The organism is Streptomyces gilvus (assembly GCF_022513565.1).
Classification (GTDB): domain Bacteria; phylum Actinomycetota; class Actinomycetes; order Streptomycetales; family Streptomycetaceae; genus Streptomyces; species Streptomyces gilvus.
In genome coordinates, this window is sequence record NZ_JAKWBE010000013.1 from 57,672 (window position 1) to 170,923 (window position 113,252).

At 70.9% G+C, this 113,252-nt stretch carries 98 protein-coding genes, 5 tRNA genes, 5 pseudogenes and 2 riboswitches (2 of these 110 cut by a window edge); of the genes and pseudogenes, 74 read left to right on the forward strand and 34 right to left on the reverse strand.

The features are described 5' to 3' along the window. From MKW14_RS20945 to gcvT, 5 genes are all read right to left on the reverse strand, one after another. On the reverse strand, positions 1–298 hold the start of the coding sequence (locus tag MKW14_RS20945) for a type IV toxin-antitoxin system AbiEi family antitoxin domain-containing protein (protein ID WP_240864471.1). 317 nt of this gene lie to the left of the window's left edge; the window shows 298 of its 615 coding nt (coding positions 1–298); the start codon lies at positions 296–298; its stop codon lies beyond the left edge, outside the window. Positions 299–424: 126 nt separating this feature from the next. After that, positions 425–1,792, reverse strand: a complete 1,368-nt coding sequence (locus tag MKW14_RS20950; RefSeq protein WP_240864473.1) for an L-serine ammonia-lyase — start codon at positions 1,790–1,792, stop codon at positions 425–427. 56 nt (positions 1,793–1,848) lie between these two features. Next, positions 1,849–3,132, reverse strand: a complete 1,284-nt coding sequence (gene glyA / locus MKW14_RS20955; RefSeq protein ID WP_240864475.1) for a serine hydroxymethyltransferase — start codon at positions 3,130–3,132, stop codon at positions 1,849–1,851. Positions 3,133–3,146: 14 nt separating this feature from the next. Then, positions 3,147–3,524 (reverse strand): glycine cleavage system protein GcvH, encoded by a 378-nt coding sequence (gene gcvH, locus MKW14_RS20960; RefSeq protein ID WP_240864476.1) that lies wholly within the window; start codon positions 3,522–3,524, stop codon positions 3,147–3,149. Positions 3,525–3,635: 111 nt separating this feature from the next. After that, positions 3,636–4,754, reverse strand: a complete 1,119-nt coding sequence (gene gcvT / locus MKW14_RS20965) for a glycine cleavage system aminomethyltransferase GcvT (protein ID WP_240864478.1) — start codon at positions 4,752–4,754, stop codon at positions 3,636–3,638. Positions 4,755–4,798: 44 nt separating this feature from the next. After that, positions 4,799–4,906: riboswitch (glycine riboswitch) on the reverse strand. Beyond that, positions 4,907–5,016: riboswitch (glycine riboswitch) on the reverse strand. A gap of 176 nt (positions 5,017–5,192) precedes the next feature. On the opposite strand from gcvT, the gene MKW14_RS20970 reads away from it, so the two are divergent. The 10 genes from MKW14_RS20970 to MKW14_RS21015 all read left to right on the forward strand — a co-directional run bounded on the left by MKW14_RS20970 (position 5,193) and on the right by MKW14_RS21015 (position 16,561). Further along, complete coding sequence (locus tag MKW14_RS20970) at positions 5,193–5,861, forward strand: AAA family ATPase (protein ID WP_240864481.1); 669 nt, start codon at positions 5,193–5,195, stop codon at positions 5,859–5,861. 69 nt (positions 5,862–5,930) lie between these two features. Next, positions 5,931–6,725: an enhanced serine sensitivity protein SseB gene (locus MKW14_RS20975; RefSeq protein ID WP_240864483.1), complete on the forward strand. Its 795-nt coding sequence runs from the start codon at positions 5,931–5,933 to the stop codon at positions 6,723–6,725. Positions 6,726–6,878: 153 nt separating this feature from the next. Then, on the forward strand, positions 6,879–7,637 hold the full coding sequence (locus MKW14_RS20980) for an enhanced serine sensitivity protein SseB C-terminal domain-containing protein (protein ID WP_240864733.1): 759 nt from the start codon (positions 6,879–6,881) through the stop codon (positions 7,635–7,637). Between the two features lie 313 nt (positions 7,638–7,950). Beyond that, on the forward strand, positions 7,951–8,958 hold the full coding sequence (locus MKW14_RS20985; RefSeq protein ID WP_240864484.1) for an ABC transporter permease: 1,008 nt from the start codon (positions 7,951–7,953) through the stop codon (positions 8,956–8,958). 71 nt (positions 8,959–9,029) lie between these two features. Then, a complete protein-coding gene (locus MKW14_RS20990; protein WP_240864487.1) occupies positions 9,030–10,820 on the forward strand; it encodes an ABC transporter substrate-binding protein in 1,791 nt (596 codons plus the stop codon). A 111-nt stretch (positions 10,821–10,931) separates the two neighbouring features. Continuing rightward, positions 10,932–11,930 carry an ABC transporter permease gene (locus MKW14_RS20995; protein WP_240864489.1) on the forward strand — a complete coding sequence of 333 codons (999 nt, stop codon included), beginning with the start codon at positions 10,932–10,934 and terminating at the stop codon, positions 11,928–11,930. Next, positions 11,927–13,024, forward strand: a complete 1,098-nt coding sequence (locus tag MKW14_RS21000; protein ID WP_240864491.1) for an ABC transporter ATP-binding protein — start codon at positions 11,927–11,929, stop codon at positions 13,022–13,024. Before MKW14_RS20995 ends, MKW14_RS21000 begins: the two co-directional genes overlap by 4 nt. Before the next feature lie 14 nt (positions 13,025–13,038). Then, the gene (locus tag MKW14_RS21005; RefSeq protein WP_240864493.1) at positions 13,039–14,280 is read left to right on the forward strand and encodes an ABC transporter ATP-binding protein; all 1,242 of its coding nucleotides are present in this window, start codon (positions 13,039–13,041) and stop codon (positions 14,278–14,280) included. 190 nt (positions 14,281–14,470) lie between these two features. Next, positions 14,471–15,862 (forward strand): M1 family metallopeptidase, encoded by a 1,392-nt coding sequence (locus tag MKW14_RS21010; protein ID WP_240864494.1) that lies wholly within the window; start codon positions 14,471–14,473, stop codon positions 15,860–15,862. A 42-nt stretch (positions 15,863–15,904) separates the two neighbouring features. Beyond that, positions 15,905–16,561, forward strand: coding sequence for a trimeric intracellular cation channel family protein (locus MKW14_RS21015; RefSeq protein WP_133046674.1), 657 nt, complete (start codon positions 15,905–15,907; stop codon positions 16,559–16,561). Here MKW14_RS21015 and MKW14_RS21020 read toward each other — a convergent pair. Then, positions 16,470–17,693, reverse strand: a complete 1,224-nt coding sequence (locus tag MKW14_RS21020; RefSeq protein WP_240864496.1) for an alpha/beta hydrolase — start codon at positions 17,691–17,693, stop codon at positions 16,470–16,472. The genes MKW14_RS21015 and MKW14_RS21020 overlap by 92 nt on opposite strands. Positions 17,694–17,848: 155 nt before the next feature. Here MKW14_RS21020 and MKW14_RS21025 point away from each other — a divergent pair, with 155 nt between their 5' ends. Continuing rightward, the gene (locus MKW14_RS21025; RefSeq protein ID WP_240864498.1) at positions 17,849–18,709 is read left to right on the forward strand and encodes a thioesterase family protein; all 861 of its coding nucleotides are present in this window, start codon (positions 17,849–17,851) and stop codon (positions 18,707–18,709) included. Positions 18,710–18,716: 7 nt separating this feature from the next. Here the strand turns inward: MKW14_RS21025 and MKW14_RS21030 are convergent, their stop codons facing one another. Further along, positions 18,717–19,304, reverse strand: coding sequence for a TIGR03086 family metal-binding protein (locus tag MKW14_RS21030; protein ID WP_240864501.1), 588 nt, complete (start codon positions 19,302–19,304; stop codon positions 18,717–18,719). A gap of 117 nt (positions 19,305–19,421) precedes the next feature. On the opposite strand from MKW14_RS21030, the gene MKW14_RS21035 reads away from it, so the two are divergent. Beyond that, positions 19,422–20,399, forward strand: coding sequence for a helix-turn-helix transcriptional regulator (locus tag MKW14_RS21035; protein ID WP_240864503.1), 978 nt, complete (start codon positions 19,422–19,424; stop codon positions 20,397–20,399). 140 nt (positions 20,400–20,539) lie between these two features. Further along, the gene (locus tag MKW14_RS21040; protein WP_240864505.1) at positions 20,540–20,950 is read left to right on the forward strand and encodes a hypothetical protein; all 411 of its coding nucleotides are present in this window, start codon (positions 20,540–20,542) and stop codon (positions 20,948–20,950) included. Between the two features lie 79 nt (positions 20,951–21,029). On the opposite strand, the gene MKW14_RS21045 is transcribed toward MKW14_RS21040, so the two are convergent. Beyond that, positions 21,030–21,656, reverse strand: coding sequence for a TetR family transcriptional regulator (locus tag MKW14_RS21045; protein ID WP_240864507.1), 627 nt, complete (start codon positions 21,654–21,656; stop codon positions 21,030–21,032). A gap of 144 nt (positions 21,657–21,800) precedes the next feature. Between MKW14_RS21045 and MKW14_RS21050 the strand changes: the two genes are divergently transcribed. From MKW14_RS21050 to MKW14_RS21060, 3 genes are all read left to right on the forward strand, one after another. After that, complete coding sequence (locus MKW14_RS21050) at positions 21,801–21,971, forward strand: hypothetical protein (protein WP_165954994.1); 171 nt, start codon at positions 21,801–21,803, stop codon at positions 21,969–21,971. Positions 21,972–22,007: 36 nt separating this feature from the next. Further along, a complete protein-coding gene (locus MKW14_RS21055) occupies positions 22,008–22,286 on the forward strand; it encodes a DUF4190 domain-containing protein (RefSeq protein WP_240864509.1) in 279 nt (92 codons plus the stop codon). A gap of 107 nt (positions 22,287–22,393) precedes the next feature. Then, the gene (locus MKW14_RS21060) at positions 22,394–23,557 is read left to right on the forward strand and encodes a cysteine desulfurase family protein (RefSeq protein ID WP_240864510.1); all 1,164 of its coding nucleotides are present in this window, start codon (positions 22,394–22,396) and stop codon (positions 23,555–23,557) included. A gap of 19 nt (positions 23,558–23,576) precedes the next feature. Here the strand turns inward: MKW14_RS21060 and MKW14_RS21065 are convergent, their stop codons facing one another. Together MKW14_RS21065 and MKW14_RS21070 are read right to left on the reverse strand one after the other, a co-directional pair. Further along, positions 23,577–25,130, reverse strand: coding sequence for a multicopper oxidase family protein (locus MKW14_RS21065; protein ID WP_240864512.1), 1,554 nt, complete (start codon positions 25,128–25,130; stop codon positions 23,577–23,579). 204 nt (positions 25,131–25,334) lie between these two features. Further along, entirely contained in the window at positions 25,335–26,003 is a 669-nt protein-coding gene (locus MKW14_RS21070) for an N-acetylmuramoyl-L-alanine amidase (RefSeq protein WP_240864514.1), read from the reverse strand. Positions 26,004–26,086: 83 nt separating this feature from the next. Here MKW14_RS21070 and mnmA point away from each other — a divergent pair, with 83 nt between their 5' ends. Further along, complete coding sequence (mnmA, locus tag MKW14_RS21075; RefSeq protein ID WP_240864516.1) at positions 26,087–27,211, forward strand: tRNA 2-thiouridine(34) synthase MnmA; 1,125 nt, start codon at positions 26,087–26,089, stop codon at positions 27,209–27,211. On the opposite strand, the gene MKW14_RS21080 is transcribed toward mnmA, so the two are convergent. Both MKW14_RS21080 and MKW14_RS21085 read right to left on the reverse strand, forming a co-directional pair. Continuing rightward, on the reverse strand, positions 27,208–27,993 hold the full coding sequence (locus MKW14_RS21080) for an alpha/beta fold hydrolase (RefSeq protein WP_240864518.1): 786 nt from the start codon (positions 27,991–27,993) through the stop codon (positions 27,208–27,210). The genes mnmA and MKW14_RS21080 overlap by 4 nt on opposite strands. Before the next feature lie 37 nt (positions 27,994–28,030). Further along, positions 28,031–28,354, reverse strand: coding sequence for a DUF427 domain-containing protein (locus MKW14_RS21085; RefSeq protein ID WP_240864521.1), 324 nt, complete (start codon positions 28,352–28,354; stop codon positions 28,031–28,033). 51 nt (positions 28,355–28,405) lie between these two features. On the opposite strand from MKW14_RS21085, the gene MKW14_RS21090 reads away from it, so the two are divergent. The 5 genes from MKW14_RS21090 to MKW14_RS21110 all read left to right on the forward strand — a co-directional run bounded on the left by MKW14_RS21090 (position 28,406) and on the right by MKW14_RS21110 (position 35,402). Further along, positions 28,406–28,969, forward strand: coding sequence for an LOG family protein (locus MKW14_RS21090; RefSeq protein WP_240864523.1), 564 nt, complete (start codon positions 28,406–28,408; stop codon positions 28,967–28,969). 18 nt (positions 28,970–28,987) lie between these two features. Beyond that, a complete protein-coding gene (locus MKW14_RS21095) occupies positions 28,988–29,686 on the forward strand; it encodes an SDR family oxidoreductase (protein WP_240864525.1) in 699 nt (232 codons plus the stop codon). Next, positions 29,683–30,681, forward strand: a complete 999-nt coding sequence (locus tag MKW14_RS21100; RefSeq protein ID WP_308314616.1) for a methionine synthase — start codon at positions 29,683–29,685, stop codon at positions 30,679–30,681. The genes MKW14_RS21095 and MKW14_RS21100 overlap by 4 nt, the downstream gene beginning before the upstream one ends. 15 nt (positions 30,682–30,696) lie before the next feature. Further along, on the forward strand, positions 30,697–32,889 hold the full coding sequence (ligA, locus tag MKW14_RS21105; RefSeq protein WP_240864527.1) for an NAD-dependent DNA ligase LigA: 2,193 nt from the start codon (positions 30,697–30,699) through the stop codon (positions 32,887–32,889). 272 nt (positions 32,890–33,161) lie between these two features. Further along, positions 33,162–35,402 (forward strand): putative bifunctional diguanylate cyclase/phosphodiesterase, encoded by a 2,241-nt coding sequence (locus MKW14_RS21110; protein ID WP_240864529.1) that lies wholly within the window; start codon positions 33,162–33,164, stop codon positions 35,400–35,402. A 52-nt stretch (positions 35,403–35,454) separates the two neighbouring features. Here the strand turns inward: MKW14_RS21110 and MKW14_RS21115 are convergent, their stop codons facing one another. After that, the gene (locus tag MKW14_RS21115) at positions 35,455–36,036 is read right to left on the reverse strand and encodes a TetR/AcrR family transcriptional regulator (RefSeq protein ID WP_133046692.1); all 582 of its coding nucleotides are present in this window, start codon (positions 36,034–36,036) and stop codon (positions 35,455–35,457) included. 96 nt (positions 36,037–36,132) lie between these two features. On the opposite strand from MKW14_RS21115, the gene MKW14_RS21120 reads away from it, so the two are divergent. The 6 genes from MKW14_RS21120 to gatB all read left to right on the forward strand — a co-directional run bounded on the left by MKW14_RS21120 (position 36,133) and on the right by gatB (position 40,789). After that, the gene (locus MKW14_RS21120; protein WP_240864531.1) at positions 36,133–36,504 is read left to right on the forward strand and encodes a DUF4267 domain-containing protein; all 372 of its coding nucleotides are present in this window, start codon (positions 36,133–36,135) and stop codon (positions 36,502–36,504) included. A gap of 66 nt (positions 36,505–36,570) precedes the next feature. Then, positions 36,571–37,062 carry a cupin domain-containing protein gene (locus tag MKW14_RS21125; protein WP_240864533.1) on the forward strand — a complete coding sequence of 164 codons (492 nt, stop codon included), beginning with the start codon at positions 36,571–36,573 and terminating at the stop codon, positions 37,060–37,062. Between the two features lie 162 nt (positions 37,063–37,224). Beyond that, positions 37,225–37,521: an Asp-tRNA(Asn)/Glu-tRNA(Gln) amidotransferase subunit GatC gene (gene gatC, locus MKW14_RS21130; protein ID WP_007384860.1), complete on the forward strand. Its 297-nt coding sequence runs from the start codon at positions 37,225–37,227 to the stop codon at positions 37,519–37,521. A 5-nt stretch (positions 37,522–37,526) separates the two neighbouring features. Next, positions 37,527–39,023, forward strand: a complete 1,497-nt coding sequence (gatA, locus tag MKW14_RS21135) for an Asp-tRNA(Asn)/Glu-tRNA(Gln) amidotransferase subunit GatA (RefSeq protein WP_374116583.1) — start codon at positions 37,527–37,529, stop codon at positions 39,021–39,023. Further along, positions 39,020–39,259 (forward strand): hypothetical protein, encoded by a 240-nt coding sequence (locus MKW14_RS21140; RefSeq protein WP_240864534.1) that lies wholly within the window; start codon positions 39,020–39,022, stop codon positions 39,257–39,259. The genes gatA and MKW14_RS21140 overlap by 4 nt, the downstream gene beginning before the upstream one ends. A gap of 15 nt (positions 39,260–39,274) precedes the next feature. Beyond that, a complete protein-coding gene (gene gatB, locus MKW14_RS21145; RefSeq protein WP_240864535.1) occupies positions 39,275–40,789 on the forward strand; it encodes an Asp-tRNA(Asn)/Glu-tRNA(Gln) amidotransferase subunit GatB in 1,515 nt (504 codons plus the stop codon). Between the two features lie 48 nt (positions 40,790–40,837). On the opposite strand, the gene MKW14_RS21150 is transcribed toward gatB, so the two are convergent. Continuing rightward, positions 40,838–41,635: an SAM-dependent methyltransferase gene (locus tag MKW14_RS21150; RefSeq protein ID WP_240864537.1), complete on the reverse strand. Its 798-nt coding sequence runs from the start codon at positions 41,633–41,635 to the stop codon at positions 40,838–40,840. Between the two features lie 102 nt (positions 41,636–41,737). On the opposite strand from MKW14_RS21150, the gene MKW14_RS21155 reads away from it, so the two are divergent. The 7 genes from MKW14_RS21155 to MKW14_RS21185 all read left to right on the forward strand — a co-directional run bounded on the left by MKW14_RS21155 (position 41,738) and on the right by MKW14_RS21185 (position 49,452). Beyond that, positions 41,738–42,043: a hypothetical protein gene (locus MKW14_RS21155; RefSeq protein ID WP_240864539.1), complete on the forward strand. Its 306-nt coding sequence runs from the start codon at positions 41,738–41,740 to the stop codon at positions 42,041–42,043. 192 nt (positions 42,044–42,235) lie between these two features. Then, positions 42,236–44,479 (forward strand): MMPL family transporter, encoded by a 2,244-nt coding sequence (locus tag MKW14_RS21160; RefSeq protein WP_240864541.1) that lies wholly within the window; start codon positions 42,236–42,238, stop codon positions 44,477–44,479. Continuing rightward, positions 44,457–45,029 carry a GNAT family N-acetyltransferase gene (locus MKW14_RS21165; RefSeq protein ID WP_240864543.1) on the forward strand — a complete coding sequence of 191 codons (573 nt, stop codon included), beginning with the start codon at positions 44,457–44,459 and terminating at the stop codon, positions 45,027–45,029. The genes MKW14_RS21160 and MKW14_RS21165 overlap by 23 nt, the downstream gene beginning before the upstream one ends. A gap of 35 nt (positions 45,030–45,064) precedes the next feature. After that, positions 45,065–45,619 carry a hypothetical protein gene (locus MKW14_RS21170; RefSeq protein WP_240864546.1) on the forward strand — a complete coding sequence of 185 codons (555 nt, stop codon included), beginning with the start codon at positions 45,065–45,067 and terminating at the stop codon, positions 45,617–45,619. 195 nt (positions 45,620–45,814) lie between these two features. Then, positions 45,815–45,997 (forward strand): hypothetical protein, encoded by a 183-nt coding sequence (locus MKW14_RS21175; protein WP_240864547.1) that lies wholly within the window; start codon positions 45,815–45,817, stop codon positions 45,995–45,997. Between the two features lie 167 nt (positions 45,998–46,164). Beyond that, complete coding sequence (locus MKW14_RS21180) at positions 46,165–49,203, forward strand: helix-turn-helix transcriptional regulator (RefSeq protein WP_240864549.1); 3,039 nt, start codon at positions 46,165–46,167, stop codon at positions 49,201–49,203. A gap of 36 nt (positions 49,204–49,239) precedes the next feature. Continuing rightward, positions 49,240–49,452 (forward strand): DUF6191 domain-containing protein, encoded by a 213-nt coding sequence (locus tag MKW14_RS21185; RefSeq protein ID WP_240864551.1) that lies wholly within the window; start codon positions 49,240–49,242, stop codon positions 49,450–49,452. An 8-nt stretch (positions 49,453–49,460) separates the two neighbouring features. Here the strand turns inward: MKW14_RS21185 and MKW14_RS21190 are convergent, their stop codons facing one another. Both MKW14_RS21190 and MKW14_RS21195 read right to left on the reverse strand, forming a co-directional pair. Continuing rightward, positions 49,461–50,633: a PQQ-dependent sugar dehydrogenase gene (locus MKW14_RS21190; RefSeq protein WP_240864553.1), complete on the reverse strand. Its 1,173-nt coding sequence runs from the start codon at positions 50,631–50,633 to the stop codon at positions 49,461–49,463. Between the two features lie 745 nt (positions 50,634–51,378). Continuing rightward, complete coding sequence (locus tag MKW14_RS21195; RefSeq protein ID WP_240864556.1) at positions 51,379–52,377, reverse strand: aldo/keto reductase; 999 nt, start codon at positions 52,375–52,377, stop codon at positions 51,379–51,381. A gap of 76 nt (positions 52,378–52,453) precedes the next feature. On the opposite strand from MKW14_RS21195, the gene MKW14_RS21200 reads away from it, so the two are divergent. The 6 genes from MKW14_RS21200 (at position 52,454) to serA (ending at position 62,392) form a co-directional block, all read left to right on the forward strand. Next, a complete protein-coding gene (locus MKW14_RS21200; protein WP_240864557.1) occupies positions 52,454–53,404 on the forward strand; it encodes a 2-hydroxyacid dehydrogenase in 951 nt (316 codons plus the stop codon). A gap of 441 nt (positions 53,405–53,845) precedes the next feature. Further along, complete coding sequence (locus MKW14_RS21205) at positions 53,846–56,842, forward strand: putative bifunctional diguanylate cyclase/phosphodiesterase (protein ID WP_240864558.1); 2,997 nt, start codon at positions 53,846–53,848, stop codon at positions 56,840–56,842. Between the two features lie 231 nt (positions 56,843–57,073). Beyond that, positions 57,074–58,918 carry an acetolactate synthase large subunit gene (locus tag MKW14_RS21210; RefSeq protein WP_240864561.1) on the forward strand — a complete coding sequence of 615 codons (1,845 nt, stop codon included), beginning with the start codon at positions 57,074–57,076 and terminating at the stop codon, positions 58,916–58,918. A 21-nt stretch (positions 58,919–58,939) separates the two neighbouring features. Next, the gene (gene ilvN / locus MKW14_RS21215) at positions 58,940–59,464 is read left to right on the forward strand and encodes an acetolactate synthase small subunit (RefSeq protein WP_133046710.1); all 525 of its coding nucleotides are present in this window, start codon (positions 58,940–58,942) and stop codon (positions 59,462–59,464) included. A 108-nt stretch (positions 59,465–59,572) separates the two neighbouring features. Beyond that, positions 59,573–60,571 (forward strand): ketol-acid reductoisomerase, encoded by a 999-nt coding sequence (gene ilvC, locus MKW14_RS21220; protein ID WP_240864563.1) that lies wholly within the window; start codon positions 59,573–59,575, stop codon positions 60,569–60,571. Positions 60,572–60,802: 231 nt separating this feature from the next. Next, a complete protein-coding gene (gene serA, locus MKW14_RS21225) occupies positions 60,803–62,392 on the forward strand; it encodes a phosphoglycerate dehydrogenase (RefSeq protein ID WP_240864565.1) in 1,590 nt (529 codons plus the stop codon). 60 nt (positions 62,393–62,452) lie between these two features. Here the strand turns inward: serA and MKW14_RS21230 are convergent, their stop codons facing one another. Further along, complete coding sequence (locus tag MKW14_RS21230) at positions 62,453–63,958, reverse strand: MFS transporter (RefSeq protein ID WP_240864567.1); 1,506 nt, start codon at positions 63,956–63,958, stop codon at positions 62,453–62,455. Positions 63,959–64,068: 110 nt separating this feature from the next. Here MKW14_RS21230 and MKW14_RS21235 point away from each other — a divergent pair, with 110 nt between their 5' ends. Then, the gene (locus tag MKW14_RS21235) at positions 64,069–64,641 is read left to right on the forward strand and encodes a TetR/AcrR family transcriptional regulator (protein ID WP_240864569.1); all 573 of its coding nucleotides are present in this window, start codon (positions 64,069–64,071) and stop codon (positions 64,639–64,641) included. Between the two features lie 340 nt (positions 64,642–64,981). Here MKW14_RS21235 and MKW14_RS21240 read toward each other — a convergent pair. Both MKW14_RS21240 and MKW14_RS21245 read right to left on the reverse strand, forming a co-directional pair. Further along, a pseudogene (locus MKW14_RS21240) lies at positions 64,982–65,401 on the reverse strand (PucR family transcriptional regulator); the annotation flags it as partial. A 732-nt stretch (positions 65,402–66,133) separates the two neighbouring features. Then, positions 66,134–67,003, reverse strand: a pseudogene (locus MKW14_RS21245) (PucR family transcriptional regulator); the annotation flags it as partial. A gap of 107 nt (positions 67,004–67,110) precedes the next feature. Between MKW14_RS21245 and MKW14_RS21250 the strand changes: the two are divergent. The 6 genes and pseudogenes from MKW14_RS21250 to MKW14_RS40940 all read left to right on the forward strand — a co-directional run bounded on the left by MKW14_RS21250 (position 67,111) and on the right by MKW14_RS40940 (position 71,851). Further along, positions 67,111–68,037 (forward strand): proline dehydrogenase family protein, encoded by a 927-nt coding sequence (locus MKW14_RS21250; protein WP_240864571.1) that lies wholly within the window; start codon positions 67,111–67,113, stop codon positions 68,035–68,037. A gap of 50 nt (positions 68,038–68,087) precedes the next feature. Next, a complete protein-coding gene (gene pruA, locus MKW14_RS21255) occupies positions 68,088–69,719 on the forward strand; it encodes an L-glutamate gamma-semialdehyde dehydrogenase (RefSeq protein WP_240864573.1) in 1,632 nt (543 codons plus the stop codon). Between the two features lie 166 nt (positions 69,720–69,885). After that, positions 69,886–70,164: pseudogene (locus MKW14_RS41295) on the forward strand (alpha/beta fold hydrolase); the annotation flags it as partial. Positions 70,165–70,204: 40 nt separating this feature from the next. Then, the gene (locus tag MKW14_RS41300) at positions 70,205–70,609 is read left to right on the forward strand and encodes an alpha/beta fold hydrolase (protein ID WP_308314617.1); all 405 of its coding nucleotides are present in this window, start codon (positions 70,205–70,207) and stop codon (positions 70,607–70,609) included. 101 nt (positions 70,610–70,710) lie between these two features. Beyond that, positions 70,711–71,538 (forward strand): annotated as a pseudogene (locus tag MKW14_RS21265) (class I SAM-dependent methyltransferase); the annotation flags it as partial. 181 nt (positions 71,539–71,719) lie between these two features. Continuing rightward, entirely contained in the window at positions 71,720–71,851 is a 132-nt protein-coding gene (locus MKW14_RS40940) for a hypothetical protein (RefSeq protein WP_020121043.1), read from the forward strand. Positions 71,852–71,902: 51 nt separating this feature from the next. On the opposite strand, the gene MKW14_RS21270 is transcribed toward MKW14_RS40940, so the two are convergent. Further along, positions 71,903–73,468 (reverse strand): purple acid phosphatase family protein, encoded by a 1,566-nt coding sequence (locus MKW14_RS21270; RefSeq protein WP_240864577.1) that lies wholly within the window; start codon positions 73,466–73,468, stop codon positions 71,903–71,905. A 143-nt stretch (positions 73,469–73,611) separates the two neighbouring features. Between MKW14_RS21270 and MKW14_RS21275 the strand changes: the two genes are divergently transcribed. The 8 genes and pseudogenes from MKW14_RS21275 to cimA all read left to right on the forward strand — a co-directional run bounded on the left by MKW14_RS21275 (position 73,612) and on the right by cimA (position 83,104). After that, entirely contained in the window at positions 73,612–74,655 is a 1,044-nt protein-coding gene (locus MKW14_RS21275) for a 3-isopropylmalate dehydrogenase (protein WP_240864579.1), read from the forward strand. 255 nt (positions 74,656–74,910) lie between these two features. After that, a complete protein-coding gene (locus tag MKW14_RS21280) occupies positions 74,911–75,999 on the forward strand; it encodes a branched-chain amino acid aminotransferase (RefSeq protein ID WP_240864581.1) in 1,089 nt (362 codons plus the stop codon). 168 nt (positions 76,000–76,167) lie between these two features. After that, positions 76,168–76,842: pseudogene (gene ureA, locus MKW14_RS21285) on the forward strand (urease subunit gamma); the annotation flags it as partial. Between the two features lie 443 nt (positions 76,843–77,285). Then, complete coding sequence (locus tag MKW14_RS21290) at positions 77,286–78,995, forward strand: urease subunit alpha (RefSeq protein ID WP_240864583.1); 1,710 nt, start codon at positions 77,286–77,288, stop codon at positions 78,993–78,995. 9 nt (positions 78,996–79,004) lie between these two features. Beyond that, positions 79,005–80,051, forward strand: a complete 1,047-nt coding sequence (locus MKW14_RS21295; protein ID WP_240864585.1) for an agmatine deiminase family protein — start codon at positions 79,005–79,007, stop codon at positions 80,049–80,051. A gap of 9 nt (positions 80,052–80,060) precedes the next feature. After that, on the forward strand, positions 80,061–80,558 hold the full coding sequence (locus MKW14_RS21300; RefSeq protein ID WP_240864587.1) for a hypothetical protein: 498 nt from the start codon (positions 80,061–80,063) through the stop codon (positions 80,556–80,558). Then, complete coding sequence (locus MKW14_RS21305) at positions 80,555–81,157, forward strand: TetR/AcrR family transcriptional regulator (RefSeq protein ID WP_240864589.1); 603 nt, start codon at positions 80,555–80,557, stop codon at positions 81,155–81,157. The genes MKW14_RS21300 and MKW14_RS21305 overlap by 4 nt, the downstream gene beginning before the upstream one ends. 342 nt (positions 81,158–81,499) lie before the next feature. Then, positions 81,500–83,104, forward strand: a complete 1,605-nt coding sequence (cimA, locus tag MKW14_RS21310; protein ID WP_240864592.1) for a citramalate synthase — start codon at positions 81,500–81,502, stop codon at positions 83,102–83,104. Positions 83,105–83,115: 11 nt separating this feature from the next. On the opposite strand, the gene MKW14_RS21315 is transcribed toward cimA, so the two are convergent. Continuing rightward, positions 83,116–83,598, reverse strand: coding sequence for a hypothetical protein (locus MKW14_RS21315; RefSeq protein ID WP_240864594.1), 483 nt, complete (start codon positions 83,596–83,598; stop codon positions 83,116–83,118). A gap of 169 nt (positions 83,599–83,767) precedes the next feature. Between MKW14_RS21315 and MKW14_RS21320 the strand changes: the two genes are divergently transcribed. Further along, the gene (locus MKW14_RS21320; RefSeq protein WP_240864596.1) at positions 83,768–86,779 is read left to right on the forward strand and encodes a glycoside hydrolase family 3 protein; all 3,012 of its coding nucleotides are present in this window, start codon (positions 83,768–83,770) and stop codon (positions 86,777–86,779) included. A 69-nt stretch (positions 86,780–86,848) separates the two neighbouring features. Continuing rightward, entirely contained in the window at positions 86,849–88,234 is a 1,386-nt protein-coding gene (locus tag MKW14_RS21325) for a hypothetical protein (protein WP_240864598.1), read from the forward strand. A 31-nt stretch (positions 88,235–88,265) separates the two neighbouring features. On the opposite strand, the gene MKW14_RS21330 is transcribed toward MKW14_RS21325, so the two are convergent. After that, on the reverse strand, positions 88,266–88,727 hold the full coding sequence (locus MKW14_RS21330; RefSeq protein WP_240864599.1) for a MarR family winged helix-turn-helix transcriptional regulator: 462 nt from the start codon (positions 88,725–88,727) through the stop codon (positions 88,266–88,268). A 108-nt stretch (positions 88,728–88,835) separates the two neighbouring features. On the opposite strand from MKW14_RS21330, the gene MKW14_RS21335 reads away from it, so the two are divergent. The 3 genes from MKW14_RS21335 to MKW14_RS21345 all read left to right on the forward strand — a co-directional run bounded on the left by MKW14_RS21335 (position 88,836) and on the right by MKW14_RS21345 (position 91,119). Continuing rightward, positions 88,836–89,855 (forward strand): FUSC family protein, encoded by a 1,020-nt coding sequence (locus MKW14_RS21335; protein WP_240864601.1) that lies wholly within the window; start codon positions 88,836–88,838, stop codon positions 89,853–89,855. 55 nt (positions 89,856–89,910) lie between these two features. Then, positions 89,911–90,468 (forward strand): hypothetical protein, encoded by a 558-nt coding sequence (locus tag MKW14_RS21340; RefSeq protein ID WP_240864603.1) that lies wholly within the window; start codon positions 89,911–89,913, stop codon positions 90,466–90,468. A gap of 66 nt (positions 90,469–90,534) precedes the next feature. Then, entirely contained in the window at positions 90,535–91,119 is a 585-nt protein-coding gene (locus MKW14_RS21345; protein ID WP_240864605.1) for a YdeI/OmpD-associated family protein, read from the forward strand. A 4-nt stretch (positions 91,120–91,123) separates the two neighbouring features. Here the strand turns inward: MKW14_RS21345 and MKW14_RS21350 are convergent, their stop codons facing one another. Further along, positions 91,124–91,675 carry a YceI family protein gene (locus tag MKW14_RS21350; protein ID WP_240864607.1) on the reverse strand — a complete coding sequence of 184 codons (552 nt, stop codon included), beginning with the start codon at positions 91,673–91,675 and terminating at the stop codon, positions 91,124–91,126. A 442-nt stretch (positions 91,676–92,117) separates the two neighbouring features. Here MKW14_RS21350 and MKW14_RS21355 point away from each other — a divergent pair, with 442 nt between their 5' ends. Both MKW14_RS21355 and MKW14_RS21360 read left to right on the forward strand, forming a co-directional pair. Beyond that, positions 92,118–93,713, forward strand: a complete 1,596-nt coding sequence (locus MKW14_RS21355) for an acyl-CoA carboxylase subunit beta (protein WP_240864609.1) — start codon at positions 92,118–92,120, stop codon at positions 93,711–93,713. Positions 93,714–93,770: 57 nt separating this feature from the next. Further along, positions 93,771–93,962, forward strand: coding sequence for an acyl-CoA carboxylase subunit epsilon (locus tag MKW14_RS21360; RefSeq protein WP_133046738.1), 192 nt, complete (start codon positions 93,771–93,773; stop codon positions 93,960–93,962). Between the two features lie 124 nt (positions 93,963–94,086). On the opposite strand, the gene MKW14_RS21365 is transcribed toward MKW14_RS21360, so the two are convergent. The 8 genes from MKW14_RS21365 to MKW14_RS21400 form a co-directional block, all read right to left on the reverse strand. After that, complete coding sequence (locus MKW14_RS21365) at positions 94,087–94,668, reverse strand: GTP-binding protein (protein WP_009314218.1); 582 nt, start codon at positions 94,666–94,668, stop codon at positions 94,087–94,089. Beyond that, positions 94,649–95,233 (reverse strand): DUF742 domain-containing protein, encoded by a 585-nt coding sequence (locus tag MKW14_RS21370; RefSeq protein ID WP_133046739.1) that lies wholly within the window; start codon positions 95,231–95,233, stop codon positions 94,649–94,651. The genes MKW14_RS21365 and MKW14_RS21370 overlap by 20 nt, the downstream gene beginning before the upstream one ends. A gap of 94 nt (positions 95,234–95,327) precedes the next feature. Beyond that, positions 95,328–95,741: a roadblock/LC7 domain-containing protein gene (locus tag MKW14_RS21375; RefSeq protein WP_004983065.1), complete on the reverse strand. Its 414-nt coding sequence runs from the start codon at positions 95,739–95,741 to the stop codon at positions 95,328–95,330. A gap of 10 nt (positions 95,742–95,751) precedes the next feature. Continuing rightward, a complete protein-coding gene (locus tag MKW14_RS21380; protein ID WP_240864610.1) occupies positions 95,752–99,048 on the reverse strand; it encodes a sensor histidine kinase in 3,297 nt (1,098 codons plus the stop codon). Positions 99,049–99,435: 387 nt separating this feature from the next. After that, the gene (locus MKW14_RS21385; RefSeq protein ID WP_133046741.1) at positions 99,436–100,011 is read right to left on the reverse strand and encodes a GTP-binding protein; all 576 of its coding nucleotides are present in this window, start codon (positions 100,009–100,011) and stop codon (positions 99,436–99,438) included. Then, positions 99,992–100,387 carry a DUF742 domain-containing protein gene (locus MKW14_RS21390; RefSeq protein WP_016432454.1) on the reverse strand — a complete coding sequence of 132 codons (396 nt, stop codon included), beginning with the start codon at positions 100,385–100,387 and terminating at the stop codon, positions 99,992–99,994. The genes MKW14_RS21385 and MKW14_RS21390 overlap by 20 nt, the downstream gene beginning before the upstream one ends. A 111-nt stretch (positions 100,388–100,498) precedes the next feature. Next, complete coding sequence (locus tag MKW14_RS21395) at positions 100,499–100,912, reverse strand: roadblock/LC7 domain-containing protein (RefSeq protein ID WP_003973453.1); 414 nt, start codon at positions 100,910–100,912, stop codon at positions 100,499–100,501. Between the two features lie 9 nt (positions 100,913–100,921). Continuing rightward, the gene (locus MKW14_RS21400) at positions 100,922–104,752 is read right to left on the reverse strand and encodes a sensor histidine kinase (protein WP_240864612.1); all 3,831 of its coding nucleotides are present in this window, start codon (positions 104,750–104,752) and stop codon (positions 100,922–100,924) included. Positions 104,753–105,329: 577 nt separating this feature from the next. On the opposite strand from MKW14_RS21400, the gene MKW14_RS21405 reads away from it, so the two are divergent. The 3 genes from MKW14_RS21405 to gltX all read left to right on the forward strand — a co-directional run bounded on the left by MKW14_RS21405 (position 105,330) and on the right by gltX (position 107,945). Then, positions 105,330–105,518, forward strand: a complete 189-nt coding sequence (locus MKW14_RS21405; protein WP_240864614.1) for a hypothetical protein — start codon at positions 105,330–105,332, stop codon at positions 105,516–105,518. Positions 105,519–105,682: 164 nt separating this feature from the next. Beyond that, entirely contained in the window at positions 105,683–106,468 is a 786-nt protein-coding gene (locus MKW14_RS21410; RefSeq protein WP_240864615.1) for a fumarylacetoacetate hydrolase family protein, read from the forward strand. After that, a complete protein-coding gene (gene gltX / locus MKW14_RS21415; protein WP_240864616.1) occupies positions 106,461–107,945 on the forward strand; it encodes a glutamate--tRNA ligase in 1,485 nt (494 codons plus the stop codon). Before MKW14_RS21410 ends, gltX begins: the two co-directional genes overlap by 8 nt. A 59-nt stretch (positions 107,946–108,004) precedes the next feature. Here the strand turns inward: gltX and MKW14_RS21420 are convergent, their stop codons facing one another. Beyond that, positions 108,005–108,289, reverse strand: coding sequence for a hypothetical protein (locus MKW14_RS21420; RefSeq protein ID WP_240864618.1), 285 nt, complete (start codon positions 108,287–108,289; stop codon positions 108,005–108,007). Between the two features lie 25 nt (positions 108,290–108,314). On the opposite strand from MKW14_RS21420, the gene MKW14_RS21425 reads away from it, so the two are divergent. The 6 genes from MKW14_RS21425 (at position 108,315) to MKW14_RS21450 (ending at position 109,643) form a co-directional block, all read left to right on the forward strand. Next, positions 108,315–109,043, forward strand: coding sequence for an HAD family hydrolase (locus MKW14_RS21425; RefSeq protein ID WP_240864620.1), 729 nt, complete (start codon positions 108,315–108,317; stop codon positions 109,041–109,043). Positions 109,044–109,135: 92 nt separating this feature from the next. Further along, a tRNA-Gln gene (locus tag MKW14_RS21430) sits at positions 109,136–109,207 on the forward strand. A 42-nt stretch (positions 109,208–109,249) separates the two neighbouring features. Beyond that, positions 109,250–109,322: transfer RNA gene (locus tag MKW14_RS21435), tRNA-Glu, on the forward strand. Positions 109,323–109,362: 40 nt separating this feature from the next. Continuing rightward, positions 109,363–109,435 (forward strand) — tRNA-Glu (locus MKW14_RS21440). Positions 109,436–109,455: 20 nt separating this feature from the next. After that, positions 109,456–109,527 (forward strand) — tRNA-Gln (locus tag MKW14_RS21445). 43 nt (positions 109,528–109,570) lie between these two features. Next, positions 109,571–109,643, forward strand: a tRNA-Glu gene (locus MKW14_RS21450). 51 nt (positions 109,644–109,694) lie between these two features. Here the strand turns inward: MKW14_RS21450 and MKW14_RS21455 are convergent. Next, positions 109,695–110,339: a MerR family transcriptional regulator gene (locus MKW14_RS21455; protein WP_240864622.1), complete on the reverse strand. Its 645-nt coding sequence runs from the start codon at positions 110,337–110,339 to the stop codon at positions 109,695–109,697. 86 nt (positions 110,340–110,425) lie between these two features. Here MKW14_RS21455 and MKW14_RS21460 point away from each other — a divergent pair, with 86 nt between their 5' ends. Beyond that, the gene (locus tag MKW14_RS21460) at positions 110,426–110,935 is read left to right on the forward strand and encodes a DUF4188 domain-containing protein (RefSeq protein WP_240864623.1); all 510 of its coding nucleotides are present in this window, start codon (positions 110,426–110,428) and stop codon (positions 110,933–110,935) included. A 103-nt stretch (positions 110,936–111,038) separates the two neighbouring features. On the opposite strand, the gene ndgR is transcribed toward MKW14_RS21460, so the two are convergent. Beyond that, a complete protein-coding gene (gene ndgR, locus MKW14_RS21465) occupies positions 111,039–111,755 on the reverse strand; it encodes an IclR family transcriptional regulator NdgR (protein ID WP_015036427.1) in 717 nt (238 codons plus the stop codon). Between the two features lie 188 nt (positions 111,756–111,943). On the opposite strand from ndgR, the gene leuC reads away from it, so the two are divergent. Further along, a protein-coding gene (gene leuC / locus MKW14_RS21470) for a 3-isopropylmalate dehydratase large subunit (protein WP_240864625.1) crosses the window boundary here: on the forward strand, positions 111,944–113,252 show its 5' portion. The gene runs 122 nt beyond the window's last position; only the first 1,309 of its 1,431 coding nucleotides appear in the window; the start codon lies at positions 111,944–111,946; its stop codon lies off the right edge, out of view.

A 113,252-nucleotide genomic window follows, 5' to 3' on the forward strand; every position in this document is an offset into this window, starting at 1 on the left:
CGGCGATGTGTACTGCTGTGGGGATGTCGTCGATCAGCTCGTGCAGGGCGAGGGCGGATTCACCGCATACGACGGCGCGAGGGGCCCGTGCGCATACGGCCAGAAGATCTGCGTGTGCCGTCTCCGGGGCGTCTGCCCGCCGATACACACCCCGGGACAGTTCGTCTATCTCGCCTTCCGTGACCAAGTGCGCCAGATCGCGAGGGGAGAGCAGGGCCTGGCGTGCCTGCGCCGTCGTGGAGGTGGGGGCGAGGGCGGCCAGCCGCTGCTCCAAACGCGAGTTCTCCGCAGCGCTCATGTATCGAATAGCACCCCTCTAGGGACCTTAGGGGGCGATTTGCTACATCCCGGGAGTGGCTGACGGTCAGGGCGGACCGGCACAGTGACCGAGAGAGCCGCGAACTTCCAGGTCGGGTCGGTTGCCTCAGCACTCGATGATGTTCACCGCGAGCCCGCCCCGGGCCGTCTCCTTGTACTTCACGCTCATGTCCGCCCCCGTGTCCTTCATCGTCTTGATGACCTTGTCCAGGGACACCTTGTGGGAGCCGTCGCCGCGCATCGCCATCTTCGCCGCCGTGACCGCCTTCACCGCCGCCATGCCGTTGCGCTCGATGCAGGGGATCTGGACGAGGCCGCCGACCGGGTCGCAGGTGAGGCCGAGGTTGTGCTCCATCCCGATCTCGGCCGCGTTCTCGACCTGTTCGGGAGAGCCGCCGAGCACCTCGGCCAGCGCGCCCGCCGCCATCGAGCAGGCCGAGCCGACCTCGCCCTGGCAGCCGACCTCGGCGCCGGAGATGGAGGCGTTCTCCTTGAAGAGCATGCCGATCGCGCCCGCGGCCAGCAGGAAGCGCACCACCCCGTCCTCGTCGGCGCCCGGCACGAAGTTGATGTAGTAGTGCAGGACGGCCGGGATGATGCCCGCGGCGCCGTTGGTGGGTGCCGTCACGACCCGTCCGCCCGCCGCGTTCTCCTCGTTCACGGCCATGGCGTAGAGCGTGATCCACTCCATGGCGTGCGCCAACGGCTCGCCCTCGGCCCGGAGTTGGCGGGCGGAGACGGCGGCCCGGCGGCGGACCTTCAGACCGCCCGGCAGGATGCCCTCGCGGGACATTCCACGCGTCACGCACTCCCGCATGACCCGCCAGATCTCCAGCAGCCCGGCCCGGATCTCGTCCTCGGTGCGCCAGGCGCGCTCGTTCTCCAGCATCAGCGAGGAGATCGACAGTCCGGTCTCGTTCGTCAGGCGCAACAGCTCGTCACCGGTGCGGAAAGGATACTTCAGCACGGTGTCGTCCAGCTTGATCCGGTCCGCCCCCACCGCGTCCTCGTCGACGACGAACCCGCCGCCCACCGAGTAGTACGTCTTCGACAGCAGCTCGGCGCCCGAGGCGTCGTACGCCCACAGCGTCATGCCGTTGGCGTGGTACGGCAGGGCCTTGCGGCGGTGCAGCTTCAGGTCGTCGTCGAAGGAGAACGGGATCTCGTGCGTGCCGAGCAGCCGGAGACGGCCCGACTCCTTGATCCGCTCCACCCGGTCGTCCGCCGTCTCGACGTCCACCGTCCGCGGGGAGGCGCCCTCCAGGCCGAGCAGCACCGCCTTGGGGGTGCCGTGGCCGTGGCCGGTCGCGCCCAGGGAGCCGTAGAGCTCGGCACGTACGGACGCGACGGAGCCCAGCAGCTCCTCGTTGCGCAGCCGGCGCGCGAACATGCGGGCCGCGCGCATCGGTCCCACCGTGTGGGAGCTCGACGGGCCGATGCCGATCGAGAACAGGTCGAAGACCGAGATGGCCACGGGAACTCCTCCGGAAAGGGTGGGGGCACACGTCGTCGGGTGCCCCCACCGGGGAACTACTTGTTCAGGCCGGGGTACAGCGGGTGCTTGTCGGCAAGCGCCTTCACCCGGGCCTTCAGCGCCTCCGCGTCGTCCTTCCCGAAGGGAGAGGGCGCCTTCAGCGTCTCGGCGATGACGTCCGCGACCTCGGCGAAGTCCTCGGCCGTGAAGCCGCGGGTCGCCAGGGCCGGCGTACCGATCCGCAGGCCCGAGGTCACCATCGGCGGACGCGGGTCGTCGGGGACGGCATTGCGGTTGACCGTGATGCCGACCTCGTGGAGACGGTCCTCGGCCTGCTGTCCGTCCAGCTCGGACGCGCGCAGGTCGACGAGGAGCAGGTGCACGTCCGTGCCGCCGGACAGGACGTTCACCCCGGCCTCCCGGGCGTCGGCAGCCGTCAGCCGCTCGGCGAGGATGCGCGCACCGTCCACCGTACGCCGCTGGCGCTCCTTGAACTCCTCGCTCGCCGCGACCTTGAAGGACACCGCCTTCGCCGCGATCACGTGCTCCAGCGGACCGCCCTGGAAGCCCGGGAAGACCGAGGAGTTCAGCTTCTTCGCGAAGTCCTTGCCGCGGGCCAGGATGATGCCGCCGCGCGGGCCGCCGAGCGTCTTGTGCGTGGTGGAGGTGACGACGTCGGCATACGGCACCGGGTTCGGGTGCAGCCCGGCCGCCACCAGGCCCGCGAAGTGCGCCATGTCGACCCACAGGTACGCCTCGACCTCGTCCGCGATCCGGCGGAACTCGGCGAAGTCCAGCTGACGCGGGTACGCCGACCAGCCGGCGATGATCACCTTCGGCCGGTGCTCCCTGGCCAGCTTCTCCAGCTCGGCCATGTCGACCAGTCCGGTCGCCGGGTCCACGTGGTAGGCCACCACGTTGAACTGCTTGCCGGAGAAGTTCAGCCGCATCCCGTGGGTGAGGTGGCCGCCGTGGGCGAGGTCGAGCCCGAGGATGGTGTCGCCGGGCTGGGCCAGCGCGAACAGGGCGGCCTGGTTGGCGGAGGCGCCGGAGTGGGGCTGGACGTTGGCGTACTCGGCGCCGAACAGCTCCTTGAGGCGGTCGATGGCGATCTGCTCGGCGACGTCGACGTGCTCGCAGCCGCCGTAGTAGCGGCGGCCCGGGTAGCCCTCCGCGTACTTGTTGGTGAGGACCGAGCCCTGCGCCTCCATGACCGCGAGCGGAGCGAAGTTCTCCGAGGCGATCATCTCGAGGGTGGACTGCTGGCGCACCAGCTCGGCGTCGACCGCGGCGGCGATCTCCGGGTCGAGCTCGTGCAGGGACGTGTTCAGGACGGTCATTCGGCCTCTGCTCCTCAGCCGGCGTTCTGGGCGGTGTACTCGTCGGCGGAGAGCAGGTCGGCGGGCTCCTCGGCGACGCGCACCTTGAAGAGCCAGCCGCCCTCGAAGGGGGCCGAGTTGACGAGGGACGGGTCGTTCACCACGTCCTCGTTGATCTCGGTGACCTCACCGGTGACGGGGGAGTACAGGTCGCTGACCGACTTGGTCGACTCCAGTTCGCCGCAAGTCTCGCCCGCGGTCACGGCGGAGCCCACCTCGGGAAGCTGGGCGTAGACGACGTCGCCGAGCGCGTTGGCCGCGAACTCGGTGATGCCGACCGTCGAGACGCCGTCCTCGGCGGCCGACAGCCACTCGTGCTCCTTGCTGTAGCGCAGCTGCTGGGGGTTGCTCATAGCCTGAATTCTCCTGTACGCGGGTGATGAGGAATGCCGGGGGACTGCTGGGGAGGTGGACGGGCGGCGGGCAGGCGGACGGGGCCCCGGAGCGGGGCCCCCGCACAGTCTCTACTTCTGCCGCTTGTAGAAGGGCAGTGCCACGACCTCGTACGGCTCGTGGCTGCCTCGGATGTCCACACCGACCCCGGACGTGCCGGGCGCCGAGTGCGCCGCGTCGACGTAGGCCATCGCGATCGGCCTGCCCAGCGTGGGGGAGGGGGCGCCGGAGGTGACCTCGCCGATCACCTCGCCGCCGGCCACGACCGGGTACCCGGCGCGCGGGACGCGGCGGCCCTCGGCGATCAGGCCGACCAGGACGCGCGGCGGGTTCTCCTGGGCGCGGGCGGCGGCCTCGGCGAGCGCCTCGCGGCCCACGAAGTCGCCATCCTTCTCGAACTTCACCACCCGGCCGAGCCCGGCGTCGAAGGGCGTCAGCTCGGTGCTCAGCTCGTGCCCGTACAGCGGCATGCCCGCCTCCAGGCGCAGGGTGTCCCGGCAGGACAGCCCGCAGGGGACCAGGCCGGCGGCCTCGCCCGCCTTGCTCAGCGCCTGCCACAGCTCGACGGCGTGCTCGGGCTTCACGAACAACTCGAAGCCGTCCTCGCCGGTGTAGCCGGTGCGGGCGATCAGCGCGGGGACGCCGGCGACCGTGCCGGGCAGGCCCGCGTAGTACTTGAGGCCGTCGAGGTCGGCGTCGGTGAGGGAGGCGAGGATGCCGGGCGAATCGGGGCCCTGGACGGCGATGAGGGCGTAGGCGTCGCGGTCGTCGCGCACCTCGGCGTCGAAGCCGGCCGCGCGCTCGGTCAGCGCGTCCAGCACGACCTGGGCGTTGGAGGCGTTGGCGACGACCAGGTACTCGGTCTCGGCGAGCCGGTAGACGATCAGGTCGTCCAGGATGCCGCCGTCGGCCCGGCAGATCATGGTGTAGCGGGCGCGGCCCACGGCGACGGACGCGATGTTCCCGACCAGGGCGTGGTTCAGCAGGGCGGCGGCCTGCGGGCCGGTGACGGTGATCTCGCCCATGTGGGAGAGGTCGAAGAGGCCGGCCCGGGTGCGCACGGCCAGGTGCTCGTCGCGCTCGGAGCCGTAGCGCAGCGGCATGTCCCAGCCGGCGAAGTCGGTCATCGTCGCACCCAGCGAACGATGCAGGGCATCGAGCGCGGTACGGCGGAGTTCGGTGCTGCTCATCGGACGGTCGTCTCCCAGGGCATGACGGGACAGGGCGAGGTCATTCCTCCCCATCTGTCATCGGTACCTGAGAGGTTCGCCCTGATCACGCGAATGAACGGGCTTGCACCGTGGGTGGGGCCACCGCACGGCGGCCCGCTTTTCAGATGTGCCTCGCCCGCGCGGTAACGGGGCCTGAGAGATTCAAGGGAGGGACTTGCTCCTTCGGCGCCCCGGCGACGCAGACGTGTCGGCGTGCTGGGGACTCTCCCGCGCGGATTCAAACGGCCGGTATGCAGTTGCGCGGACATCATTGCATGCCTCGTCCGCTCGCGTCAGACCGCTCTTTGTGACGGGCCTGTGGCCGGAACCGAACGGAACCGCGAGACACCGTGCATTACCTTCTCTTTACATTCAGTGGGGACAAGCTTTCCTGACCCCCCAGGGAGGACGATCACGGTGAACAGGCCCACGGCGTACGCCACGACCTCGGCTCTCACGCTGCCCCGGCAGCCCGCGGCCTCGGCCCGCGAGCGGTGCGACGAGCTCCCGGCTCCCGTCGTCCGCGATCTGCGCGACCGCTCGGGCCGCAGCCCGCACGCCCTGCTCTTCGGACCCCGTGACCTCGTCGTCGTCACCGGCCTGCCCGGCAGCGGCAAGTCCACGCTGATGGCCCGCGCGGTCAAAGCCGCCCGCGTCGACTCGCAGGACGCCCGCGACCGCTGGGAGCGCCGGCTGCCATCCCTGCTGCCGTACGCGCTCTACCGCCCCCTGGTCCGTCTTGCCCACTACGCCGGCCTGCGCCGGGCCGTGCGCGGCGGCGAGGGGGTCGTGGTGCACGACTGCGGTACGCAGTCCTGGGTGCGCGGCTGGCTGGCCCGCGAGGCCCGCCGCCGCGGCGGCACGCTGCACCTGCTGCTCCTGGACGTCACACCGCACGCGGCGCTGGCGGGCCAGCGCGAGCGAGGCCGGGGCGTCTCCCGCTACGCCTTCCTGCGCCACCGCACGGCTGCCGCCCGGCTGATCCGCTCCGTCGAGCGCGGCGAACTGCCCGAGGGCGTCGGCTCGGCGGTGCTCCTCGACCGGGACGCGGCGGACGTCGTCACCAGGATCGGCTTCACGGGCTGACCCCGCGTCGGTTCCACCCGCTAGCCTTTCCGGTCACAGTGGTTCCCAGCAGACGGTCGGACACAACAGATGGACTTCCCAGCGGATCTCCCCGCGGACTTTCCCGCCCAGGCACACCCCCATCCGCACGGCGGCTGGCCGGGCAACGAACTGGAGGAGGTGCTCTCGGCCTCCCTCGGCGTCCCCACCGCGGGCGGCCGGATCATCGAGGTACTCGGCCGCAGCTTCCTGTGGATCCCGCTGCCGGGCGGCGGCGGTCCGCTCAGCGGTCCCCTCGACGTGCCCACGCTGGAGATCGAGGGCCAGGCCTTTGTCCCGGTCTTCAGCTCAGAGGAGCAGTTCCGCCAGGTCGTCGGCGGTCATCTGTCGTACACCGTCGCCCCGGCCGTCGAGTTCGCCCGCGGTCTGCCCCCGCAGGTGGGGATCGCGGTCAACCCCGACGGCGTGGTCGGCATACCCCTTCCGCCGGCCGCGGTCGCCGAACTGTGCCGCGTCGGCCGCACCGCCCTGGACGGCCCCGCCTCCGGCGGCCGCGTCAAGCTCTACGAACCGGACTGGCAGGACGACCCGATCGACTTCCTGGCCGCGGCCTCCGAGGAGTTCGCCGCCGTCGGTGTCGTGGCCACGGCCCGCCGCTGCCTCGCCGCGATCGAAACGGCCGACCCGGTGATGTTCGTGGGCGTCGAACTCTCCCAGCGGGAGGGCGATCTGCGGGCCCTTCCCCTGGAGGCCCTCACCCGGGCGGTGACCAGGATCCCCACCCAGTGGCCGGTCAACCTGGTCCTGCTGGACGTGACCGACGATCCGGTGGCCGTCTGGATGCGCGAGCGGGTACGCCCTTTCTATGCGAGGGACCACTTCTGAGCCGCCGGCGGCGACTCCCACGCCGCACCTGGGCCCGCGCACGCACAACAGGCCCCGAGCAGCCAGGCGCTTAAGCTTTCCCCCAATGCGGGGCAACTCTTCGAAGGGGCGGTACGTCAGGTGAGCGCGAGCCTCAGCGGCGGCGTCGAGCAGATGCTGCGCCAGGTGACGCCCGGGCGCTACGACGCCTACGAGGCACTGCTCAGGGCGCTCGCCACCCCTGGCCAGGGCCAGATCTGGATGCTCCTGTGGCACGGCCAGGCGGGAGCTCCGGACGCCCAGTACGGAAACATGGAAGTGGACGGCTACGGCTACGCCCCGTGCGTCACCTCCGCCCAGGAACTCTCCGCCAGCGGCTGGAACCGCTCCTACGAGGTGGTCGACGGGATCGACGTGGCCCGCGCCCTCTACCCCGACCACTTCGGCCTCTGGCTCAACCCGCACGCCCCCGGCGGCGGCGTCGGCATCCCCTGGCCGGATCTGCGCCGCATCGCCACCGGCCTGGAGCGTCAGCCCGCCGGTCCGCTGCGGCTCGCGGAACCGGCCATCGAGATCCCGCAGTTCTACGCCCTGCTCGCGCAGAACGCCCACCGCACCCCGGCCGTCCGCTCGCTGCGCCGCGCCTGGGTGCAGCCGGCGCTCGGGGCGCCGTACCTCGCCATCGGTCTCGACGTCTACGACACCAGTCCGCCCGCCGTGGACTCGGTGCGGGCGATGATGCAGCAGTCCATCGGCGCGGTCCCCGACGGCCTGCCCGTGTCGACCGTGGCGATGTCCGACGAGTACGACCCGGTGGCGCTGTGGATGCGGGCGAGCGCCCGTCCGTTCTACGACCGCGAGGCCCACGCGCCCGCGCCCGCCCAGGCTCCGGCGGCCGGATACGGCTATCCGCCGGCGCACGGCGCATACTGAGACGAGTCTTCTGGTCCAGACCGGACCTCTGGTGATCTGCGCGCGTAGATGACGCCCTAAGATCCTTCGATGCGTCAAATGTCCGAAAAGAACCTGTCCGACCCCCGTTACCCACTGTCCGGATAACGGAACCCCGCAGCCCGCATCACGTTTACGCATCCTTTCACCGCCAAGTCTGGCAACAGATCGCCAAAGCGTTGAAGACTCCCGCTCCAGGGGACTTCGTCCCCGTGTACGAGGACTGATCACGCCGCCACAGCGGCAAGTGCGGGCCGGCTACCGCCGGTTGAAATCGAAGAGGGGTCCCTGCCAGATGACGGCACCATTGCACGAGCCGACCGCGGAAGCGGCCCCGAGCGCGGCCGAGGAAGCGGCGGTCGCCAGCGCCGACGCGAAGGCCGTACAGGGACGCTCCCTGGGCCGGATCGCCTGGGAGCGCCTGAAGCGGGACAAGCTCGCCCTGGCGGGCGGCATCATCGTGCTCCTGCTCATCGTGGTCGCGGTGTTCGCGCCCCTGATCGCCAGCCTGTACGGGCAGGACCCGGACGCCTACCACGAGAGCCTGATCGACCCGCTCTTCAGCACCCCCAAGGGGTCGCTCGGCGGCGTCAGCGGCACCCACTGGCTGGGCGTCGAGCCGGTCAACGGCCGAGACATCTTCGCCCGCATCCTCTACGGCGCCCGGATCTCGCTGCTGGTCGGCTTCCTGTCCGCGATCGTCGCCGTCGTCCTCGGCACGGTGCTCGGCATCCTGGCCGGCTTCTTCGGCGGCTGGGTCGACTCGATCATCAGCCGCGTCATGGACGGTCTGCTGGCCTTCCCTCAGCTCCTCTTCATCATCGCGCTGGTCTCCGTCATGCCGGACGAGATGCTCGGGCTGAACGGCTCCAGCGTGCGCGTGTTCGTGATGATCCTGGTCATCGGCTTCTTCGGCTGGCCCTACATCGGACGCGTGGTGCGCGGCCAGACCCTCTCGATGCGTGAGCGCGAGTACGTCGAGGCGGCCCGGTCCCTGGGCGCGGGGCGGTTCTACATCCTGTTCAAGGAGCTGCTGCCCAACCTCGTCGCCCCGATCATCGTCTACACGACGATGATGATCCCCACCAACATCCTGACCGAAGCGGCACTGAGCTTCCTGGGCGTGGGCGTCAAGCCGCCCACCTCGTCCTGGGGGCAGATGCTCTCGACGGCGATCGACTACTACGACTCGGACCCCATGTACATGATCGTCCCGGGTGTAGCGATCTTCATCACCGTTCTGGCCTTCAACCTCTTCGGCGACGGCGTGCGGGACGCGCTGGACCCGAAGGGCTCCCGCTGAACCGCCGTACCGCACAAGCGTCCCGTGGCACCAACACGGGGTCTCTCATCAAATCCGGAGGATCCGAGATCGTGACTACCCAACGCACCTCAGGGCGGCGCAAGCAGGCGTTGGCCGCTGCTGCCGCGGTCGCCGGGCTGCTGACCTTGGCAGCGTGCGGCGGCGGCAACGACAACGGGGGTTCGTCGTCCGGCGCCGCCGGCTTCGACGCCGCGAACAACAAGGTCGCCCAGGCCGATCAGGTCAAGAAGGGCGGCACCCTGAAGTTCGTCAGCACCCAGGACGCCGACTTCTGGGACACCACGCGCGGCTACTACGGCTTCATGTGGGACTTCGCGCGCTACTACAGCCGTCAGCTGCTGACGTACAAGACCGCGCCGGGTGCCGAGGGCGCCAAGCTCACCCCGGACCTCGCCACGGGCATGCCCGAGGTCGCCGACGGCGGCAAGACCTACACGTTCCACCTGCGGGACGGCATCACGTGGGAGGACGGCAAGCCGATCACCTCCCAGGACGTCAAGTACGGCATCGAGCGCGTGTGGGCGCAGGACGTGCTGTCCGGCGGTCCGATCTACATCCAGCAGATGCTCGACCCGAACAACACCTACAAGGGTCCCTACAAGGACACCTCGAAGGACAAGCTCGGTCTGAAGGCGATCACCACGCCCGACGCGAAGACGATCGTCTTCCACCTGCCGAAGCCGAACTCGGACTTCGAAGAGGTGCTGGCGATGGTCTCGGCGTCCCCGGTCCGCCAGGACAAGGACACCAAGGCCAAGTACACGCTGCACCCCTTCTCCTCCGGCCCGTACAAGTTCCAGTCGTACAGCCCGGGCAAGGGTCTGGTCCTGGTCCGCAACACCAACTGGAAGGCGTCCTCGGACCCGGTCCGCAAGGCGTACCCGGACAAGATCACGCTGGACATCTCGTCCAACCAGAACGACTCCGACCAGCGTCTGATCAACGGCGACTACGACATCGACGCCAGCCAGACGGGCCTCGGCCCGCAGGCGCGCCAGATCGCTCTGAAGCAGCACAAGGGCAACCTGGACAACCCGGTCTCCGGCTTCATCCGCTACGCGGTCTTCCCGCAGACGGTCAAGCCGTTCGACAACATCCACTGCCGCAAGGCCGTCATCTACGCGGCCGACCACGTGTCGATCCAGACCGCGCGCGGTGGCCCGATCGCCGGTGGCGACATCGGCACCAACATGCTCCCGCCGTCCGTCGCGGGTGGCGAGGGCCAGAAGTACGACCCGTACCAGATCGCCGGCGCCAACAAGAACGGCAACGTCAACCTGGCCAAGCAGGAGCTCAAGGCCTGCGGTAAGCCGAACGGCTTCAGCACCACCATCGCCGTACGCAACAACAAGGCGCAGGAGGTGGCCACGGCCACGTCCCTGCAGGCGTCGCTGAAGAAGGCCGGCATCAACGCCGACATCTACCAGTACGACGGTTCGCAGAGCTCCGGCATCATCGGCGCCCCCGCGAACGTGGCGAAGAAGAAGCTCGGCATCATCATCATGGGCTGGGGTCCGGACTTCCCGACCGTCCAGGGCTACGGCCTGCCGCTGTGGGACAGCCACTACATCCTGCAGAGCGGTAACAACAACTACGCCATGATCAAGGACAAGACGATCGACGGCCTGTTCGACCAGTACACCGCCACGCAGGACGAGGCGCAGAAGACGTCGATCGCCACGCAGATCAACCACAAGGTGAGCGAGGGCGCGTACTACCTGCCCTTCACCTTCGAGCGGCTGCTGAACTTCCGTTCCTCGCGCGTCGGCAACGTCTACACGTCGAACGCGTACAGCGGCTACTACGACTTCGTCAACCTCGGTCTGAAGTCCACGAAGTAAACCCGGCACACCCGCCGAACGGCACGAAAGGCAGGTGAAGGCCGGCGCGGCGGGACCGTGGGCCACCGGAAGACCTCCGGCGGCCCGCGGTCCTGCGGCGGGCCGTTAGCTGTGCTCGCTTACCTCATCAGGCGGCTCTTCGCCGCCGCAGTGATGCTGGTGGTCATCATCCTGGTGGTCTTCTGCATCTTCTTCCTCGTCCCCAAGTGGGCGGGCGTGGACATCGCCTCAAGCTTCGTGGGCAAGCAGGCCGACCCCGCGTCGGTGGCAGCGGTGCGCGAGAAGCTGGGACTGAGCGACCCGATCTTCGTTCAGGTCTGGCACTTCTTCAAGGGCATCTTCGTGGGCCGCACCTACGCGGCCGGCGGCGATGTCACCCACTGCGCCGCGCCCTGCTTCGGCTACTCCTTCCGTACCGAGCAGGACGTCTGGCCCGTGCTCACCGACCGCTTCCCGGTGACCCTGGGTCTGGCGCTCGGTGCCGCGGTGCTGTGGCTGGTCTTCGGTGTCGCGGCCGGTGTGCTCTCCGCCCTCAAGCGGGGCAGCCTGTGGGACCGCGGAGCGATGGTCATCGCGCTCAGCGGCGTCTCCCTCCCGATCTACTTCACGGGTCTGCTGTCGCTCGCGATCTTCAGCTACGGCCTCGGCTGGATCGACGGCAAGTACGTGCCCCTCACCGACAGCTTCTCCGGCTGGCTGGGCGGCATGATCCTGCCGTGGGTCACTCTCGCCTTCCTGTACGCGGCGATGTACGCCCGGATCACCCGCGCCACCATGCTGGAGATCCTCGGCGAGGACTACATCCGCACGGCGCGCGCGAAGGGCCTCAAGGAGCAGGTCGTCATCGGCAAGCACGCCATGCGCTCCACGATGACCCCCATCCTGACCATGCTCGGCATGGACCTCGGCGCCCTCATCGGCGGCGCGATCCTGACCGAGACGACGTTCAGCCTGCCCGGCCTCGGCCAGGCGGTGCTCAACGCCATCAAGACCCAGGACCTGCCCATCATTCTGGGCGTCACCCTGATCACTTCTCTCGCGGTGCTGATCGCCAACCTCGTGGTCGACGTCCTGTACGCCGTGATCGACCCCCGAGTGAGGCTCACATGACCGAGCTGAGCAAGAGCGGAGCGGCCGTGGGCGAGCCCACGAGCACCTCCCCCGCCCCGACGTCCTTCCTGGAAGTGCGCGACCTGAAGGTGCACTTCCCGACCGACGACGGACTGGTGAAGTCCGTCGACGGGCTCTCCTTCACGCTGGAGAAGGGCAAGACCCTCGGCATCGTGGGCGAGTCGGGCTCCGGCAAGTCGGTGACCTCGCTCGGCATCATGGGCCTGCACACCGCCGGCCAGTACGGCAAGCGCAAGGCGCGGATATCCGGTGAGATCTGGCTGGACGGCACCGAGCTGCTGTCCGCCGACCCCGACGAGGTCCGCAAGCTGCGCGGGCGCGAGATGTCGATGATCTTCCAGGATCCGCTGTCCGCGCTGCACCCGTACTACACGATCGGCCAGCAGATCGTGGAGGCGTACCGCATCCACCACGACGTCGACAAGAAGACCGCGAAGAAGCGCGCGGTCGAGATGCTCGACCGGGTGGGCATCCCGCAGCCCGACAAGCGGGTGGACAACTATCCGCACGAGTTCTCCGGCGGTATGCGCCAGCGCGCGATGATCGCGATGTCGTTGGTGAACAACCCCGAGCTGCTGATCGCGGACGAGCCGACGACCGCCCTGGACGTGACCGTCCAGGCGCAGATCCTCGACCTGATCCGGGACCTGCAGAAGGAGTTCGGCTCCGCGGTCATCATCATCACCCACGACCTGGGCGTCGTCGCCGAGCTGGCCGACGACATCCTGGTGATGTACGGCGGCCGCTGTGTGGAGCGGGGACCGGCGGACAAGGTGTTCTACGAGCCCCGCCACCCCTACACCTGGGGTCTGCTCGGCTCGATGCCGCGTCTGGACCGTGAGCAGCAGGAGCGTCTGATCCCGGTCAAGGGATCCCCGCCCTCGTTGATCAACATCCCGTCCGGCTGCGCCTTCAACCCGCGCTGCCCGTACGCCGACGTCCCCAAGGACAATGTCACCCGCACGGTCCGCCCCGAGCTGGCCGAGGTCGGCAGCCGGCACTGGGCCGCCTGCCACATGACGCAGGAGCAGCGGGAGCGTATCTGGACCGAAGAGATTGCGCCGAAGCTGTGAGCGAGGACAAAGCCGTGACCACTCCCGCGAAGAGCGACGGTGCCACCCTCACCAAGGACGCCGCCCCCGGCGAGACCCTGCTGAAGGTGACGGGGCTGCAGAAGCACTTCCCGATCAAGAAGGGTCTGCTGCAGCGCCAGGTCGGCGCCGTCCACGCCGTCGACGGCCTCGACTTCGAGGTACGGGCCGGTGAGACCCTCGGTGTCGTGGGCGAGTCCGGCTGCGGCAAGTCGACCATGGGCCGGCTCATCACCCGGCTGCTGGAACCGACCGGCGGCAAGGTCGAGTTCGAGGGCAAGGACATCACGCACCTCGGCGTCGGCGGCATGCGCCCGCTGCGCCGCGACGTGCAGATGATCTTCCAGGACCCGTACTCCTCGCTGAACCCGCGCCACACCATCGGCACGATCATCGGCGCCCCCTTCAAGCTCCAGGGCGTCACGCCCGAGGGCGGCATCAAGAAGGAGGTGCAGCGGCTGCTGTCGGTGGTCGGTCTCAACCCCGAGCACTACAACCGCTATCCGCACGAGTTCTCCGGCGGTCAGCGCCAGCGCATCGGCATCGCCCGCGCGCTCGCCCTGAACCCGAAGCTGGTCGTGGCGGACGAGCCGGTCTCCGCGCTGGACGTGTCGATCCAGGCCCAGGTCGTCAACCTGCTGGACGACCTCCAGCAGGAGCTGGGCCTGACGTACGTGATCATCGCGCACGACCTCTCGGTGGTCCGGCACGTCTCGGACCGGATCGCGGTGATGTACCTCGGCAAGATCGTCGAGCTGGCCGACCGCGAGTCGCTGTACAGGGCGCCGATGCACCCGTACACCAAGGCGCTGATGTCGGCGGTGCCGATCCCGGACCCGCGGCGCAAGAGCGCCAAGAGCGAGCGGATCCTGCTCAAGGGCGACGTGCCCTCGCCGATCTCCCCGCCGAGCGGCTGCCGCTTCCACACCCGGTGCTGGAAGGCGACGGAGATCTGCAAGACCACCGAGCCGAAGCTCACCGAGCTGAAGCCCGGCCAGCAGGTCGCCTGCCACCACCCGGAGAACTTCGAGGACCAGGCTCCGCAGGACACGGTCCTGCTGACCATGGCCAAGGAGGCGGCCGAACTGGTCGCCGACGAGGTCCTCGCGGAGTCGGCGGAGACGTCGGCGGCGGTGGCGGCGGAGGTCGCGGAGACCCCCGAGGCCCCGGAGGCCCCCGCGATCCAGGAAGCCGCTGAGAGCACCGAGGCCGCCGAGCCGGAGACCGGCGAGAAGTAGGCCGAACTCGTCCACGCGAAGGCCTCGGCAGTCCGAACGGACTGCCGAGGCCTTCGCGTGTCCCGGCTGGAACAGGAGTCAACCGGTGAGTAGCGCATGACGAGTTGGCAAAGTCGTGTACATGACTGGATGGGGGGAGGCAGGGTCGGCGTATCCGGCTGAATCGGACCACGCACCGAAGGGACGACCCATGGCCTTCTCCCGTTCGGCACGTTTAGGGGCCCTCGCGACAGCGGCGGCCTCCTTCCTCGTCATCGCCGCCTCGCCCGCCCCGACCCCGGGCGCTCCCGGCATCGGCGACACCTACTTCCCGAACCTCGGCAACGGCGGCTTCGACGCCCGGCACTACGACCTCGACGTGGCGTACAACCCGGACACCGACCGCCTCGACGGCCGTACGACCCTCACCGCCCGCGCGACCCGGACCCTCTCGTCCTTCGATCTCGACCTGCAGAAACTGGAGGTCACCCGGGTCGAAGTGAACGGCAGACGCGCCGCGTTCACCCGCGACGGCGACGAACTGCGCATCAGGCCCAAGGGAGTTCTCCCCAAGGGACGCACCTTCACGGTCACCGTCACCTACGGCGGCGTACCCGAACCCCTCAGCGGACCCATCGTGTTCGGCTCCGACTACGGCTGGATGAAGACCCCCGACGGCGTCTTCGTCGCCTGCGAGCCCAACGCCGCCTCCACCTGGTTCCCGTCCAGCGACCACCCCTCCGACAAGGCCACCTACGACATCCGCATCAAGGCCCCCAAGGGCCTGACCGGAGTCTCCAACGGCCGGCTGGTCTCGACGTACGACAAGGGCGGCTCGACCTACGCCCACTGGCGCGAGAGCAGGCCGATGGCGACCTACCTCGCGACCGCCACGATCGGGAAGTTCGACGTGAAGACCGGCCGGACCCCGTCCGGCATCCCGATCTACGTCGCCATCGACCCGGTGCTCGCGAACAGCAACAGCGTCGACGTGTACGCCGTCACGGCCGCCGCCACCGACTACTGGTCGCAGGTCTTCGGGCCCTACCCCTTCGAGGAGACCGGCGCGATCGTCGACGACATGCCCGAGGCCGGGTTCTCGCTGGAGGTGCAGAGCAAGCCGGCGTACTCGGCCGTGCGCAACGAGACCACGATCGTGCACGAGCTGGCCCACCAGTGGTTCGGCGACTCGGTGTCGGTGGAGCGCTGGAAGGACATCTGGCTCAACGAGGGCTTCGCCACCTACGCCCAGTGGCTGTGGGCCGAGCACCAGGGCACCCGTAGCGCCCATGACTCGTTCCTGGCCGCCTACAACTCGCGCCCGGCCGACAACGCCTTCTGGCAGACCGTCGTCGCCGACCCGCAGCGCGACACCATGTTCGCCTCCGCGGTCTACCAGCGGGGCGCGATGACCCTCCAGGCGCTGCGCGAGCGCATCGGCGACAAGGCGTTCTTCCGGCTGCTGCCGACCTGGACGAAGCTCCACCGGTACGGCAACGCGAACACCGCCCAGTTCATCGCGCTCGCCGAGAAGGTCTCCGGACAGAAGCTGGACGACCTGTTCCAGAAGTGGCTCTACACCCCGGGCAAACCGGCCCTGTAGGCGCCCCTGAACCGGAAAACGCGCCCCCAGTAAGAATGTGGGGTGCTCCAGCAACTGTTCAGCCCCTCCGTCCAGCACACGCTCGATCTCGTCGGCATCTTCGTGTTCGCCATCTCCGGCGCGCTGCTGGCCGTCCGCAAGAACTTCGACGTGTTCGGCATCGCCGTGCTGGCCGAGGTCACCGCACTGGGCGGAGGGCTGTTCAGGGACCTGGTCATCGGCGCGGTGCCGCCCGCCGCCTTCACCGACCTCGGCTACTTCGTCACCCCGCTGCTCGCCGCCCTGCTGGTGTTCTTCCTGCACCCGCAGGTGGAGCGCATCCAGGTCGGGGTGAACGTCTTCGACGCGGCCGGCCTCGGCCTGTTCTGCGTGGCCGGCACGACCAAGGCGTACGAGTACGGGCTGGGCCTCACCGCGTCCGCCTGCCTGGGCCTGGCCACCGCCGTCGGCGGCGGAGTGCTCAGGGACGTACTCGCCAACGAGGTGCCGTCGCTGCTGCGCTGGGACCGCGACCTGTACGCGGTCCCGGCGATGGTCGGCGCCACCATGGTCGTGCTCTGCATCCGCTACGACGTCCTCGGTCCCCTCACCAGTGGACTGGCCGCGCTCACGGCTTTCGTCCTACGCCTGCTCGCGATGCGGTTCCACTGGCGAGCGCCGCGTGCGTGGAACCGCCGGTCGACGGTTCGCGAGGAGTAGTGCCCTTCAGGCCCGCCTTGTGCTGGCCCATCTCCAGCGACAGCCAGCGGAACGCCGGGACGACCTGCGGCCGCCACAGCGCCATGTTGTGGCCGCCGGCGCTCTTCGGGATGAAGACGACGTGCACGGTCGTCGGTGCCTTCGCGATCTGTTCGAGGCCGACGGCGGCCTCGTAGCCGTCGCGCGGCTGGCCGGACATGTACAGCGCGATCCGGGGCGGGGTGAGCTGCTTCTTCAGCAGCAGGTAGGGGTTGTTCTCGGCCCGGACCGTGGGGTTCTGGGCGGCGAGCGAGTTGCGTTCGCCGATCGGGTCGTTGTAGCCGGAGAAGCTTATCGCCCCCATGTAGCGGTCGGGGTGCGCCACGGCCAGCTTCACCGCGCAGTGACCGCCCGCCGAGTACCCGGCGGTCGCCCAGCCCCGGGGCGCGGGCTCCGCGCGGAAGTTGTCCATGACCATCTTCGGCACGTCGATGCTGAGCCAGCTGTCGGCGTTGACCGTGCCCGGGATGTTCGCGCAGCCGGTGTCGATGCTCGCCAGCAGGTTGGTGCGGGGCGCCACCAGGATGAACGGGGCGACCTGGCCGCTCTTCATCAGCGGCTCCAGCTGACGGATGACGTGCAGCGAGCCGAACCAGGCCTTCGCCGAACCCGGATAGCCGGGCAGCAGCTCCACGACCGGGAACTTGTGGTTCTTGTACTTCGCCTCGCCGTACTGCGGCGGAGTCCATACGTAGACCTCGGCGTTCACGCCGGAGACGCGGCCCTTGAGCTGGGTCTCGCGCACCCCCTTCATGCCGGGGCCGCTGGCGGCGGTGAAGTCCTGCTTCACCTTGGGCAACCGCTTCAGCGCTATGCCGCCGGTGCCGTCGGCGCCGAGGTTGGCGGCCTGCTGCACATGGTTGCCGGTGCCGAGCAGGTCGGCCCAGTTGTCGTACAGGCTGTTGGCGTTGTTGACGAGGACGAAGACCAGCGCGACCGCCGTCCCCTGCGCGAACAGCAGCATCAGCATCCGGGCCGCGGCGCGCAGGGCTTTTGGCCCGCGTAGCCGCGACCACAGGACAAGAGGCAGTATCAGGGCGACCGCGAACAGCACGATCAGTGTGTAGAGGAACGGAGTCCCGGTGAGGCTCATGTCCCAATAGAGGGAGACGAGGGGTTCCGGGTTTCGGACAGGATCGGACACTTACCAAGAAATTGCCGGAGCCTCACCCAGGAGGCGAGGTGCGCGTCATCCAGCCGTAACGCTGCAAGCTACCGCTTAGTAGTTTCTCGTTGTACCGTTCAGCCATGCCAGAAGGAGCTTCCGCACCCGCCGCCCGGGCCACCGTCGGCGACAGCGAGTTCGACCGCGACACCGCGCTCACCCGGCGTGCCGACGGGGTCTACGACATCGACCTCTCGGCCGGCTGGACCATCGTCAACGCCGTCAACGGCGGCTATCTGCTGGCCGTCCTGGGCCGTGCCCTCGCGGACGCCCTGCCGCACTCCGACCCGTTCACGATCTCGGCCCACTACCTGACCGCCTCCCAGCCGGGCCCGGCCGTGGTCCGCACGGAGGTGGTCCGCACCGGCCGCACCCTCTCCACCGGCCAGGCCTCCCTCGTCCAGTACGACGAGGACGGAGGCGAGGTCGAACGCATCCGTGTCCTCGCCTCCTACGGCGACCTCGGCGCCCTCCCCGACGACGTCCGTACGACGGCCCGGCCGCCCGCGATCCCGCCGATCGAGGAGTGCTTCGGCCCCACCGACGGCCCCGCCCCGATCACCGGCAGCTCCGCCATCACGGACCGTCTGATGATCAAGCTGGACCCCGCCACCCTCGGCTGGGCGGTCGGCGCGCCCTCCGGCAAGGGCGAGATGCGCGCCTGGTTCGGCCTGGCGGACGGCCGTGACGCCGACCCGCTCTCCCTCCTGCTGGCGGTGGACGCGCTGCCGCCCACCGCCTTCGAACTCGGCCTGAAGGGCTGGGTCCCCACGGTCGAGCTCACCGCCCACGTGCGCTGCCGCCCCGCGCCCGGCCCGCTCCGTGTCTCCGTCACCACCCGCAACCTCGCCGGCGGCTTCCTGGAGGAGGACGCCGAGGTCTGGGACAGCGCCGACCGCCTGGTCGCCCAGTCCCGCCAGCTCGCGCGCGTCAGGCTGGGATAGGCGGGGCTCAGGCCCGGACGAGCGGTTCGCGCCCGAGCCAGGCCGCCAACCGCCCGTAGGCGTCGGCTCCTTCGGGGGCCGGCACCACCGAGGCGAAGGGCGTGTCCGCGTCGCGCTCCGGGTCCGGCAGGACGCGACGGGCGACGGCGAGGGCGAACTCGGCCGGCTCCGGGTCGAGTTCATACGGCCGGCCGAGGGACTCCCACAGGTCCCAGGTGTGCGTGACCAGCTCCATGACGTAGCCGGAGAGGGCGGCGCGTCCCGGGACCTCGCCCCACGGCACGCGGACCGGCGCCTCCAGACGGGCGTCGTCCTCCCAGGCCTTGAGGACACGGACGCGCACTTCCTCGTAGGCGGCCGGCCACTCGTCGTCGCCGACTCCTTCCGCGAAGGGGTGGACGGCGAGGCCGTCGCCGCCCTCGCCGACGACCGCGATCCGCAGGGTGCCGCCGACCATGTGGCTCAGCAGGGTGCGGACGTCGAACTCGGCGCACGGGGTGGGGGAGTCGAGCTGGTCCGCCCGTACGGCCGCGATGAGCGCGGCCGCCTGCTCGGTGGCGCGGGCGTAGACGGGGCGGGGGTCGATGGCGTTCATGGCCGGCCTCTCTGTGGTGTCCGTCCGGTGCTTTCCGGTGCTCGAAGACTCCGCCCTTAACCTGACAGTTTCCGTCAACATTTGCGACGGGATCGCCCGCGGCGCGATTCTGGTGCCGTGAAGTCCGACCGCCTGCTGTCGATCCTGCTGCTCCTGCAGACCCGCGGCCGTGTCCCCGCGCGCGAACTCGCCGAACGGCTGGAGGTGTCGGTGCGCACCATCTACCGGGACGTGGAGGCGCTGTCGGCCTCCGGGGTGCCGGTCTACGCCGAGCGCGGACGGCACGGCGGGATCGAGCTGCTCGCCGGGTTCCGCACGGACGTGACGGGACTGACCGCCGACGAGTCGCGGGCGCTGTTCATCCTGGCCGCGCAGGGCGCGCACGCCGCGCTGGGGCTGGACGCGGCCCTCGGCTCGGCGCTGCGCAAGGTCATGGCCGCGCTCCCGGCGCCACACCGCCCGGCCGCCGAGGTGACCTCCCGCCGCATCCTGGTCGACGCCACCCGCTGGAAGGGCGGCCCGCAGGGGCCCGTCGACCTCGACGTCCTGCAGGATGCCGTCTTCGCCGACCGGCGGCTGCGGCTGCGCTACCGGCACAGCGGCGAGCGGGAGCCGCGGACGTACACCGTCGACCCCTACGGGCTCGTCTCGAAGGCGGGCGTCTGGTACCTGGTCGCCGACCGCGGTGCGAAGCCGCGGCTCTTCCGCGCCGACCGGGTGCGCTCGGCCGCGGTCCTGGAGGAGCCGGTGAAGCGCCGTCCGGGCGTCGAACTCGCGGACGTCTGGCAGGAGTTGCGCCGCCAGGTGGAGGAGCGGCCGGGCGGCCTCGACGTCACGGTGCGCGTCCGGCGCGGCCGGCTGGACATGTTCCTGCGCCTGAACGCCTCCCATCTCGCCGAACTCCCGGACACCGACGGCGAGGGGGAGTGGGTGACCGTACGGCTGTCGTACGGGGTCGTGCCCGAGGCGCGTCAGCTGCTCCAGTTCGCCGACCACGTCGAGGTGCTCGAGCCGCCGGAGGTGCGCGCGGAGGTGGCGGCAGCAGCTGCTTCTGTCACGGAGCTGTACCAGCGGGCAGTCCGGGTCGACTGGTGAAATAGCAGGTCAGCGCGGTGACTTGAGGTCCACTTTACCTGAGTCACAGGCCGGGGACAGGCAGCCCCCAAGGAAGCCCAATGCCCCGTTGGTTGAGTGCCGCTCTCAAGGCACCCTCATCTTCCTTGGAGTTGTTCCTCATGAAGCGTGTGCGTCTCGTCCCCGCGGTGGCCCTGCTGGCGCTCTCGCCCCTGGTCCTGGCGGCCTGCGGCTCGAGCGGCTCCTCGTCGTCCTCCGGCACCGGCAACTCCGGGAAGCAGCAGGCGTGTTCGACGCCCTCGGGGATGCCCACCGGCAACGCCTCGGGCCGGCCGAGCGGTGCCCCCTCGGGCGCCCCGACGGGCAACGCGACGGCCCGGCCGACCGGCACTCCCAGCGGGATGCCGAGCGGCGCGCCCGGCGGCGGTCAGGGTGCCCAGGGTGGCGGTCAGGGCGGCCCGGGCGGCGGCGGGACGGGCGGTTGCGGGGGCGGCCAGGGCGGTCCCGGCGGCGGTGCCGCGCCGAGCGGCGCCCCGAGCGGCCAGCCGACGGCGGCGGCCACCAAGAGCTGACCCGGCACGCCGTACGACAGGGGCGGCACTCCCGGTGAACGGGGGTGCCGCCCCTGCGCGTTGTCCGATCCGGAACGGCTCAATCCAGCCAGTGGTGGCGTCCGATGCTGATGAGCCGCATCTGCCGGGTGGCGACCTGCTCGACGTGCTCGCGGTCCTCCTCGGTGGCCTCCATCGCCTCCAGGAAGAGGGAGGCGGTGATCAGCATCTGGTCCACGTAGAGATGGGCCAGCATCAGCAGGTCGTCGTCGCTCCAGCCTTCGGACTCCGCGTCCTTGGCGAGTTCGGCCCGCACCTCCTCGGCGAACCGGGCGAGTTGGTCCCGTATCGCCTCGCGCACCGGCTGGACTCCGCCATGTCGCTCGCGGGCGATGAAGCGGACATGCGCGGGGTACTCGCTCACATGACCGGCGATCAACTCGACGGCGCGTTGGATCCGTTGGTCACTGTCGTCGGTGGTGGCCACCGTCGTCCTGATCATCGGGTGCAGGCTGCCCAGCGCCTCCTCGACCAGGGCCACGCCGAGATCCGCGATGGAGCGGAAGTGCCGGTAGAAGGCGGTCGGGGCGACGCCGACCGCGCGGGTGACCTCGCGCAGGCCCAGGCTGCTCAGGCTCTGCTCCTCCAGCAGACCGAGGGCCGCGTCGAGGAGCGCCTGCCGGGTCTTCTGCTTCTGCGCCTGCCGGATGCCGAGGGTGTGACTCATGTCATCCAGTTAACAACTGTTCTCTGGATTTGGAAAGCCGTGAGACGCGCTAGACTCTGGAGTCAGTGAACAACTGTAACCACAACTGTTCACCGAAATGTAACGAGAGGCGTCCCCGAGGCGTCTCGAAGGGGGTTCCATCCCATGCTGTTCCTCGTCGCCGCCCTGCTGCTGTTCGGCGCCGTCCTGGGCACCGTGGCCCACGCGCCGTTCGCCTTCACCCTCGTCGCCGCCGCCGTCATCGCCGCCTGGCTCGGCATCTTCGCGCTCCGTGAGCGGCACGGCCGTCGCCGCCACACCACCACCAGCCACTGACCCACCACCGCCACGACCGCCGGGAGCTGACCCGTCATGCAACTCACCGCCCGCGCCACCGACCGCCCCGACGCCGCCCCGACCCGCCGCGACGCCGACGGCATGGCCGTGGCCTCCTTCATCCTGGGCCTCGTCGGCCTGCTCGTCCTGAACGTCTTCCTCGGCCCGATCGCGATCATCCTGGCCACGGCCGCCCTCTGGCGCGGCACCACCCGCCGGGGCCGCGCCTTCCTCGGTCTGGGCCTGGGCGTCGCCGACCTCGTCGTCCTGGTCGCCTTCATGCAGGCGGACAGCACGATCTCCTGGAGCTTCTGAACCCGGGGCAAGGAACTTCTGAGGCCGGGGCAAGGAGCTTCTGAGGCCGGGGCAAGCCGTACACGGCTGAGGCCCGACGGAGCGGGCCCCGTAGAATCGTGCGCACCATGGCATACCTCGACCACGCCGCGACCACCCCGATGCTCCCGGAGGCAGTCGAGGCACTCAGCGCGCACCTGAGCGTCACCGGCAACGCCTCCTCCCTGCACGCGTCCGGCCGCCGCGCGAGGCGCACCGTCGAGGAAGCCCGCGAGACGCTCGCGGACGCGCTCGGCGCCCGTCCCAGCGAGGTCGTCCTCACCTCCGGCGGCACCGAGGCCGACAACCTCGCGGTGAAGGGCCTGTACTGGTCCCGCCGCGACGCCGACCCCCGCCGCACCCGGGTCCTCGCCAGCCCCGTCGAGCACCACGCCGTCCTCGACGCCGTCCACTGGCTCGGCGAGCACGAGGGCGCGACCGTGGAGTACCTCCCGGTCGACCGCTACGGACGCGTCCACCCCGAGGCCCTGCGCGAGGCGCTCGCGAAGAACCCCGACGACGTCGCCCTGGCCACCGTGATGTGGGCCAACAACGAGATCGGCACCGTCTTCCCGGTCCGCGAACTCGCCGACGTCGCCCAGGAGTTCGGCGTCCCGCTGCACGCCGACGCGGTGCAGGCCTTCGGGCAGGTCCCCGTCGACTTCGCCGCCTCCGGGCTCGCCGCGATGACCGTCTCCGGCCACAAGGTCGGCGGCCCCTACGGCATCGGCGCCCTGGTCCTCGGCCGCGAGTACACCCCCGTACCGGTCCTGCACGGCGGCGGCCAGGAGCGGCACGTCCGCTCCGGCACCCTGGACGTCCCCGCGATCGCCTCCTTCGCGGTCGCCGGCCGTCTCGCCGCCGAGCAGCGCGAGTGGTTCGCCCGCGAGATCGGCGCCCTGCGCGACAGCCTGGTCGAGGCGGTCCGTACGGCCGTCCCGGACGCGATCCTCGGCGGCGATCCCGTCGACCGGCTTCCCGCCAACGCCCACTTCACCTTCCCCGGCTGCGAGGGCGACTCCCTGCTGCTGCTCCTGGACGCCCAGGGCATCGAGTGCTCCACCGGCTCCGCCTGCACCGCCGGCGTCGCCCAGCCCAGCCATGTCCTGCTCGCCACGGGCACCGACCCGGACCTGGCCCGCGGCACCCTGCGCTTCTCCCTCGGCCACACCTCCACGGAGGCGGATGTCGAGGCGGTCGCCAAGGCGATCGGCCCGGCGGTCGAGCGCGCTCGAGCCGCCGGGCTCACCTAGCTCGCCGGAGGGTGCTGCGCTAACTCTCCGTCACCATCAGGGACGCCATCATGCCCTCGTCCTCGTGCTGCAGCAGATGGCAGTGGAGCATGTACATGTAGGTGTCGTCGGTGAAGTCAGTGAACTCCATCGCGATCTCGATGGATCCGCCGCCGACCACCTCGTAGGTGTCGAACCAGCCGAGGTCCACGCCGGTCGGATCCTCGCCGTTGATGGAGATCAACTGGTAGGGCACGTCGTGCAGATGGAACGAGTGCTCCAGCTGGGTGCTGTTCTTGATCGTCCAGATCTCCTTGGCGCCCAGCGTGGTGCTGATCATCGCCATGGACGACATGCTCGTCCCCGCCGACCCGTTGATCGTCATGGTCGTGCCGCTCTGGCCGAGCGTGATGGTCCGGGCGGTGAAGTCGCTGGTGTCGTACCGGGTGATCGTGTTGAGGGAACTCGGCAGGTCGTCCGGGGTGTCCGTGCCCGACGCGGTGATCGCGAGCACGTCGTAGGTACCGCTGCCGCCGCGCACCCAGCCGGTGGTGACGACGGCCTGGAGCGTGACCGCGTCCGACAGGTCCAGCACGAACTCCGCGCGGGCCCCCGCCACCAGCCGGATGCTGGTCACCTCGGTGGCCGCGGTGAGATAACCCTGGTCGGTGGCGATCTGGTTGAGCGTGCCGCCGTCGCTGCGCTGGATGGTGACGATGTCCGACGGCGAGGCGTTCAGACAGCGGAACCGGGTGCGGGTCTTGGTCGCCGTGAAGGTGAGCGTGGTGTCGTCGACGTTGGTGCCGTTCAGCAGCAGCGGGAAGCTCAGCCCGCTGCTCAGGTAGCCGGTGAGGTTGTACTTGATGTCGCCGCTGCTGTCGGCGGCCAGGCTCTGGAAGATCAGCGGGATGTCGTCGGTGCCGTAGGTGCTGGGGAGGTCGGAGGAGGCGGTGGAGTCGTCCTCCACGATGATCATGCCGGCCAGGCCGTGCACCGCCTGCTTCGCCGTGGTGCCCAGGGCGTGCGGGTGGTACCAGAGCGTCTTGCCCTCGTCCTTGACGGTGAAGGTGGGGGACCAGGTGGTGCCGTCCGCGAAGGCGACCTGCGGGCCGCCGTCCATCTTGGCCGGGACGTGGGCGCCGTGGAAGTGGACGGTGGTGTCCTCGCCCAGGCTGTTGGTGATGTTGAGCAGGACCGTGTCCCCGCTGGTCCACTTCATGGTCGGACCGAGGAACGACTGGTTGTAGCCCATCGTGTCGCTGGTGACCCCGGACACCACCTCGGCGGTGCCGGTCCTCGCCTCCAGCGTGAAAGTGGTCGTGCTGCCGGAGGTGGTGCCCTCCAGGAGGTCCGGAACGGTCAGGGTGGCGGTGTTGGTGGCGGCGCTCGCCCTGTTCCTGCCCGCCTCGGTCAGCAGGGAGAAGGCGCCACCGGCGCCCGCGACCGCCCCGAGGGCGACCCCGGCCATGCCGCCGAGGAACCTGCGCCGGTGCACACCCTTGCCCCCGGAGGTGCGGGTGGTCTTGGTGTGCCTGGACTTGCTGCTGCTGCCCGTGTCGCTGGTGCGCTCATCGGGCTCGGTGATGTCAGCCATGGACCGGGATGGTCGACGTGAGTTCTGTGTGAGGACTGGGTCGAACCTAGGAGCGGGCCGGGTGGGCTGTGCGGCCGCCGTGAAGGGATCGTTCGCTCAACTCCGTTGAAGAAGAGTCGAGTTGGCGTGCCGCAGGTCACCTCCGCCGTGGGGGACGCATCGGACACACGAAGCACGGAGGGTACGCACAGGGTCACGATTGCGTCACCGAGGCGGGGTCTGTCCGGCCCGTCGGACGAGCCCCATGTACCGCTCCCAGTCCCAGTACGGCCCCGGGTCGGTGTGGTCCGTCCCCGGCACCTCCACATGCCCGATGACATGGTCCCGGTCGACGGGTATGCCGTACCGCCGGCATATCCCCGCGGTCAGCCGTGCCGAGGAGGCGTACATCGCGTCCGTGAACGACGACCTCCGCTCCACGAAGCCCACGTGCTCGATGCCGACGCTGCGTTCGTTGTACTCCCGGTTGCCCGCGTGGAAGGCCACGTCCAGCTCGCGGATCATCTGGGTGACCTGCCCGTCCGCGCGGACGATGTAGTGGGCCGCGGCCTGGTGGCCCGGGTCCGCGAAGGCCTTGACCGCGCTCGTGTAACCGCCCTGGGTGACATGGACGACCACCCGGTCGATCGCGTAGTCGTCCGGCCGGTCCGCCCGCCGGTAGTTCGCCGGTGAGGCCGCGATCCACCGCGCGCCCCGGAAGTCCACCGCGCCCGCCACCCGCGGCCGCTCCACCCCCGGCAGCCGCCACCACAGATGGGACAGCTCCTCGCGGGCCAGCGCGGCCGTGCCCACGGCGGCCACCGCCCCGCCGACGATCAGCGCACGGCGCCCCAGCCGCCGGTCGGCGTCCGCGCCCTTCGCCCGGTCCCCCATGTGATCGCCCTTCCCGTCCCCCTGTGATCGTCAACGGATACTCGTGGGCTCCGGTTCCCGACGGCCCGTACCCTTGAAGGGTTATGACTGACACCCCGCAGCGCCCCCTCCGTGTCCTCGCCGCCATGTCCGGCGGGGTGGACTCCGCCGTCGCCGCCGCCCGCGCCGCCGAGGCCGGCCACGACGTGACCGGAGTCCATCTCGCGCTCTCCGCGAACCCGCAGTCCTTCCGCACGGGCGCGCGCGGATGTTGCACCATCGAGGACTCGCGCGACGCCCGCCGCGCCGCCGACGTCATCGGCATCCCGTTCTACGTCTGGGACCTCGCCGACCGCTTCCGCGAGGACGTCGTCGAGGACTTCGTCGCCGAGTACGAGGCCGGCCGCACCCCGAACCCGTGCCTGCGCTGCAACGAGAAGATCAAGTTCGCCGCCCTGCTCGACAAGGCGCTCGCCCTCGGCTTCGACGCCGTCTGCACCGGCCACTACGCCAAGGTGATCGAAAACCCCGACGGCTCCCGCGAGCTGCACCGGGCCTCCGACATGGCCAAGGACCAGTCCTACGTCCTCGGTGTGCTGGACGAGAGGCAGCTCGCGCACGCCCTGTTCCCGCTCGGCGACACCGTCACGACCAAGGACGAGATCCGCGCCGAGGCCGAGCGCCGCGGCCTCGCGGTCGCCAAGAAGCCCGACTCGCACGACATCTGCTTCATCGCCGACGGCGACACCCAGGGCTTCCTCGCCTCCCGTCTGGGCCGGGCGGAGGGCGACATCGTCGACGAGTCCGGCACCAAGGTGGGCACGCACGAGGGCGCGTACGGCTTCACCATCGGCCAGCGCAAGGGCCTGCGCATCGGCACCCCGGCCCCCGACGGCAAGCCCCGCTACGTCCTCGACATCTCCCCGGTGAACAACACCGTGACCGTCGGCCCCGCCGCCTCCCTCGACGTCAGCGGGCTCACCGCGATCAAGCCCCGCTGGTGCGGCACGGCACCCTCCGGCCCCGGCACCTACACCGCCCAGCTGCGCGCCCACGGCGGCGAGACGGAGGTCCGCGCCGAACTCGTCGACGGCACCCTGGAGGTGACCTTCACCGAGCCGGTCCGCGGCGTCGCCCCCGGCCAGGCCATCGTCCTGTACGACGGCACGCGCGTGGTGGGCTCGGCGACCATCGCGACGACCACGCGCGCGTCCACGGCCGTCGCCTAACGGGCGGACGAGAAGAACTCCGCCAGTGCCGGCGCGAGCGCCCGCGGATCCACCATGTGCGTCTGGCCCTCCAGCGTCCGGTACGTCCCCCGGGGCGCCGCCTCGGCCACCGCCCGGGCCGCCTCGCGCATCCAGGCGGGACTCGCGCCGCCCCCGAGGGACAACACGGGCACCGTGATCGAGGCCAGCCGCCCCTCGGGCACCAGCCCGTCGCCCATCACGGCGTCGTCGTACGCCAGGCTCGGAGCGAGGGCCTCCATGCCGGGCCACATGGGGGACTGGCGGGCGCCCTGGATCATCTCCTCGGCCAGTCCCGTCAGCCGCAGGAACAGCTCGACCGCGTCCCCACGCCGGCCCTGCTCCAGCGCCTCGGTGAGGTGGTCGGTGTACTCGGCCCGCTCCTTCGCACCGCCCTCGTAGACGGCGTACGGCACCTCGTACACCCCGACCTGACGCAGCGGCAGCCCGCTCGCCGCCGCCTCCAGGACCAGCGCGCCGCCCGACGAGTGGCCGTACAGCGACGCCTCGCCGCCCACCGCCTCGATCAGCGCGGCCAGATCCTCGACCTCGCGGGCGACCGCGTACGGCTTGGTGTCACCGCTCGCGCCCCGGCCCCTGCGGTCGTAGGAGACGACGGTGAAGCGGTCCGCGAGGGGCACGGCGAACGGCGCCACCGTCGCCCCCGTCGACATCGCCCCGCTCACCAGGATCACCGAAGGGCCGTCACCGGTGCGTTGGTACGCGATGGGGGTCCCGTCGCGCGAAATGGTCTTCTTGTCCATGCCTCAGCAGACTGCCCCACGGCGCGGAACTAATCGCTCACGACACCTCGACTTCGTAGAAGCAGAGGTGATCCTTGATCTGCGCCACGTCCGGCTTGGGGTCCGGGTACGCCCAGACGAGGTCCGCCGCCTCCGGCAGCGACCAGTAGGACGCCGTGCCCTTGAACGGGCAGTACGTGTGCGTGTCGGAGGGCTGCAGCAGGTCGAGCCGTACGTCCTCGGCGGGGATGTAGTACCGCACCGGACAGCCCGTCTCGCGCAGCACGAGGGCCCGGTCGCTCTCCGCCAGTACCTGGTCGCCGTGCACCACGCGCACGTGCTTCTCGCCCTGCTCGATGGTGATCTCGTGTCCTTCGGCCATGGAAGGAAAAGCGCTCGCGGACCGCCGGTTCTTCCCGCGTACGGTGGCCCCATGCGAATCTGCGTCTTCCTCTCCGCCGCCGACCTCGACGACCGCTACACCCGTCCCGCGCGCGAGTTCGCGAAACTGCTGGGCGAGGGCGGGCACACCCTCGTGTGGGGCGGTTCCGACGTCGGCCTGATGAAGGTGGTCGCCGACGGGGTGCAGGAGGCGGGCGGACGGCTGTGCGGGGTCTCGGTGGACTTCCTGGCCTCCAAGGTGCGCCCGGGTGTCGAGGAGATGGTGATCGCCAAGGACCTCGCTGAGCGGAAGAAGCTCCTGTTGGAGAAGGCCGACGCCGTGGTGATCATGGTGGGCGGCACCGGCACGCTCGACGAGGCGACGGAGATCCTGGAGCTGAAGAAGCACGGCCGCACCGACAAGCCGGTCGTGCTGCTCAACACCGCGGGCTTCTACGACGGCCTCAAGGAACAGTTCCGGCGCATGGAGGACGAGGGCTTCCTGCCGCGTCCACTGGCCGAGCTGGTGTTCTTCGCCGAGGAACCGGTCGGTGCGCTGGCTTATCTCGAAGCTGTGACATCAGCGGCTGCCGCCGCAGGGCAGGGCGTCGAGTAGGAGCCGGCGGGTGCGAGCATGGCGGGCATGGCTACACATGTGATCACCGGAGCGGGTTCCGGCATCGGCGCGGCCGTCGCCCGCCGCCTCCACGCGCGCGGGGACGACCTCGTCCTGCACGCGCGCGACGCGGGCCGCGCGAAGGAGCTGGCGGCGGAGTTCCCCGGGGCGCGGACCATGGTGGGCGACCTGGCCGATCCGGACAAGCTGTCCTGGGCCTTCTCCCACCAGACGCTCCCGGACCGCGTGGACTCCCTGCTGCACATCGCCGGTGTGGTCGACCTCGGCCCGGTTGGCGAACTCACCCCCAAGTCCTGGCGCCACCAGCTCAACGTCAACCTGATCGCCCCGGCCGAGCTGACCCGCCACTTCCTGCCGCAGCTGCGGGCCGCCCGCGGTCACGTCGTCTTCGTCAACTCGGGCGCCGGACTGAACGCGAGCCCCGACTGGTCCGCGTACGCCGCCTCCAAGCACGGCCTCAAGGCCCTCGCCGACTCCCTGCGGGGCGAGGAACACGCCAATGGCGTCCGCGTCACCTCCGTCTACCCCGGCCGCACGGCCAGTCCCATGCAGGCCAAGGTCCACCAGCAGGAGGGCAAGGAGTACGACGCCTCGAAGTGGATCGACCCGGAGTCGGTCGCGACGACGATCCTGATGGCCCTCGACCTGCCCCGGGACGCGGAGGTCAACGACCTGACGGTGAGGCCGGGACGGTGACCGGGTTCCAGTTCGGCGCCGCCACCGGCGTCGGTTCGATGCCCGGCGGCGACGCCCGGGAGGCCGCCAAGACCGTCACCGGCACCTTCGAGGACTTCCCGTTCCTGGCCGAACTGCCCGCGCGCGGACCCGGAGCGGACATGATCGGCCGCACGGCCGGGATGCTGGTCGAGCTGTACGCGCGCGTGGAGCCCAGCGGCTGGCGGATCGGGGACCGGCCGGGACGGGACACCAAGCGCGCCCGGTCCTGGCTCGGCGAGGACCTCGACGCGCTGGAGGAGTTCACCCAGGGCTACGAGGGCCCGCTGAAGGTGCAGGCCGTCGGGCCCTGGACGCTCGCCGCCGCCCTGGAGCTGCGCAACGGGGAGTCCGCCCTCTCCGACGCCGGCGCCTGCCGCGACCTCGCCGGCTCGCTGGCCGAGGGACTGCGGCTGCACCTGGCGGAGGTGCGGCGCCGGGTGCCCGGCGCGCAGGTCGTCCTGCAGCTCGACGAACCGTCCCTCACCGCCGTCCTGCGCGGCCAGGTGCGGAGCGCCAGCGGCTACCGCACCCACCGGGCCGTGGACCGGCAGATCGCCGAGTCCGCACTCCGCGACGTCCTCGGGGTTCACAGCGACGGGCCCACCGTGGTCCACTCCTGCGCACCGGACGTCCCGTTCGCCCTGCTGCGCCGGGCGGGCGTGGCGGCGGTCTCGTTCGACTTCGCCCTCCTCACCGAACGTGACGACGACACGATCGGCGAGGCGGTGGAAGGGGGCACCCGGCTCTTCGCCGGTGTCGTGCCGGGCACGGAGACGGCATTGTCAGACCCGGCAGGTAGCGTCATGGGTGTCAGGACGCTGTGGCGCAGGCTGGGGCTGCAACCGGGGCTTCTCGCGGAGGCGGTCACCATCACTCCGTCGTGCGGACTCGCGGGGGCCTCCCCGGACTACGCGCGCCGGGCTCTCGCCCACTGCGTCCGGGCGGCGAGATCCCTCGCGGACAACCCAGAGTAACGGGAGGACAACACGGTGGCCGGCGACAAGCAAGCGGAGACGACGGTGCCCGCCGAGGCACGGGAGAAGCACGCGAAGCTCGCTGAGCAGATCGAGGAGCACCGCTTCCGGTACTACGTGAAGGACGCTCCGGTCATCAGCGACGCGGAGTTCGACAAGCTCCTGAAGACTCTGGAGGCGCTGGAGGAGCAGCACCCGGAGCTGCGGACACCGGACTCGCCGACGCAGAAGGTCGCCGGTTCCTACGAGACGGAGTTCACGGCGGTCGAGCACCGCTCGCGGATGCTGTCCCTGGACAACACATTCAACGACGACGAGCTCGCCGCCTGGGCCGACCGCATCCACCGGGAGCTGGGCGAGCAGGACTACCACTTCCTGTGCGAGCTCAAGGTCGACGGCCTCGCGGTCAACCTCACCTACGAGCGCGGCCGCCTGGTGCGCGCCGCCACCCGCGGCGACGGCCGCACCGGCGAGGACATCACGCCCAACGTCCGCACCATCGCGGAGATCCCGGACCGGCTGAAGGGAGACAAGGTCCCCGACGTCGTGGAGATCCGCGGCGAGGTCTACTTCCCGATGGAGAAGTTCGAGGAGCTCAACGCCCGCCTGGTCGAGGCCGGTGACAAGCCCTTCGCCAACCCGCGCAACGCGGCGGCCGGTTCGCTGCGCCAGAAGGACCCGCGCGTCACCGCCACCCGCCCCCTCCACATGGTCGTCCACGGCATCGGCGTCCTGGAGGGGTTCCAGGGCCTCACCCGCCTCTCCCAGGCCTACGACCTCCTCAAGACCTGGGGCCTGCCCACCTCCCCGCACAACCGGGTGGTCGACGACCTCGACGGCGTACGGGAGTTCATCTCCTACTACGGCGAGAACCGCCACTCCGTGGAGCACGAGATCGACGGCGTCGTCGTCAAGCTCGACGAGATCCCGCTGCAGGGCCGGCTCGGTTCGACCTCCCGCGCGCCGCGCTGGGCGATCGCGTACAAGTACGCGCCGGAGGAGGTCAACACCAAGCTCATCAACATCCGCGTCGGCGTGGGCCGTACCGGCCGGGTCACGCCGTACGCGCAGGTCGAGCCGGTGACGGTGGCCGGTTCCGAGGTCGAGTTCGCGACCCTGCACAACCAGGACGTCGTCAAGGCCAAGGGCGTCCTCATCGGTGACACCGTGGTGCTGCGCAAGGCCGGTGACGTCATCCCGGAGATCCTCGGCCCGGTCGTCGACCTGCGCGACGGCAGCGAGCGGGAGTTCGTGATGCCGTCCGAGTGCCCCGAGTGCGGCACGGCCCTGAGGCCCATGAAGGAGGGCGACGTCGACCTGCGCTGCCCCAACGCCCGCACCTGCCCCGCCCAGTTGCGCGAGCGCCTGTTCTACCTCGCGGGCCGCAAGGCGCTGGACATCGAGCACTTCGGTTACGTCGCCGCCGCGGCCCTCACCAAGCCGCTGGAGCCCGAGCAGCCGCCGCTGAGGGACGAGGGCGACCTGTTCGACCTCACCGTCGAGCAGTTGCTGCCCATCAAGGCGTACGTCCTGGACCAGGACAGCGGTCTGCCCAAGCGGGACCCGAAGACGGGCGAGGAGAAGGTCGTCACGGTCTTCGCCAACCAGCAGGGCGAGCCGAAGAAGAACGCGGTCTCCATGCTGGAGAACATCGCCGCCGCCAAGGAACGCCCGCTGGCCCGGGTGCTGACCGGCCTGTCGATCCGTCACGTCGGCCCGGTCGCCGCCGAGGCGCTGGCCCGCGAGTTCCGCTCGATCGAGCGCATCGAGCAGGCCACCGAGGAGGAGCTGGCGAACACCGACGGCGTCGGCGGGATCATCGCCGCCTCCCTCAAGGAGTGGTTCGCCGAGGAGTGGCACCAGGAGATCCTGCGCAAGTGGCGGGCCGCAGGCGTCCGTATGGAGGAGGAGAGCAGCGGCGAGGACGAGGGTCCGCGCCCGCTCGAGGGCATGACCGTGGTGGTCACCGGCACCCTGGAGCGCTTCACGCGCGACGGGGCGAAGGAGGCGCTGCAGAGCCGGGGAGCCAAGGTGACCGGTTCCGTCTCCAAGAAGACGTCCTTCGTCGTCGTGGGCGACAATCCTGGTTCCAAGTACGACAAGGCGATGCAGCTCAAGGTCCCCGTCCTGAACGAGGAGGGATTCGGCGTCCTTCTGGACCAGGGACCGGACGCCGCCGCCGAAGTTGCGCTTCCCACAGAGGAGTAGCGGTTGAAGGCCACCCGATCGGCGCATACCAGATGCATACGGGTGGCCGGGGCGCATTCGGGCAACCGTCCACGACCGCTGCCCGCGGAAGCCTTCTGCGGCCTACTGTTGAGATGTGCGCCTGCCGTGCCCAGCTGCGGTCGGGGCATCCCCGTTGTTCCCGAAGGGCTCTTCGGGAACGGAGGGGAAGCGTTTTCCAACGCGGCGCCGTGGATGGATGTCGGACATCGGGCCGCCTGGCGTGGGCACCGCCGGCTGTGAGAGGGACGGGAATGGAACCGACCGAGAGCGCCGCCCCGGACTCACGGCTGCGCGGGCGCCGGGGCGCAGGCGCCTGGCGGCCGAGTCGATGGGCCGGGCGGCCCCCCGGGCATCCGGGCGCGGAGGGGCGCGTCACCGGACAGTACACCGCCACACAGGTGCGTGGTGTGCCCCAGCTCACCACCGGGCCCCAGCCCGCGCTCCCGGACGCCGACCAGGAACGGCACCAGTCGTGGCCCACGCTGCCCGCGGGCGTCGTCGCGGCGGCCGCCTTCGTGCTCGGCGCCGGGTTCTACCGGGCGTTCACCGGCACCCACGCCCTCTTCCCGTCCGGCACCGTCGGCTGGTCCCTGGCCGTGCTGACCGGCATCATCGTCGGCCACCTGGTGATGCTCGGCCGCTCCCGCTGGTGGGGCGGCACCGGCTCCGGCGCCGCCCTCACCCTCGCCGTCCTGCTGCTCTACGGCTGGGTGCCGGCCGGCATGGTCAGCCTCACCGTCGTCGTGCTGGTCGGCATAGCCCGGCGCAACCGCTGGCGGCAGGGCGTGCTGCACGGCGCGGTGGACATCCTCGGCATCGGCGCCGGAGCCCTGGTGCTCGGCGCCTTCGGGCGTGTCCCGTCCGTCGAGAAGCCGTGGAGCCCCGCGAGCTGGACGGTCTACACCGCCCCCGAGGTGGTGCTGGTCGCCACCGCGTATCTCCTGGTCACCCGGACCCTGTTCTGGTACCTGCACGCCCCGAGGCGCGGCGGACTGCCCACCGTCGCCCGTACGGCCCTGGTCAGACAGGGCCTGGTCGCGGTCGCGCTGCTCGGCATCGCCCCACTGGTGTGCGTGGTGGCCGTCGCCCGGCCGGTGCTGCTGCCGCTGTTCGCCATCCCGCTGATCGCCCTCGACTCCACCCTGTGGATAGCCCGGGCCCGGGCCGAGGAACAGCTGCGCGACCCGCTGACCGGACTGCCCAACCGGCAGTGGCTCCTGGAGCGCATCTGGACCGCGCTGGACGACGCCGAGCGGATCGGCGCCCGGTCCGCCCTCATGCTGATCGACCTGGACCGCTTCCGGTCCGTCAACGACACACTCGGGCATCTCGCCGGGGACCGGCTGCTGCTGCAGATAGCCGACCGGCTGCGGCTCGCCCTGCCGCGCGGGGCGGAGGCCGCGCGGCTGGGCGGCGACGAGTTCGCCGTTTTACTGCCGGTCGCCGACTCGACCACGTCCGCGACCCGGGTGGCGCGCGGACTGGTGTCCGCGCTCAGCTCCCCGCTCGACCTCGACGGACTCACCCTCGTCCTGGAGGCCAGCGCGGGCGTCGCCGTCTTCCCCGACCACGCGCTGGACGCCGAGGGCCTGCTGCGCCGGGCGGACGTGGCGATGTACCAGGCGAAGCGGGACCGGACCGGCGTCGAGGTCTACGAGTCGAAACGGGACTGCAACACCCCGGACCGGCTCGGGCTGCTCGGTGATCTGCGCCGGGCGCTGGACGCGCACGAGGTGCAGCTGCACTACCAGCCCAAGGTCCGCTTCGACGGGCAGGTGGCCGGCCTGGAGGCGCTGGTGCGCTGGGTGCATCCCGAGCGCGGGAAGGTGCCGCCGGACGAGTTCATAGCGATCGCCGAGTCGTCGGGGCTGATGCCCCACCTCACCGAGTACGTGCTGGAGACGGCGCTCGGGCAGGTGGCGGCCTGGCGGGCGCAGGGGCTGTTCGTGCCGGTCGCGGTCAACGTCTCCCCGCGGGACGTCCACACGCCCGGGTTCGCCGGCTCGGTGGCGGCCCGTCTCGCCCGGCACGGTGTCCCGGCGGGAGCGCTCCAACTGGAGATAACGGAGCACGTCCTGCTTGAGGACCCGCAGCGCGCCGCCGACACCCTGGCCGGTCTCACCGGGCACGGCGTGAAGATGTCGCTGGACGACTTCGGCACGGGCTATTCGTCGCTGGTGCATCTGCGGCGGCTGCCGGTCAGCGAGCTGAAGATCGACCGCTCCTTCGTGGCCCGGCTGGCCGTCGACCCCGAGGACGCCGAGATCGTCCGCTGCACGGTCGACCTCGCCCATTCGCTCGGTCTGCTGGTCGTCGCCGAGGGCGTCGAGGACGACGAGACCTGGGAACGGCTGCGCGACCTCGGCTGTGACGCCGTACAGGGCTGGCTGGTCGCGGCCGCGATGCCGCCGGAGGAGACGACGTCGTGGCTGCGGGCCCGGGGCTCCCGGGGCTGGCAGCGGCCGCGGGCCGCTCTCCCGGCCGCCGAGTAGTCCTCCCGGCCAGTACGGCCGTACGGCCGTACTACGAGAAGGTTTCGGCGCTTCAGAGCGCTGCCGTGAAGTGTCCGATCAGCAGCGCCAGCCGCTGCTCATGGGCCGGTTCCGGCAGCCGTCCGCTGCGCATCAGCGTGACCAGCCCGTGCAGTCCGGCCCAGTACGTCTCCGCCAGCAGGCCCGTGTCCTCGCCCTCGGCCGCGATCGGCTCGACCACCGCGGCCAGCTCCCGGAAGGCCTCCCACAGCGGCTCCGGAGCCTCGGGCGTGGCGAACGGCAGGTCCACGGCGAGGGTGAACATCGCGTCGTAGAGAGCCGGGCGCCGCCGCCCGAACGACGTGTACGCCTCGGCCACCGCCGCCAGCGCCTCGCGCGGGTCCTTAGCCGCGGTGCGCGCCGCGCGCAGTTCCACCGCCAGGTCCGCGCAGCCCTGCACCGCGACCGCCGCCATGATCGCGTCCTTGCCCTTGAAGTGGCTGTAGAGGACCGGCTGGCTGTACTCGATCTCGGCGGCCAGCCGGCGCGTCGTCACCGCGTCCCAGCCCTCCGTCTCGGCCAGCTCCCGGGCGGCCGTGACGATCAGCCGCTCCCGTTCCGCTCGTTCGCGCTCCCGGCGCGTCTGAATCGACATGCCAGAAATTCTAGCAGCGCTAGCCAATCTGTCGACGCTCTGCTAGCTTCGCTCTTGCCGCTAGCGTTGCTAGCAAGACGACGAAGGGGAAGAGACATGACCGTCACCGCCTACACCCTGGCCATCCTGCTCAACGTGTTCTGCCTGTTCCTCGGCTACCGGTTCCTGTTCCAGCCGGGCCCGGCCGCCGCCGGTTACGGCGTCCCGGCCGACCCCGCGGGCGACGCCGGCGCCTACCTCTCGATCAAGGGGCTGCGGGACGGCACGCTGGGTGTGGTGGGCCTCGCCGTGCTGGCCGGCGCCGGCGCGCACGCCGAGGCCTGGCTCATGCTGAGCGTGGCGATCATCCCGTTCGGCGACTGCGTGACAGTCCTGCGCAACGGCGGCACCAAGGCCGTGGCGTACGGGGTCCACTTCGCCACGGCGATCATTGTCCTGATCAGTGCCGGACTGCTCTTCGCGGTCTGACTGCATCCGCAGACGATCCGCAGACGATCCGCAGACGATCCGCAGACAAGACAGGGGGAACGAGAGATGTCGCTGTTCGTACCGAAGTTCGACGAAACCGTCCTGGTCCGTGACGCCGAGGCCGAGGTGGTCGGGGGCGACCCCGTCGCCGTACGGCTGCTGGCCGACAGCAGTGCCAGCGGCGGCGCGCTGTCCACCGTGCGCGTCACCCTCGCCGAGGGCGCCGACGGCGCCCGTCCGCACACGCACCACAACTCCGCCGAGATGTTCTACCTGCTCGACGGCGCCGCCGAGGTCCTCTCCGGCGACGACGTGGTCACCGCGGAACGCGGCGACCTGGTCATCGTCCCGCCGGACCGCCCGCACGCCTTCGCCGCCGCCCCCGGCGCCCCGGCGGACCTGCTCATCGTCATCACCCCGGGCGTCGAGCGGTTCGAGTACTTCCGCCACCTGCAGCGCATCCGCCTGGGCGAGCTCTCCCCGGAGAGCCTGCTGGAGGTCCAGGACCTGTACGACAACCACTTCCTGCACAGCCCGGCCTGGGACGCCCGCCACTGAGCCGGGGAAACCGTTTAACGGCGAGAGCCCCCGGCCCCCTAGGATTGGGGCTTGTCGTCACATTCCCGTCTGCCGCGCGGCCCGCCCTTCGGGCGGACGACGGGAAGGTGACCGACAAGCCCCAGCCCCAAACCACACACACTCACCCCAGAGGAACGCTGCATGCCTGGCATCACGCGCGAGGAGGTCGCCCACCTCGCCCGGCTGGCGCGTCTGGAGCTGAAGCCCGAAGAGCTCGAACACTTCGCGGGACAGCTGGACGACATCATCGGCGCGGTGGCCCGCGTCAGCGAGGTCGCCGACCAAGACGTACCGCCGACCTCGCACCCGCTCCCGCTGACGAACGTCATGCGGGCGGACGAGGTCCGTCCGTCGCTCACCCCCGAGCAGGCGCTCTCCGGCGCCCCGGCCCAGGAGCAGCAGCGTTTCAAGGTGCCGCAGATCCTGGGGGAGGACTGACCGACATGACGGACCACATCATCAAGCTGACCGCTGCCGAGACCGCCGCGAGGATCGCCTCCGGCGAGCTCACGGCCGTCGAGGTCACCGAGGCCCACCTCGCCCGGATCGAGGCCGTCGACGAGAAGGTGCACGCCTTCCTGCACGTCGACCGCGAGGGCGCCCTCGCCCAGGCCCGGGCCGTGGACGAGAAGCGCGAGCGGGGCGAGAAGCTCGGCCCGCTGGCCGGCGTCCCGCTCGCCCTGAAGGACATCTTCACCACCGAGGGCATCCCGACGACCGTCGGCTCGAAGATCCTCGAGGGCTGGATCCCGCCGTACGACGCCACCCTCACCAAGCGTCTGAAGGCCGCCGACGTCGTCATCCTCGGCAAGACCAACATGGACGAGTTCGCCATGGGGTCCTCCACGGAGAACAGCGCGTACGGGCCGACCGGCAACCCCTGGGACCTCACCAGGATCCCCGGCGGCTCCGGCGGCGGCTCCTCCGCGGCCCTCGCCTCCTTCCAGGCGCCGCTGGCCATCGGCACCGACACCGGCGGCTCCATCCGCCAGCCGGCCGCCGTCACCGGCACGGTCGGTGTGAAGCCGACGTACGGGGCCGTCTCCCGGTACGGGATGGTCGCGTTCTCCAGCTCCCTCGACCAGGGCGGCCCCTGCGCCCGTACGGTCCTGGACGCGGCCCTGCTGCACGAGGTCATCGCCGGGCACGACCCGCTGGACTCCACCTCCATCGACGCCCCGGTCCCGCCGGTCGTCGAGGCCGCCCGCAACGGCAGCGTCGAGGGCATGCGCGTCGGCGTCGTCAAGCAGTTCCGCGGCGAGGGCTACCAGGCCGGCGTCATCCAGCGGTTCGACGAGTCGGTCGCGCTGCTGAAGGAGCTGGGCGCCGAGATCGTCGAGCTGGACTGCCCGTCCTTCGACCTCGCGCTCTCCGCGTACTACCTGATCGCCCCCTCCGAGTGCTCCTCCAACCTCGCCCGCTTCGACGGCCTGCGCTACGGCCTGCGGACCGGCGACGACGGCAGCCACTCGGCCGAGGAGGTCACCTCGATCACCCGTGAGGCGGGCTTCGGCCCCGAGGTCAAGCGCCGCATCATGCTGGGCACCTACGCCCTGTCGAGCGGCTACTACGACGCCTACTACGGCTCCGCCCAGAAGGTCCGCACGCTCATCACGCGCGACTTCGAGAAGGCATTCGAGCAGGTCGACGTCATCGTGTCGCCGACCACCCCGACCACCGCCTTCGCGATCGGCGAGCGCGCCGACGACCCGATGGCGATGTACCTGGCCGACCTGTGCACCATCCCGACCAACCTGGCGGGCAACGCGGCCATGTCGCTGCCCTGCGGTCTGGCCCCGGAGGACAACCTCCCGGTCGGTCTGCAGATCATCGCCCCGGCGCTGAAGGACGACCGTCTGTACAAGGTCGGCGCAGCCGTCGAGGCCGCCTTCGTGGAAAGGTGGGGGCACCCGCTCCTCGAGGAGGCTCCGTCGCTGTGAGCAAGCTGTCCAAGGCCAAGGACTTCAAGAAGTCCAAGTCCGGTACGTACGTGTCCATCGCCACCACCGCCGTCGGCGCGTTCGGTGTCGCCAAGCGGATCAAGAAGGCCAAGGCCGAGAACGACACGCTGCGGCTGATCGACGCGACCGTGGCCGCCGTCGGCATCGTCACCGGCCTCGCCGTCCTGTACCGCGAGCTGAAGCGGCTGGGCGACGACGACGTCCTGCTGGGCTGAGAGGGAAGTTTCACCGTGACCACCACGACCGACCTGGTGTCGTACGAGGACGCGCTGGCGTCGTACGACCCCGTCATGGGCCTCGAGGTCCATGTCGAACTCGGCACCAGGACCAAGATGTTCTGCGGCTGTTCGACCGAGCTGGGCGCCGAGCCCAACTCGCAGACCTGCCCGACCTGCCTCGGCCTGCCCGGCTCGCTCCCGGTCGTCAACGCGACCGGCGTCGAGTCCGCGATCAAGATCGGTCTCGCGCTGAACTGCGAGATCGCCGAGTGGTGCCGTTTCGCCCGGAAGAACTACTTCTATCCGGACATGCCGAAGAACTTCCAGACCTCCCAGTACGACGAGCCGATCGCCTTCAACGGCTACCTCGACGTACAGCTGGAGGACGGCGAGACCTTCCGCGTGGAGATCGAGCGCGCCCACATGGAGGAGGACACCGGCAAGTCCACCCACGTGGGCGGCGCGACGGGCCGTATCCACGGCGCCTCGCACTCGCTGCTGGACTACAACCGCGCCGGCATCCCGCTGATCGAGATCGTCACCAAGCCGATCGTCGGCGCCGGCGAGCGCGCTCCCGAGGTCGCCCGGGCGTACGTCCGTGAGCTGCGCGAGCTCATCCGCGCCCTCGGCGTCTCCGAGGCCCGTATGGAGATGGGCCAGATGCGCTGCGACGTGAACCTGTCGCTGCGCCCCAACGGCACCGAGAAGTTCGGCACCCGCTCCGAGACGAAGAACGTCAACTCGCTGCGGTCCGTGGAGCGCGCGGCCCGTTTCGAGATCCAGCGGCACGCGGCCGTGCTGTCCTCGGGCGGCACGATCGTGCAGGAGACCCGGCACTTCCACGAGGACACGGGGTCCACGACCTCGGGCCGCGTGAAGGAGGAGGCCGAGGACTACCGGTACTTCCCGGAGCCGGACCTGGTGCCGGTCGCTCCGTCCCGTGAGTGGGTCGAGGAGATCCGCGCGGGGCTGCCGGAGCTGCCGCTGGCCCGCCGCAACCGGCTGCTCGCCGAGTGGGGCATCTCCGCCACCGACATGCAGGCGATCCTCAACGCCGGTGCGCTGGACGCGATCGTCGCCACGATCGACGCCGGTGCCGACGCGGCCTCCGCCCGCAAGTGGTGGATGGGCGAACTGGCGCGCAGCGCCAACGAGTCGGGCCTCTCCCTCGACGAACTCGCCATCACCCCGGCGCAGGTGGCCCGGGTCACCGAGCTGGTCGCGAAGGGTGACCTCAACGACAAGCTGGCCCGTCAGGTCATCGAGGGCGTCCTCGCGGGCGAGGGCACCCCGGACGAGGTCGTCGACAAGCGCGGTCTGAAGGTCGTCTCCGACGAGGGCGCGCTGACCGCCGCCGTCGACGAGGCCATCGCCGGCAACCCGGGCGTCGCCGACAAGATCCGCGGCGGCAAGGTGGCCGCGGCCGGCGCCCTGGTGGGCGCGGTCATGAAGGCGACCCGCGGCCAGGCGGACGCGGCCCGCGTCAAGGAGCTCATCCTCGAGAAGCTGGGCGTCAGCGAGGGCTGAGGTGCGCGCGGTGCGGCCCCGGAGGTGTGAACCTCCGGGGCCGTACGCTTATGTGCGGCGTCCCACGACCCGTACGAAGCCCAGGGTGCGGCCCTCGTCGGCCCGTACCATCTCACCGACCCGGCGGGCCATCGTGCGGTGGAACTCCTCCGGGCTCTCCTCGGCGACCACCTCGCACCACGTCAGCCAGTCGCGCCAGCCGTCCTCGAGCCAGTCGGCCGACTCGACCTCCACGGCCCCGCCGCGCGTCCAGTGGCGGCGCCACCAGCCGGCGGAGTGCCAGCACCAGAAGTCGGGCTCCCACCAGGCCCGCAGATGCTCGGGCGGCTCGGCTCCCTCCGGTTCCTCACGAAGGGCCGGTACGACGATCCCGATCCGCCCGCCGGGCTTCAACAGCCTGGTCAGCGTGGGCAGATAGAGATCGTCGGTGCCGAAGTACTGGTACGCGTCGATCGACACGATCGCGTCGAAACCGCCTTCCGCGAAGGGCAGGTCGTGCGCCTCGGCGTGCACGGGCAGCACCCGGTCGGCGAACCCGGCCTCGGCGATGCGCCGGGCGTTGTCGTCGGGGGCGACCCACAGGTCGGCCGCGGTGACCTGGGCGTGGAACTCCCGGGCCAGGAAGATCGACGTCATGGCCCGGCCGCAGCCCAGGTCGAGGACGCGCGCGCAGGGGCGCAGGGCGTCCAGGCCGAGGGCGGGGGCCAGCCATTCCAGCAGCCACAGGGCGTTGGGGCCCATCTGGTTCTCGACGGTCCAGCGGGCGTCGTACTGGCTGCTGAGGGGGTAACGCGGGTGGGTCACACGGTCAGTGAGACGGTCGTCCGTGGTCCTGTTGTCGGACATCGGTGAACGGGCTCCTCATGATCCTCGTAGTGAAAGGCGATGCGTAGGAGCTCGGTCGGACCTTCAAACAACGCACCCGCTTCGGTCGTCGGCGAGGAGCCGGTGACGGCTGACCAGCGGAAGCTAGCAGCTGTCCGGGCCCTCCCGCAGCCGGATTCCGCCGAGGACGCCCACCGGGCCCGCTGGACGGCGGCCACCACCGGGGTGCTGCTGGCCCTCGCCGGAGTGGCGGCCGCGGTGGTGCGGGCCATGAACGCCGCGCCGGCCCTGGTGCCGGCCGCCTACGGGCTCGGTGCGGCGGTGTGCGCGCTGGCGGGGGTGCTGGGCTCCCGGGGGCGCACCCGGTGGGCGCTGTGGCTGCTGGTCGCCGGGGCGATGGTGATGGCGCTGGGGGACCAGTTCGACTGAGGTGACAGAGTGTTCGTTACTGTCCTGTGATCTGCCTCCCACTCTTGTGAATAACCCCACGAATGGCGTAAACGATCACTTCTGCCTGCAAGAGTGGTCCTCGCATTGCTCATGCGTTCTTTGCGGGCTGTTCATCTCGTGAACGACTGTTCCCGGTCAAAGATCCACATACCGTCCCCTGGGAGCTCGTTCGTGGCAGCCCTTGCACGTTGGTGTGTCCGGCACCGCCTCGTCGCGGTCGTGGTGTGGCTCCTCGCCTTCGGCGGGGTCACCGCCGCCGCCGCGGTCACCGGCTCCGCGTACTCGAACGACTACGAGGCCTCGGGCACCGAGTCGGGCGCCGCCACCAAGCTGCTGCAGCGGGGCTTCCCGGGGCTCGGCGGGGACAGCGACACCGTTGTCTGGCACGTGACGTCGGGCAGCGTGCGCGCCGCCGCCGTCGAACAGACCATGACCGGCGCCCTGGACAAGATCGCGGACCTGCCCGGAGTGGCCTCCGTGAGCAGCCCGTACGACGGCCAGGGCGCGGGCCGGATCAGCGCCGACGGGCACACCGCGTACGCCGCCATCACCTTCGACCACGGCGCCGAGGACATCAAGAAGTCCGAGGCCGAGGCGGTCGTGCACACCGCGAAGGCCGTGGCGGGCGACGGGCTGCAGGTCGAGCTCGGCGGCAGCGCCGTCGCGCTCACCGAGTCGGCCGGCGGCCACACCGCCGAGATCGTCGGCGTGGCCGTCGCCGCGGTCGTGCTCTTCCTCGCCTTCGGCTCGCTCGCCGCCTCCGTGCTGCCTATCGCCACCGCGCTGGTCGGCGTCGGCACCGCGTACGCCGGGATCGGGCTGCTCGGACACGCGATGACCGTCGCCGACTTCGCGCCCATGCTCGGCATGCTGATCGGGCTGGGCGTCGGCATCGACTACGCGCTGTTCATCGTCACCAGACACCGGCGCGGACTCAAACGCGGGCTGTCGGTCACCGAGGCCGTCACCAACGCCGTGGCGACCACCGGACGGGCCGTGGTCTTCGCGGGTGCCACCGTTTGCATCGCGCTGCTGGGCATGCTGATCCTGCGGCTCGGCTTCCTCAACGGCGTCGCCATCGCCGCCTCCCTGACCGTCGTCCTGACGGTCGCCGCCTCCGTCACGCTGCTGCCCGCCCTGCTGTCCCTCATCGGCATGCGCGCCCTGAGCCGGCGCGAGCGGCGGCGGCTGGCGGAGCACGGCCCCCAGCCCGAGCTGCCCACCGGGTTCGCGCACCGCTGGTCGGCGTTCGTGGAGCGCCACCCCAAGGTGCTCGGCGTCGTCGCGCTGGCCGTGATGACACTCCTCGCGCTGCCCACGCTCTCCCTCCAGCTGGGCACCTCCGACCAGGGCAACGACCCGAAAACGTCCACCACCCGGCAGGCCTACGACCTTCTCGCCGACGGCTTCGGCCCCGGCGTCAACGGACCGCTCACCCTGGTGACGCACGTCGACGGCGCCGAGGACAAGCTCGCCCTCGACAACCTCGACGCCACCATCCGCATCACCGAGGGCGTCGCCTCGGTGACCCCGGTCACCTACAACGGCGGCGGCGACACCGCGTACTTCACGATCGTCCCGACGTCGGAACCGCAGTCGAAGAAGACCAGCGACCTCGTCGACCGGCTGCGCACCGAGGTGCTGCCGCGCGCCGAGACCGGCACCACCCTCGACATCCAGGTGGGCGGTGTGACCGCGTCCTACGACGATTTCGCGGCCGTCATCGTCGGCAAGCTGCCGCTGTTCGTCGGCGTCGTCATCGGCCTTGGCTGTCTGCTGCTCCTCATGGCCTTCCGGTCCATCGGCATCCCGGTGAAGGCCGCCGCGATGAACGTCGCCGCGGTCGCCGCCGCCTTCGGCATCGTCGTGGCGATCTTCCAGTGGGGCTGGGGGAGCGAACTGCTGGGCCTCGGGCGCGCGGGCCCCATCGAGCCCTTCCTCCCGGTGATCATGGTGTCGGTCCTCTTCGGGCTCTCCATGGACTACCAGGTCTTCCTGGTCAGCCGGATGTACGAGGAGTGGCTGGAGACCGGGGACAACCGGCGGGCCGTCCGCGTCGGGCTCGCCGAGACCAGCCGGGTGATCAACTCCGCGGCCGTCATCATGATCTCGGTCTTCCTGGCCTTCGTCCTCAGCGGTGACCGCGTGATCGCGATGTTCGGCATCGCCCTCGCCTCCGCCGTCGCCCTCGACGCCTTCGTCCTGCGCACCCTGCTCGTCCCGGCGCTCATGCACCTGCTCGGCGGCGCCAACTGGTGGCTGCCCCGCTGGCTCGACCAGCGCCTGCCCCGCATCAGCATCGAACCGCCCGAGTCCCGCGCCGCCCATGCGAGGCTGGCCGCCGCGACGGACGCCGAGGTGGCGGACGTCCTGGCGGAGGGGGATCAGCGCGATGTACGCGATACCACTGGGTGACGGCGCCGAACTGCGGCCGCTGGAACCCTGGCACGCCGAGGAGTTCCTGGCACACCTGGAGCGCGGCCGGGGGTTCATCGGACGCTTCATCCCCTTCGGCGCCCAGGTCGTCGACGTGGCATCCGCCCGCGAGACGCTCCAGCGCTACGCCGACCTGCGCGCCGCCGACACCGCCTCCCACCACGGGATCTGGCTCGACGGGAAACTCGTCGGCGGGGTACTCACCCTGAACTTCGACGCCGCGACCGGCAACGCCGAGGTCGGGTGCTGGCTGGAGCCCGCCGCGACCGGGCGCGGCCTGGTCACCCGGGCGATGCGGATCCTGATCGACTGGGCTGTGGAGGAGCGCGGCATCCACCGCGTCGAGTGGGTCGCCGCCTCCGGCAACGTGCCCAGCATCAACGTCGCCCGGCGCCTGGGCATGACCCGCGATGGCGTACGACGACAGGCGCACCCCTATGGTGGGGTGCGGCACGACCTCGAGGTGTGGTCGATCCTCGCCCCCGAGTGGCGTGAAGCACGCGCGCGTGCCGGACACAACGATCATTAAGACCCCTCTCAGAGAGCGTCCGTACGGTGCCAGACATGGGAACCAAGACAGTTGACGAGGCCGGCACGACCGAGGCCGCCGAAGTGAAGCGCGACGAGGAGGCGGTGGACGCCACCGAGACCGAGGCCACGGCCGAGGAGGAGCAGCCCGCAACCGACGAGGTGGCCGAGGCGGGCACCGACGAGGAGGCGGGCCCCACCGGCGTCGGCCAGGGCGCGGGCGCCGTCGTCTCCGCCGCGCTCGGCCTCGTCTCGCTGACCGGCAGCTGGATCGGTACGGTCGCCGCCGCCCGCCAGACGCTCGTGGGCCAGCTGCAGACCTCGTCCTCGGCGAGCGTCGCCAAGCAGGTCAAGGCGGTCTACGGCGACGCGTGGCAGACCAGCGCCCTGTGGGGCGGCGTCTTCGCGCTGCTCGCCCTGGTCGTCGGCGTCGTCGTCCTCGCCCGTCCCGCCTTCGGCGTCCCCGGCAAGCCGCAGGCCGCGTGGATCAAGTCGGTCGCCTGGGGCGGTGTCGCCCTCGGCGTCATCGGCCTGCTCCTGGCCGTCCTCAAGTACACCGACGTCCTGCTCGGCCTGCCCTCCGCGGGCTGATTCGGCGCAGGTCCCGAGGGGTCTCAGACGCTCCGTAAGCACCTTACGGAGCGTCTGAGGCCCCTTCCGCGCGTCTAAGGCCCCCGAGGCCGCCGAAGATGCGGAACTCTCCCGATGTGGCCGGCCCCCCTGGGAGACGAAGGTTGAGGCATCGCAGAAAGCGAAGCCGAAATCATCTCTCCCAAGGGACACACCATGTACGAGTACGAGATCTCGCAGCTCCGTTCCGCCGAACTGATCCGCCAGGCCGACCAGGAGCGCCTGGCGCGCGAGGCCGCCAAGAGCCGCCGGGCCGCCCGCCGCGTGGCACGCCACGCCGCGGAGGACGAGTCCCATACCCCCCGCCTCCGCAGGCTCCGGTCGGCCCGCGCGGCATGAGCCCGGTGCGCCTGGAGGGCGGCCCCGCGGGGGAGGGCCGCCCTCGAGGAAACGTGCGCAGCACCCCGCGAACGCCCTCACCGCACCTGCCCGCGGTGGGGGCCGCGGTGCGTCCGCTCCCCGTCGCCGAGGGGAAAACCGGTGCCGCCCCGTCGTACCCCCATGCGATGCTCGCCCTCGTGGAGACCAGGTCCGTAAGTCGGGTGTTCGTCGGCCGAGCCGAAGAGCTCGGGACGCTGAACGACGCGCTCGCCCGTGCCGCCGCGGGCGAACCGCAGGCGCTGCTGATCGGCGGGGAGGCCGGAGTCGGCAAGACGCGGCTGATCGAGGAGTTCGCCACCGCGGCGTGCCGCGAGGGTGCGGTCGTCGCACTCGGCGGCTGTGTGGAGATCGGCGCCGACGGGCTGCCCTTCGCCCCCTTCTCCACCGCCCTGCGCGCCCTGCGCCGCGCACTGCCCGGGGAACTCGCCGCCGCGGCCGCCGGACAGGAGGAGGAACTGGCCCGCCTGCTGCCCGAACTCGGCGAGGCCTCCGGCGGCCGGCACGACGAGGAGGGCATGGCCCGCCTCTTCGAACTCACCGCCCGCCTGCTGGAGCGCGTCGCGGCCGAGCGCACCGTCGTCGTCGCCCTGGAGGACCTGCACTGGGCCGACGCCTCCACCCGCCACCTCCTGGCCTATCTCTTCCGCACCCTGCGCACCGGCCGGCTCGTCGTCCTCGCCACCTACCGCGCCGACGACATCCACCGCCGTCACCCGCTGCGCCCGCTGCTCGCCGAACTCGACCGCCTGCGCACCGTCCGCCGCGTGGAACTCGCCCGCTTCAACCGGCAGGAGGTCGGCCGCCAGATCGCCGGCATCCTCGCCGCCGAACCGGACCCCGACCAGGTCGACGCCATCTTCGAACGCTCCGACGGCAACGCCTTCTTCGTCGAGGAACTCGCCGTCGCCGCCCACGAGGGCTGCCGCACCGGCCTCACCGACTCCCTGCGCGACCTGCTCCTGGTGCGCGTCGAGGGCCTGCCCGAGAGCGCCCAGCGGGTCGCCCGGATCGTCGCCGAGGGCGGCTCCACCGTCGAGTACCGCCTCCTCGCCGCCGTCGCCCGGCTCGCCGAGGACGACCTCATCGAGGCGCTGCGGGCCGCCGTGGGCGCCAACATCCTGCTCGCCACGCCCGCCGGCGACGGCTACCGCTTCCGCCACTCCCTGGTCCGCGAGGCCGTCAGCGACGACCTGCTGCCCGGCGAGCGCTCCCGCCTCAACCGCCGCTACGCCGAGGCCCTGGAAGCCGACCCCACCCTCGTCCCGGCCGACGAGCGCGTCATGCGCCTGGCCAGCTACTGGTACCACGCCCACGACGCCGCCAAGGCTCTGCCCGCCGTCCTGGACGCCGCCGTCGCCGCCCGCTGCCGGCACGCCTACAGCGAGCAACTGCGGCTCCTGGAACGGGCGATGGACCTGTGGGACACCGCCCCCGAGGACGTACGGGCCGCCCTGCGCCTCGGCGACTACTGCGAGGTCTACGCCCCCTGCGGCTGCGACCCGGCCACCGCCCCGCTGCACTTCCTCGACCTCATGGCCGAGGCCGCCGGCGCCGGCCGGCTCTGCGGGGAACGGGAACGCGCCCTGAAGATCACCAAGCGCGCGCTGCACCTGCTGGAGGACGAGGACGATCCGCTGCGGGCCGCCTGGTTCTGGGTCGAGCGCTCCCATCTCGTGCAGGCGCTGGCCCGCGGCGACGGCTGGCGGGAGCTGGCCACCGCTCAGGACCTGGTGCGCGGTCTGCCGCCCTCCGAGGTGCACGCCGAGGTCCTCGCCCACGCCGCCGGCTGGGCGATGCTGCACGAACCCGGCCCCGACGCTCTCTCCGCCGCCGAACGCGCCGTGGAGTACGCGCGCATGGTCGGCGCCCGGGAGATCGAACTCAACGCCCGCCTCACCCTCGGCGGTCTCATGGTCGGCGCGGGCTCGGTCGAAGCCGGCCTTGCCGAGATGTGCGAGGTCAAGGACCGGGCCCTGGAGGAGGGCGTCGCCGACGTCGCCGGCCGGGCCTACGTGAATCTGCCCTCCGCGCTCGACGCGGTCGGCCGCACCCGGGAAGCCGTACCGCTCCTCGAGGAGGGCATTGCCTTCACCAGGAAGTACGGCCTGCTCGACGCGGAGGCATGGGCGTGGGCCAACCTCTCCGACGCGACGTACTCCCTTGGCCTGTGGGATGCGGCCGCCGACGCGGCGGCGGGCGCCCTGCGGGTCGGGCACAGCGCGAAGCCGCAGGGCAGCGGCGCCATGTGTCTGGCGCGCCTCGCCCTCGGCCGGGGCGACCTGTCCGAGGCGACCCGCCAACTGGCCGCCGCGCGCGGTTTCCTGGGCACCCACGACCCCATGCCCCAGCACACGCTGCCGCTGTCCGGCATCGCGGTCGGCATCGCCGCCGGGGAGGGCCGCCTTCCGGACGCCCGCGCCGAACTCGCCCGCGCCCTGGACGCCGGGATGCCGCCGGGCACCCAGCGCGACGGCTGGCCCCTGCTGCTCGCCGCCGCGACCGCCGAGGCCGACGCCCGCACACTGCCCGCCGCCGCCCAGGACCGGGCCGCCGTCCTGGACCGGATCCGCGACGCGGCCAAGAAGACCACCACCGACGCCCCCATCTGGCTCGCCCACGAGAAGTGGGTGCGGGCCGAGCTCTCCCGCGCCGAGGACGAGGACACCGCCGACACCTGGTCGGACGTGGTCACCGCCTTCGAGTGCCTGGACCGGCCCTACGACCTCGCCCGTGTCCGCCACCGTCTCGCCGGGGCCCTGCTGCGGGACGGCGGCGAGGAGGAGCGCGACCGCGCCGCCGAACTGCTCCGCCTCGCCCACGCCGTCGCCGGCCACCTCGGCGCCCGCCCGCTCGCCGACGCCGTCACGCTGCTCGCCCAGCGCGCCCGGCTCGCCCTGCACCGCGTCCCGGACCAGCGGCCCGCCGACCCCGTCGAGGCCCTCGGACTCACCAGCCGCGAACGCGACGTCCTGCGCCTGGTCGCCGCCGGACGCACCAACCGCCAGATCGCCGAGCAGCTCTTCATCTCCCCGAAGACGGCCAGCGTCCACGTCTCGAACATCCTGGCCAAGCTCGGCGTCTCCGGAAGGGGAGAGGCCGCGGCGGTGGCGCATCGGGTGGGGCTGTCGCCGGCTGATCCGCGCACCGCCCGGACGGCGGGGTGAGACGTACGCTGGAGACGACCGGCACAGGGAGGCGCCGTGTTCAACGCTTTCGAGGAACTGTTCGCGCCGGGCCGCAAGCACACCCGTGACGAACAGAACCGGCTGGAGCTGACCCGGGAGGATGTCGGCGACAACGATCCGGGGCGCGGCCCGATAGACCTGGCGTCCGGAAAGGTCGTGGTGCGCGCGCCCAGGCCGGAGCAGGACGAGGAAGAGCCGGGGGTGCCGGAGGCGCCTGAGGAGGAGTGACCGAGGGGTCACTTCACCTGCAGCTCCAGTATTCGGTCGTCCCCGCTCTTCGGGTCGCCCCTTCCGTCCGTGTTGCTCGTCGTCAGCCACAGCTTGTCGCCGCCCGCCGAGACCACCGTCCGCAGCCGGCCGTACTCGCCCTCCAGGAAGGGCTGGGGGTCGGCGGAGGCCTTCGTGCCGTCCAGGGGTATGCGCCACAGGCGCTGACCCCTGAGGCCCGCCATCCAGATGGAGCCCTGGGCGTAGGCGATACCGCTCGGGGAGGCTTCGTCGGTGTGCCACTGGGCTATCGGGTTGTGGAACTTCGCGTCGGAGGACTTGCCCTCGGCGTCCGGCCAGCCGTAGTTGTCACCCGGTTTGATCGCGTTCAGCTCGTCCCAGGTGTCCTGGCCGAACTCCGAGGCGAACAGGCGCTGTTCGGGGTCCCAGGCCAGGCCTTGCACGTTCCGGTGGCCGTACGTGTACACGGGGGAGTCCGGGAACGGGTTGCCGGGGGCCGGGTCGCCCTCGGGGGTCAGGCGGAGGATCTTGCCGCCCAGGGACTTCTTGTCCTGCGCCAGGCCGCGGTTGCCGCTCTCGCCCGTGCCTGCGTAGAGCATGCCGTCCGGGCCGAAGGCGATCCGTCCGCCGTTGTGGATGTAGCCCTTGGGGATGCCCTTGAAGATCGTGTCCGGGGCGCCCAGTTGCTCACCGGCCGGCTTCTTCGGGTCGTACAGCACCCGGACCACGCGGTTGTCCGAGGCCGAGGTGAAGTACGCGTAGATCATGTGGTCCGAGGCGTAGTCCGGGGAGAGGGCGATGCCGAGCAGGCCGCCCTCGCCGGCTGCGGAGACCCCGGAGACCTTGCCGAGGTCGGTCTTCTCGCCCGTCTTCTCGTCGACCCGGGTGATCGTGCCCTGGTCCCGGGAGGCGACGAGCAGGCCGCCGTCGCCGGGGAGCGGGGCCAGGCCCCAGGGGCTGTTCAGGCCGGTGGCGACCGTCCGCAGCACCTTCACCGAGCCCTTGGCGGGCGGCGCCTGATCGGCGGTTCGGCGGGACGGGGACGCGTTCGCCGACGTGCCCCCCGATGTCGTACCGTCCCCGCCCGCCGGCCCGCCGCCCCCGCCTCCGCCGGAGGAGCAGCCCGCGGTCAGCAGGAGCGCGGTGGTGGCCAGTAAGGCCGGTACAGCTCGTCGTAGCACGGTCTCGGTCCCTTCACACGGCGGCCCCGTCGGCAGGTTCTACCTGTGATACACCGCCCGCGCCTCACAGGTTCCCGATCACCCGAAGCCCAATCGACGACCGCCGATGGGGGGGAGCGACGGCTTGCGTCGGGCGCGGGCGCCACGATCGCCTTGCGCTCGATTGGCAATGGGCGCTGACGGGTGTGACGGCTTCTCGCCGGGCTTGGGCTGCACGATCGCCTCGCGCTCGATCTGCCACCGGCGACGGCGGGTGCGGCGGCTTCTGCCGGGCTTGGGTCCTCGATCGCCTGGCGCGGTCGGTGACCGGTGCTGGGGGTGTGACGGCTTCTCGCCGGTCTCGGGTGCCGCGATCGCTTTGCGCTCGATCGGCCACCGGCGGCGGGTGCGGCGGCTTGCGTCGGGCTTGGGTCCTCGATCGCCTGGCGCTCGATCGGCCACCGACGGCTGCGGGTGCGGCGGCTTCTGCCGGGCTTGGGTCCTCGATCGCCTGGCGCGGTTGGTGACCGGTGCTGAGCGGTGTCACGGCTCGCGTCGGGCTCGGCCCCCCCCGATCGCCCTGACGCGCGGCCGGCGACCGGCGATGGGGGTGTGACGGCTTGGGGCGGACTTGGGCCCCCGATCGCCCCCATCCGATCGGCGACCGGACGCGACGGGAGCGGCGGCTTTCGCTGGGCTCGGCCGCTCGATCAGGCGGAGCCCATCGGCGGCCGTCGGCGGGCGGGGGCACGGGTGCGCACCAGGGTCAGTCCCACGAGCCGCGGGCGCCCGGCAGGTTCGCCACCTCGGTCAGGTCCTCCGGTGTCAGGCGGAGGTCGGCCGCCGCCGCGTTCTCCGCCGCCCACCGCTCCTGCTTGGTGCCCGGCACCGGGACCACGTGCCGGCCCTGGGCCAGCACCCACGCCAGTGCGACCTGGGCCGGGGTCACGTCCTCGCCGTGCCGGGCCGCGACCCGGCGCAGACCGGCCACGATCGGCTGGTTGGCGGCCATCATCTCGGCGGTGAAACGGGGGTGGCGGGCGCGGACGTCGTCCGGTTCGAAACCCTCGCCCGGGGTGAGGGTGCCGGTCAGGAAGCCGTTGCCGAGCGGCATCGCCGCCAGGAAGCCGACGCCGCGCGCCTCGCACCACGGCAGCAGCGACTCCAGCGCCTCCGGGGACCACACCGACAGCTCGGCCTCCACCGCGCTCACCGGGAACACCTGCTGGACCCGCCGCAGTTGCCGGATCGTCGCGTCGTGCAGCCGGCCCCCCGAGCGCCGCCCGCCCCGCGCGCCGACCGCGCACAGCCCGAGCGCCCTGACCTTCCCGGCCCGCACGAGCTCCGCCATCGCGCCCCACGTCTCCTCGACGGGGACCTCCGGGTCCGCGCGGTGCAGCTGGTAGAGGTCGATCACATCCGTCTGCAGGCGCCGCAGCGACGCGTCACAGGCGCGCTTCACATAGCCGGGGCGGCCGTTGGCCACGATGTGCTGCTCCCCCACCAGCAGCCCCACCTTCGTCGACACGAAGGCGTCCGCGCGCCGCTCCTTCAACACCCGCCCCACCAGCAGCTCGTTGGTGAACGGGCCGTACATGTCGGCCGTGTCCAGGAGCGTCGAGCCCGCGTCCAGCGCCCGGTGCACCGCCCTGAGCGACTCCTCGCCGCGCTGCCGCGAGCCGCTGTACGCCCAGCTCATCGGCATGCACCCCAGGCCGACGGCCCCCACGGCGAGGGCCCCCGCGCCCATCGTCCTGCGCTCCACCTGCTCGTGACCCTCCTTCTTACGGACCCCCCAACCTAACCTCTGCGCCCCGACCGGCCTGACATAGCCTCCTGACATGACTGCTGACGTGTGGCTTCCCCTTCCTCCGGACGAGATCGAGGGCCTCCCCGAGGGGCCCGACTACCACTTCTGGAACGGCGAGAGGGACTTCCCCGCGGACCCCGCCGACTGCTCCTTCTACGTCGTCCCCTACATGAAGCCCGCCGAGGTCGCCGTCCGGCCGCTGCCGCGACTCGGCTCCGTCGAGGTGGTCCAGACGCTGTCGGCCGGCATCGACAGCCTGGAACCGGGCCTGAAGCACCTGCGCCCCGGCGTCCAGGTGTGCAACGCGCGCGGGGTGCACGAGGCGAGCACCGCCGAGCTGGCGCTCACGCTGATCCTCGCCTCCCTGCGCGGTGTCCCCGACTTCGTACGGGGTCAGCAACTGGGGGAGTGGCGTGGCGGTTTCCGGCCCGCGCTCGCCGACAAGAGCGTGCTCATCGTCGGGTACGGTTCGATCGGATCCGCGATCGAGGACCGGCTCGTGCCCTTCGAGGTCGCGCGGGTGGTGCGCGTCGCGCGCTCCGCGCGCACCACGGAGCGCGGCCCGGTGCATCCGCTCACCGATCTGCCCCGGCTGCTGCCCGAGGCGGACGTCGTCGTCCTGATCACACCCCTGACCGAGTCCACGCGCGGCCTGGCGGGCGCCGACTTCCTCGCCCGGATGAAGGACGGAGCGCTCCTCGTCAACGTCGCGCGCGGACCTGTCGTCGACACCAAGGCGCTCCTCGCCGAGCTGGAGAGCGGCCGCATCACCGCCGCCCTCGACGTCACCGACCCCGAGCCGCTGCCCCGCGAGCACCCCCTGTGGAAGGCGCCCGGCGTGCTCATCAGCCCCCATGTCGGGGGACCCACCTCGGCGTTCCTGCCCCGCGCGAAGCGACTCATCGTCAACCAGCTGACACGTTTCGTGAACCGTGAACCCCTCGCCAACGTGATCCTTACGACGGGTCCGACCGGCGCGTAGCGCACGAGCGGGCGCTGTCGAGCGCGGGCGCGCAACCAGCGCGCCATCCGCTTCCGGTACGTTCCACAATCTTCCGGACGCGGTACGTGCTCGCATCGCCGCTGCTCGTCACGGAGCGTAGAGGAACTATGTCCCTGAGTAACGAGACTGGTGTATCGTCCGGAAGCAGGGGCTGCGCCGCGCATTGTTCGGCGCCGGGGACGGACATTTCAGACTGTGAGGGGGGCGACGGGCGATGCACGGCCTATGGACGAGCGATCCGACGCGGCGGGGCCGCCGGCGGCGACCCTGGCGCACGGCCGCGCGCAGACGCGGTCACCACAGCGATCACGCCTGCCGACACGACCACCACCACCGCAGGCACAGCAGCCGCACGACGCAGGCGCACCCAGCGCACCCGGGCTCGCGGGACGCGGGGGCGGCGCGGACCGGGAGGACCCGGTGACCTCGCCGCCGCCTCTCACGACCACTGTGGACGGAGCGGTGCGGGCACAGCCCTCGCCGGGGCGGCCGCCACGGCCGCCGATCACCGGTGCCGGCCGCCCCCTGGTCCGCCAACTCGTCCTGGCCCTGGTCTGCGCGGGATACGCCGTCGGTTCCGCGCTCGACTGGGGTTCTGGCGAACTCGCGCTGATCATGGGTGACTTCGGACTGGCCGCGGCGGCCGGGACCGCAGCCGTGTCCTGCTTCCTGTACGCCCGCAACCGCCGTGTCCGCTTCCGGCCCGCCTGGCTGCTGTTCGCCCTCTCCTCGACCATGACGGCCCTGGGCAACGCGGTCTGGGGGTGGTACGAGGTGGTCCTGGACGAACCCGTGCCCAGCCCCAGCTACGCCGACCTGTTCTTCCTCTGCTTCGCCCCGCCCGCCATCGTGGGGCTGCTGGTGCTCGCCAAGCGGCCCGTGACGAAGGCCGGCTGGGTCTGTCTGGCGCTGGACGCCTGGCTGATCGGCGGCTCGCTGCTGACCCTGTCCTGGAGCCTGGCGCTCGCCCAGGCGGCCAAGTTCGACGGGCCGAGCGTGGCGCAGACCGCACTGTCGCTGGCGTATCCGCTGCTGGACATCGTCCTGGTCAGCATGGTGCTGGCGCTGCACTTCCGGCGCTCGGCGGTCAACCGTACGGCCGTCAACACCGCCATCGGCGCCCTCGCGCTCACGGTGATGTGCGACGCCCTGTTCACCTCGCCGCTGCTGCGCGACCACTACCACTCGGGCCAGTTGCTCGACGCGGGCTGGTTCGCCGGTTCGCTGCTCTTCGCGTACGCCCCCTGGGCCGCGCCCCGGCACACGCGCGCGGAGGAGGACGAAGGGCACACGCGCGTGGTGCACGAGCACCTGCCGGGCCGGCGCGGCGGCGCCCACCCGCCCCACGCGCCCGCGCAGGGTGACGACCACAGCCGGTACCCGGCCGCCCGGCCCATCGCCGGTTCCCTGGCCGCCCTCACGCCCTACCTCGCCGCCGCCGTCTGCACCCTGGGGATCCTCTACAACGTCCTCAACGGCCGCAGCGTCGACCGCGTCGTGCTCATCACCGGCGGCACGGTGGTGCTCGCCCTCGTGATGCGCCAGGGCATCATGCTCCTCGACAACATCACCCTCACCCAGGAACTCGCGCAGAAGGAGAACCACTTCCGCTCCCTGGTGCAGGGCTCCAGCGACGTCATCATGATCGCCGCGCCCAGCGGCGTCCTGAGGTACGTCTCCCCGGCCGCCGCCGGGGTCTACGGACGCCCCGCCGAGGAACTGGTGGGCAGCGAACTGGCCAGTCTCATCCACCCGGAGGACCTGGGCTGCGTGGTGCACGAGGTGCGCCGCTTCCTTGCCGCCAGCCCCCATGAGGAACCCACCACCCGCATCGAGTGCCGCTTCCGCTCCGGTGACGGCGGCTGGCTCAACGTCGAGTCCACCGTCAACCGCCACCACGGCGGGCTCATCTTCAACAGCCGGGACGTGACCGAAAGAGTGCGGCTGCAGGCGCAGCTGCAGCACAACGCCGAGCACGACCCGCTCACCGACCTGCCCAACCGCGCCCTGTTCACCAAGCGGGTCCAGCAGGCCGTGTCCGGCCGTCGCGCCTCCGACCGGGGCGCCCATCTGCGCGGCACGGCCGTCCTCTTCATCGACCTCGACGGCTTCAAGGCCGTCAACGACACGATCGGGCACCAGGCCGGGGACGAACTGCTCGTCCAGGCCGCCCGCAGACTCCAGGACGCGGTCCGGCACGGCGACACCGCGTCCCGGCTGGGCGGCGACGAGTTCGCGGCCCTGATCGTCGGCGACGGCGCCCAGGACCGTACCGCGCGCGAACGTCACATCCTGGAGCTCGCCGACCGCCTCAGGATCACGCTCTCGCAGCCGTACCTCATCGGCGGCAACGATGTCCGCGTGGCCGCCTCCATCGGCGTCGCCTTCGCCGAACCCGGCCTCGGCGCGGGCGAGTTGCTGCGCAACGCCGACCTCGCCATGTACCGCGCCAAGGCGGGCGGCAAGGGCCGCGTCGAGCTGTACGCGCCCCAGATGCAGCAGGACGTCGTACGCAAGGCGGAGCTGGCCACGCGCCTGCGTGCCGCGCTGCACGACGGCGAGTTCACGCTGCTGCACCAGCCCGTGGTCAATCTGGAGGACGGCCGGATCGCATCGGTCGAGGCGCAGGCGCGCTGGCGGTCCTCGCAGGGGGTGCTGTTCACCCCGGCCGAGTTCCTGCGGGTCACCGAGGACAACGACCGGACGGCCGAGCTCGGCCGCTGGCTGCTGGAGGAGGCCGTCGAACAGGCCGCCGAGCGCACCGCGACGGGGCTCGCCGTGCCCGTCGCGGTCCGGGTCGGCGCCCGGCGCCTGCTGGACCGCTCGATGCCGGCCGGTTCGATCGAGGCCCTGCTGACCCGGCACGGGCTGCCGTCCGGGTCCCTGGTGATCGAGCTGTGCGACATGGATCCGCGGGTCTCCCTGGACGAGTTGGAGCGCAGACTGGGCGCCCTGCGCCGGCACGGCGTACGGATCGCGCTGGACGGCTTCGGCAGCGGCTACGCGGCGATCACGGCACTGCGCAGACTCCCCGTCGACATACTGAAGCTCGACCGAGGGCTGGTCGAGGGCGTCGTCGAGTCCGCGCGGCTGCACAAGATCACCAGCGGGCTGCTCAGAATCGCCACCGATCTCGGGCTGCAGTCCGTGGCCGACGGCGTGGATCTGCCCGAACAGGTCGTCACCCTGCGCGCGATGGGCTGCACCCATGGACAGGGCATGGCGTTCTCGGGCCCGTTGGACGAGTACCGGTTGCGCAGAGCGCTCGGATCCGGCCGCTATCCGGTTCCGCACGGCCCCATCGAGCCCGCCTACGCGGGCGGCGGGGCGGGGGTGTACACAGGGGGTATGGCAGCCGTTCTGGGAGGCGGAACCGCTCTGCGCTCACATAATGAGACTCCCGTCCCACCCACTTGACACGTGGTGCGCGTCGGGGGGAGGGTCAGTGCCATGCGCACCCGAATTCTCGTACTTGGAAAGCGCGTCGGCTGACGCTGAGCCCACCATCGCTCAGCGACCTCCACCCGGCGCGCTCCCCTCGCTTGCCTTACGGCACGAGGGGTTTTTTGTTGCACAGGCACTTTTCGTGCAGCAGCCGAACACCGTACAAACCTCGCAAAAACCCTCAGCATCGAGAAGAGACTGACGATGACCGAGCAGGCCACCGGGGCCCATCCGCAGCCGCGGCCCCGATCCGGAGGACAGCAGTCCGCCCCCGAACGCGTCACGGGTGCGCAGTCCCTCATCCGCTCTCTCGAGGAGGTCGGGGCCGACACGGTATTCGGCATTCCCGGCGGTGCCATCCTTCCCGCGTACGACCCGCTGATGGACTCGACGAGGGTGCGTCACGTCCTGGTCCGGCACGAGCAGGGCGCCGGCCACGCGGCCACCGGCTACGCGCAGGCCACCGGCCGGGTCGGTGTCTGCATGGCCACCTCGGGGCCGGGCGCGACCAACCTGGTCACGCCGATCGCGGACGCCCACATGGACTCGGTGCCGCTCGTGGCGATCACCGGGCAGGTGGCGTCCAAGGCGATCGGCACGGACGCCTTCCAGGAGGCGGACATCGTCGGCATCACCATGCCGATCACCAAGCACAACTTCCTGGTCACCAAGGCCGAGGACATCCCGCGCGTGATCGCGCAGGCCTTCCACATCGCCTCCACCGGCCGCCCGGGCCCGGTGCTGGTGGACATCGCCAAGGACGCCCTGCAGGCGCAGACCACGTTCTCCTGGCCGCCGGTGATGGACCTGCCCGGTTACCGCCCGGTGACCAAGCCGCACGCCAAGCAGATCCGTGAGGCCGCGAAGCTCATCACCTCCGCCAAACGGCCCGTCCTCTACGTCGGCGGCGGTGTCATCAAGGCCCAGGCCACCGCCGAGCTGAAGGTCCTCGCCGAACTGACCGGAGCGCCCGTCACCACCACCCTGATGGCGCTCGGCGCGTTCCCCGACAGCCACCCGCTGCACGTGGGAATGCCGGGCATGCACGGTGCGGTCACCGCCGTCACCGCGCTGCAGAAGGCCGACCTGATCGTCGCCCTCGGAGCCCGCTTCGACGACCGCGTCACCGGCAAGCTGGACAGCTTCGCCCCGTACGCCAAGATCGTCCACGCCGACATCGACCCGGCCGAGATCGGCAAGAACCGCGCCGCGGACGTGCCGATCGTCGGTGACGCGCGCGAGGTCATCGCCGACCTCATCCAGGCCGTCCAGAAGGAGCACAGCGAGGGCCACCAGGGCGACTACAGCGCCTGGTGGAAGGACCTGACCCGCTGGCGCGAGACCTACCCGCTGGGCTACGACCTGCCCGAGGACGGCTCGCTGTCCCCGCAGCAGGTCATCGAGCGGATCGGACAGCTCGCCCCCGAGGACACGATCTTCGCGGCGGGCGTGGGCCAGCACCAGATGTGGTCCGCGCACTTCATCCAGTACGACAAGCCCGCCACCTGGCTCAACTCCGGCGGCGCCGGGACGATGGGCTACGCGGTGCCGGCCGCCATGGGTGCCAAGGCCGGCGCGCCGGACCGGACGGTCTGGGCGATCGACGGCGACGGCTGCTTCCAGATGACCAATCAGGAGCTGACCACCTGCGCCCTGAACAACATCCCGATCAAGGTCGCCATCATCAACAACGGCGCCCTCGGGATGGTCCGCCAGTGGCAGACCCTGTTCTACAACCAGCGCTACTCCAACACCGTGCTGCACTCCGGGCCGGACGACGTCAACCCCGACGCCCGCGGCACGCGCGTGCCGGACTTCGTGAAGCTGTCCGAGGCCATGGGCTGTGTGGGCCTGCGCTGCGAGCGTCCGGAGGACCTGGACAAGGTCATCGAGGAGGCGAACTCCATCAACGACCGTCCCGTCGTCGTGGACTTCATCGTGCACGAGGACGCGATGGTGTGGCCGATGGTCGCCGCCGGCACCTCCAACGACGAGATCATGGCCGCCCGGGACGTCCGCCCCGACTTCGGCGACAACGAAGACGACTGAGAGCCGTAAAGGAAGCAGACCATGTCCAAGCACACGCTCTCCGTCCTGGTGGAGAACACCCCGGGCATCCTCGCCCGGATCGCCGCCCTCTTCTCCCGCCGTGGGTTCAACATCGACTCGCTCGCGGTCGGCGTCACCGAGCACCCCGACATCTCCCGCATCACCATCGTGGTCGGCGTCGAGGACCTCCCGCTGGAGCAGGTGACCAAACAGCTCAACAAGCTGGTCAACGTCCTGAAGATCGTCGAGCTGGAGCCCGGTTCCGCGGTTCAGCGCGAACTCGTTCTGGTGAAGGTGAAGGCCGACAACGAGACGCGCTCGCAGATCGTCGAGATCGTCCAGCTGTTCCGCGCCAAGACCGTCGACGTCTCCCCGGAGGCCGTCACGATCGAGGCCACCGGCAGCAGCGAGAAGCTCTCGGCCATGCTCAAGATGCTGGAGCCGTACGGCATCAAGGAGCTCGTCCAGTCCGGCACGATCGCCATCGGCCGCGGCGCCCGCTCGATCACGGACCGGTCGCTGCGCGCGCTCGACCGCAGCGCGTAAGGCCGTACGGGCGGTTTCGGCCGCCCGTATACCGAGACCCCGAAACTTCCCTTCCCCCCGCCGTCATACGGTGGGACGCAACACCTGCACTCAAGGAGAGAACCCAAAGTGGCCGAGCTGTTCTACGACGCCGACGCCGACCTGTCCATCATCCAGGGCCGCAAGGTCGCGGTCATCGGTTACGGCAGCCAGGGCCACGCCCACGCGCTGTCGCTGCGTGACTCGGGTGTCGACGTCCGTGTCGGTCTGCACGAGGGCTCGAAGTCCAAGGCCAAGGCCGAGGAGCAGGGCCTGCGCGTGGTGACGCCGTCTCAGGCCGCGGCCGAGGCCGACGTCATCATGATCCTGGTCCCGGACCCGATCCAGTCCCAGGTCTACGAGGAGTCCATCAAGGACAACCTCAACGACGGCGACGCCCTGTTCTTCGGTCACGGCCTCAACATCCGTTACGGCTTCATCAAGCCGCCGGCCGGCGTGGACGTCTGCATGGTCGCCCCGAAGGGCCCGGGCCACCTGGTGCGCCGCCAGTACGAGGAGGGCCGCGGCGTTCCCTGCATCGCCGCCGTCGAGCAGGACGCGAGCGGCAACGCCTTCGCGCTCGCGCTGTCGTACGCCAAGGGCATCGGCGGCACCCGCGCCGGCGTCATCAAGACGACCTTCACCGAGGAGACCGAGACCGACCTGTTCGGCGAGCAGGCCGTCCTCTGCGGTGGCACCGCCGCCCTGGTGAAGGCCGGTTTCGAGACGCTGACCGAGGCGGGCTACCAGCCGGAGATCGCCTACTTCGAGTGCCTGCACGAGCTGAAGCTGATCGTGGACCTCATGTACGAGGGCGGCCTGGAGAAGATGCGCTGGTCGATCTCCGAGACCGCCGAGTGGGGCGACTACATCACCGGCCCGCGGATCATCACGGACGCCACCAAGGCCGAGATGAAGAAGATCCTCGCCGAGATCCAGGACGGTTCCTTCGCCCGGAACTGGATGGACGAGTACCACGGCGGTCTGAAGAAGTACAACGAGTACAAGAAGCAGGACTCCGAGCACCTGCTGGAGACCACGGGCAAGCAGCTCCGCAAGCTGATGAGCTGGGTGAACGAGGAGGCGTGAGTCTCCGACGACGGGGCCGGAGCGCACTGCTCCGGCCCCGTCGTCCCACCCGTCGCTTCACGGACGGGTGATCCTTCCGCCGAGGCGCAGGACGACTCCCCTCGCGCCACTAGACTGCTGTACTACATACGCGTCAGGCCCACAGCGTCGTGCGTCTTCCACGCGGCTAGCCAACCTCCACCGCCTGCGGCCGTCGGGACGGCCGTCCGCATTGGACTTGTGAGGACTCACGTGAGCTCGAAACCCGTCGTACTCATCGCTGAAGAGCTGTCGCCCGCGACCGTGGACGCGCTTGGCCCGGACTTCGATATCCGGCACTGCAACGGAGCGGACCGAGCCGAACTGCTCCCGGCCATCGCCGACGTCGACGCCATCCTGATCCGCTCCGCCACCAAGGTGGACGCCGAGGCCATCGCCGCCGCGCACAAGCTGAAGGTCGTCGCACGAGCCGGCGTCGGCCTGGACAACGTCGACGTCTCCGCCGCCACCAAGGCCGGCGTGATGGTCGTCAACGCCCCCACCTCGAACATCGTGACCGCCGCCGAGCTGGCCTGCGGTCTGCTCGTCGCCACCGCCCGCCACATTCCGCAGGCCAACGCCGCGCTGAAGAACGGCGAGTGGAAGCGCAGCAAGTACACGGGCGTGGAGCTCGCGGAGAAGACGCTGGGCGTCGTGGGCCTGGGCCGCATCGGTGCCCTCGTCGCGCAGCGCATGTCCGCCTTCGGGATGAAGGTCGTCGCCTACGACCCCTACATCCAGCCCGCCCGCGCCGCGCAGATGGGCGTGAAGGTGCTGTCGCTGGACGAGCTGCTCGAGGTCTCCGACTTCATCACCGTCCACCTCCCGAAGACCCCCGAGACCCTCGGCCTGATCGGCGACGAGGCGCTGCGCAAGGTCAAGCCGAGCGTGCGGATCGTCAACGCCGCGCGCGGCGGGATCGTCGACGAGGAGGCGCTGTACTCGGCGCTGAAGGAGGGCCGGGTCGCCGGCGCCGGCCTCGACGTGTACGCCAAGGAGCCCTGCACCGACTCCCCGCTCTTCGAGTTCGACCAGGTCGTGTGCACCCCGCACCTCGGCGCCTCCACCGACGAGGCGCAGGAGAAGGCCGGTATCGCCGTCGCCCGCTCGGTGCGCCTCGCCCTCGCCGGTGAGCTCGTGCCCGACGCGGTGAACGTGCAGGGCGGTGTCATCGCCGAGGACGTCAAGCCGGGTCTGCCGCTCGCCGAGCGCCTCGGCCGCATCTTCACCGCGCTCGCGGGCGAGGTGGCCGTACGGCTGGACGTCGAGGTGTACGGCGAGATCACCCAGCACGACGTGAAGGTGCTGGAGCTGTCCGCCCTCAAGGGTGTCTTCGAGGACGTCGTCGACGAGACCGTCTCGTACGTCAACGCCCCCCTGTTCGCCCAGGAGCGTGGCGTCGAGGTCCGGCTGACGACCAGCTCGGAGGCGACCGACCACCGCAACGTCGTCACCGTCCGCGGCACGCTCGGCAGTGGCGAGGAGGTGTCGGTCTCCGGCACGCTGGCCGGCCCGAAGCACCTGCAGAAGATCGTCGCCGTCGGCGAGTACGACGTGGACCTGGCCCTCGCCGACCACATGGTGGTGCTGCGGTACGAGGACCGTCCCGGTGTCGTCGGCACGGTCGGCCGCATCTTCGGCGAGGCGGGCATCAACATCGCCGGCATGCAGGTGTCCCGCGCGGTCGCCGGCGGCGAGGCGCTGGCGGTGCTGACCGTGGACGACACGGTGCCCGCCGGGGTTCTGGCCGAGGTGGAAGCGGAGATCGGGGCGACGTTCGCCCGCTCCGTGAACCTGGTCTGACACACGACAACCCGAAGGGGGTCCAGCCGACGTCGGTCGGCTGGACCCCCTTCGCGTCGCTCACTTCTCGTCGACCCGGATCCCCCGCAGCGCCCTCGCCGCGAGTGCCGCCGCCCCCGCCAGCAGGAGCGCTCCCGCGATCGCCGCGCCCTGCATGCCGTTGGTGAACGCCTCCCGCGCCGCCGTCGCCAGTCCCGGCATCCGGTCGGCGACCGCCAGCGCCCCGCCCAGGGTCTCGCGGGCCGCGTCCGGGGCCGAGGCCGGGATGTCGTGCCGGTAGATCGCCGTACCGATGGAGCCCAGCACCGCCATGCCCAGCGCGCCGCCGAACTCCCCGCCGGTCTCCATCAGGGAGGACGCGGAGCCGGCTCGTTCCACCGGGGCGCTGCTCAGCGCCAGGTCCGTGATCTGGGAGATGACCATGACGATCCCGGAGGCCAGGACGCCGCACGCGACCAGGACCAGCCAGAGGGAGTCGGTGTCCGCGAGGGCCAGCAGCCCGTAGCCGCAGGCGCCGATCGCGAAGCCGGCGGTGACGACGTGGGCGCGGTTGACGCCTCGCTGGACCAGGGCGGTCGCCATCGGGGCCGTCATGCCGATCGGCACCGAGGGCAGGAGCGCCCACAGGGCCGCCTCCATCGCGCTCTTGTCGAGCACCGACTGCAGGTACTGCGTCGTGAAGTACGCCGAGCCCATCATGGCGAACGAGCCGATGAGGTTGAGGACGACCGAGGGGGCGAAGCCGCGGCCCCGGAAGAGGGCCGGGTCGATCATCGGTGAGGCCGCGGTGCGCTGGCGGTGGACGAAGGCCGCGGCGAAGAGCAGACCCACGGTGATCGAGACGACGTACTGCGCGTGCCAGCCCTCGGAGGGGATCTCCTTCAGACCGTAGACGACGGGAAGCACGGCGGCCATCGACAGCGGGACGCTCAGCCGGTCGAAGCGGCCGGGGGCGGGGTCGCGCGACTCCGGCAGCAGGAACGGCCCCAGCACCAGCAGCAGCGCCATGGCCGGCAGGTTGACCAGGAAGACCGAGCCCCACCAGAAGTACTGGACCAGGACACCGCTCATCACCGAGCCGAGCGCGATGCCGGCCGTCATCACACCGGACCACATGCCGATCGCCTTCGCGCGCTGGCCGGGGTCGGTGAACATCGTGCGGATCAGCGCCATCGTCGACGGCATCAGGGTCGCGCCGCCGACGCCGAGGACCGCGCGGGCCGCGATGAGGGTCTCGGAGCTGTCGGCGTAGGCGGCGACGACGGAGGCGGTGCCGAAGGCCGCCGCGCCGATCAGGAGCAGCTTGCGGCGGCCTATCCGGTCGCCGAGCGAGCCCATCGTCATCAGCAGGCCGGCCAGGACGAAGGCGTAGACGTCGAAGATCCACAGCTGCTGCGTGCCGCTCGGCTCCAGGTCCGCGCTGATCGCCGGGATGGCGAAGTACAGGACCGAGACGTCCATCGAGACCAGCAGCAGCGGGAGCATCAGCACGCCCAGTGCGGTCCATTCGCGGCGGCCGGCGAGGGTGCCGGCCGGGGTTGTGGTGGTGCCCGTCGGGTTCGTCATGACGGTGACTGTACGGCTGTACTAAACGCTTGTCTAGAACGGGCGTATAAATCGTGTGTGTAAGTCACTCGTATAGGACGGGTGTATGGATCGGCGGTAGGGTGACGGTTATGGGACACCGTGAGGATCTGCTCGAGGGAGCCAAGCGCTGCCTGCTGGAGAAGGGGTTCCTGCGCACGACCGCGCGGGACATCGTCAAGGAGTCGGGGACCAACCTGGCCTCGATCGGCTACCACTACGGGTCGAAGGACGCGCTGCTCGCCCAGGCGTACATCGCGCTGGTGGAGGAAATGTCCTTCGAGGGCGACGCCGGCATCACGGCCGCGCCCGGTTCCCTGGAGCGGTTCCGGGAGGTGTGGTCGAACATCGTCGACTCCCTGCGGCAACCCGGCTCGATGTGGCCGCTCAGCATGGAGATCATGACCATGGGCGACCGGCTGCCCGAGGTCCGCGACCAGTTGTCGCGCGCGCAGCGCGAGGGGGGTCGGGGGCTGGTCTCGCTGATGCAGGGCGTGCCGGAGGAGGAGGTCTCGGACGAGACCGCCGACACCCTCGGCCGCTTCTACATGACCCTGATGTCGGGGCTCATCTCGCAGTGGACCTTCGACCCGAAGACCGCGCCGGAGGCCGACGTGCTCACCGAAGGTCTGCGCCAGGTGATCGAGGGCGTCAGCGGCAGCTGACCGGCCGCAGCATCAGTACGGCCGTCACCGCGAACGCCCGCGCCGGGATGAGGCCGGCGCTTGGGCCAGGGGATGTCGCGGTGAGGGGGCGTGCCGCACATGTCGTCGACCGCCGACTTGAGGAGGTCATGGCCTTGCGGCCGGTCTCGGCGACGGGCCGCAGCGGGAGCCGTGGTTCTGGGGCGCGGTCCGCCGCACGGGCGGGCAGATCGCGCAGGGCACGAACGTGGCGGAGGAATCGGACCGCGCATCCCGTGTCCTCCGTTCGGGGGTCGGAACACCAGCGTCGGAACACCGCACACGCCCGCACGCCGGACGGGTCACCGATCCGCCGAACCGCCTACAGGCGCGCCCCCTTCAACGCCATGTGCAGCAGCAGGCGGTCCTCGCCGTCGTCCAGGTCGAGGCCCGTGAGCTGTTCGACGCGGGAGAGGCGGTAGTAGAGGGTCTGGCGGTGGATGCCGAGTTCGGCGGCCGTGCGGCCCGCCTGGCCGGCGCAGTCGAGGTAGACCTCGGCGGTGCGGGCGAGTTCGTGGTGGGCGGGGGAGAGCAGGGCGTCCACGACCGGGTCGTGGGCCGAGTCCGGCGGCAGGGACGTCAGCAGGCGGTACGGGCCGATACGCGCCCACTCGGCGACCGGCCCCAGCCGCGGCTCCGCGAGCGCGGCCCGCGCCGCCGCGGAGGCCTCCTGCCACGCCACCCCCAACTCCGCGAGCCCGCCCCGCCCGACAGCGATCCCGGCCGCGGCCCCTCCCGACCCCACACCGCCCGCTTTACCGTGCCCCCCGGCCACCGCGCCTGCCGCCCGCCCGTCGGCCGCCTTACCGCCGCCTCCGGCTGCCGCACTTCCCAAGCGTCCGCCGACCGTTTTGCCGTCGCTCCTGGTCGCGCCCCCTGCCGAGTGCCCGCCGACCGTTTTGCCGTCGCCTCCGGTTGCCGCACCTGCCGCCCGCCCGTCGGCCGTTTTACCGTCGCCCCCGGCCGCAGTCCCTCCCGGCCGCCGGCCGGCCGCCGTTCCGCCCCTCCCGGCTGCCGCACCTGCCGGTCCTGCTGCCGCCTCGCCGCCGGACCCCCGTCCGACTGCCGTACCCCCCGGCCCGCCCCCGGTCGCACCACTGGGCCAGGCCTCGGGGCTCGTGCCGCCGTCCCCTTGCCGGGCGGCCGTCGTGTCGCTGGCCCGCGTCCTGGCTGCCGTACCCCCCGGCTCGCCCCCGGTCGCACCACTGGGCCAGCCCTCGGGGCTCGTGCCGCCGTCCCCTTGCCGGGCGGCCGCCGTGTCGCTGGCCCGCGTCCTGGCTGCCGTACCCCCCGACATGTCTCCGGTCGCACCACCGGGCGCGCCGCCGGGGCTCCTGCCGCCGCCTCCCTCCTGCGCTGCCCTGTCACTGACCCCCGTCCCGGCCGCCGTACCCCCCGGCTCGCCCCCGAGCGCACCGCTGGGCACGCCCCCCGTGCCCTTGCCGCCGTTCCCTTGCCGTGCCGACCGGTCGCCGGCCCCCATCCCGGTCGCCGCGTCCCCCGACCTGCCGCCTCCTCCACCGGCCACGGCGTCCCCGGCCATCTGCCGTGCCCTTTCCAGCAGCCGCGTCGCCGCCGACGTGGCCGGGGTCAGGACGTTCGGGGAGCGGAGTCTGACGAGTAGGGCCAGGGACTGGGAGGTCGCGCCCCAGGGGACGGTGCACAGGGCCGTCGCGCCCGGCACCGTGCGTACCGACGGGGCGTCGTCCGGGTCGGCGGACGGCCAGGGGGCCACGCAGACCACCGTGTGGTGGCCGTCGGCGCGCGCACCGAGCGCCGTGCGCAGTTCCGCCACCGCCATCTCCCGCTGCCAGTCGCGCTCGGCGACCAGCACCGCCCGCAGCTCCCGGCTCAGATCCGCCCCGTGCTGCGCCTCGTCCGCGAGCAGCGCGCCGAGGCGGACGGTCACGTCCATGGCGGCTGCCAGCTGCCCGTCGGTGGGGCCCGGATCGGAGTCCAGCAGCCATACGTAGCCGAGGACGACCCCGCGATGACGTACGGGGAGGCAGATCCGTCCCCGGTAGACCCCCGCCTCCGGCGTCGGCGGGATGCGGACCGGGCCCGTCGCCCGGGTGATGCCGAAGCCCTCGAACCAGGTGCGGACGGCGGCCGTGGAGCGCCGGGTGAGGATCGAGCGGGTGCGCACGGGGTCCAGCGCCGACGCGTCCAGCTCGCCCTCGCTGTCGTACGCGCCGAAGGCGATCAGCTCGAAGTCGCGGTTCTCCAGCGTGGCCGGCACGCCCAGCAGCTCCGAGACCTCGTCGACCAGCTCCTGGTAGTCACCGCTCAGGTAATCGGCTGTCACAGGGGCATTCTCCCGCACACCGACCCCGCCTTCATACATCTGTCTGAGATCTGCGGCACGGATGCGTGACAGCTGTCGATGGCCCACGATCGGGGGGATCCTTAGGTTTCACGGTGGTTCTATCTGCTGGTTTGTGGAGGTGCCCCGTGCTGGGTCCCGTGATTCTTGCCGCGTCGCGCAGCGACCGGATGCGACGTCTGATCTCGGCGGCCCCGGTGACCAAGCAGGTCGTCGAGCGCTTCATCCCGGGCGAGACGGTCGACGAGATCGTGCCGATCGTCCGTGACCTCACGTCCAGGGGTCTGGAGCTGACCATGGACGTCGTCGGCGAGGACATCACCCGGCCCGAGCAGGCCGCCGCCGCCCGGGACGCCTATCTGGCGCTCGTCGACCGGCTGAAGGAGCTGGAGCTCGGCACCCGCGCGGAGATGTCCGTGAAGCTGTCGATGTTCGGGCAGGCCCTGGACAACGGCCACGAGCTGGCCCTGGCCAACATCCGGCCCGTCGTCGAGGCCGCCGCCGCCATCGGGACGACCGTCACGCTCGACGCGGAGGACCACACCACCCTCGACTCGATGTTCGCCATCCACGAGGAGCTGCGGCAGGACTTCCCGCAGACCGGCTGCGTGATCCAGGCCTACCTCTTCCGCACCGAGGCCGACGCCCGCCGGCTCGCCGCGGCCGGCAGCCGGGTGCGGCTGGTCAAGGGCGCGTACAAGGAGCCCGCCGAGGTCGCGTACCAGCGGAAGCACGAGATCGACAAGGCGTACGTGCGGATCCTGAAGATCCTCATGGAGGGCGAGGGGTACCCGATGGTCGGCTCCCACGACCCGCGCCTGATCGCCATCGCCCAGGAACTCGCCCACCGCGCCGGCCGCAAGCGGGACGAGTACGAGTTCCAGATGCTGTACGGCATCCGGAGCGACGAGCACCTGCGCCTGGCCGCCGAGGGCCACCGCATGCGCGTCTACACCGCCTACGGCACCGACTGGTACGGCTACTTCATGCGCCGCCTCGCCGAGAAGCCGGCGAACCTGCGGTTCTTCGTCCGCAGCATGGTCAGCACGGGCTGAGCCCATCCCCGCTCGCAACACCCGCTCAACATCAAGGAGTTACGGATCCCATGGACGCTGTGACCCAGGTCCCCGCCCCCGTCAACGAGCCGGTGCACGGCTACGCCCCCGGTACGCCCGAGCGGGCCCGGCTGGAGGCGAGGCTCAAGGAACTGGCCGAGAACCCGATCGAGCTGCCCATGACCATCGGCGGCGAGAAGCGGCTCGGCGGCGGTGAGCGCTTCGAGGTCGTGCAGCCGCACAACCACAAGGCCGTCATCGGCACCGGCGCGCACGCCACCCAGCAGGACGCCCGGGACGCCATCGACGCGGCCCTCGCCGCCGCCCCGGCCTGGCGCGCGATGTCCTTCGACGACCGCGCCGCGATCATCCTGCGGGCCGCCGAACTCCTCGCCGGCCCCTGGCGCGAGACCATCGCCGCGTCCACCATGCTCGGTCAGTCCAAGACCGCCCAGCAGGCCGAGATCGACACCCCCTGCGAGCTGGTCGACTTCTGGCGCTTCAACGTCCACTACGCCCGCCAGATCCTCGCCGAGCAGCCCCCGGCCAACTCCCCGGGCGTCTGGAACCGGCTGGACCACCGTCCGCTGGAGGGCTTCGTCTACGCGATCACGCCCTTCAACTTCAGCGCGATCGCCGGCAACCTGCCCACCGCCCCCGCCCTCATGGGCAACGTCGTCGTGTGGAAGCCGTCCCCGACCCAGACCCACGCCGCCGTGCTGCTCATGCGGCTGCTGGAGGAGGCGGGCCTGCCCAAGGGCGTCATCAACCTCGTCACCGGCGACGGCGTCGAGGTCTCCAAGGTCGCCCTGGTCCACCGCGACCTGGCCGGCATCCACTTCACCGGCTCGACCAGGACCTTCCAGTACCTGTGGAAGACGGTCGGCAACAACATCGAGAAGTACCGCTCGTACCCGCGTCTGGTCGGCGAGACCGGCGGCAAGGACTTCCTAGTCGCCCACCCGAGCGCCGACCGCGCGGTCCTCAAGACCGCCCTCACCCGTGGTGCCTTCGAGTACCAGGGCCAGAAGTGCAGCGCTACCTCCCGCGCCTACATCCCGGCGTCCATCTGGAACTCCGGTTTCAAGGAGGAGTTCGCCGCCGAGGTCGACGGGCTGACCATGGGTGACGTCACCGACCTGTCCCACTTCATCGGCGCCGTCATCGACGACCGGGCGTTCGAGAAGAGCAAGGCGGCCATCGACCGGGCGCAGTCCGACCCGGCGTGCACGATCGTCGCGGGCGGCACCTACGACGACTCGGTGGGCTGGTTCGTCCGGCCGACGGTCGTCGAGTGCGAGGACCCGGAGAACGAGGTGTTCCGCACCGAGTACTTCGGCCCGTTCCTCGCCGTGCACGTCTACGAGGACGACCGGTACGAGGAGATGCTGACCCAGATGGAGTCGGTCTCCGACTACGCGCTGACCGGCTCGGTGATCGCGGGCGACCGTGCGGCGGCGGCGTACACGATGGACAAGCTCCGCTACGCGGCCGGCAACTTCTACATCAACGACAAGTCGACCGGCGCCGTCGTCGGCCAGCAGCCCTTCGGCGGCGGCCGCGCCTCCGGCACCAACGACAAGGCCGGCGCCCAGCAGAACCTGCTGCGCTGGACCCTGACCCGCGCCATCAAGGAGACGCTGGTCCCGCCGACCGACTACACCTACCCGCACATGGGCTGAGGCCCGTGGGAACCGAACGGGCCGGGTCTGTCGTGGACCCGGCCCGTTCGGCACACTGGCGGTCATGGAGACCGTGATCACGGACGACGGTGTACGGCTGTGGGCGGCGAGGTCGGGTCCGGGGGACCCGTTGGTGCTGTGCCACGGCGGCCCCGGGCTGTGGGACATGTTCGGTGACCTGGCGGAGCTGCTGGCCGACGTCACCCCCGTCGTCCGCTGGGACCAGCGCGGCTGCGGGCGCTCGCAGCGGGTCGCCGGGCCCTGGACCACCGACCGCTTCACGGCCGATCTGGACGCCGTACGACGGCACTTCGGCCTGGAGCGGATGGCGCTGCTCGGCCATTCCTGGGGCGCACAACTGGCGTTGAGCTACGCCCTGTCCCGTCCGGAGCGGGTGAGCTTGCTGGTGTACGTGTCGGGCACGGGCATCGGCCCGACGACGGACTGGCACGACGCCTACGAGCGCTCCCTCCTCGCCCGGCTCGGTGAGCGGCCCCGAACGGCTCGCCCGCTGGCGGGAGTTGCCCCGGGAGAACCGGGAACGGGCCGTACTCCAGTGGTCCGTCGAGTTCGAGGACCGGGACCGGGCCCTGGCCCACGCCGAGCGGATGGCGGACCCCTGGTTCGGCATCAACGTCGACTGCGGCAGCGAGCTGAACGCCGAGACGAAACGGTCCTGGGGCACGCCCGAGCTGTACGACGCCTGCGCGGCCCTCGACCTGCCGGTACTGATCGTCGACGGCGCCGGGGACATCCGGCCGCGCTCGGCGGTGGACTCGCTGGAGCGTGCCCTGCCCCGGGGGCGCCGGGTGATCCTCCGGGATGCCGGGCATCTGCCCTGGGTGGAGGACCCCGACGGCTTCCGCGACGCGCTGAAGGCGGTGCTGTGAACGCCGTGGACGGACCGGCCTTCCGCCGCGACCTGTACCGGGGGACCGCCCTCGACTACGAGCGCTTCCGGGTGCCGTACCCCGGCGAACTGATCGCCGACCTGGTCCGGCGCGGTGGCGCGGACCCCGGTGGCCGGGCCCTCGACCTCGCCTGCGGGACCGGCCAGATCGCCTTCGCCGTACGGGAGTTCTTCGACGAGGTGTGGGCCGTGGACCAGGAACCGGACATGATCGAGGTGGTCCGGGAGAAGGCGGCCGGGGCGGCGGAGGTGCGGGCGCTGGTCGCGTCCGCCGAGGAACTGGCCGTCCCGGACGGGGCGTTCGACCTGGTCGCGATCGGCAACGCCTTCCACCGGCTGCCACGGCACCGGATCGCCGAACGCGCCCACGGCTGGCTGCGGCCGGGCGGCCGGCTGGCGCTGCTCTGGTCGGAGAGTCCCTGGCGCGGCGCCCTGCCCTGGCAGCGGGACCTGGCCGAGGTCGTCACCCGCTGGACGGACCGGGTGGGAGGGCGGATCCCGGCGGGCGCCGAGGAGGAGCGCCGGCGGGTTCCGGACCGGGAGGTGCTGGAGGGGGCCGGGTTCGAGGTCCTCGGCAAGTTCTCCTTCCCGGCCTCGCACACCTGGACCCCCGAGGCGCTGGTCGGCAACGTCTTCTCGACGTCGGTGCTGTCCAGGGCGGCCCTCGGCGACCGGGCGCGGGACTTCGAGGCGGACCTGCGGCACGCGCTGTGCCCGCACGCCGCCCTGACCGAGACGATCGACTTCGCGTACGAACTCGGGCGCAGGGCCGCCGGTCGGTCCGACGGCAGGATCGTCGCTTCCCTCCATCGTGGCGTCGGCGGGCCGGGGTGGACACCCCGGGGGGAAACCGCAGGTCAGTGGGGTGTGACCCGGTCCGCCGTCTCAGATAGTAGGAAGTCCGATTAATTGTGGAGACAGGCCGGGTCTCCTCACTTAACTTTGTAGAAGCCGAACGTCTCGCTCGACCCAGCGAATGGCGGTCGTGAGCGCGCCCCGTGCAGGCAACCCCTGCGGCTGCGCTCCCCGCCCACCGGCGTCTCGTAACCCCTTTTTCCGCACTCCCTGATGTCGAAGGAGTCGATTTCCCATGGCCGAGACGACCGCACGCCGCCGAGTCCGTCACACCTCCCGCACGAGCGAGTCCGACCGCAAGAACGCCGCAGCCGCCCTCCAGCGCGCCCTGGACCGCAGGGACAACGGCGGTTCGACCGGTCACTGAACGGCAATACCCCCGATACCGGGAGCCGCACCCGCGAGGTGCGGCGCGGGCTCACGCCCCGCGCCGCACCTCGAAGTGATCGATGCGCTCACCGCTCTGCGCCAGCGCCGACACCCTGAGCACCGGCCGCGCGCCGCCCTCCGCCTCGACGGACAGCAGTGAGAAGCCCCGGTAGCGCACCCGGGACCACTCCACGGTCTCCGGCTGCTCCGCACGGGACTTCGTCCACCGGAACGACGCCACCGGGTCGTGCCGCGTCACATGACCCTCGTAGCTCTCCTTCACCCCGGACGGGAAACCGTACAGATCGCGGCCGCCGCCGCCCGCCGTGACGTACACGGTCCCGTCCTTCGTCGGGTCCGTCGACGCGCCGATCGGGACCGCCCTGCCGACCCGGCCCTCGCGGACGGCGTCCGTCCGCTCGTACACATGGTTGTGACCGTTGATCACCAGGTCCACCTGGTGCCGGGCGAACAGCGGCAGCCACTCGGCGCGCACCCCGCCGTCCGAGGCGTGCGAGGACGTCGAGTAGGCGCAGTGGTGGAAGAAGACGACGACGAAGTCCACGTCCTTCGCCGAGCGCAGCTCGCCCAGCCTGTCGTCCAGCCACCTCGTCTGCTTCCCGCCCGTGTAGCCGAAGTTGGCGGGGATCTCGTACGACACGTCGTTCGCGTCCAGCGCCACGAAGCCGACGTTGCCGTACGTGAACGCGTACACCCCCGGCGCCGTCCGCGCGTCGAAGCCGCTGTCGGGAAGGGACCAGCGGGCGAGCTGGCCGCCGTAGCCGTCCGGTGAGTACCAGGCCTCCATGTCGTGGTTGCCGGTCGTCACCATCCACGGGACCGACTGTGCGACCGGCTCGTTCTGCTTGAGGAACAGGTCCCAGTAGGCGGGGTCGTAGCCGTCCGACGTCCTGCCCTGGCCGCTGGTGTCGGCGTAGCAGATGTCCCCGGCGTGGAGATGGAAGGCGGGCTTGCGGCCGAGCAGGACATGGTCGTTGGCGGCCGCCGCCTGGCTGACTCCCTGGTCGCCGAAGGCCGTGAAGACGAACCTCTCGGGGCCGGCGGGGGCCGTGCGGAAGCTCGCGATGGTCGAGCGGTGGGCCGGGGCGGCGGGGTCGAAGCCCTCGTGGCCGACGCCGTAGTAGTAGGTCGTCCCGGGGCGCAGACCGTCCAGGGCCGCGTGCAGGTAGTACTGCTGCAGCGCCGGGCGCACGCCCGTGACGCCCGGGGTGTGCAGACCGCGGACCTCGGCCGCGATCCGCCGGCTCAGGTCGTCGGGCCGGAGACCGACGCGCACGAACGGCCTGCGCACCGCCAGGGGCACCTGCCAGGACACCCGCATCTGCGTCTTCGGGTCGGCGCCGAAGGCGAGATGGCGGCCGAAGGGGGAGACGACGGAGCCGTGCACGGCGGAGGCGGAGGGCGACGGGGTCGTCGTGCTCCGCGCACCCGCGCCGCCGCCACCGCAGCCCGTCAGCAGCCCGCCCGCGGCCACCGCGCCGGCCGTCACCAGCGTGCGCCGGGGCATCAGCCTCGTCCGCAGGTACTCGTGCTGCTCGGCCATGCTCATCCGGCGCGCGAGCCGCGGCGGGATGCCCACATCGGGTGTGTCCATGAGAATGACCCTTCCCGGCGAATGCCAACGGCCGTCATACGCAAGGGTGAACGTGCGGTGACGCGGTGACGCTCAGGCGCGCGCTCATGTCCGTATGACGGACACCCCATGTCATCCCATGGGACGAGGAGTAGGGTGCCGACATGTCTCGCAGCATCAATCTCGCAGTGATCCCCGGTGACGGCATCGGCCAGGAGGTCGTGGCCGAAGGTCTGAAGGTCCTCTCCGCCGTCCTTCCGCAGGATGTGAAGCTGGAGACCCAGGACTACGACTTCGGCGCCCGGCGCTACCACGCCACCGGTGAGACCCTCACCGACGCCGACCTCGACTCGCTCAAGAAGCACGACGCGATCCTGCTGGGCGCCATCGGCGACCCGAGCGTCCCCTCCGGCGTGCTGGAGCGCGGCTTCCTGCTCAAGCTCCGCTTCGCCTTCGACCACCACGTCAACCTGCGGCCGTCGAAGCTGCTCCCGGGCGTCGACACGCCGCTGAAGGGCGAGCCCGCCATCGACTTCGTGGTCGTCCGCGAGGGCACCGAGGGTCCCTACACCGGCAACGGCGGCACCATCCGCAAGGGCACCGAGCACGAGGTCGCCACCGAGGTCTCCGTGAACACGGCCTTCGGTGTGGAGCGGGTCGTCCGGGACGCGTTCGCCCGCGCCCAGGCCCGTCCGCGCAAGAAGCTCACGCTGGTCCACAAGAACAACGTGCTGACCTTCGCCGGACACCTGTGGACGAACACCTTCAACAAGGTGGCCCAGGAGTTCCCCGAGGTCACCACCGACTACATCCACGTCGACGCGGCGACGATCTACCTCGTCACCGACCCGGCCCGCTTCGACGTGATCGTCACCGACAACCTCTTCGGTGACATCATCACCGACCTCGCCGCGGCCGTCTCCGGCGGCATCGGCGTGGCCGCCTCCGGCAACATCAACCCGTCCGGAGAGTTCCCGTCGATGTTCGAGCCGGTCCACGGCTCCGCGCCCGACATCGCCGGCCAGGGCAAGGCCGACCCCACCGCCACGGTCCTGTCCGTCGCCCTGCTCCTGCGTCACCTCGGCTACGAGGCCGAGGCCGCCCGCATCGACGCGGCGGTCGCCGCCGATCTCGCCGAGCGCGCCGGCAAGCCCGCCCGCAGCACGTCCGAGATCGGCGACGCGCTGGCCGTACGAGTAGCCGGCTGACCGGGCGGTTCGCTGCGCAAAGCACTCGAAGCCGCCGGGTCCCTCGCACCCGGCGGCTTTCGCATGTCCCCCGCCGGGTGCCACCATCATCCCCTGGGTCGCATTCACGCCGTTTTCTTCCCCGGCCCCCCGCTTGAGATAATCGAACGCGGAGCCGCGGAATGAGGGAATGCTCGGACGTCCTAGCACTGGCCACTGGCAGTCATGGGCGTGAGCGCGGCCCGTCACTACACAACCGGTGAAGGACAACCACTCATGACGACGCCCACGATCGAGCTCAAGCCCTCCGCCAGCCCGCTCTCCACCGCCGAGCGCGAGGCGATCCTGGCGAACCCCGGGTTCGGCCGCCACTTCACCGACCACATGGTGACGATCAAGTGGACCGAGGGCCGCGGCTGGCACGACGGCCAGCTCGTCCCGTACGCCCCGATCTCCCTCGACCCGGCCACCATGGTCCTGCACTACGCGCAGGAGATCTTCGAGGGCCTCAAGGCCTACCGCCGGCCCGACGGCGCGGTCGCCACCTTCCGTCCGGAGAAGAACGCCGAGCGCTTCCAGCGTTCCGCGCACCGCCTCGGCATGCCCGAGCTGCCCGTCGAGACCTTCATCGAGGCCTGTGACGTGCTGGTCCAGCAGGACAAGGCGTGGGTCCCCGCGCACGGCGGGGAGGAGTCCCTCTACCTGCGCCCGTTCATGATCGCGACCGAGGTGGGCCTCGGCGTCAAGCCCGCCAACGAGTACCTCTTCCTGGTCATCGCCTCTCCCGCCGGCGCGTACTTCCCCGGTGGCGTGAAGCCGGTCTCCATCTGGCTCTCCGAGGACCGCGTCCGCGCCGTCCCCGGCGGCATGGGCGACGCCAAGACCGGCGGCAACTACGCGGCCTCCCTGCTCGCCCAGGCCGAGGCCGCCGCCAAGGGCTGCGACCAGGTCTGCTACCTCGACGCGGTCGAGCACAAGTGGGTCGAGGAGCTGGGCGGCATGAACCTGTACTTCGTGTACGGGGACAGGATCGTCACCCCGTCGCTGACGGGCTCCATCCTGGAGGGCGTCACCCGCGACTCCCTGCTCACCGTCGCCCGCGACCTCGGCTACGCGTCCGAGGAGGGCCGCGTCTCCATCGACCAGTGGCAGACGGACGCCGAGAACGGCACCCTCACCGAGGTCTTCGCCTGCGGTACGGCGGCCGTCATCACCCCCGTCGGCACGGTCAAGCGCGCGAGCGCCGAGTGGCAGCAGGCGGGCGGCGAGCCCGGCGAGGTCACCCTGAAGCTGCGCGAGGCGCTGCTCGACATCCAGCGGGGCACGTCCGAGGACAAGCACGGCTGGATGCACCGGCTCGGCTAGTCGTATGCGCTGTGCCTTCCCCGTGCGGGCGTCGGTCGGTTCCGCGCGGCACGGGGAAGGTGCCCTCTATTTTGAGTGACGCTCAATACGAGGGGCCCCCTTCTGTGCTCAGGAATTCCCTGTATAGGGGTTCTTCATTTAGAGTGCCGTTCAAAGGAGGGCGGCACCATGAGACTCACCCCCACGGAACGCGACCGGCTGCTGCTCTTCGGGGCCGCCGAGCTGGCCCGGGCCAGAAGGGCACGCGGCCTCAGGCTCAACGTGCCGGAGGCGACCGCGCTGATCGCGGACACCGTGTGCGAGGCCGCCCGGGACGGAAAACGGCTCGCGGAGGCGATCGAGGCGGCCCGCTGTGTACTCGGGCCCGACGACGTCCTGCCCGGCGTCGCCGACGTCGTCACGGAGGTGCATGTCGAGGCCGTCTTCGACGACGGTTCGCGACTGGCCGTGGTGAGCGACCCGATCGGCGGCGGCCTGGGGGAGGACGCGCCGGGCGCCCTGCTGCCGGGGCCCGCGCACGCCGACCCCGAGGCGGTCCTGCGGCTCACCGTCACCAACACCGCGACCGTGCCGGTCTCGGTCACCTCGCACTTCCACTTCTTCGAGGCCAACCCGCGCCTGGACTTCGCCCGCGCCGAGGCCTACGGCATGCGGCTCGCAGTGCCCGCCGGGTCGTCGGTGCGGTTCGGGCCGGGGGAGTCGCAGGAGGTCGGCCTGGTACCGATCGGCGGCGCCCGGGTCGCCATCGGCTTCGCCGGACTCGTCGACGGCCCGCTGGACACGCCGGGCGCCCGCGAGGAGGCACTGCACCGCGCCCTGGCCTGCGGCTACCTGGGCGTGCCGGGGGCGAGGGATGGGGCCGGCGGGCTGGACAGCCGGGACCGGGCCGGCGCGTCGGAAGCGTCCAGAGAGGTGGAGACCTGGGACCGGACCGGGGGACCGGGCGCGTCCGGTGGGTTGGAGAGCCGGGGCCGGGCCGGTGGGTCCGAGGCATCGGGCGGGTCGGAGAGCCGGGGCCGCACCGGCGCATCGGAAGCGTCCGGAGAGGTGGCGACCGGGGACGGGACCGGTGCACCGGACGTATTCGGCGGGTCGGAGACGCGGGGCCGGGCTGGTGCGTCCGAGGCATCGGGCGGGTCGGAGGCCCGGAGCCGCACCGGTGTATCGGAAGCGTCCGGCGGGTTGGAGAGCAGGGACCGGACCGGCGGACCGGACGCATCCGGCGGGTCGGAGACCCGGGGCCGGGCCGGCGCACCCGGAGCGTTCGGTGGCGTGGAGGGTGTGCGATGAGTCGGCCCGGAGGGCATCCTGCCGAGGCTCGCCGGCTCACGCCGTACGAGTACGCGGCCACCCACGGGCCCCGGGCCGGTGACCGTATCCGGCTCGGCGACTCGGGGCTGACGGTCCGAGTCGAGTCCGACTCCCAGCGTTACGGCGACGAGTTCCTGGCCGGCTTCGGGAAGACCGCCCGCGACGGGCTGCACCTCAAGGCCGCCGCCGTCCGGGAGACCTGTGACGTCGTCATCAGCAACGTCGTCGTGATCGACGCGGTGCTCGGCATCCGGAAGGTGTCCATCGGGATCCGGGAGGGACGGATCTCGGCCATCGGACGGGCCGGGAACCCCGACACCCTCGACGGGGTCGACGTCGTGGTCGGCACGGGCACGTCCATCGTGTCCGGCGAGGGGCTGATCGCCACCGCCGGGGCCGTGGACACCCATGTGCATCTGCTGTCGCCGCGCGTCATGGAGGCCTCGCTCGCCTCCGGAGTCACCACGATCATCGGCCAGGAGTTCGGTCCGGTCTGGGGCGTCGGCGTCAACTCGCCGTGGGCGCTGCGGCACGCGTTCGGCGCGTTCGACGCCTGGCCGGTCAACATCGGCTTCCTCGGCCGGGGTTCGTCCTCCCACCCGGCCCCCCTGGTCGAGGCGCTGGCCGAGGGCGGGGCGAGCGGCTTCAAGGTGCACGAGGACATGGGCGCCCACACCCGCGCGCTGGACACGGCGTTGCGCGTGGCCGAGGAGCACGACGTCCAAGTCGCCCTGCACAGCGACGGGTTGAACGAGTGCCTGTCCGTCGAGGACACCCTGCGGGTGCTGGAGGGCCGCACCATCCACGCCTTCCACATCGAGGGCTGCGGCGGCGGACACGTCCCGAACGTCCTGAAGATGGCCGGCGTCCCGAACGTCATCTGCTCCTCCACCAACCCCACCCTGCCCTTCGGCCGGGACGCCGTCGCCGAGCACTACGGCATGATCGTCTCCGTCCACGACCTCAAGCCCGACCTGCCGGGTGACGCGGCGATGGCCCGTGACCGCATCCGCGCCGGGACCATGGGCGCCGAGGACGTGCTGCACGACCTGGGCGCCATCGGCATCACCTCCTCCGACGCGCAGGGCATGGGCCGGGCCGGCGAGACCGTACGCCGTACCTTCGCCATGGCCGGGAAGATGAAGGCCGAGTTCGGCGCGCCCGAGGAGCACGACAACGAGCGCGTCCTGCGCTACATCGCCAAGCTGACCGTCAACCCGGCCGTCGCACACGGTCTTTCGCACGAGGTGGGCTCGATCGAGGTCGGCAAGCTGGCCGACATCGTGCTGTGGCGCCCGGAGTACTTCGGAGCGAAGCCGCAGCTCGTGCTGAAGTCCGGCTTCCCCGCGTACGGCGTCGTCGGCGACCCCGGCGCGGCCACCGACACCTGCGAACCCCTCGTCCTGGGCCCGCAGTTCGGCGCGCACGGCGCCACCCCGGCCGACATCTCCGTGGCGTTCGTCGCCCAGACCGCCCTCGACCAGGGCAACGACCGTATGCCGACCCGCCGGCGCAGGGTCGCCGTCCGCGGCACCCGCGGCATCGGACCCGCCGACCTGCGCCGCAACTCCCGTACCGGAGCGGTGGAGGTGGACCAGCGCACCGGGCTCGTCACCCTCGACGGGGAGCCGATCCGCTCCGAGCCCGCCGACTCCGTCTCCCTCAACCGCCTCTACTTCCTCTGAGGACCACCGATGACCGCTGCCGCCGACGGCTTCCGCATGCCCGCCGAATGGACCCCGCACCAGCGCACCTGGATGGCATGGCCGGGCCCCAACCCGACCTTCGACGACCCGGATGACCTCATCGCCGCCCGTATGGCCTGGGCCTCCGTCGCCCGCGCGATCCTCCGCTTCGAACCGGTGACGGTCGTGTGCGGCCCCGGTCAGTCGGCGGCCGCGCAGGCACTGCTGGGCCCCGGCGTCGACACCGTGGAGCGCGAGCTCGACGACGCCTGGATGCGGGACATCGGGCCGACCTTCCTCACCGACGGACGGGAACTGGCCGCCGTGGACTGGACGTTCAACGGCTGGGGCGCCCAGGGCTGGGCCCGCTGGGAGCACGACGCGAAGATCGCCGCGTATGTGGCGGACCTCGCCGGTTCCGCCCGCACGTACGCCTCGCGGCTGGTGAACGAGGGCGGCGCGATCCATGTCGACGGCGAGGGCACCGTCCTGCTCACGGAGACGGTCCAGCTCGGTCCGGAGCGCAATCCCGGGTGGACGCGGGAGCAGGTCGAGGCGGAGGTCCACGGGATGCTCGGCACCCGTAAGGCGATCTGGCTGCCGCGCGGTCTGACCGCCGACTATCCCCCGTACGGCTTCGGGACCCTCGGGCATGTCGACATCGTGGCCGCCTTCGCCCGCCCCGGGGTCGTGGTCGCGCACCACCAGCCGGACCCCGCGCACCCCGACCACGAGGTCACCAAGGAGGTCATCGGGCTGCTCAAGGCCCAGACCGACGCGCGCGGGCGGCGGCTCGAGGTGGTCGAGGTCCCCGCCCCGACCGCCCTGGAGACCGACGGCCACTGGGCCGACTACTCCTACATCAACCACTACCTCTGCAACGGCGGCGTCGTGCTCTGCGGCTTCGACGACCCGCGCGACGAGATCGCGGCCGGCATCTTCCGCCGCCTCTTCCCCGAGCGCACGGTGACCCTGGTGGACGCCCGGACGATCTTCTCCGGTGGCGGCGGCATCCACTGCGTCACCCAGCAGCAGCCGCGGGTGGGCGTCCGGTAGAACGTACGCGTGAACGTGCTGATCCGCGCCGCCCGCGAAGCCCGGCTGACCGAGCCGCCACGCGCCCTCCCGGACGTACCGCCCCGCCCGGAGTACGACAGCGCCAAGAACCCCGACGGCTCGCGCCGCGCCCCCGCGACCGTGCCGCGCGGCACGTACGCGGTGGACCCCGAGCCGTGCGGGGCGCCGTACGTGCCGCATCCGGACCCGGAATGGTGCGGCACCGCGCACCCGGGCAACGCGTGCATGGGCGACCCCGACGGACCGGGGTTCCTGATCTCCGCCGGGCCGCGCGACACCCTGGTGGTCCACCCCGAGGACACCCGCGGGTGGCTGTCCGACAACCCCGCCCTCGAGGAGATCGGCTGCTGTGGCGCGCCCGGGCGCGAGGGGCCCAACGAGGTGTGCGGCGGATGCGGGGTGGTCGTGGCGACCCTCTTCTCCGACTGCGCCGGGCCCTACGAGACCCACTTCCTGCCGGGCGCGGTGCGGGTGGCCGCCGTATGAGCTCGCCCCGGCGCACCCCGGCCCCGCCGCGCGAGCGCATTCTCGCCGCCGCCATGGAGATGATCGCCGAGCGCGGTCTGGAGAAGCTGACCATGGCCGCCCTCGGCCGCGAGGTCGGCATGAGCAGCGGGCACCTGATCTACTACTTCGGCTCCAAGGACGAGCTGCTGCTGCAGACCCTGGAGTGGAGCGAGGGCCGGCTCGGGGCCGACCGGGGGCGCCTGCTGGGCCGTACCGGACCGGTGCGTGAGCGGATCGACGCGTACGTGGATCTCTACGTCCCCGACGGGCACCGCGATCCGCACTGGACCCTGTGGCTGGAGGTCTGGAACCGCTCGCAGAACGCCGACGACGACGCCCGCGACCGGCAGGCCGCGATCGAGGGTGTCTGGCACCGGGACCTGGTGGCGCTGATCGCGGAGGGGGTCTCGCGGGGCGAGTTCCGCCCGGTCGACCCGGACCGCTGCGCCACCCGGCTGCGGGCCCTGCTGGACGGCTTCTCCGTGCATGTGGCCGTGGGCCTGCGCGGCTGGGACCGGGCGCAGGTTCTCGGCCACGTACGGGAGTTCCTGGACGAGACCCTCCTCGCGGACGCGTGACTCCGTCCGTTTCCTCGTTCACGACCCTGACGTGATCGACCGCATCCTGAGACAACGGTGAGCCGAGCACGGAGGCTGTGCCAAACTGCCTCCGTGCTCTCGTTCGCCATGATTATTGGCAGCAGGCGCGCCGGTCCGCAGTGACCGCCACGTACGACCAGGTACGGGCGGACGCCGTCGTCCTCGACCCGCGCGCAGACCTCTCGCACCCGCGAGAGGTTTTTCGCTTTTCTGGCCCACCTTCAGCCGGAGGCAAAGCGCGAGGGACCATGGGAGGACGGTGGAGCCGGTCATTCCGGTAACGACGTATCCACTGGGATCCAACACAGGAGCCTTGACACCATGACCGCAACCAGCGAGCTCGACGATTCGTTCCACGTCTTCGACACCACCCTGCGCGACGGCGCGCAGCGCGAGGGCATCAACCTCACCGTCGCCGACAAGCTCGCGATCGCACGGCACCTGGACGACTTCGGCGTGGGCTTCATCGAGGGCGGCTGGCCCGGCGCCAACCCGCGGGACACCGAGTTCTTCGCGCGTGCCCGCCAGGAGATCGACTTCCAGCACGCCCAGCTCGTCGCGTTCGGCGCGACCCGCCGCGCCGGCGCCAAGGCGAGCGAGGACCCGCAGGTCAAGGCGCTCCTGGACTCGGGCGCCGAGGTGATCACCCTGGTCGCCAAGTCCCACGACCGGCACGTGGAGCTCGCGCTGCGCACCACGCTGGACGAGAACCTGGAGATGGTCCGCGACACCGTCTCCCACCTGGTCTCCGAGGGCCGCCGCGTCTTCGTCGACTGCGAGCACTTCTTCGACGGCTACCGGGCGAACCCGGAGTACGCGAAGGCGGTCGTACGAGCCGCCTCGGACGCCGGCGCCTCCGTCGTCATCCTCTGCGACACCAACGGCGGCATGCTCCCGGCCCAGGTCCAGGCCGTGGTCTCGACGGTGCTCGCCGACACCGGCGCCCGCCTCGGCATCCACGCCCAGGACGACACGGGCTGCGCGGTCGCCAACACCCTCGCCGCCGTGGACGCGGGCGCGACCCACGTGCAGTGCACGGCCAACGGCTACGGCGAGCGCGTCGGCAACGCCAACCTCTTCCCCGTGGTCGCGGCCCTGGAACTGAAGTACGGCAAGAAGGTCCTGCCCGAGGGCAGGCTCCGCGAGATGACGAGGATCTCGCACGCCATCGCGGAGGTCGTCAACCTCACCCCCTCCACCCATCAGCCCTACGTGGGTGTCTCGGCCTTCGCCCACAAGGCGGGACTGCACGCCTCCGCGATCAAGGTCGACCCGGACCTGTACCAGCACATCGACCCGGAGCTGGTCGGCAACACCATGCGGATGCTGGTCTCCGACATGGCGGGCCGCGCCTCGGTCGAGCTCAAGGGCAAGGAGCTGGGCGTCGACCTGGGCGGCGACCGCGAGCTGGTGGGCCGGGTCGTGGAGCGGGTGAAGGAGCGCGAGCTCAGGGGCTACACCTACGAGGCGGCCGACGCGAGCTTCGAACTCCTCCTGCGCTCCGAGGTCCAGGGCAAGCCCCTGCGCTACTTCCAGGTCGAGTCCTGGCGGGCGATCGTCGAGGACCGCCCCGACGGCACCCACGCCAACGAGGCCACGGTCAAGCTCTTCGCCAAGGGCGAGCGCATCGTCGCCACCGCCGAGGGCAACGGTCCGGTCAACGCCCTCGACCGGGCCCTGCGCGTGGCGCTCGAGAAGATCTACCCCCAGCTCGCCAAGCTCGACCTGGTCGACTACAAGGTCCGCATCCTCGAGGGCGTCCACGGCACCGAGTCCACCACCCGCGTCCTGATCTCCACCTCCGACGGCACGGCCGAATGGTCCACGGTCGGCGTCGCGGAGAACGTGATCGCCGCGTCCTGGCAGGCTCTTGAGGACGCGTACACCTACGGCCTGCTGCGGGCCGGGGTCGAACCGGCCGAGTAACCCGCCCCGCCTCAGCAGGAGCCCGCGGCGAGCCCCTCGAACTCGCCGCGGCTCATGACCCGGTCGTCGGCCCAGACCTGGCCGGGCTTCAGCCGGGCGAGGTCGGCGGCGCGGAAGGTGACGATGCCCGTGTACTCGTAGTTGAACTCGGCCTTCCCGAACGCGAGTTGATAGGTGTACGCAGGCACCGGCCGTTGCTGTCCGATGGCCTTGGCATGCCAGTCGGCCGGCGGTGAGAACAGTGGGAACTCGGCGTCGGAGCCATGTCGTCTGCCCGGCACCCGCCACCCGGAGAGGTTCTTCTCGGAATCCGCCGGCGCCCCGGCGAGCGACAGCCCCTGGATCAGGTCGTCGCCGCAGGGCCGCAGCACGGCGTTCGGCGCCCCGTCGGCGTCGAGTTCCACCGCCGCCAACGGCAGGACCACAGCACCGCACCCGCTCAGCAACAGCGCCCCACCCGCGATCCCGGCCACCGCCGCCCCCGTACGTCTCATGCTTCGACGATGCCATCGGCGGAACGCCGTACGGCCATCCTTGTGCACCGATCCCGTTACGGACCACAACGGCGTGGCTGACGCGACGTCTTGACGGGTCCACGAGCCCTCAGTTAACTCACGGCGTGAGCTAAGTTCCGAGTGAACCCTGAGAGTCGAGGGAAGGTCCATGCCGAGAACCGCCCTGCTCGTCTCCGCCGCCCTGCTCGCCGCCGCACTGCCCCTGAGTTCGGCGAGTGCCGCCGACGACCCCGCCCCCACCCCCGTCGACCGCTTCGAGGGCGAAGTCCCCTTCGCCGCGCAGCCCGCCGAGGGGATCTTCACCTGGGGCGGTGACAGTGACGACCCGCCCGCGCTCCGGCTGGCTGCACGGTCCGACGCGCCCGAGGGCGCGAAGGTCCTCGCCGGGACCTACGACATCAGCGGCTACGGCGGCTTCACCCACGACTACGAGGCCGACGCCCCCGCCCACGACTGGTCAGCCCACAAGGGCATCCGCTTCTGGTGGGACGGCCAGGACAACGGCAAGAAGGTCGCCTTCGAGATCAAGGACGGCGGCGCGGGCGGCGAGGCATCCGAGCTGTGGACGGCGTCCTTCACCGACGACTTCACCGGCTGGAAGCAGATCGAGATCCCCTTCACCGACTTCGTCTACCGCACCGATTACCAGCCCGTCGGCGGCATCGACCACGTCCTGGGGCTGACTCGGATGTGGGGCTACGCCGTCACGCTCCCGGTCGGCGTCAAGGGCGAGTTCGCCATGGACGACGTCGAGTTGTACGGCAGGGCCGACCAGTCCCTGCGGGCGAGCGTCACGACCGACTCGGCAGTCCACCCGGTGCGGGAAGGCGGCACGGCCACCGTCAAGGTCACCCTCGCCACCACCGGATCCGCCCCCGTCGACGACCCCGTCACCGTCACCTACGAGACCGCCACCAACGGCACCGCCACCCCCGGCAAGGACTACACCCCGGTCTCCGGCACCCTCACCTTCCCCGCGGGCACCGCCTCCGGTGCGACGCGCACCATCACGGTCCCGACCCTGAAGGACCGGTCCGCCGAGACGGCCGAGACCATCCCGCTGAAGCTCACCGTCACCGGCGCGAAACCGCCCGCCGAGACCCCGCAGATCGTCATCGACGCGCACGGACTGCCGTATCTCGACGCCAAGTTGCCCGTCAGGAAGCGCGTCGCCGATCTCCTCTCCCGGATGTCCCTGGCGGAGAAGGTGGGTCAGATGACCCAGGCCGAGCGCGGGGCGGTCGGGGAGGGCGCCGACGTCACGGCGTACGACCTCGGCTCGCTTCTCTCGGGCGGTGGTTCGACCCCCACGCCCAACACCCCGGCCGCCTGGGCCAGGATGATCGACGGCTTCCAACTCCGCGCCCGAGCAACCCGCTTGCAGATCCCGCTCATCTACGGCGTCGACGCCGTCCACGGCCACAACAACCTGGCCGGCGCCACGATCATGCCGCACAACATCGGCCTCGGCGCCACCCGGGATCCCCAACTCGCCGAGAAAATCGGCGCGGTGACGGCCAGTGAGGTCCGCGTCACCGGCATCCCCTGGGACTTCGCGCCCTGCCTCTGCGTCTCCCGCGACGAACGATGGGGTCGCGCGTACGAGTCCTTCGGCGAGGACCCGGCCCTCGTCCAGTCCATGGAGACGATCATCCAGGGCCTCCAAGGCCGCCCGGACGGACGGGACTTGAGCCGGAACGACAAGGTGCTCGCCACCGCCAAGCACTTCGTCGGCGACGGCGGCACCGAGTACGGCTCCTCCACCACCGGCACCTACACCATCGACCAGGGCGTCACCAAGGTCACCCGGCAGCAACTGGAGGCCGTTCACCTGGCGCCGTACCGGACGGCCGTCGACCGTGGCATCGGCACCGTCATGCCCTCGTACTCCTCGCTCGACATCCTCGGCGACGGACAGGGCCCGGTGAGGATGCACGCCCGCGGCGACATGATCAACGGCGTCCTCAAGGGCCGTATGGGCTTCGACGGGTTCGTCATCAGCGACTGGAACGCCATCGACCAGCTCCCCGGCGACTACCCGGCGCACGTGCGCACCGCGGTCGACGCGGGCGTCGACATGATGATGGTGCCGTACGGCTACAAGGACTTCAGCGCCACCCTGGCCGACGAGGTCGGGGCGGGCCGGGTCAGCGAGCGGCGGATCGACGACGCCGTGTCGCGCATCCTCACCCAGAAGTTCCGGCTGGGCCTCTTCGAGCATCCCTACGCCGACACCACGGGCGCCTCCCGGATCGGTTCCGCCGCACACCGGGCCGTGGCCCGGCAGGCGGCCGCCGAGTCGCAGGTGCTGCTGAAGAACGCCCACGGCGTCCTGCCGCTGAGGAAGAACCAGAAGGTCTACGTCGCCGGGTCCAACGCCGACGACCTCGGCAACCAGACCGGCGGCTGGACCATCACCTGGCAGGGCGCCTCCGGCACCCACACCCAGGGCACCACCATCCTCGACGCGATGCGCGAGGACGGGGACGTCACCTACTCCAAGGACGCCTCCGCGCCCACGGCCGGTTACGACGTCGGCGTGGTCGTCGTGGGCGAGACCCCGTACGCCGAGGGCGTCGGAGACGTCGGCAACGGCCACGACCTCCAGCTGTCGGCCGCCGACAAGGCCGCCGTCGACAAGGTGTGCGCCGCCATGAGGTGCGCGGTGCTGATCGTCTCCGGGCGCCCCCAGCTGATCGGCGACCGGCTCGGCGCGATCGACGCGCTGGTGGCCTCCTGGCTGCCCGGCACCGAGGGCGAGGGAGTGGCCGACGTCCTCTACGGCAAGCGGCCCTTCACCGGCCGACTCCCCGTCACCTGGCCCAGGTCGGAGGCCCAGCTGCCGATCAACGTCGGCGACGCCTCCTACGACCCGCAGTACCCGTACGGCTGGGGCCTGACAACCGGGACCAAGGTGCCCTCGGGCGGCGCGGCCACGCTGAAGGCGCTCGGCGTCGCGGCGGCGGCCGCCGAACGGGCCGGGGCGGACGCGGCAGGCCGCGCGCTCGTCACCAAGGCCCGCCTGATCGTCCAGGAGAAGGTGGGCCAGGGCATCACGGCGGCGATCGCGAAGCCCTTCGCCGACGCGGACCACCTCGCGCTCACCGGGCGGTACGGGGCGGCCGTACAGAAGCTGACCGAGGCCTACCGGGCCGGCTGAGGGAAGGCCGCCACCTGCCGCCACCTACACGGATGACCAGTTTTGGGAGGCTTCGGGTAGCTTCGAACCATGAAGGCCGTCGCTTGGACCCGAAGCCTCCCAGGGGTGCTGGTGGCCCTGTTGCTCGCCGCGCTGACCGTCCTGGCGGCGGGCGTGCCACGGGCCTCGGCCGACACGAGCGTCTCCGCGATCGCGCAGGCGCTGCGCGAGAGCCCCGTCTACGTGGATCCGGCCGCCTCCGGGCAGGTGTCGAAGGCGGACGCCGACGCTCTCGCCAGGGAGATCAAGGACGCCGACAAGCCCCTCTTCGTCGCCGTCCTCCCCGCTGGCTACCCCACGCAGAACCTCTTCCAGAACCTCCGCACCGCCACCGGGATCACCGGCCTGTACGCGATCCGCCTCGGCGACCGCTTCGACGCCCGCGCCGACTCCGCGGTCCTGCCCCGCACCGCGGTACAGAACCTGGTCACCAGCGTGCGGCCGGACCGGGACGCGAAGACCCAGCTGACCGACTTCGCCGACCGTGCCCTCGCCAACATGGGCGGTTCGGCACCCTCCGGCTGGCGGCCCCGGTCCTCCGGCGGCGGGGTGTCCGCCCCCGCGCTGATCACCGTGGGCGCGGTGCTGGTCGCCGGGGGCGGGGGAGCGTACGCGCTGGTACGGCGGAACAGGCGCCGGCGTGCCGAGGAGCAGCGGGCCGCGCTGGAGCGGCTGCGGGTCGTCGTGGACGAGGACATCACGGCGTTCGGCGAGGAACTGGACCGGCTCGACTTCCACCCGGCGGAGGCGGGCGCGGACGACGCGATGCGCGCCGACTACGAACGCGCGCTGGACGCCTACGAACAGGCCAAGTCCTCCATGGCCGCCGCGCTGAAACCCGAGGACGTCCGGTCCGTCACCCAGGCCCTGGAGGACGGCCGCTTCAGCCTCGCCCAGCTCGCCGCCCGCCGCGAGGGGCGCCCGCTGCCCGAACGCCGGCCGCCCTGCTTCTTCGACCCGCGCCACGGCCCGTCCGTCGCGGACGCCACCTGGACGCCCCCGGGCGGTGCCCCGCGCGAGGTGCCGGTCTGCGCGGCCGACGCCACCCGTCTCGCCGACGGCCGCGACCCCGTCATCCGCGAGGTCGACACCGACTACGGCCGCCGCCCCTACTGGGACGCGGGCCCGGCCTACGGCCCCTGGGCGGGCGGCTACTTCGGCGGCGGCCTCCTGCCCGGCCTCCTCGTCGGCACCCTCCTCGGCAGCATGATGGCGACCCCCTCCTACGCGGCCGACTACGGCACCGGCTACGGCGACTTCGACACGTACGGCGGTCCCGGCGGCCCAGGCGGTTACGACGGCGGAGACGTCTCGGGCGCGGACTTCGACCCCGGCGACTTCAGCGGCGGCTTCGGCGACGGGGGAGGGGACTTCGGGGGCGGGGGCGACGGAGGGGACTTCGGCGGGGGGTTCTGAGACGGCGGGCCGCGCCTGTAGCGGGGTTGAGTCAGGGGCGGGGGTTCAGATCCTCTTCGCCCGGTGCCTCGACCTCCGCGTTCGCCAGTCGCTCCATCACCTCCGCCGCCAGCGCCAGCACCCCCCGTTCGGTCTCGCCGAGCGTCCCGAGGGCACGGGCCAGCCACATGTCCCGCTCGGCCATGTCGTCCTCGACCGCGAGGCGCCCGGCCTCGGTCAGGGACAGGACGGACTGGCGCCGGTCGTTCGGATCCGGTGCCCGCAGGATGAGCCCCTCCGTCTCCAGCTCCGCGAACACCCGGGTCAGTGACTGCGGCCGCTGCCGCTCGGCCGCCGCGACCTCACCGGGGGTGGAGGGCCCGTGCCGATGCAGATGACCGAGCACCGACAGCTGGTTCGGGCTGAGACACCCGTCCCCGCGCTCCTGCCGCAGCCGACGGTTGAGCCGGATGACACCGCGCCGGATCCGGGCGGCTTCGGGAAGGTGGTCCATGACCATAGATCGTACGCGACTATTTACTACCTCACTCGCGCTTCCCTCCGTAGTATCGGTCAGGTGACCGCCAAACTAATACGCAATGCGTACGAAGCGGGGCTGACAATGACCGCCGTACTGCTCTGCTGGGCCACCGCCCTGTTCCTGGAAGGCGCCGCCGGACTCCACACCGACGTCCTCGTCCTCGCGGTCTCCCTGACCCTCATCCTGTCCGCCACACAGCGCACCGCCGACACCCGCCGTCGCCTCACCTCACTGGTTGTGCTGCCCGCGACGGCCGGCGTCTCGATCTTCCTGGGCCGGCTGATCGCCTCCCACTACGCGCTCGGCGCCGCCGTCTACACGGCCTGGATGGCGCTGACCATCTGGATCCGCCGCTACGGCCCCGCCGCCACGAAGATCGGCACGCTGCTGGCGCTCCCGCTGGTCGCCCTCCTCGTCGTCCCGGGTCCCGCGCTGCCGCCCAAGGCGCAGAGCGGGCTGGTCACTTGGGGCTGGTCGGCGTTGATCGGCGCGCTGGCGTGCGCCTTCGTCTGGCTGGTGCAGGCGCTCGGCGACCGGTTCGGGCCCTGGCGCGCGGAACCGGCTCCCGAGCCGCCGCGCCGTCCCTCGCGGCTGCACCCCCGCCCCAGCACCCGGATGGCGCTGCAGATGGCGGCGGGGATCGCCGCCGCCTTCACCCTCGGCGCCCTGCTCTTCGACCACCACTGGCCGTGGGTCGTCCTCACCGCGTACGTCGCCGCGAGCGGCAACCGCGGCCGCGGTGACGTACTGCGCAAGGGGATCGAGCGGCTCGCGGGAGCCTGCGCGGGCACGCTGCTCGCGGTGGGGGTGGCGGCGGCGGGCGTCACGGGGCCCGCCTCGGTCGCGCTGATGTTCGCCGTCCTCGCGGTCGCGCTGTGCCTGCGCCCCTTCAACTACGCGTACTGGGCCGCCGGCATGACCTGCGCCCTGTCCCTCCTCCTCGGCTACTTCGGCCAGGACGCCCAACACCTGCTGCCGACCCGCCTGGAGGGCATCGCCGTCGGCGCGGCCCTGTCGGTGGCGTCCGCCTGGTGGCTCCTCCCGGTACGTCGCAGGCGCCCCACGGCGACCAGGGTCGCGGTACGTCCGAGCGAGGGCTGAGAAGGGGCTGTCGGACCGGTATCCATCGCCCGGCCCACGCCCTTACGCTCCGGCCATGGTGACTCCGTCCGAGGGCCGGGACCGGGACGTCGTCGAGAACATCGGCGCGGACCGTCCGCTGCTCCGGGAGCGCTGGCAGGCGTTGTCGCGCCGCGTCCGGGTGACGGCCGCCGTGTCCTCCGGCGCTCTCGCGCTGGGCGCGCTCCTCGCGTACGCCGTGGCCACCCGCCCTCCGCCCGCGCCGCCCGACCCGGTCGCCGCCACCAGTGTCCGGATCACCGGCGTGGAGATGCCGCAGCGCTACAGCCTGGATTTCGGCATCACCGTGCGCATCGCATCCGCTTCCCCGGTGACGTTCACGGGAACGAGACAGGGCTACGACGGCTTTCTCCAGCCCCTGGCCGCCCGGGGCGCCGTGCTCCCGCCCGGTCACGCCCTCGTCCTGCACACGCGCGTCAACGTCTACTGCCAGCTGCCTCTGCCCTCGCTCGGAACGCCCCTGTTGTTCGTGACCGTGCGCAACGCCCGCCGAGAGGGCCAGGCCCCGGTCGTACCCACCGCGGCCCAGTTCGCCGACATAAGCCGCGCCGTACAGCGCATCTGCGTGCACTGACGCGCGTACCCCGGGACCGCCACGATTAGGACAGTTCTCGGCCTACTACCGGCCTACGGTGTCGCCATGACCGCTCATGACCTCGGAGAAGCCCTGCCCTTCGCCTCCGTCACGGACCTCGACGCCTGGCTGGAGATCCACCCCGCCCCGCACCCCGGACTCTGGGTGAAGGTCGCCAAGAAGGGGTCCGGGATCGTCTCCGTGACCTGGGGCGAGGTCAATGACGTCGCCCTCTGCCACGGCTGGATCACCGGGCAGCGCAAGGCGCTTGACGAGAGTTGCTTCCTGCAGAAGATCACGCCGCGCCGGCCCGGCAGCCTCTGGTCGATGGTCAATGTGCGGCGGGTGGCGGAACTGACCGCCGCCGGGCGCATGCGGCCCGCCGGCCTCGCCGAGGTGGCCGCCGCCCAGACGGACGGGCGGTGGGCGGCGGCGTACGCCTCACAGCGCGAGGCCGCCGTGCCCGAGGACCTCGCGGCGGCACTGGAGCGCGATCCCGAGGCCGGGGCCGCCTTCGACGCCCTCGGCCGGACCGACCGCTACCAGGTGATCTTCGCCCTGCTCACGGCCCGTACGCCCAAGGGCAGGGCGGCCAGACTGGCGGCCGCCCTGGCGCGGCTCCGTACGGCGACACCGCGCGCGCAGGCGTGACGACTCAGGCGGTCTTGATCGCCGAGATGTCGAAGTTCAGCTTGATCTTGTCGGAGACCAGCACGCCACCCGTCTCCAGGGCCGCGTTCCAGGTCAGGCCCCAGTCGGAGCGCTTGATCTCCGCCTTGCCCTCGAAGCCGACGCGCTCGTTGCCGAAGGGGTCCTTCGCGGCGCCGTTGAACTCCAGGTCGATGGTGATCGGCTTGGTCGTGCCGAGGATCTCCAGGTCACCGGTGATGCGGTAGTCCTCGCCACCGAGCGACTCCGCCTTGGTGGAGCGGAAGGTCATGGTGGGGAACTCGTCGGTCTTGAAGAAGTCCGCGCTCTTCAGGTGTCCGTCCCGGTCCGCGGACCCGGTGTCGATGCTCTCCATCTTGACGTCGATGGAGGCGGTCGACGCGGACGGGTCGGCGCCGTCCAGGTGCAGGGTCCCGCTGAAGTCGTTGAACTTGCCCTTGACGTTGGTGACCATCGCGTGCCGGACGGTGAAGCCGATCGTGGAGTGGGCCGCGTCAATGGTGTAGTCGCCGGTCAGCGCGGTGAGGTCGTTCGCCATGACATGCTCCTCGGAGGTGATGTTGAATGTTGAACTACTCAACGAGGATGACCGTAGACCTATTCCCTTGCGCTTTCAACATCATCTGCGAAGTGTCGGCACCCGCCTGCCGATGGGGTGAACCCCTCGAACGGGTGAACCCGTCGAGATCATCTGGGATCATCCGGTGCGCGGGGTGTCGTGGGCCGGCGACTCGGTCGAGACCCTGGCCACGGGCCCTTGCCCGAGGGGCCGCGTCACCCCGGCGTGTCCTGTGCGACGCACCGATGTGAGCTGACTCTCGACTGACGGGTTTGTGCGACCCCTACAAGCCCAGGGCCCTCTGAGCAGTCGGAACGCCTGCATGCCCCTTGGGTTCTGTTCAGTGGTACCAGGAAAACGGGCCGGAGACTGTACGGAGTCGACGGCTCGCTTTCCCCGGTGTCCTTCGTAAGGTCGCTACATGACCGTTTTGGATGAGGCGCCGAGTGAGTCGACGGGTGAGCCGACGGACGCGCGCGGGCGGGTCGCCGAGCTGCACGAGATCCGTGCGCAGGCGCTCGCCGGGCCGAGCGAGAAGGCGACCGAGGCGCAGCACGCCAAGGGCAAGCTGACCGCACGGGAGCGCATCGAGCTGCTCCTGGACCCGGACTCCTTCCGGGAGGTCGAGCAGCTGCGCCGGCACCGCGCCACCGGCTTCGGCCTGGAGACCAAGAAGCCGCACACCGACGGTGTCATCACCGGCTGGGGGACGGTGGAGGGCCACACGGTCTTCGTCTACGCCCATGACTTCCGCATCTTCGGCGGCGCGCTGGGCGAGGCCCACGCCACGAAGATCCACAAGATCATGGACATGGCCATCGCGGCCGGTGCCCCGCTGGTCTCCCTGAACGACGGCGCGGGCGCCCGTATCCAGGAGGGCGTCTCCGCCCTGGCCGGCTACGGCGGCATCTTCCAGCGCAACACCAAGGCCTCCGGTGTCATCCCGCAGATCTCGGTGATGCTCGGCCCGTGCGCCGGCGGCGCGGCCTACAGCCCCGCCCTCACCGACTTCGTCTTCATGGTCCGCGAGACCTCGCAGATGTTCATCACCGGCCCCGACGTCGTCAAGGCGGTCACCGGCGAGGAGATCACCCAGAACGGCCTCGGCGGCGCGGACGTGCACGCCGAGACCTCCGGGGTCTGTCACTTCGCGTACGACGACGAGGAGACCTGCATCGCCGAGGTGCGCTACCTCCTCTCCCTCCTCCCGCAGAACAACCGCGAGAACCCCCCGCGGGTGGAGCCCACGGACGCGGTCGACCGCCGCTCCGACGTCCTGCTCGACCTGGTCCCGGCCGACGGCAACCGCCCGTACGACATGGCCAAGGTCATCGAGGAGATCGTCGACGACGGGGAGTACCTGGAGGTCCACGAGCGCTGGGCGCGGAACATCATCTGCGCGCTGGCCCGGCTGGACGGCCAGGTCGTCGGCATCGTGGCGAACCAGCCGCAGACCCTCGCCGGCGTCCTCGACATCGAGGCCTCGGAAAAGGCTGCGCGTTTCGTCCAGATGTGTGACGCTTTCAACATCCCGATCGTCACCTTCCTGGACGTCCCCGGGTTCCTCCCGGGCGTCGACCAGGAGCACGGCGGCATCATCCGCCACGGCGCGAAGCTGCTCTACGCCTACTGCAACGCGACCGTGCCGCGGATCTCGCTGATCCTGCGCAAGGCGTACGGCGGTGCCTACATCGTCATGGACAGCCAGTCCATCGGTGCCGACCTGACGTACGCGTGGCCGACGAACGAGATCGCCGTGATGGGCGCCGAGGGTGCCGCCAACGTCATCTTCCGGCGGCAGATCGCCGAGGCCGAGGACCCCGACGCCATGCGGGCCCGCATGGTCAAGGAGTACAAGTCCGAGCTGATGCACCCCTACTACGCGGCCGAGCGCGGCCTGGTCGACGACGTCATCGACCCGACCGAGACCCGCGAGGTGCTCATCCGCTCCCTCGCCATGCTGCAGACCAAGCACGCCGACCTGCCCTCCCGCAAGCACGGCAACCCCCCGCAGTAACCCAGCGGACCCGCCGCGACACCCTCGCGGAAACCTCTCTCACGGAGACTGAGACCTATGAGCACCCCTGACATCCGCGTCGAGAAGGGCCACGCCGACCCCGAGGAAGTCGCCGCCATCACGGCCGTCCTCCTGGCCCGCGCAGCGGCCCAGCCCGCCACCGAGCCGACCCACCGAGGCCGCCAGAAGGCCGGCTGGCGCCGCCTGGAACGCGAGGGCGGCTTCCGAGCCCCGCACAGCTGGCGCTGACCTGAAGCCATGCAGAAGGGCCTCTCCCGGCCGGGAGAGGCCCTTCTGCATGCCGTGCGGGACCGGAGGACCGGTTCAACAAAAGGGGCCCCTCCGGGTGGAGGGGCCCCTTTTGCAGGGATGGTTACCGCAGCCGAGCCATCAGCGCGTGCTCGACGAGCGTGATCAGCGCGGACTTCGCGTCGGCCCGGTGCCGCGCGTCCGTCGTGATGATCGGCGTGTCCGGGCCGATCTGCAGCGCCTCGCGGACCTCGTCCGGGTTGTACGGCTGCTGGCCGTCGAAGCCGTTGAGGGCGATGACGAAGGGGAGACCCGAGTTCTCGAAGTAGTCGACCGCGGGGAAGCAGTCGGCCAGCCGCCGGGTGTCGACCAGGACGATCGCCCCGATGGCACCGCGGACCAGGTCGTCCCACATGAACCAGAAGCGGTCCTGACCCGGCGTACCGAAGAGGTACAGGATCAGGTCCTGGTCCAGGGTGATGCGGCCGAAGTCCATGGCGACCGTGGTGGTCGTCTTGTCTCCGGTGTGGGTGAGGTCGTCGATGCCTGCCGAAGCGGACGTCATGACGGCCTCTGTGCGCAGCGGGTTGATCTCCGAAACGGCCCCGACGAACGTGGTCTTGCCCACGCCGAAGCCACCCGCCACCACGATCTTCGCCGAGGTGGTGGAGCGGGAAGGACCGCCGCTAGAGCTTGCGAAGTCCACTGAGCACCCTTTCGAGCAGTGTCACGTCTGGCTGGCCGCCGGCGTTCTCGTCGCCGCCGGGCTGATGGATGGCGACCAGTCCCGCCTCCGCCAAGTCGGCGACGAGGATCCTGGCCACGCCGAGAGGGATGGTCAGCAGGGCGGAGATCTCCGCCACCGACTTGATTTCTCGGCAGAGGTTGCAGATCCGCTGATGCTCGGGCAGCTGGCCCTGCATCTGGTGCGGCTGCGCGGTGGTGTGCACCAGCGCCTCGATGGCGAGCTGGTAGCGCGGGCGCGTCCGGCCGCCGGTCATGGCGTACGGACGCACCAGGGGATTGTTCGACGCCCCCGCGGGCGCCGGCTCGGGGGAGCGTCGCTGCGGCTGTACGGGCTGGATACGCGGCGCCGGCGGCTGGTCGTACGGCGACGGCCCGGGTCCCTGCGGCGCGTACGGCTGCTGATGCCGCGGGCTCGGGGCGGAGGGGAAGTTGTAACGGTTCGGGTTCTGAGCACCGTCGCCGTGGCCCTGGGCAGGGCCGTACGACCAGTTGCCCGAATTCGAACCGCCTGGGGGTGTTGCCACTTTCTCCTCCTCCGACTGTGCCGGGCACCCATCCCTGTGGAGCCGCGTCCCGAAACCTTACGGCCCCGGGACGCCAAAACGCACCGTCTGTCTGTCAGTTGAGCAGGCTGCCCTGGAGCTCCGCACGGAGATCCGGAGTCAGGACCGTACCGGCACGGTCCACCAGAAGGGCCATCTCGTACCCGATGAGGCCGATGTCCGCCTCCGGATGTGCGAGGACCGCGAGCGAGGAACCATCGGAAATGGACATGATGAACAGGAATCCCCGCTCCATCTCCACAACCGTCTGGTTCACGCTGCCGCCCTCGAAGATGCGCGAGGCACCGGCGGTCAGCGAGGTCAGACCGGAGGCGACGGCCGCAAGCTGGTCGGCGCGGTCGCGCGGAAACCCTTCGGACATCGCCAGAAGGAGTCCGTCGGCGGAGACCACCACCGTGTGGGACACCCCCGGGGTGTTGTCCACGAAGTTGGTGATCAACCAGTTCAGGTTCTGTGCCGCCTGGCTCATCGGGCTCACACTAACGCTCCTGGTTGTAGGTGCTGTCAGAACCGAAGCCCTGACCGTTCGTTTCACTGCCTGCGCCGGCGCTGCGTCCGCGCTGGACGCCCCGACGCAGGTTGCTCAGCCGGCCCCGGACGTCCTCCGGGGCGCGGGAGACCGATGGGCCTCCCTGAGGGATGCTCTCGGCGGCTCCCTCGATCAGGTTCGCCTTGGGCACCCGTCGCGGCAGGCCGGAGGAGGTGACCCCGCCCGCCTTGGGCTTGCGCAACTGCGCGGCCTGCTGCCAGCGCTCGTCGTTCGCCGAACGCCAGCTGCTGGTCTCGCCATTGTTCTCCGAAACCGGAGCGGGAGCCGACGGCTCCTGGTTCACGTGCCGCGTGCCGTTCGAACCGCTGGTACCGCTCGCGAAGGATCCGCGGCGGGGCAGCCCGGCGTCGGTCAGCTCGTGGACGGTGGAGGGGGCCGGTCCCGGACGGTCGAAGCCTACGCGTTCGTGCTCACCCGCGTCAGCGGCCTGCGCAGGTTCCGCTTCCGGAGCGTACTGGTCCGGGTAGCCGTTCTGGTAGCTGTCGGGCTGCGGCCAGTCGTCCTGGTAGCGGCGCTGCTCGAAGGCGGGGAAGGAGTCCGGGGCGGCGGCACGGGCGGCCGCGGGCTCCTCCTGGACCGGCTCCGAATACGCCGGCTCGGGGTAGCCCCCGCCCGACGAGAACGGGTCGTTCGGCGGCAGTGAGCCGTTCGGCGCGAAGTACGGCTCCTCGTACGACGGCAGCTGGGCCGGCTCCTCGTACGAGGTGCGCTGCTCCTCGTACGGAGACTGCTGCTGCTCCTCGTACGCCGGGCGCGGGTCGAAGGTGCCGGTCTGCTGCTGCTCCGGGTAGCCGCCCTGGCCGTTGTCGTAGGCCTGCGGCGCCTCGAAGGCGTCGGCGTACGGCGAGGTCTCCGGCGACTCCTGCTCCGGGTGGCCCGGGGTGTTCTGGGCCTCCAGGGCGGCCCGGCGCTCCTCGCGCATCAGCGAGCGGCCGACCGGGTCGAGCTCGCGGATGTCGTCGGGGACGTCGGAGTAGCGGGTGTCGTCGAAGCCGAGCTCCGCGGCCGTGCGCATCGGCAGGCCGGTGTTGAAGTCCTCGCCCTGGAAGTTCTGCTCCGGGATGATCTGCGAGACGGTGAACTCGTCGCGGTTCATCTGCTGCTCGCCGCCACCGCCGTGGGTGATCGCGTCCGGCAGCATGACCAGCGAGGTGGTGCCGGCCTGCTCGCCGGAGGGGCGCAGCTGAACCCGGATGCCGTGCCGGTCGGACAGCCGGCCGACCACGAACAGGCCCATGCGCTGCGAGATCGCCGCGTCCACGGTGGGCGGGTTCGCGAGCTTGTGGTTGATGTCCGCGAAGTCCTCGGCGGTCAGGCCGATGCCCTTGTCGTGGATCTCGATCATGACGCGGCCGTCGGGCAGCCGGGTCGCGGTGACGCGGACCTTGGTCTGCGGGGAGGAGAACGTCGTCGCGTTCTCAAGGAGCTCGGCCAGCAGGTGCACGAGGTCGGTGACCGCGCGGCCGTGGATCTCGGCCTCCGGAACGCCGGACAGCTCGATGCGCTCGTACTGCTCCACCTCGGAGGAGGCGGCGCGCAGCACGTCGACCAGCGGGACCGGCTGGTCCCAGCGGCGGCCGGGCTCCTCGCCGGCGAGGACCAGGAGGTTCTCGCCGTTGCGGCGCATACGGGTCGCGAGGTGGTCCAGGCGGAAGAGGTTCTCCAGCTGGTCCGGGTCGGCCTCGTTGTTCTCCAGGTCGGTGATCAGGGTCAGCTGGCCCTCGATCAGCGACTGGTTGCGCCGGGAGAGGTTGGTGAAGATCGCGTTGATGTTGCCCCGCAGCAGGGCCTGCTCGGAGGCGAGCCGTACGGCCTCGCGGTGGACCTGGTCGAAGGCGCGGGCGACCTCGCCGATCTCGTCCTTGGTGTGGATCGGGATCGGGGCGACCCGGGTGTCGACCCGGCCGGGGTCGGTGCGCGAGAGCTGGTCGACCAGCATCGGCAGGCGCTGCTCGGCGATGCCGAAGGCGGCGTTGCGCAGCTGGCGCATCGAGCGGGACATCTGCCGGGCGACCGCGCCGGCCAGGATGAACGCGAGCAGCAGGGCCACGATGACGATGGCACCGGTGATCAGCGCGTCACGCTTGGCGTTGCCCGCGATGTCGGAGGCCTCGCTCACCGCGGTGTCGGCCTTGTCCTCCTCCAGCTTGCGGTACGCCTCGTACTTGAGGGTGGTGCCGGCCCACCAGTTCTCCGCGGTGATGCCCTTCTGGGCGAGGACGGCGCGCGCGGCCGGGTCGGTGCTCTGCAGCTGCGACATCGCCGTGATCATGTCGACCGGGTTGGACGGCGGCGGCACGTAGGTCTTGTTCTCGGCCGCGGCCTTCGCGGCGGCCTGCTTGACCATGGCCGCAGCGTCGGTCTGCACCTTCGCCAGGGACTTGTTGAGCTTGGTGATGTCCTCGTCGGTACCGCCGGCCTGGTACTCCTGGATGGCGATGCCCTCCAGGTAGGCGTACGAGGTGAGGGCGGTGCGCTGGGTGGCCAGGCTGTCCTTGCCCGGGCCCGGCGCGACCAGCAGGTGCATGCCGATGGAACGCTCCAGGGAGAGCGCGCCCTTGGCGAGTGCGATGGCGTAGACCGAGCGGCCGTAGCTGGTGATGTTGCCGGTGCCCAGGCCGAGCTCGTTGGAGAACTCCAGAAGCGGGTGCTCCAGGTTGACGTAGGCCTCTTCGGTCCCCACGCCCTTGAAGCTGGAGGTGTAGGCCTTGGCGCGCAGCGACGTGAGTTCCGGCTCCACCTTGCGGAAGCGCTCCAGGCGGCGCTCCAGGCCCGGCCGGTTCGGCATGTTCTGGGCGGCCTTGTCGAAGGCGTCCGCGGCGTCGTCCGTGGCCTTGCGGGCCGCGACGACCGACGGGTCCTTCTGGCCCTTGCCCAGCAGCAGGGGCGCGGCGGTCACGTCACGCTCGTTGGTGATGGCGTTGCTGTAGGTCAGGGCGGCCCGGACCAGACGCGCGGTGTTCTCCGCGTCCTGGGCTTCCTGCCAGGTGTCGATCGAGTTCTTCACCTGGAAGCCGCCCATGACCAGACCCACGCCCACGGGTATGAGCAGGATCGCGTTCAGCCGGGTGGGCACCCGCCAGTTGCGGGGGGAGAAACGGCTGCCGCCCGAGGCGGGAGCGGCCGCAGGCTCGGGTACGGACACAGGGGCGGGCGCCGCTCCGCGCGGCGGCGGGGTGAAGTTGCCCCGCGCCGACGGCTCGGGACCGTTCTTGCTTCGCCTCACTCGACCAACAACCTCTCGGCGGCGGGCACCAACGTTGTGCCGCAGTGTCTCAGAGCCCAGTACGCCATTCAGTACGCAGTACTACTGAGTACGTCTTTGACTTATAGGCAGTTCAGGCATTCCAGCACGACGGCCAGCGCTCTTCCAAACAGCGGAAAGCGCGGATTCCATGTGATGTAAGCCCCACATAAAACGGTCATAAAGAGCGAGCCCCGTCAAAAGACGGGGCCTGTGTGTGCGCAGCGACACCGGACGGCGACCACGCGTGGCCATACCACCCGATTCCTCTGCCGAAACGTTATGAACACCGGGGCCGACCGTGTCAAAGGCCACGGTCGGCTCCGGAGCGTCTACGACAACTGCCGTACGGCATGGCGGATTTGAGGGCTACCTCAGCCGTGCCATGAGAGCGTGCTCGACCAGGGTGATCAGCGCGCTCTTGGCATCGGCCCGGTGCCGGGCGTCCGTCGTGATGATGGGGGTGTCGGGGCCGATCTGCAAGGCCTCGCGCACCTCCTCGGGCTGGTAGGGCTGGTGCCCGTCGAAGCCGTTGAGCGCGACCACGAAGGGCAGACCGCTGTTCTCGAAGTAGTCGACCGCCGGGAAGCAGTCGGCCAGGCGCCGGGTGTCCACGAGCACCACCGCGCCGATCGCGCCGCGCACCAGGTCGTCCCACATGAACCAGAAGCGGTCCTGACCGGGCGTGCCGAACAGGTAAAGGATCAGGTCCTGGTCGAGCGTGATACGGCCGAAGTCCATGGCCACCGTGGTGGTGGTCTTGTCCCCGGTGTGGGTGAGGTCGTCGATGCCGGCGCTGGCGGACGTCATCACCGCCTCCGTGCGGAGCGGGTTGATCTCGGAGACCGCTCCCACGAAGGTGGTCTTGCCGACGCCGAAGCCACCGGCGACGACGATCTTCGCGGAGGTGGTCGCCCGCCCTCCGTCAGAGCTTGCGAAGTCCACTGAGCACCCTTTCGAGCAGGGTCACGTCCGGCGCACCGGTCGTCTCGTCACCACCGGGCTGGTGGATCGCGACGAGTCCGGCCTCGGCCAGGTCCGCGACAAGGATCCGGGCCACGCCCAGCGGCATGGCCAGGAGCGCCGACACCTCGGCGACCGACTTCACCTCACGGCACAGGTGGCAGATGCGCTGGTGCTCCGGGAGCAGCCCCATGAGTGCTGCGGGGTCGGCCGTGGTGCTGATCAGCGCCTCGATGGCGAGCTGGTAGCGCGGCCGGGTCCGGCCGCCGGTCATCGCGTACGGACGTACCAGCGGCTGGTCGCCCTCATCCTCGTACGGCTCCGCGTACGGATCATGAGAGGCGGTGGGCGGGGTCATGAATCCTCCGGGCGGGACAGCAAGTCGGTCGGGCAAGCCGTCTGACGGGGCCGGTGGGGGGATTGTGGCGGCCGGACGGTGATGTGGTGAGGGGGGTGGATCCTGGATGGGTCAGTGGAGCAGACTGCCCTGTAGTTCGGCCCGCAGGTCCGGTGTGAGGACCGCACCTGCCCGGTCGACGAGCAGCGCCATCTCGTAGCCGACCAGGCCGATGTCGCACTCGGGGTGCGCGAGCACGGCCAGGGACGAACCGTCCGAGACGGACATCAAAAACAGAAACCCGCGTTCCATCTCCACGACCGTCTGCGCCACGTTGCCGCCCTCGAAGATCCGGGAGGCCCCGGCGGTCAGCGAGGTGAGCCCGGACGCGACGGCCGCCAACTGGTCGGCACGGTCCCGGGGGAAGCCTTCCGACATCGCCAGAAGGAGACCGTCGGCGGAGACGACGACGGTGTGGGACACACCGGGGGTGTTGTCCACGAAGTTGGTGATCAACCAGTTGAGGTTCTGTGCCGCCTGGCTCATCTGGCTCAACTATCGCTCCTGCTGGTGAGTGGGGCTCGGGAAGCTGCCGGTCTGGCCGGTACCGGCCTGGCGACCCTGCGCGATGCCCCGACGGAGATTGGTCAGCCGGCCGCGTACGTCGTCAGGCGCACGCGAGACCTGCGGACCGGCTTGGTGCTGTTGCTGCTGAGCCGTGCCCGGGACGAGGTTGGCCCGGGGCACCCGGCGCGGCAGACCGGACGTGGTGACGCCGCCCGCGGCCGGCTGCCGTACGCGCTCCGCCTGCCGGACGAGGTCGTCGTTCGGGGAGGTGCGCCAGCCGCCGGTGGCCGCGGAACGCTGGGGGGCCGCCGCGGGAGCCTGCGGCTGCTGGGGGGCGGAGCCGTTGCCGGGGCCCTGCCGCTCGCCCTGTCCGCCCTGTCCGCCGTGGAACCAGTTGGTCTCCAGCGTGTCGTACAGCGGGGTACGGCCGTCGCCCGGGCCGGTCGCCGGCGGCAGTGCCTCGGGCTCCTGGCGGACGGGCCGCTGCTGCGGACGCGGCGGGACGGGCGGACGCGGGGCGCCGAAGTCGGCGCCGCCGTTCAGCGGGCGCTCGAACTGACCCGTGCCGTTCTGGTTCGGACGGCCCGGCAGCGAGTGCTGGCCGGTGGAGCTCGGGTCGAAGCCCGGCGCGGGGAACTGGCCGGTCGAGCCGCTGTCGAACGACGGGGTCGCGAACTGCCCGGTGTTCCCCGGGTTGTTCGGGTTGTTGTTCCGGCCGTTCGTGGTGCCGAAGACGTCCGAGCGGACGAACTGCCCCGACTCCTGCGAGCCGTTGGCCCCCGGCTGCGGAACTCCGAAGTCCTGTCGGCCGAACTGCCCTGTGTTCTGCGGGGAGTCGGCGCCCGGACGGTTGAACTGCCCGGTGTTCTCTGCCGAGTCCGCACCCGGACGGGCGAACTGGCCCGTGTGCTGCGGGTTGCCGGCCGCACCGAAGTCGGGACGGGGGAAGTCCGAGGTGGCGCCGGGACCGTGGCGGTCGTCGGACCGGCCGATCGCCGGCATCTCCGCCGTCGCGCCCGGACCGTGACGGTCGTCGACGCGCGGCATCCGGGAGGTCTCGTCGTGCCCGCGCGGGGTGTCCAGCGAGGCGCGCGGCACCGGCGGCTGGGCGTTGTCGTCGCTCCAGCTCGGCGTGCGCTGCTGGTTGCCGCCCGGCAGCTCGGCCCGCGGACCACCACGGCCCGGCAGCTGCGGCTGACGCCCACGCCGGCCACGGCCCTCCTGCGGCTGCGGCTGCTCCGGGCCGGTGGACTGCGGCGGTACAGCGCCACGAGCGCCGCCGAAGCCGTCCTGGCCCAGGCCCGCGGCCTGCAGCCCCTGCGGCGCACCCGGCGCCTGGCCGAACCCGGCACCGGCGCCCGCGGGAGCCGGCCGGCCCTGCTGGGGGGACTGCGGTCCGCGCGCGCCGCCCGGCGCACCCGGCCGTCCGTTGCCACCGGCACCCGGCAGCGCGGCGCGCGGTCCCTGACCGGCTCCGAGCAGACCACCGCCGCCGGCACCGGCGCCGAGGGCGCCGCCACCGGGACCGCCGGACCCGAGGGCCGGACCGCCCGGCGCACCGGCACCGGCCTGGCGCCGTGCTGCGGCCGCACCGGCGGCTGCCTGCGCGGCGGCCGGACCACCGGCACCGCCCTGGCCCGGCTTGCCCTGCGGCTTCTTGCCGCCCTGGGCGACGTCCACGGGGAGCATGACCAGCGCGGTCGTACCACCGGAGTCGGACGGGCGCAGCTGGATGCGGATGCCGTGCCGCTGGGACAGCCGGCCGACCACGAACAGGCCCATGCGGCGGGAGACGGAGACGTCCACGGTGGGCGGCGAGGCGAGCCGCTCGTTGATCGCCGCGAGGTCCTCGGGGGAGAGGCCGATACCGGTGTCGTGGATCTCGATCAGGACGCGGCCGTCGGGCAGCGCGTGACCGGTGACCTTGACCTTGGTCTGCGGCGAGGAGAAGGAGGTCGCGTTCTCGAGCAGCTCGGCGAGCAGGTGCACGAGGTCGTTGACCACGCGGCCGGCCACTTCGGTGGTCGGTACGGCGGCCAGCTCGATGCGCTCGTACTGCTCCACCTCGGATGCGGCGGCGCGCAGCACGTCGACCAGCGGGACCGGGCGGGTCCACCGTCGGCCGGGCTCCTCACCGGCGAGGACGAGGAGGTTCTCACCGTTACGGCGCATACGCGTCGCGAGGTGGTCGAGCTTGAACAGCGAGGACAGCTGGTCCGGGTCGGCCTCGCGGGACTCCAGTTCGGAGATGAGCGAGAGCTGACGCTGGATGAGGCCCTGGGAGCGGCGCGAGAGGTTGGTGAACATCGCGTTGACGTTGCCCCGCAGCAGGGCCTGCTCGGCGGCGAGGCGGACCGCCTCGCGGTGGACGTCGTCGAAGGCCGCGGCCACCTGGCCGATCTCGTCCTGGGAGTGCACACCGACCGACTCGACGGAGGTGTCGACGTCCTGCGGGTCCGACTCCGACAGCTGCTTGACCAGCTCGGGCAGGCGGTCCTGGGCGACCTTGTTGGCGGTCTCCTGCAGCCGGCGCAGCGAGCGGATCATGGAGCGGGCGATGACGAAGGCGCCGACGAGGGAGACGCCGAGCACGAGCAGGATCAGCGCACCGGAGATGATCGCCTCGCGCTCGGAGGCGGAGCGCAGCTCGCGGGCCTTCTGCTCCATGTCCTCGAGCAGCGTGTGCTCGATCTTCTTCATCTGCTCGATCTTGGTCGAGCTGTCGTCCACCCAGTCCTGGTACGAGCGCTTGGGCAGGTCGTCCAGGCCGCCCTGGGAGGCGAGGGCGCGGCTGGCGTACTTGTCGGTCGCCGTGATCGTCGCGTTGTTCTCCTCGATGGGCTTGAGGAGGGCGACGGCCTGCTCGGTGCCGTAGATGCTCTTGAAGCTGCGCAGGTCGGAGGTCTCGCTCTGCAGCGCCGACTGCGCGTACAGGCGGTCGTTCTCCGAGAGGTCGCCGACGGTGGTGTTGTTCGCCGGCAGGGCCGCCGCGAGGACCGCGCGCTGCATCGACGCGTACTCCTTGGCGGAGGAGAACGCGGCCAGCGAGCGGGTGCGCTGGATCATCTCGGGGTTGCTGGTGGCCTCGGCCATGTCCTGCGAGAGGTCCAGCAGGTGGGTGATGAGGCGGTGGTAGGCCTCGACCGTCTGCGAGGAGTTGAGCTTGGTCTCGTAGGCGCCGGCGCGGATCTTCGACAGTGTCTCGAGGTCGCCGACCACACCGACGAGGCTGTCGCGGACGCCCTGGAGCGAGCCGTCCTTGCCGGAGGCGTCGATCTCCTCGGCCGCGTCGATGAAGTTCTGGGTGGCCCGGTCGGTCTTGTCCCGGTAGCCCTTGACCGTGTAGTCGCTGGACTTCGAGCCGTGCGCCAGCGGACCGGCGGACTGGTCGCGCTCCTCCTGGAGCGCGGCGGCCAGCTCGGTGGCCTGCTTGGTCATGTCCGTCAGCAGCTTCATGTTGTCGAGCTGCTGGATGTCGTTCATGTTGTCGCTGATGCGCAGCGCGCCCAGCGAGGTGGCGGCGACCACGGGGAGCGCGAGCAGCGAGACCAGACGCGTGGAGATACGCCAGTTGCGCAGCGCGACGCGCGAGCCGGGGCCGCTCGGGCCCGTGGGCGGCTTGACCGCCGGGGTGGGGGCCGGGGAACCCGAAGACGCCGACGCGCCGGGGCGCCGGGGGCGCTCACCGCCGTCGCCGGACGGGGCCGGGCCCGGGTTCTGGGCGTGCTGGGGGGAGGAACTGCCTTTTACGGGGCCAGTCCCGCCGTGCGGCTCCGGCTCCGCCGGAGCACTGCCATCCCTCTTGAAACGTCCCTGCACTAGCGTCGCAACCTCTGGACCAGGCGCCCCTCCGCGTGAACGGAAAGACACGGTGTCGGCGTTGTGGAGAGCGCCCTGAACGCGCCCCCCGGGTGGTCGTGATGGACCGGCGCTGGCTCCCCCGTTCTCGCCGCCACTCGGCGCTCCCTCGCGCCCCCTGTGCGCCGGCTCGATCCTGCGGCGGTCCGTGGCATTCCAGCACAGTGCCGGATCTCCAACAAGGCTCACGGACCATGCCGTGACCTACGTGACACCACGTGAGTGCCGGGTCACCGGACGTAGAGCGGGATCCCCGCCATAGCGGACATATGCCCGCGAGTTCCTCGCTGTGCAGGGGTGTCCCAGTCGCCATGATCAGGAGCGGAATGATGGCTTCAGGGGGTCAATGTCCGTTTTCTTGGGGTGAGTTGCGGGCCGGGTTTGACCGGATTGCCCGTGACTCCGTGAGCAAACTCACATGCTGATCAAGGGGAGTTCACGGCTTCGGAGGGGAATTGGATGTTTAGCCTGACGCTTTACAAGAAGCAGGCAACTGCCAACCGCCCACCCGCGACTGACGACAAGGTCCAGTGCAACCGTGAAGACGACGATGATGTTCCGCAACATAGCCAACCCGCGGCGTACCACGCTGGCCCACCTCGAGGACGCCGACGCGCTGCAGATCCCCGAGCAGCCGGAGCACTCCGTCGATCTTCCCACACAGACCGCCAACCCCAGGCGCACCATCCTCGTGGACGTCCCCACCACCGCTTCCGTCGCCGAGTAGTACGCACACCGAGCGTAGATCACTCAGGGCCTCCGCGATCTTTTCCCGGCGCCCCTGTTCTTCCCGGCGCCCCCACGGGCGGTGATGCGCGAGGCGACTTCCTCCTGCCGCGCTAGCCTGGAGCGTCAGACTCCAGTCGGCTCAGTGAGGGGCGCAAGGATCCCGTGCGCATCGCCAGATTCTCCATCGACGGGAACGTCGCCTTCGGCGCGGTCGAGGGCGACAGGCCCGACGAGCTCGTCCTCGACATCATCAAGGGCATCCCGTTCGCGGACTTCGAGCTCTCCGGCACGAAGGTCCCGCTGAGCAAGGTCAGGCTGCTGCCGCCGGTGCTCCCCAACAAGGTCGTGGCCTTCGGCCGCAACTACGCGGAGCACGCGAGGGAGCTGGGCAACGAGGTCCCCGACGCGCCGTTCGCCTTCTTCAAGCCGTCGACGTCGGTCATCGGCCCCGGGGACGAGATCCAGTACCCCTCCTTCTCCGAGGAACTGCACCACGAGGCCGAGCTGGCCGTGGTGATCGGCCGGCTGTGCCGCGAGGTCCCGCGCGAGCGCGTGGCCGACGTGATCTTCGGCTACACCTGCGCGAACGACGTCACCGCCCGTGACGTGCAGCGGCGCGAGAAGCAGTGGGCGCGGGCCAAGGGCTTCGACAGCTCCTGCCCGCTCGGCCCCTGGGTGGAGACGGACCTCGACCTCACCCGGGCGTCCGACCTGACCATCCAGCTCACCGTCAACGGTGAACAACGTCAGCTCGGCCGCACCAGCGAGATGATCCACCCCATCGAGGACCTGATCGTCAACATCTCCGAGGCCATGACGCTGCTCCCCGGCGACGTGATCCTCACGGGCACCCCGGCAGGCGTCGGGCCGCTCACCGTCGGCGACGAGGTCGCCGTCACCATCGAAGGCATCGGCACTCTCACCAACAAGGTTGTCAAGCGTGGCTAGCGCACCCGCCCCCGCCGTCCGAGTACGGTTCTGCCCGTCGCCCACCGGTAACCCCCATGTGGGCCTGGTCCGCACCGCCCTGTTCAACTGGGCCTTCGCCCGCCACCACCAGGGCACTCTCGTCTTCCGCATCGAGGACACCGACGCGGCCCGCGACTCCGAGGAGTCGTACGGCCAGCTGCTCGAGGCGATGCGCTGGCTGGGCTTCGACTGGGACGAGGGCCCCGAGGTCGGCGGCCCGCACGCGCCGTACCGCCAGTCGCAGCGCATGGACCTCTACCGGGACGTCGCGGCCAGACTGCTGGACGCCGGTCACGCCTACCACTGCTACTGCTCCCAGGATGAGCTGGACACCCGCCGCGAGGCCGCCCGCGCCGCCGGCAGGCCGTCCGGCTACGACGGCCACTGCCGCGACCTCACCGAGGCGCAGGTCGAGGAGTACAAGGCGCAGGGCCGCACCCCGATCGTCCGCTTCCGCATGCCCGACGAGACGATCACCTTCACGGACCTGGTCCGCGGCGAGCTGACGTTCACCCCGGAGAACGTGCCGGACTACGGCATCGTCCGCGCGAACGGCGCCCCGCTGTACACCCTGGTCAACCCGGTCGACGACGCGCTGATGGAGATCACCCACGTCCTGCGCGGCGAGGACCTGCTCTCCTCCACCCCCCGCCAGATCGCCCTCTACAAGGCGCTGATCGAGCTCGGCATCGCGAAGGGCATCCCGGCTTTCGGCCATCTGCCCTACGTCATGGGCGAGGGCAACAAGAAGCTGTCCAAGCGCGACCCCCAGTCCTCGCTCAACCTCTACCGGGAGCGCGGCTTCCTGTCCGAGGGCCTGCTCAACTACCTCTCCCTGCTGGGCTGGTCGCTCTCGGCGGACCAGGACATCTTCTCCATCGACGAGATGGTGGCCGCCTTCGACATCGCGGACGTCAACCCCAACCCGGCGCGCTTCGACCTCAAGAAGTGCGAGGCGATCAACGCCGACCACATCCGGCTGCTCGACGTGAAGGACTTCACGGAGCGCTGCGCCCCGTGGCTGAAGGCGCCGTTCGCCCCCTGGGCCCCCGAGGACTTCGACGAGTCGAAGTGGCAGGCGGTCGCCCCGCACGCCCAGACCCGCCTGAAGGTCCTCTCCGAGATCACCGACAACGTCGACTTCCTCTTCCTGCCCGAGCCGGTCTTCGACGAGGCGTCCTGGACCAAGGCGATGAAGGAGGGCAGCGACGCCCTGCTCCGTACCGCCCGCGAGAAGCTGGAGTCGGCCGACTGGACCTCCCCCGAGGCCCTGAAGGAGGCCGTCCTGGCCGCCGGCGAGGCCCACGGCCTCAAGCTCGGCAAGGCCCAGGCCCCGGTCCGCGTCGCCGTCACCGGCCGCACGGTCGGCCTCCCCCTCTTCGAGTCCCTGGAGATCCTGGGCAAGGAGAAGACACTGGCCCGCATCGACGCGGCGCTGGCGAAGCTGGCGGTGTAGCCCACGCACAGCGAAGGGGCGGCACCCGGATTTCCGGGTGCCGCCCCTTCACGCTCCCGTCACTGCGCGTCGGCTTCGTCGATCAGATAGGCGCTCTCGTCGAAGGTCTCCAGCACGACGACGACCATGATCGCGCCGGCGACCATGTATTCCAGCTTCAAGCCAGGACCGACGTAGGCCCTGCGCAGGTTGTCGTCGGGCCCCAGGGGAGCGGTGGAGGTCTTGCGGTACGGGTCTCGGGCCAGTACCCGCACGGCCCTGTCCAGTTGTGCCCGGCGTTCCGTGGGCAGGCCGTCGTACCTCGCGCGGGCCTCGACGGTGAACTGGACTCGGTACTCGCTCATGGCCCGAGTGTGCCAGTCTGTGAGGGTGATCAAAGCCGTTGTGTGGGACGTGGACGACACCCTCTTCGACTACACGAGCGCGGACCGCGTCGGCATGGGGGCCCATCTCGCCGCCGAGGGGCTGCTCGACGGGTACGCCGACGCGGCACAGGCCGTCGTGCGCTGGCGGGAGGTCACCGACCAGCAGTGGGCCCGGTTCTCCGCGGGTGAGGTCACCTTCGAGGAGCAGCGCCGGGAGCGCATCCGCGTCTTCCTGGGCCAGGCGCTGAGCGACGCCGAGGCCGACGCCTGGTTCACGCGTTACCTGCGTCACTACGAGGCCGCCTGGGCCCTCTTCCCGGACGTCCTGCCCGTCCTGGACGCCCTCGCGGCCAGCCACCGGCACGCCGTGCTGTCCAACTCCAGCCTCACCGTCCAGGACCGCAAGCTGCGCGTCCTCGGCGTCCACGACCGCTTCGAGGTCATCCTGTGCGCCGCCGAACTCGGCGTCTCCAAGCCGGAGGCCGCCGCGTTCCTGGCCGCCTGCGACGCCCTGGGGCTGGCCCCGCACGAGGTCGCGTACGTCGGCGACCATCCGGAGATCGACGGGCGCGGTGCCGCAGAGGCCGGGCTGATGTCCGTGTGGATCGATCGCAACGGCGTGTACACCGGCGGCGGCGCCCCCACCGGCCGGCACCGCATCGCCTCCCTCGCCGAACTCCCCGCGGTCCTCGGCGCGGATACCCGTTTTGGAGCCCCGTCCACCTTCGGGTAATGTTCTTCCTGCGCCGCCGGGGAGCGGGCCGAAAGGCCGGGAACCGGAGGAGCAGAACTAGAACAAGATCCCCACAGGGGTTTGCGTTCCAGTGGCCTATGGTGTAATTGGCAGCACGACTGATTCTGGTTCAGTTAGTCTTGGTTCGAGTCCAGGTAGGCCAGCTCGCAGAGCTCATCTGCACAGACGGAGATCAACTCCGTGAAGCCCCCGTTGTGTAGCGGCCTAGCACGCTGCCCTCTCAAGGCAGTAGCGCCGGTTCGAATCCGGTCGGGGGTACTGGTTCCGAGAGGTCGACGATCGACTCGGGATCGCTAGGGCCCCCGTTGTGTAGCGGCCTAGCACGCCGCCCTCTCAAGGCGGTAGCGCCGGTTCGAATCCGGTCGGGGGTACGAACTGGTCTAAACCACATTGGTCTATGGTGTAATTGGCAGCACGACTGATTCTGGTTCAGTTAGTCTTGGTTCGAGTCCAGGTAGACCAGCTCGGATCTGCGGCGTTGTAGATGCAATGCTTGCGAGATCCACGCCCCCGTTGTGTAGCGGCCTAGCACGCCGCCCTCTCAAGGCGGTAGCGCCGGTTCGAATCCGGTCGGGGGTACGGGACGAAGGCTCCTCGCCTGAGCGAGGGGCCTTCGCTGTTGTCCGGGGTTCATTCGAACCCGTACCGCCGCGCCGACTCCTCCTCCTGGGCCAGCCGGTGCAGTGCCTGCAGGGCGGGCTCGTTGAGGATCGCCCCCAGGATCGCGAACTCGACCTGCACCGCGTCCGACGGATACGCCTCCATGTTGTCCAGGTCCAGGACGGCCGTCCGGTGCATCAACTCGGCGTACGGCGCGAGCTGTTCGGCTCCCCAGTCGAAGCCGAGCCGACGGAACGCGGCCAGCGCCACCACCAGCGAGCGGTACGCGGGGGAGATGGACGTCAGCTGCCTGGCGTTGTGCCAGCCGAGCCGGTCCAGCAGTGCGCCGACCTCCCGGTGCGCGGCCCGCACGTACTCGTCGTCCTCGTCGGGCTCCGGCACCTGCGGCAGCGCCCACAGGGCCGCGCCCAGCCGGATCGTGCGGCCCAGGGAGTCGTCGTCGACGTGTCCCAGCACCTCGCGCACGGTCGCCACCGGCACCCGGCCGATCTGGATCATCGCGCGCACCAGGCGCAGCCGGCGCAGATGCTCCTCGTCGTACTCGGAGGTCGTCGCGTTGATCTGACGGCCCTGCGGCAACAGCCCTTCGCGCAGGTAGTACTTGATCGTCGCGACGGACACCCCGCTGCGGGTGCTCAGTTCGGCGAGCCGCATCTCTTGCGCTCCTTCTCGGATACCGGCACTATCTAATCATCGCCACTCGGATAGCGCTGCTCGCCAACCCAGGGGGAAGTGGTCACATGGTGTCCCGAACGACCGCCGACGCGAAGGGCGATGTCGTCGTCCTGCTGATCGGCATGCGGATCAACAAGTTCCGGGCCGTGCGTCTGTGGCTCCCGGTGATGCTCGGGATGTTCCGCATGCTGCGGGAGCTGGCCAAGGCCCCGGAGCGGGGACTGCTCGGCCGTGTGCTGCTGACGGCCTCGCCGCGCACGTACTACGTCGTGCAGTACTGGGAGTCCAAGGAGAAGCTCTACGGCTACGCGACCGCGCCGGACGCCTTCCACCACGAGGCCTGGGCGCGCCTCAACCGCAAGGAGCGGGACGGGAAACTGCGCGGACAGGTCGGCATCTGGCACGAGGCGTACATCGTGCCGGAGGGCTCGTACGAGGCGATCTACGGCGACATGCCCGCGTTCGGGCTGGCCGCCGCGCACGGTCAGATCCCGCTGGAGAGGCGCGGACGGTATGCGAAGGACCGGTTCGCCCACCGCTCGCAGCAGCCGCCGGTGGCGGAGAAGACCGGCTGAGACCGGGGGGAGCGGGGGAACGGGGGGAGCGGGGGAGCGGGGAGGGTCTGCCGCGGCGTTGAGGCGGGCCCTCCCCGTTGACGTTCCCGTGCGTGCCCGCGCGTCAGCCGGTGCGGCGCAGGGCCTCCGACAGACGGGCGGCGGCGTCGATGACCGCCTGGGCGTGCATACGGCCGGGGTGGCGGGTCAGGCGCTCGATGGGGCCGGAGACCGAGACGGCGGCCACCACGCGGTTGGACGGGCCGCGTACGGGCGCCGAGACGGACGCGACGCCCGGCTCACGCTCGCCGATGGACTGGGCCCAGCCGCGGCGCCGTACGCCCGACAGGGCCGTCGCCGTGAAGCGGGCGCCCTGCAGGCCGCGGTGGAGGCGCTCGGGCTCCTCCCAGGCCATCAGGATCTGCGCGGAGGAGCCGGCCTTCATGGTGAGCGTCGAGCCGACCGGGACGGTGTCGCGAAGGCCGGACAGCCGCTCCGCCGCGGCGACGCAGATGCGCATGTCGCCCTGGCGGCGGTAGAGCTGGGCGCTTTCGCCCGTGACGTCGCGCAGATGCGTGAGCACCGGGCCGGCCGTCGCGAGCAGGCGGTCCTCGCCGGCCGCGGCCGCGAGCTCGGCGAGCCGAGGGCCGAGAATGAAACGGCCCTGCATGTCTCGTGCCACCATGCGGTGGTGTTCCAGAGCCACGGCCAGTCGATGGGCCGTGGGTCGTGCCAGTCCGGTGGCCGCCACCAGTCCCGCGAGGGTGGCCGGGCCGGACTCCAGGGCGCTCAGGACAAGGGCTGCCTTGTCCAGAACGCCGACGCCGCTACTGTTGTCCATGCAACGATACTCACGTCTCACTCTGTGAAACGCAAGTTCCTTTTTTCGTGAGACGCGCAACCCTGGTAACCACAGCGGCCCGCTGACCGAACGGGCCGGATGACGGATGCCCGTGAATTGGGGCCGGGTGCCGTCTCCTCAAGATCTCTAGTTGGGCCGGTGGACGTTTGCCGGCCGGAGGGAAAGCGATGGGTAGGACACTCGCGGAGAAGGTCTGGGACGACCACGTCGTCCGGCGCGCCGAGGGCGAGCCCGACCTCCTCTTCATCGATCTCCACCTCCTGCACGAGGTGACCAGCCCGCAGGCCTTCGACGGCCTGCGGCAGAACGGCCGCCCGGTGCGCCGTCTCGACCTCACCATCGCGACCGAGGACCACAACACCCCGACCCTCGACATCGACAAGCCGATCGCGGACCCGGTCTCCCGGGCCCAGCTGGAGACGCTGCGCAAGAACTGCGCCGAGTTCGGGGTCCGGCTGCACCCGCTGGGCGACGTCGAGCAGGGCGTCGTGCACGTCGTCGGCCCGCAGCTGGGCCTGACCCAGCCCGGTACGACCGTCGTCTGCGGCGACTCGCACACCTCCACGCACGGTGCCTTCGGCGCGCTGGCGTTCGGCATCGGCACCTCGCAGGTCGAGCACGTGCTGGCCACCCAGACGCTGCCGCTGGCCCGCCCGAAGACCATGGCGATCACGGTCGACGGCGAGCTGCCCGAGGGCGTCACCGCCAAGGACCTGATCCTGGCGATCATCGCCAAGATCGGTACCGGCGGCGGCCAGGGCTACATCCTGGAGTACCGCGGATCCGCCATCGAGAAGCTCTCGATGGAGGCCCGGATGACCATCTGCAACATGTCGATCGAGGCCGGCGCCCGCGCGGGCATGATCGCCCCCGACGAGACCACCTTCGCCTACCTCAAGGGCCGTCCGCACGCGCCCGAGGGCGAGGAGTGGGACGCGGCCGTCGCGTACTGGAAGACGCTGAGGACCGACGAGGACGCCGAGTTCGACGCCGAGGTGGTCATCGACGCCGCCTCCCTGTCGCCGTTCGTCACCTGGGGCACCAACCCCGGCCAGGGCGCGCCGCTTTCGGCGTCCGTCCCCGACCCGGCTTCGTACGAAGACGCTTCGGAGCGCCTCGCCGCCGAAAAGGCCCTGGAATACATGGGGTTGGCGGCCGGACAGCCGCTGCGCTCCATCAACGTGGACACCGTCTTCGTAGGTTCCTGCACGAACGGCCGCATCGAGGACCTGCGGGCCGCGGCCGAACTCCTCAAGGGCCGCAAAGTCGCCGACGGCGTACGGATGCTGGTCGTCCCGGGCTCCGCGCGGGTGGGTCTGCAGGCCGTCTCCGAGGGCCTGGACGTCGTCTTCAAGGAGGCCGGCGCCGAGTGGCGGCACGCGGGCTGCTCGATGTGCCTGGGCATGAACCCCGACCAGCTGGCCCCGGGCGAGCGCTCCGCCTCCACCTCCAACCGCAACTTCGAGGGACGGCAGG

Excerpts from the sequence above, each read along its gene's own strand:
- MKW14_RS21460 (WP_240864623.1), top strand. The coding sequence starts at position 110,426 with ATGGTGTCCCGAACGACCGCCGACGCGAAGGGCGATGTCGTCGTCCTG.
- MKW14_RS21345 (WP_240864605.1), top strand. The coding sequence starts at position 90,535 with ATGACCGCTCATGACCTCGGAGAAGCCCTGCCCTTCGCCTCCGTCACG.
- MKW14_RS20980 (WP_240864733.1), top strand. The coding sequence starts at position 6,879 with ATGCTGCGCCAGGTGACGCCCGGGCGCTACGACGCCTACGAGGCACTG.
- MKW14_RS21165 (WP_240864543.1), top strand. The coding sequence starts at position 44,457 with ATGTACGCGATACCACTGGGTGACGGCGCCGAACTGCGGCCGCTGGAA.
- MKW14_RS21295 (WP_240864585.1), top strand. The coding sequence starts at position 79,005 with ATGACCGCTGCCGCCGACGGCTTCCGCATGCCCGCCGAATGGACCCCG.
- gcvT (WP_240864478.1), bottom strand. The coding sequence starts at position 4,754 with ATGAGCAGCACCGAACTCCGCCGTACCGCGCTCGATGCCCTGCATCGT.
- MKW14_RS21025 (WP_240864498.1), top strand. The coding sequence starts at position 17,849 with ATGCCAGAAGGAGCTTCCGCACCCGCCGCCCGGGCCACCGTCGGCGAC.
- MKW14_RS21315 (WP_240864594.1), bottom strand. The coding sequence starts at position 83,598 with ATGAGACGTACGGGGGCGGCGGTGGCCGGGATCGCGGGTGGGGCGCTG.
- MKW14_RS21055 (WP_240864509.1), top strand. The coding sequence starts at position 22,008 with ATGCAACTCACCGCCCGCGCCACCGACCGCCCCGACGCCGCCCCGACC.
- MKW14_RS21125 (WP_240864533.1), top strand. The coding sequence starts at position 36,571 with ATGTCGCTGTTCGTACCGAAGTTCGACGAAACCGTCCTGGTCCGTGAC.
- MKW14_RS21065 (WP_240864512.1), bottom strand. The coding sequence starts at position 25,130 with ATGGCTGACATCACCGAGCCCGATGAGCGCACCAGCGACACGGGCAGC.
- mnmA (WP_240864516.1), top strand. The coding sequence starts at position 26,087 with ATGACTGACACCCCGCAGCGCCCCCTCCGTGTCCTCGCCGCCATGTCC.
- MKW14_RS21080 (WP_240864518.1), bottom strand. The coding sequence starts at position 27,993 with ATGGACAAGAAGACCATTTCGCGCGACGGGACCCCCATCGCGTACCAA.
- MKW14_RS21305 (WP_240864589.1), top strand. The coding sequence starts at position 80,555 with ATGAGCTCGCCCCGGCGCACCCCGGCCCCGCCGCGCGAGCGCATTCTC.
- MKW14_RS21090 (WP_240864523.1), top strand. The coding sequence starts at position 28,406 with ATGCGAATCTGCGTCTTCCTCTCCGCCGCCGACCTCGACGACCGCTAC.
- MKW14_RS21335 (WP_240864601.1), top strand. The coding sequence starts at position 88,836 with ATGACCGCCGTACTGCTCTGCTGGGCCACCGCCCTGTTCCTGGAAGGC.
- MKW14_RS21170 (WP_240864546.1), top strand. The coding sequence starts at position 45,065 with ATGGGAACCAAGACAGTTGACGAGGCCGGCACGACCGAGGCCGCCGAA.
- MKW14_RS21230 (WP_240864567.1), bottom strand. The coding sequence starts at position 63,958 with ATGACGAACCCGACGGGCACCACCACAACCCCGGCCGGCACCCTCGCC.
- MKW14_RS21275 (WP_240864579.1), top strand. The coding sequence starts at position 73,612 with ATGTCTCGCAGCATCAATCTCGCAGTGATCCCCGGTGACGGCATCGGC.
- MKW14_RS21050 (WP_165954994.1), top strand. The coding sequence starts at position 21,801 with ATGCTGTTCCTCGTCGCCGCCCTGCTGCTGTTCGGCGCCGTCCTGGGC.
- pruA (WP_240864573.1), top strand. The coding sequence starts at position 68,088 with ATGGACGCTGTGACCCAGGTCCCCGCCCCCGTCAACGAGCCGGTGCAC.
- glyA (WP_240864475.1), bottom strand. The coding sequence starts at position 3,132 with ATGACCGTCCTGAACACGTCCCTGCACGAGCTCGACCCGGAGATCGCC.
- MKW14_RS21110 (WP_240864529.1), top strand. The coding sequence starts at position 33,162 with ATGGAACCGACCGAGAGCGCCGCCCCGGACTCACGGCTGCGCGGGCGC.
- MKW14_RS21040 (WP_240864505.1), top strand. The coding sequence starts at position 20,540 with ATGAAGCGTGTGCGTCTCGTCCCCGCGGTGGCCCTGCTGGCGCTCTCG.
- MKW14_RS21210 (WP_240864561.1), top strand. The coding sequence starts at position 57,074 with ATGACCGAGCAGGCCACCGGGGCCCATCCGCAGCCGCGGCCCCGATCC.
- MKW14_RS21360 (WP_133046738.1), top strand. The coding sequence starts at position 93,771 with ATGAGCACCCCTGACATCCGCGTCGAGAAGGGCCACGCCGACCCCGAG.
- MKW14_RS21010 (WP_240864494.1), top strand. The coding sequence starts at position 14,471 with ATGGCCTTCTCCCGTTCGGCACGTTTAGGGGCCCTCGCGACAGCGGCG.
- MKW14_RS21455 (WP_240864622.1), bottom strand. The coding sequence starts at position 110,339 with ATGCGGCTCGCCGAACTGAGCACCCGCAGCGGGGTGTCCGTCGCGACG.
- MKW14_RS21175 (WP_240864547.1), top strand. The coding sequence starts at position 45,815 with ATGTACGAGTACGAGATCTCGCAGCTCCGTTCCGCCGAACTGATCCGC.
- MKW14_RS21375 (WP_004983065.1), bottom strand. The coding sequence starts at position 95,741 with ATGAGCCAGGCGGCACAGAACCTGAACTGGTTGATCACCAACTTCGTG.
- gatC (WP_007384860.1), top strand. The coding sequence starts at position 37,225 with ATGCCTGGCATCACGCGCGAGGAGGTCGCCCACCTCGCCCGGCTGGCG.
- MKW14_RS20975 (WP_240864483.1), top strand. The coding sequence starts at position 5,931 with ATGGACTTCCCAGCGGATCTCCCCGCGGACTTTCCCGCCCAGGCACAC.
- MKW14_RS21115 (WP_133046692.1), bottom strand. The coding sequence starts at position 36,036 with ATGTCGATTCAGACGCGCCGGGAGCGCGAACGAGCGGAACGGGAGCGG.
- MKW14_RS21280 (WP_240864581.1), top strand. The coding sequence starts at position 74,911 with ATGACGACGCCCACGATCGAGCTCAAGCCCTCCGCCAGCCCGCTCTCC.
- MKW14_RS21325 (WP_240864598.1), top strand. The coding sequence starts at position 86,849 with ATGAAGGCCGTCGCTTGGACCCGAAGCCTCCCAGGGGTGCTGGTGGCC.
- MKW14_RS21390 (WP_016432454.1), bottom strand. The coding sequence starts at position 100,387 with ATGACCCCGCCCACCGCCTCTCATGATCCGTACGCGGAGCCGTACGAG.
- MKW14_RS21200 (WP_240864557.1), top strand. The coding sequence starts at position 52,454 with ATGACTGCTGACGTGTGGCTTCCCCTTCCTCCGGACGAGATCGAGGGC.
- MKW14_RS21020 (WP_240864496.1), bottom strand. The coding sequence starts at position 17,693 with ATGAGCCTCACCGGGACTCCGTTCCTCTACACACTGATCGTGCTGTTC.
- MKW14_RS21085 (WP_240864521.1), bottom strand. The coding sequence starts at position 28,354 with ATGGCCGAAGGACACGAGATCACCATCGAGCAGGGCGAGAAGCACGTG.
- MKW14_RS21000 (WP_240864491.1), top strand. The coding sequence starts at position 11,927 with ATGACCGAGCTGAGCAAGAGCGGAGCGGCCGTGGGCGAGCCCACGAGC.
- MKW14_RS21320 (WP_240864596.1), top strand. The coding sequence starts at position 83,768 with ATGCCGAGAACCGCCCTGCTCGTCTCCGCCGCCCTGCTCGCCGCCGCA.
- MKW14_RS21290 (WP_240864583.1), top strand. The coding sequence starts at position 77,286 with ATGAGTCGGCCCGGAGGGCATCCTGCCGAGGCTCGCCGGCTCACGCCG.
- MKW14_RS21045 (WP_240864507.1), bottom strand. The coding sequence starts at position 21,656 with ATGAGTCACACCCTCGGCATCCGGCAGGCGCAGAAGCAGAAGACCCGG.
- MKW14_RS40940 (WP_020121043.1), top strand. The coding sequence starts at position 71,720 with ATGGCCGAGACGACCGCACGCCGCCGAGTCCGTCACACCTCCCGCACG.
- MKW14_RS21235 (WP_240864569.1), top strand. The coding sequence starts at position 64,069 with ATGGGACACCGTGAGGATCTGCTCGAGGGAGCCAAGCGCTGCCTGCTG.
- ndgR (WP_015036427.1), bottom strand. The coding sequence starts at position 111,755 with ATGGACAACAGTAGCGGCGTCGGCGTTCTGGACAAGGCAGCCCTTGTC.
- MKW14_RS21340 (WP_240864603.1), top strand. The coding sequence starts at position 89,911 with ATGGTGACTCCGTCCGAGGGCCGGGACCGGGACGTCGTCGAGAACATC.
- gatA (WP_374116583.1), top strand. The coding sequence starts at position 37,527 with ATGACGGACCACATCATCAAGCTGACCGCTGCCGAGACCGCCGCGAGG.
- MKW14_RS20985 (WP_240864484.1), top strand. The coding sequence starts at position 7,951 with ATGACGGCACCATTGCACGAGCCGACCGCGGAAGCGGCCCCGAGCGCG.
- MKW14_RS21350 (WP_240864607.1), bottom strand. The coding sequence starts at position 91,675 with ATGGCGAACGACCTCACCGCGCTGACCGGCGACTACACCATTGACGCG.
- gcvH (WP_240864476.1), bottom strand. The coding sequence starts at position 3,524 with ATGAGCAACCCCCAGCAGCTGCGCTACAGCAAGGAGCACGAGTGGCTG.
- MKW14_RS21270 (WP_240864577.1), bottom strand. The coding sequence starts at position 73,468 with ATGGACACACCCGATGTGGGCATCCCGCCGCGGCTCGCGCGCCGGATG.
- MKW14_RS21095 (WP_240864525.1), top strand. The coding sequence starts at position 28,988 with ATGGCGGGCATGGCTACACATGTGATCACCGGAGCGGGTTCCGGCATC.
- MKW14_RS21030 (WP_240864501.1), bottom strand. The coding sequence starts at position 19,304 with ATGAACGCCATCGACCCCCGCCCCGTCTACGCCCGCGCCACCGAGCAG.
- MKW14_RS21070 (WP_240864514.1), bottom strand. The coding sequence starts at position 26,003 with ATGGGGGACCGGGCGAAGGGCGCGGACGCCGACCGGCGGCTGGGGCGC.
- MKW14_RS21395 (WP_003973453.1), bottom strand. The coding sequence starts at position 100,912 with ATGAGCCAGGCGGCACAGAACCTCAACTGGTTGATCACCAACTTCGTG.
- MKW14_RS21330 (WP_240864599.1), bottom strand. The coding sequence starts at position 88,727 with ATGGACCACCTTCCCGAAGCCGCCCGGATCCGGCGCGGTGTCATCCGG.
- MKW14_RS21355 (WP_240864609.1), top strand. The coding sequence starts at position 92,118 with ATGACCGTTTTGGATGAGGCGCCGAGTGAGTCGACGGGTGAGCCGACG.
- MKW14_RS21420 (WP_240864618.1), bottom strand. The coding sequence starts at position 108,289 with ATGAGCGAGTACCGAGTCCAGTTCACCGTCGAGGCCCGCGCGAGGTAC.
- MKW14_RS21150 (WP_240864537.1), bottom strand. The coding sequence starts at position 41,635 with ATGTCCGACAACAGGACCACGGACGACCGTCTCACTGACCGTGTGACC.
- cimA (WP_240864592.1), top strand. The coding sequence starts at position 81,500 with ATGACCGCAACCAGCGAGCTCGACGATTCGTTCCACGTCTTCGACACC.
- MKW14_RS21060 (WP_240864510.1), top strand. The coding sequence starts at position 22,394 with ATGGCATACCTCGACCACGCCGCGACCACCCCGATGCTCCCGGAGGCA.
- ilvN (WP_133046710.1), top strand. The coding sequence starts at position 58,940 with ATGTCCAAGCACACGCTCTCCGTCCTGGTGGAGAACACCCCGGGCATC.
- MKW14_RS21180 (WP_240864549.1), top strand. The coding sequence starts at position 46,165 with ATGCTCGCCCTCGTGGAGACCAGGTCCGTAAGTCGGGTGTTCGTCGGC.
- MKW14_RS21120 (WP_240864531.1), top strand. The coding sequence starts at position 36,133 with ATGACCGTCACCGCCTACACCCTGGCCATCCTGCTCAACGTGTTCTGC.